Origin of the sequence: Mesorhizobium erdmanii USDA 3471, assembly GCF_000472705.1 — a bacterium.
Lineage (GTDB): Bacteria > Pseudomonadota > Alphaproteobacteria > Rhizobiales > Rhizobiaceae > Mesorhizobium > Mesorhizobium erdmanii.
In genome coordinates, this window is the sequence record NZ_AXAE01000022.1 from 1 (window position 1) to 111,480 (window position 111,480).

The following is a 111,480-nucleotide window of genomic DNA, read 5'->3' on the forward strand; positions in this document are numbered from 1 at the left end:
TGGCCTGCTGCCGGTTTTTCGGACACCGAGATAAGGTGTTTGACGGAACTGGAGAGTGGGAATGCAAAGAAGAAAGTTCAGCCGCGAGTTCAAGCTTGAGGCGGTGAGATTGATCAAGGATCGGGGCGTTGCGGTGGCCCAGGCTGCCCGCGACCTCGATGTCCACGAGAACGTGCTGCGCAAATGGGTGCGCGATCTGTCGACGGATCCGCAGCATGCGTTTCCCGGCCATGGGCAGATGAAGCCGGAGCAGCTCGAGATTGACCGGCTGCGCAAGGAAGTCGCGAAGCTGAAGGCGGAGCGCGACATCCTAAAAAAGGCCGCAGCCTACTTCGCGAGGGAAGTGACATGAGGTTCGCTTTCATCGCGAGGCACCGGAACATCTGGCCGGTGGCATGGTTGTGCGGCGCGCTGGATGTGTCCCGCTCAGGCTTCCATGCCTGGCTTAATCGCAGTCCCAGCGCTCGCTCCCGGCACGACGAGGTTCTGGTGACGGCGATTGATCGCAGCTTCAAGAGCAGCGACCGAACCTATGGCGCCAGGCGCGTCTGGCATGACGTGCTGGCTGAGGGTCTCTCCTGTGGCCTGCATCGCGTCGAGAGGCTCATGCGTCAGAACGCTCTGCTGGCCCGGCCTCGGCGCCGCGGACTGCCGAAGGACATGGGCGAGCGAGCGGCAGTGTCGGACAATCTCCTTGACCGCGCCTTCGAGGCATCGGCCCCGAACCAGAAGTGGATCGCCGACTTCACCTACATCTGGACCGCTGAAGGTTGGCTCTACGTTGCGGCCGTCGTCGACCTGTTCTCCAGGCGCGTCGTCGGCTGGGCGATGAAGGCGGAGATGACGGCGCAGCTCGTCACCGACGCGCTGCTCATGGCGATCTGGCGCAGAGGTCGGCCCGACAGCCTGCTGCACCACAGCGACCAAGGCAGCCAATATACGAGCGAGCAGTTCCAGCGGCTGATGGCCGATCACGGCATCACCTGCTCGATGAGCCGGTCGGGCAACGTCTGGGACAATGCTGCGATGGAGAGCTTCTTCTCGTCGCTGAAAACAGAGCGGACAGCCCGCAAGGTCTACAGGACGAGGGATGACGCAAGGGCCGACGTGTTCGATTACATCGAGCGCTTCTACAACCCTCGGCGACGGCACTCGACGTTGGGCTATATGAGCCCTGTCGAGTTCGAGGAGAAAGCTATGTTAGCTTAACCAGGTGTCCGAAAAACCGGCAGCAGGCCACAAGTTGGCTAAGCACGACTAGGTGCCGCTCTGGACCGCCGCTGCTCTTCTTCTCACCAAGAGCGTCATACTCAGCCTGGAAGCTCGCGCGCCGGCTTTCATAGAATGCCTGTGTCGTGCGGCCGAGGGTCAGCAACCGGCGCAGGATGACTTCGCGACTGACCCCGAAGCGGCCGGCCAAAGCGGCGAGTTCATCATCGTCCCACGTTTTCACCTGACCCTTGGCGCGCACCAACTCCTCACTTAGTAGCCAGTCGCTGGGGGCCAGGGCTGCGCCGGCGACGGCATTGCAGAATTGCTCCACGACGGCGTTGGCCGGTTCGGCTGCGACGAAGTCGAGACCGCTGATGCCACTTGCCCTAACAACCAGGTGGCAGAACTCATGCAACAACGTGAACGTCCGCCCGTTGGTGCGGTCCTTGGAATTGATGAGGATAACCGGCAGTTGGGATTCCGCGATCGCCACGCCGCGCATTTCGGCTAGCGCCAAGCGTGGCACCATGAAGACCAGCACATCTTTGGCCTCTATCGCCGTGCGCCAGTTGTCGAATGCCTTAGCCCGCCAGGTCTGCTGATGGGCTTGCGTCACTCCGAGATAAGTGCGGATCGCGGCGCCTACGGTCTCAACATGGTCTTTGACGCCAGCGTGCAATTCAAATGTCTGTACCGGCTCGCCCAAGTCCTTGCGAAGCTCAAGGGCCAGTTCGCGGCGTTCGCGGGCCTGTCGGATGGCCCACTCTAGGCCAGACTTGAATGCGTCCTCCGGCGTCTCGCGAAGGCGACGGAAATCCTGGATCGGCTGAAATCCAGCTGGAGGCTCGTTTAGATAGAAGATTGCGGGTGCGCGCTTGTAGAAGTTCGCTGCGGCCAAGAACTGCGGGAACGTCAGTTGCTTGTCGCCGGATTCGCAGGCCTCTAGCTTGTCGACAGATATGCCAATACCTTCCGCTGCCGTCCCAGGGCTGAGGCGGGCTTGGTCCCGAGCCCATTGCAAGATTGCTGGGTTGATATAGGCGAGGGTGCTCTTTGTCATGTTCGTTGGCACTCTATCACAGCTGTCAATATGACCGTCGCAACTGTTCGTCCGGTTAACGCTGTTTGACCGAGGGTGGCGTTGCCTCCCGGTCATGCTCGAAAAGGCGCTGGGAGGTCCCGCTTGCGACCCAATAGAAGGGTCAGATTCGCGCTAACAAGCCTATAGGGGAGGCATTCTGCCTTGCACAAATCCTTACACAAACGCCCCATTTGCTTGTCGGCGGCAGATAACCGCGATGCGCAGTATGTCAAATTATGTAGCAGAAATAATAACTTACGACTGTATGGCTGGTGCCCCCGGCAGGAATCGAACCCGCGACCTTCGGTTTACAAAACCTCAGTTCCTTCGAAGCCTTATCCCTTAGTTGGGGGATCACAGCGGTCAACGCAGCCCGACGCCCCACTCACTCCACTATGCAGCCTTCGCCGCGTGGATAGCATGAAGCGTCTCGGGCTTTAGATGCGTGTAGCGTCGCAGCATCTTCCAATCTTTGTGCCCTGTAACCAACGCTACCTGTTCGATTGTGAAGCCAGCTTCGAATAGGCGGCTCGTTCCTTCGTGCCGCAAGTCATGAAAATGAAGGTCGTGGATATCTAGGTCACCGCAACCTCGACGGAAGGCTGTGCCGACCGACCTATGATTGAACGGGAAAATTCGATCATCGTCATTGCTGCGCTTTGTCCGCCTCTCCTCAACAATGGCCCACGCGTCATAGCCAGTGGCTGCGAACAGCGGTATGCGCTGATTGTTGCCGCTCTTGTTTCGAGGGTCCTTCCTGTCGCGGACAAGAAGCATCCGCGTGCGAGATTCCAAATCGGACCAACGCGCCTTGCAGATCTCTTCTTGGCGCATCGCGGTTGCGACGGCGAACCGAATGATCTGGCTAATCGGTGCAATTTGGCGAGGGTTTGCGTCGAAATGATCAATCAGCTTGTCGAGTTCCTCCTGTGTCGGTCGTCTATCTCGCTGCTGGCCTTTGCCAACGAGACCGAGCCTCGTTAGGGCGACACGCGCGAAATCGACCGGTTCGACCTTGACGGGCAGGCCGTGGACCGCAGCGGCGTGAGTCAGAACAAGTTTTATAAACCCGATGTCGATACCGAGGGTCATCGGTCCCGCACCTTGGGCGGCGCGGTCACGACCAAAACGAATGAGCCGTTCGCGATCGAGCGCTGCGAGGTTGCACTTGCCCAGATGCCGTTGGAGCATATCGAGGGCCGCGGCCTTGGAGCGGCGAGGGGACTTGCCTACATCGCACATGTCGTCGATATGAAGGTCGATAAGTTCGCCGAAGGTCTTCAGGCGCGCTATACGGGACTTGGTCAGCGTCTCACCGCGATCGACTTGGCGCTCTGTTTCGGTCGCCCAACGCCGTGCGTCGTCTCGGCGCAGGAAAGTCTCGCTGACGTAGCGACCTTTGCGACGGACTTGGACACGCCAGGAGCCGGACGAGAGCTTTGTGTAGGTGGCCATATTTTCGTGTGCGCTCCGTGTGCACTGAGAGATCGAAACGTAGCGAAAAGGGTCGTATTCTGGCGTAATTTCGTGTGCACTCGGCAGGTGCTAAGAATTTGATGTTAAAGAAAAAATGATGAAAAATCAAGAGCATAGAGTGGCCGTGGCCCCGATGATGGATTGGACGGACCGACATTGCCGGTTCTTCCATCGCCAGCTGACCAGCCGGGCGCTGCTCTATACCGAGATGGTGGTGGCCGACGCCGTCATCCATGGCGCGCGCGAGAGGCTGCTTGGTTTCGATGATGCCGAACATCCCGTCGCCTTGCAACTCGGCGGGTCGGATCCTGCAAAGCTTGCCGAAGCGGCGCGTATCGGCGAGGCGTTCGGCTATGACGAGATCAACCTCAATGTCGGCTGCCCGTCGGACCGCGTCCAGTCGGGTACATTCGGCGCCTGCCTTATGAAAGTGCCCGACCTCGTCGCCGGCTGCGTCGCGGCGATGAAAGCGGCGGTGACAGTCCCCGTCACCGTCAAATGCCGCATCGGCGTCGACGAACAGGATCCGGAGCCGGCGCTCGACGCGCTGGCGAACGGGGTTTTCGAGGCTGGCGCCGACGCCTTGTGGGTGCATGCGCGCAAAGCTTGGCTGGAGGGGCTGAGCCCCAAGGAAAACCGCGACATCCCGCCGCTCGATTATGACCGTGTCTATCGCTTGAAAACCAGAAAACCACACGAATTCATTGGCATCAACGGTGGTATCCAGTCACTTGCGGAGGCGCTGGCGCATCTCGATCATGTCGATGGCGTCATGCTTGGCCGCGCCGCCTACCACACACCAGGCATCTTGGCCGGCGTTGACGCCGGCTTTTACGGCGCGAAGTCCGAGGCGTTCGATTTCGCTACGCTGATCGATGCGATGGCGGACTATGCGGCGCGTCACATCGCACAGGGCGGGCGGCTCGGCCACGTTACCCGCCATATGGTCGGACTGTTCCACGGACTGCCCGGTGCGCGTCGCTACCGCCAGATCCTGTCGACCGACGCAAATCGGCCCGGCGCCGGACCGGACGTGCTGAAGACGGCTTTCGCGGCCGTCGAATTCGGTGGAACAGCAGCCGAAGCGGCCTGACCTCAGTCCCTCAAGATCATGCGGTCGCCGCGCACGTCGAAGCCCGACAGAGAGCCGATGAAGTTCATGCCGAGCAGGCTTTGGCTCAACATGCCGGGTGCCGCGACCATCACCGGCATGTCCTTGCGCACGATGCCGCCGATGGCCAATTCGCCGGTCTTGACAGCCGCGGCGCGCGCCATGCCGTTGGCGGTCGAAACCGGTATCGTGTAGTTGAGTACCGCCGGATTGAAGCCGGCGGCCTGCGCGTCTTCCGACGTCAGTACCGTGCTGGTCGCGCCGGTGTCGACGATGGCCCTGACCGGATTGCCGTTGACCAGGATGCGCGCTTCGAAATGACCATTGTCGGCCTTGTCGAGGGTCACCGTGGCGTGGCCGTCTTCGACGCCGAGCGCCAGCGGACTGCCGGGAACGAGGCCGGCGGTCACCCGGCTGGCAACGTCCTGCAGTTCGTAGCGATACTGGTAGCCGGCGATGAACGCGAGCACGATTGCCGCCCAGGTGCCAAGATTGCGAGCCATGTCGCCCAACGGGCGGCCCGACCGCAGCAGGCCGGCACCGATGAGGGCGCCGAAAGCGCCAAGCCAGATCAGCCGGCCGAAATCATAGTTCTCGACGCCAAGCGTGCTGCCTCGGGAATCGTTGAGCATGAGCAAGACCGCTCCCACGCCGATCACCGCCATGACGATCCAGAACAACCGGCTGCTCATCCATGCCTCGCTCGAGCAATTCCGGGAAAGGTGTGAAGCGGTTTTCCCACGGGAATTGCGTTTAAAACAAAGAGCCTAGAGTAGGTCGCGTTCGCGCGCCATTCGGGTGCGGCGCGTTTCCCGGCGCGGCCGGCGTTCGACCGTTTCGAGCCGAGCCGGCAGTTCGGCCATCACATTACGGCGGCTTTCCGGCGTCATTCCCATCCAGGCGCCGATTTCCTCGCGCGTGCGACCGCAACCGAAGCAGAAGCCGGTTTTCATGTCGATCGAACAGACCAGGATGCAGGGGGATTCGATGGCCGTCATGACTTTCTCTCGAGGGATCCGCCTAGGCTCCGCTCTTCCACCTCCACATGGTGCAACGGCAAAGCCAATGCAAGCCCTCGCGATCGCGCCGTCCTAGGCCATCTTTGCGGCAAACATGGCGGATGCTTGGGAGAGGTTGTGCCGATCACGCAACGCGGCTATGCCGCTCTCCAACTTGAGGAATGATTTGCTTACGACATGACCAGCACGCTGCCTTTCGACGATTTTCGCAACCTGCTCGACAATTTGCCGGCAGCCGACCTCAAGGCCGAAGCGCGCGTGCGCGCACTGTTTGCCAAGGCCGACAAGCCGGCCCATTCGCTCGGCCGCATCGAGGACATTGCTGCGTGGCTTGCTGCCTGGAGCGGGCGGGCACCGCCCGCCGTGACACGGCCGCTCATGGCAGTCTTTGCTGGCAACCATGGTGTTGTCAGGCACGGTATCTCGCCACGCCCGGTTGCGGCGACGGCCGACGCGGTCGAGCTCTGCGCGGCCGGCGGTGCGGCGATAAACCAGATCTGCATCGCCAACGACCTCGGGCTGAAAGTGTTCGATCTCGCCCTGCACATCCCGACCGGTGACATCACCGAGGATGCCGCGCTCGACGAGCGCGGTTGCGCGGCAACCATGGCTTTCGGCATGGAAGCGATCGCCGGCGGCACCGACCTGCTTTGCCTCGGCGATCTCGGCGTCGGCAATTCCACTGTCGCCGCCGCACTTTTCGCAGCGCTGATGGGGGGCAGGGGGTCCGATTGGGTCGGCCCGGGATCCGGCGCCGATGCGGCGATGCAGGCACGCAAGGCGGAGGCGGTCGATGCGGTGCTAGCGTTTCACCATGGCCATCTCGACGACCCGCTGGAGGTATTGCGCCGTGTCGCTGGCCGTGAGTTCGCGGCGATAGCCGGCGCCATCCTCGCGGCACGAATGCAGCAGATTCCCGTCCTGCTCGACGGCTTCGCCGCAACGGCCGCAGCCGCGGTGCTTTACGCCGCCAATCCTGGAGCCCTGGATCATTGTCTCCTCGCCAGCCTGTCGCCGGAGCCCGCGCACGCCAAGGCCGCCGAGCGGCTCGGCCTGCTTCCCCTGCTTGACCTCCGCATAAGCCACAGCGAAGGGGCAGGGGCAGCACTTGGCGCGGGCCTGGTCAAGGCGGCGGCGCTGACCAGTTCTGGCATGGCGGCGGCCGTGCGCGGTTAGATCTTGGTCTTCGGCAACTCACCGCCTGAGATTGGGAATTCGATAGATCACCGAAATGTATTTCGCATTGGAGCGAGTCTCGACGATCGAGCCACCAAGGCCTTCGGCAATTCTTCGGCTAGCCAAGTTATCTTCGGCGACAGGGTACGCGAAGCAATCCGGATTGAGGTCGTTGGACGCCCACGTAACCAAAGCGGCAACCGCCTCCCGGCCAATGCTTTTTCCGTGTACGTCCTGCCTTATCCAAACTCCGATTTCGGGAGAGGCGGTCTGTGCCGCATGAAGGCCGACAAGCCCCAAACAGCGATCGTCCGCCAACGAACGCACGACGAAATGCAGATCCGATCCATCAAGGATCGGCGCCAGCCAGGATCGCCACACCTCGGCGAAGGCAGTTGGTGATCGAGGCGGTTCCCACTGCATAAAACGGGTGATTGCGGGCGTGATTGCGGCAAAGACATCTTCAGCATCGTCGGCCGTGAACAACTTCAGACGAAGCCGCCCCGATTTGATTTCGACGCTACTGGCATCCCAATCTGCTGTCATTGCGGTCCGCGTTCCACTTCCTGGCCGGAGCTGGCAGGCTGGCCGATCCGTTACCGCCGTCGCGCCGCAACCGCCGCGGTCGGCAGTGCCGGCAGTTCTTCCATCACCCGGCTCAGCGGGAAGATGGCGATTGCCTCGGTGCCTTCACGCAGCTTGGAATGAAGCTCGAATTCGCCACCATGCATGGCGAGCAGCCCTTGGACGATCGGCAGGCCGAGGCCGGTGCCCTGTTCGGCGCTCTTGATGGCGATCGAGCCCTGGCCGAAGGCCGAGAGCACCACCGGGATCTCGTCCTCAGGGATGCCGGGGCCGTTGTCCTTGATCGATATGTATTGGCCACCGCCCGCCGTCCAGCCGACACGGACGCGGATTTCGCCGCCGGTGGCGGTGAATTTTATGGCATTGGATAGAAGGTTGAGCGTGATCTGGCGCACGGCGCGCTCGTCGGCGAACAACCGCGGCAATGTCTGTTCGAAATCCTGGACAACGCGGATATCCTTGTTGCGCGCCCTCAACTCCATCATGTGGCAGCAGTCCTCGACGATGTTCAGCAACATCACCGGCTCTTCATTGAGCTGGTAGCGGCCGGCCTCGATGCGCGACAGGTCGAGGATCTCGTTGATCAGGTCGAGCAGATGCTGGCCGGAGTCGTGCACGTCATGGGCGTAGTCGCGATAGGTGGGATTGCTCATCGGCCCCAGCACTTCGTTCGCCATCACCTCGGAAAAGCCAAGAATGGCGTTGAGCGGCGTGCGCAGTTCATGGCTCATCGACGCGAGGAAACGCGATTTCGCCAGATTGGCATCCTCGGCCCGCCGCCGCGCCTCATCCGACATCGATTTCGCCGTATCGAGCTCGGCGATCAGCGCATCCTTTTCGGAGCGGAACGACAACAGCATCAGGGAGGAGCGGTTGAGTTGACGGGCGACATAGGCGAAGAAGGGCAGCGACACGACAAGCAGCCCGGCCATGACCGCCTCGACCGGCATCCACAATTTGGCGCCGACATAGGCATAGAGCGCCACCGGCACGACAAATGTCGCCAGCAGCGCGCCGCTGAGCGATGATGCTATGAGAGCGGTCCCGGCCATGGCAAACAGCAACACCACCGCCTTGATCACCTGGAACTGGTCGACCGCGCAGACGCCGCAGCCGAGCCAGACGAACCAGGCCCAGCCGAGGCCGCACAGGAAATGGCCGGCCAGGAATTCCCGTCGCGTTTGCAAAGGGTTGAGCTCGGAAGCTTCCCTACGCTCGATGCGCCGCGCCATGAAGACGACGATGGTATAGCAAGTGAGCGTGAACAGCGCCCAGAGGCCGATCTCGTTGCCGACGCCGACGAAGCGACCGGCCGCGGCGATCGCGAGGACGAGCAACGGTATGGCCACGGCACCGCTGGTCATGGCGCCGGCGTGGAGTTTTAGCAGTTCGCGGTCGAAATCGGGATTGCCGGCTTGCTGCGAGAGACGGTCGCGCGTCTTGCGAACCGCACGCGCCACATCGCTGTTGCGATGCGGTTTCCTGCGGTCCACAATGAACTTGTCCGCTGTGTTCGAGCGTTGCAAGGGCATCAAAAGCTTCAATTTATGCGTGCAGCGACGTCAATGTGTTAAGCTACGTTCGAATGATTAACCAACCGTTTGCCATATGAGCCGTTCCTGGTCGCCAAGATCGCGCCGGCGCTACGCGGCACCGGGTCCGAGAAGCCTATGGCGCAAACTGCTGGACTATGGATTGGCGGCCGTCATTCTGGGATTGCTGATCTTGCTGGCGGCACGCCTCGACCGGGTAGAGACGCGGCAGACGCAGGGGGCTGCCATCATCAATGACGGCGATTCGATCACACTCGGTGCGGAGCGCATCCGCATGCGCGGCATCGATGCCCCGGAATACACCCAGACCTGCCGCAGAAACGGTGCCGATTATGCCTGTGGTACGCTTGCGCGCCAATCGCTGGTGCGCCTGATTGCCGGCAGACCGGTCACCTGCAGCGGCTGGCAGCGGGATCGCTATGGCCGGCTGCTCGGCGACTGCAAGGCCGGCGGTGTGGACCTCAACCGTGCCCAGGTCGAAGCGGGCTGGGCCGTCGCCTTTGGCGGCTTCGAAAATGAGCAAGCGACCGCTCGCGCGGCAAAGGTCGGTATCTGGGCAGGTACGTTCGAGCAGCCGCAGGACTGGCGCGACAGCCATCACGGTGAGGTGGTGGAGCGAAAACACGGCACACTGGCGTCGATCGGCGATGCCCTGCGGGAGTTTTTTCGCTTCCGGTGAAGTGCGTTAGCCTGGAACGGGACAAGGAGGATCGAATGAAGCTCTATGATGGCGGCCGAGCGCCCAACCCGCGACGGGTACGCGTCTTCCTCGCCGAGAAAGGCGTCGCGGTTCCCCTGGTGTCCGTCGACATGGGAGCGCTGGAGCACAAGCGCCAAACGGTGAGTTCGCGCAATCCCTTGCAACGCCTACCGGTGCTGGAGCTTGACGACGGTACCGTCATCACCGAATCCGTCGCCATCTGCCGCTATTTCGAGGAATTGCATCCGGAGCCGGCGCTGTTCGGACGTGGCGCGCTTGGCAAGGCGCAGGTCGAGATGTGGCAGCGGCGGATGGAATTCAACCTGCTCAGCTGCGTCGCCCAGGCGTTTCGCCATATCCATCCGGCCATGAAGGAATGGGAAATTCCGCAAATCCCGGAATGGGGAGAGGCCAACAAACCAAAGGCAATCGAATTCCTGAAAATCCTCGACGGCGAGTTGGCGAAACGGGAGTTCGCCGCCGGCGACAGCTATTCGATTGCCGATATCACCGGCCTGATCGCGATCGACTTCATGAAGCCGGCGCGCATCAAGGTGCCGGAGGAATGCACCAATGTGCTGCGCTGGCACAAGGCGATCTCCAGCCGCCCGAGTGCCGCCGCTTGAGCGTGGAACTGGACAGTTTTGCCACGACGATCCGGGCCTGCCGCATCTGCGTCGAAAATCCCGTCGGCAAGCGCTTGCCGCACGAATCACGACCGGTTCTGCGCCCTTCGTCCAGCGCCCGCATCCTGATCGCCGGCCAGGCACCGGGAACCAAGGTGCACGCGTCGGGCATGCCGTTCACCGACGCCTCGGGCGACCGCCTGCGCAACTGGCTCGATGTGACCAGCGACGAATTCTACGACATTGGAAAGTTCGCCATCGTGCCGATGGGATTCTGCTTTCCAGGCCAGGACGCCAAGGGCGGTGACCTGCCGCCACGGCGCGAATGCGCGCCCGCCTGGCTCGCACCCTTGATGGCGCTGATGCCGTCGATCGACCTGGTGCTGACGATCGGCATCTACGCGCAGTCCTGGCATATGGGCGCCGGGCGCCGCGCCTCGCTGACGGAAACGGTGATGGACTGGCGCGCCATCTGGGCGAATTCGGCCGGCCGCAAGGTGCTGCCGCTGCCGCATCCATCGTGGCGCAACAGCGGCTGGCTGAAGCAGAATCCGTGGTTTGAAATGGATTTGCTGCCTTTCCTGCGCTCGGAAATCCGCCATCGCATCGGCTAGACATTGAGCAAGAAATCACTCGCTTTAGCAGCTATTGGCAGAATTTCTTTCTTGTGAAAGCCTCGAATAAGAGGGAATATAGCGAAACTATTCCCCAGGAGCCTCTAATGGATCGCCTTGACCGAAAAATTCTTCGCCTCCTGCAGGAGGACGCGACGCTCGCGGTGGCCGATGTCGCCAAGAAAGTCGGCCTGTCGACCACGCCGTGCTGGCGCCGTATCCAGAAGCTCGAGGAGGAGGGCGTCATCAAGCGGCGCGTCGCCATTCTCGATCATGAGAAGGTCAATGTGCGGGTCACCGTCTTCGTGTCGATCCGCACCAATTCGCACAGCCATGAGTGGCTGCGGCGGTTTTCCGAGGTCATCCAGGAGTTTCCCGAGGTGGTCGAGTTCTACCGCATGAGCGGCGACGTCGATTATCTGCTGCGCGTCGTGGTGCCCGACATCGCCGCCTACGATGCCTTCTACAAGCGGCTGATCGCCAAGATCGAGATCCGTGACGTGTCGTCGTCCTTTGCCATGGAGCAGATCAAGTACACGACCGAAATCCCGCTCGACTACATGGTGTTGGATAAGGAATCGGGGGCCAACGCCGCCTGAGGACTGGTCCTCGAGCGCCGGTTTTGGCTGGAATTGCCTCAATTTTTCTTTTTGTTGAGGAAGCTCCAGGGCGAGTTCAGCGGTAGGGTGACGGTATCCGGCACAGTATCGACGCCGACCACCTCGGCCTTGCGCACGCTGTAGCCGGACTGGACGACGCTGACGCCGTCCAGAATGAACAGCTGGCTTTTCTCCATGTCCGGCTTCAGGGCACCGGTGACGGCGACCGACTGGTAGGCTTGCGACATCTTGTAGGGATGGGCTGGGGTGACCAGAACGATCTGGTTGGGCGGCGGCGTGGGCATGTGGCTGCAGGCGCCGGTCCAGGGCACCAGCAGGAACTGATAGACGAGATCGCCGTCGCGATCGACCGGCAATGCATATCCGGCTAATTGTATCGTCTTGTCCTGCAAATTGAGCGACAATGTCTCGCCATGGTCGGGCAACTTTGCCGCGATCATTGGAAGGTTTGCGTCTTCGGCGACCGCCTGGGTGGGCGGGCGCAAATCCTTCCAGAAGATATGCATGGTCTCGGCCGAGGCGCCGGCAGCGGAGAGCGACAGCACGGCGGCGAGCGCCAAGCTTGATCTGAAATGGTTCATGGCCGCTTCCTTTGCCTAGGAGTAAAGACGCCGAGGCCAATGGCGTCAATGCTCGAGCCGGATCAACGGATGTTGGCAGCATCAAATTTTTCTGGTGGCGAAGCGTTCGAGCGTCTTGGCGTCCGACAGTTCCTTCACCGCATTCTTGCCGATCCAGCGCGCGGTCTTGTCCGGAGAGGCGGCAAGTCTTTGCGCCAGGGCAAGGGCAGGGGCGTGCAGGTTGATTGACCGTTTGCCGATCTGCCGAAGCGCCCAGTTGACCGCTTTCCTGACGAAATTGCGCTCATCACGGGCATGGGCTTCGATCAACGGCAGATAGGACAGGAACGTAATGTCGGGCTCCTTTTTCAAATGCACGGCCGCCCAGGCCAGCATGGCAAAGGCCGTGCGGCGAACGAACTCGCGCTCATCGATGGCGAACTCCTCGATCAGCGCGCGCCAGAACGGCGTGTCGACGAACAGGTCGGAGACCGTGTCCACCACTTCCCAGGAATCGAAATCGCCGGCCCAGCGGCGGCATTCCTCAATGGTGATCCTCGCCGGTTCGCCGGTGAACGCCGCCATCAGCCGTGCTTCGCGAATGCCGCTAGCCCACAGCGTTAGGGATCGCTCATGGTTGCGCTTCAGCTTGCGCGCCAAGGGCCGCAAATCCGCGTTGCCGACGCCGAGCGCGCTGGCCGTATTGATGCCGAACCGTGCCATGCCGACGCGGTTTTCTTCGGTGCCGATTGAGCGTAGATGCGCGATGATGTCGTGCGCCGTCCAGTCTGGAGCGGGCAGGGACATGGCCGCCTACTTCTCCAGCCGAGCCAACAACGAGGACGTGTCCCAACGCTTGCCGCCCATTGCCTGCACGTCCTTGTAGAACTGATCGACAAGCGCGGTCACCGGCAGTTTTGCGCCGTTGCGGTCGGCCTCCGCCAGGCAAATGCCGAGGTCCTTGCGCATCCAGTCGACGGCAAAGCCGAAATCATATTTGCCGATATTCATCGTCTTGTGCCGATTCTCCATCTGCCAGGAGCCGGCGGCACCCTTGGAAATCACCTCGATCACCTTCTCGATGTCGAGCCCGGCCTGCTTGCCGAAATGGATGCCTTCGGACAGTCCCTGCACCAGTCCGGCGATGCAGATCTGGTTGATCATCTTGGTGAGCTGGCCAGCACCGGCCGATCCCATCAGCCCGACCATGCGTGCATAGGCATCGATAACCGGCCTGGCTCTGTCGAAGGCAGCCTGGTCGCCGCCAACCATGACGGTCAGCACACCGTTTTCGGCACCGGCCTGGCCACCGGAAACCGGCGCGTCGAGAAACGAAAATCCGCCCGCTTGCGCGGCTTGCGCCAACTCGCGCGCGACCTCGGCGGAGGCCGTGGTGTTGTCGATGAAGACGGAACCTTTCTTCATCGATTTGAAGGCGCCTTCGGGACCTGTCGTCACCGAGCGCAGATCATCGTCGTTGCCGACGCAGGAAAAGACGAAGTCCTTGTCCCTGGCAGCCTCCGCAGGAGTCACCCCAAGGCTGCCGCCATGCTGGCCAACCCATTGCTCGGCCTTGGCCTTGGTGCGGTTGTAGACGGTGACGTCGTGGCCACCCTTGTTCTTCAAGTGACCGGCCATTGGATAGCCCATCACGCCAAGACCGAGAAATGCCACAGATGCCATTGAGCTTGCCCTTCAGACGGAAACGGAATTTGCTGCGAAAGCTCTAGAGCATGATGCCGAAAAGTGTGAAGCGGTTTTCGGACGACATCATGCTCTATCTCTTTAATTTAGAGACGGATTCAGATTTCAGGTCGATTTGACCTGAAATCATCCGGCTCTAGGCCCTGCGCTCAATTCGTCAAGACGCCTGTGGACTGATCCACCGGTGCAGCCAATATGGAAACCAGTCAGCGTTTCAGGTGGATGGTGATGCGGCGCTCGATCCATTCGATGGCATGGCGCAACAACTCGACCATGACAAGGTACACCAGCGCGACCCAGATATAGGCCTGGACATCGAACGAATTGGCGAAGGCGAGCTTTGCATTACCCATCAGATCGTAGACGGTGATGATGGCGACGATCGCCGAAGCCTTGACCATGAGGATCAGTTCATTGCCGTAGGGCCGCAAGGCGACCACCAGGGCTTGCGGCAGGATGATCTTGCGCAGCGTCTGGAGTTTGTGCAGGCCGAGCGAGGCAGCACCTTCCCATTGGCCCTTCGGCACGCTTTCGATGGCACCGCGCAGGATTTCGGCCTGGTAGGCGGCCGTGTTGAGCGCAAAGGCGAAGACGCCGCAGTTGAAGGCGTCCTTGAAGAAATCCCACAGCCCGATCGTCTGGAGTTCCGGTCTGAACGACCCCAAACCGTAATAGACCAGAAAAGTCTGAACCAGCAGCGGCGTGCCGCGGAAGAAATAGACGTAACAATAGGCCAGACCGGACAGGATCCGGTTCCTCGACATGCGCCCATACGCAACAGGCACGGACATAACGGCGCCAACCACCATCGAAATGGCGACCAACGACAGTGTGACGCCAAGTCCTTGCAGATAGGCCGGCGCATATTTGGCGAAGAAGGCGGCGTTCCAGGCAAAGACGAGGTAGCTGACGATGCCGAGGCCAAAGGCGATCCACAAGCAGACCAGCGCGTAGCCGACGATGCGCCTTCGCGGCCAGCCGCGGGCTCGTGGCGGCGGCCGTTCGACCAGGATGGCGGTCGCGCTCATCGTTGAGCCTCTCGTTTGCCGAGCGAGCGCAAAATGGCGCTGGTGGCAAAGGACGACACGACGGCCAGAGCAAGAAAGACCAAAGCCGCCACGCCATAAAACAGGAACGAATGCTTGGTGACACGGGCGGCCACGCCGGCGTTGCGCAACGTCTCCGCCAGACCGACGACCGACACGAGCGACGTGTCCTTCAATAGGCTGAGCCAGCAATTCTCGAGACCGGGAAACGCGATGCGCAGCAACTGCGGCAAGATCACCAGGCGCATTGTCTGCCCGTAGGAAAGACCGATGGCATAACCACCCTCATACTGGCCTTTCGGTATGGCACGGAAGGCCGAGAGGAAAACCTCGCTGGCATAGGACGAAAAGATCAGCGAGAGAACGATCATGCCGGCGATGAAGCTGTTGACGTCAATGGTCGCTTCGGGACGGAAATACCGGATGAGGTGCTGCAGCAGGATCGGCACGCCGAAGAAGAACAGGAAAAGCGTCACCAGTTCCGGCAGGCCGCGAAAGACCGTGGTGTAGATATTGGCGGCAAGACGCAGCGAGGGCTCTTCGGATTGCTTGCCGAGCGCAATGAAAAAGCCAATCGTCAAACCAATGGGGAGCGTCGCCAGCGCAAGCAGAACCGTTACTACGACGCCATACGCAATATCGTCACTCCAGCCATCAGGTCCCCAACTGAGCAGTGTCCATATGCTTTGGGCTGGCATTGACGGATCTTATCTCCACGGCATTTCCACGACGAATAGAAAGACGGCGGGGAATTTCCCCGCCGTCTCGATCCTGTTTATCAGGACTCGGCGCCGTAGACGTCGAACTTGAAGTACTTGTCGTTGATTTCTTTGTATTTTCCATTGGCGCGGATGGCGTCGATGGCCTCGTTGAGCTTGTTGACCAGATCGGTCTCGCCCTTGCGCACGGCAATGCCGGCGCCCGGCCCGAAGATTTCGACAGGCTGCGGCGACGGCTGGCCGAGAATCTTGCAGCAGGCGCCATCGGGCGTATCCAGCCATTGCTGCAGCACGACGATGTCGTCTTCGATGGCATCGAGGCGACCATTGGCAAGATCCGCCTGCTCCTCGGGGCTGCTCGGATAGCCCTTCACGGTGCTGTCGGTGTAGGTTTTCGAGGCATAGTTGAAATGGGTGGTCGTGGTGGCGACGCCGACGGTCTTGCCGGCGAGGTCTTCCTTGGTCACGCCCTTCAGCGTCGAGTCTTTCGGCACCGCGAGCGCCGAGGGCGTGTTGTAGTATTTGTGGGTGAAGTCGACCTTCTCCTTACGCTCCGGCGTGATCGACATCGAGGCGACGATGGCGTCGAACTTTCCAGCCTGGAGCGCCGGGATGATGCCGTCCCAATCCTGGGCGACGAAGGTGCACTTGACCTTCATCTGATCGCAAAGCGCCTGTGCGATGTCGATGTCGAAGCCGACGAGCTTGCCGTCGGAGGTCAGGTTGTTGAAGGGCGGATAGGCGCCTTCGGTGCCGATCCGCAGGGTCTTCTCCTGGGCCTGGGCTACGCTGAGCGTCAGCAGCGCAGCCGATGCGGCGAGCGCGATACGCAGTGCAATACGCATGATAGTCCTCTCTTTATGGTCCCGGCCGTCGTTCCGAAACGGCTCTGTGGGGCGGTGCTTTTGACCGCCCGCTGCAGCGATACTCCCACTCTTTCCAAGAAAAAAGCAACTGCAAAACCACCGAAATCGGTAATGGGGTTCTGCCGTTAGGTTAGTTCTCAAGCAACGAGGCCGGTGGTGCGCTCGATGAAGTCGACTATCGATTTTACGTCGTCGAGGTCGAATACCGGCAGGCTCTTGTCGGTGACGGTGAAATCGGCGGCGATGGCGACAATATTGGGATCGCCCGCCGAAAGCGGGGCCCGGTCCTTCGCCTCCAGGCGCCGCGTTTCGATCTTGCGGTGGGGTTCGCGCTTGTAGCCTTCGACCAGCACGATATCGCATGCGGCGAGCCGCGACAGGATGCTCTCCAGCGGCGGCTCATCCTCGCCGCGCAATTCGTGCATCAGCGCCCATCGATTGCCGGACACGATCGCAACCTCGGTGGCGCCGGCCTGCCGATGGCGGAAGCTGTCGGCGCCCGGCTTGTCGATGTCGAAATCATGATGGGCATGTTTGACCGTCGAAACTTTCCAGCCGCGCCGCACAAGCTCCGCGACCAGCTTTTCGGTCAGTGTGGTCTTGCCGGAGTTTTTCCAGCCGGTGACGCCGAAGATGTTCATGATGTCATGCTCTGCAACAGACGTCCGGCCTCGGCAAGGTCGTCCGGCACATTGATATTGAAGAAAGGATCGAGCCCCGCGGATTGCAGGATCGGGAACTCCACCTCAAGATGCTTGTGGCGCTCGATGAAGCTCGAAACCCGCCTGTTGTCCTCATCGACCAGGAAGTGCCGCAATGTGTCGCGGCATTCGGTCGGCCACAGCGCGAAGGTCGGGTGCCACCGGCCGGCCGAAGAGGCGACGGCGATCGAACCCGGATGTTCGCCGGCGGCCTCCGCCAGGCGGTCGACCAGATCGACGGGCAGGAAGGGCGTGTCGCCGGCGGCGGTGACGACCGCCTTGCAAGACGTTCCGGCAGCCGCCCATTCGAGACCGGTCAGGATGCCCGCAAGCGGCCCGGCAAAGCCTTCGACGGCGTCGGCAAGGACCGGCAGTCCGAAACGGGAAAAGCGTTGGGGATCGCCATTGGCGCTCAGCGCCAGGGTTTCGATCTGCGGGCCAAAGCGCGACAGGACCTGATCCAGAACGCTGCCGTCGCCAAGCGGCAGCAGGCTTTTGTCGCCGCCTCCCATCCGCCTCGACTGGCCACCGGCCAGGACGATCCCTGCAATATCTCGACTCATGCATCGCCTGTACGCCAGCCGCCGGAAATCGCAAGACCCGGCTAAAGTGCGTCGCGCTGAAACGGAGTCAGGCGACGCACTTTAGTCTTTTGTCTTGATGCATGTCGTTATCCCAGAACCGCTGCACACTTCTGGGCGACATGCATTAGATCCCATCCGGCGCCATGGCCGGCCCTGTCGTTTCGGCGACGATCCTTCGCCGGCCGACAACCCGCTCGCGATAGAGTGCGTAGAGACCCGAGCCTACGACGATTGTCGCGCCGACGATCATCGGCGTGTCCGGTATGTCGCCGAAGACGATCAGGCCAAGCAGGATGGACCAGAGGAGCGCAGTGTAGCGGAACGGCGCGATGAACGAGATTTCGCCCGAGCGCATCGCCATGATGATGAACTGATAACCGATGAGCACGAGCACCGCGGCCAGCGCCAGCAGCGCCGTGCTCTTGCCCGTCATCGGCGTCCAGCCGCCCATCGGTGACAACAGCACCGCGCCGACGAAGGTCATTGCCAGTGCGGTCGCGGTCGAGACCAGCATCGTCGGTATGGTTTGAGGGATGCGTTTGGTGGAGAGATCGCGCACGGTGCAGCAGGCGACGCTCAACAGCGCCCAAAGGGAATAGATGCTGAAGCCTTCGAAGCCCGGCCGGACGATGACCATCACGCCGGCAAAGCCGACGGCGATCGCCAGCCAGCGGCGCCAGCCGACCGCATCGCCGAAAAACAGCGCGGCCCCCATGGTCACAGCCAGCGGCAGCGCCTGAAGAACGGCCGAGACACTGCCGATCGGCAAATGGGCAAGCGCAACGAGGAATGACACGGTGGCGCCCGCTTCGCCCAGCACGCGGATCGCCACCAGCGGCTGCAGCATCAAGCGCGGCCGCGAAAGCGCGCCACGTTGCCAGGCCAGCAGGCCGACGAAGAGTGAGGCAAATGCTCCTCTGATCAGCATCACCTGCGCCATGTTCATCGATTGCGACGAGTATTTGGTGATGGCGTCGTTGAGCGTGAAGCCAACCATCGCCACCATCATGAACAACGCGCCGCGGAGGTTTGGGGACAGAGGCAAGACATCTACCGGTTGCTGGGCAAGCAAGCCTGTAACAGCCCACCACGAAACAGCAATGGCAAAGGGCTGGGCCAGGACCACGGCATCCGTCATTGTGGGTCCTGGATTCGGCGCGGATTCTGTCTGGCCTCGGCGACGCCTATTTCTTCGGCGTCAGTATCTCGGTGCCGTTGCCTTCCTTGCCGGCGATCGTCCACAGACCATGCAGCGAGCCATCCTCCTCGACCTTGTAGACGACGAGCCCGATATCCTTGCCCATCACGTAACCGGCGGAGAAGGCGTCGTCATTGCGCATGCAGATACCGTCGGACGACGAGCCGCCGGTTTCCCAGTGGATCGCGCAGGTCGTCCCGCTGGTCAGCGTGATGGTGGCCTCGCCGTCATAGGCCGAGCCATCGAAATTGGTGCCGGCGACGGTGTAGGTGCCGCCGATCGACTGGGCCGCCACGGGCAGAGCCGTGAAGCCGAGCAATGCAAGAGAAACAATGAGTTTGCGCATGATGTTCCCCCTATCGGCGATGAGCCGCCTTCAAGGGAAAGGCTAGGCCGGAACAGGCCGGCCGTAAATCCGGCGGCGCTTTTCGAACAAGACTTTTTCTGGGGTGTGATCCCAAATACTCACGGTCCCTTGAGACTGCCGGTAATCGCGCCGACCAGCCTGTCGTATTTCGACTTCAGCGCCGGGGGATAATCGATCCAGACCGTGCGGATGACGCCATCCCTGCCGAACAGGCGCCGCTCGTAAAAGACCTTTCCATCCTTCATGCCCGACAGCACCGCCCAGTTCTTGCCGGTCTTGCTGTAGGTGACCGTATAGCCAGGTTCCTTGCTGGCCCTTTCATCGGCGACAAAGCCTTGCGGCGTGTCATCGTCGACATTGAGGATGCCGGAGCAAGTCAGGCTGGCACCGTCCGCGCTCAGCCAAACCTGCCCGTCGCCATTTTCGGGCTCGGGCTGACGATCGGTGAAGATCTCGTCGGGAAAGGTGCAGACGGTGCCAAAGCGCTCGTTCACATAGGTGAAAGGAGCGGCGGCTGCACTGGTTGCCGCAATGATAGCCACAGTTGCCAGGAAAGAAGAAAGTCGCCGCATGTCTCGCCTTAAAGCCAATCGAGCCAAAGGCGATGTTGCACGAATCATCGAAAAAATCAGCCGCCGGTGACGCTCATATGCCGGGACACTGATGGCCGGCTGGTGCGGCGGTCGATGATGAAATCATGGCCTTTCGGCTTGCGGCCGATGGCCTCGTCGATCGCGTCGGCGAGAAGTTCGTTGCCCTCGGATGCGCGCAGCGGCGCGCGCAGGTCGGCCGCATCCTCCTGGCCGAGGCACATATAGAGCGTGCCGGTGCAGGTCAGCCGGACGCGATTGCAGCTTTCGCAGAAATTATGCGTCATCGGCGTGATGAAGCCGAGCTTGCCGCCGGTCTCGGCGACGCGGACATAGCGGGCAGGGCCGCCGGTCTTGAAGGGAATGTCGGTTAGCGTGAACTGGCGCTCCAGCGATGCGCGCAGCAGCGACAGCGGCAGATACTGATCAGTGCGGTCTGCGTCTATCTCGCCCATCGGCATGGTTTCGATGACGGTCAGGTCCATATCGCGGCCATGTGCCCAGCGCATCATCTCGGGCAGTTCTGCGTCGTTGAAATCCTTCAGCGCCACCGCGTTGAGCTTGACCTTCAGACCGGCCGCCTGAGCCGCGTCGATGCCATCCATGACCTTGCCGAGATGGCCCCAGCGGGTGATCTGGTGGAACTTGTCCGCATCGAGCGTATCGAGTGAGACGTTGATGCGTTTGACGCCGCACTCGGCGAGTTCGGCGGCGAAGCGCGACAGCTGCGAGCCATTGGTGGTCAGCGTTAGTTCTTCCAGCGCGCCGCTGTCGAGGTGGCGCGACAACTGGCGCACCAGATGCATGATGTTCTTGCGCACCAGCGGCTCACCGCCGGTCAGGCGCAGCCTCCTGACGCCCTTTTCGATGAAGACGGTGCAGAGCCGGTCCAGCTCTTCCAGCGACAACAGATCCTTCTTCGGCAGGAAGGTCATGTCCTCCGCCATGCAATAGGTGCAACGGAAATCGCAGCGGTCGGTGACCGACACTCTGAGATAGCTGATCGTGCGACCGAAGGGGTCGATCATGTTCATGTTCGAGCGTTTCCGTGGCCGTTACCGGCGTCGTTATATACAGCTATGTGATACGATCCAGTCCGCCATTCAAGATACCGCTTCTCGATCTTTGGTAACATCCCGCAGCCGACACCGTGTGTCGGTCGTCTATCGGGACTTTTCCCGTTTCGCGAAGCGGCGTAGGGAGAGGCAATCGATACGGGATCAAACAGCATGACCGCGCCAAAAGAACTCAGGGTCTCCAAGGACCGCAGACTGCTGTCGGTTACCTTTCCCAATCACCACCCGTTTGAGTTGCCCGCGGAGCTGTTGCGTGTGGCATCGCCATCGGCCGAGGTGCAGGGCCATTCGCCGGAGCAGCGGGTGACCGTTCCCGGCAAGCGCAATGTGGCCATCCTGAAGATCGAGCCGGTCGGCAACTATGCGGTGCGCATCACCTTCGATGATTTCCACGACACCGGTATCTTCACCTGGAACTACCTGCACACGCTCGGCCACGAGAAGGATGAGCGCTGGAACGCCTATCTGGCGGAACTGGCGGAAAAGGGCTTGAGCCGCGACCGCTAAACTGGCGTCGTAAAGGCGTCACACATCTGGGGTAGCGCCGGCAGAGGTTCGGAGACAAAAAGATGTCGCTCATCACCAAGGTCGAACAGCTCGAAGCGCTCTATGGCCTGCCCGGCGAAGCGTCGGTGGTCAAGGAACTCGACCACGTCATTCCCGAATACGCCGCCTTCATCGAGGCTTCGCCGTTTGTCGCGCTTGCCACCAGCGGGCCGGAGGGCCTGGACTGTTCGCCGCGCGGCGATCTCGCCGGCTTTGTGCGCATCGTCGATCGCAAGACATTGATGATGCCCGACCGGCGCGGCAACAACCGCGCCGATTCGCTGAAGAACATCATCAGGGATCCGCGTGTCGGCCTGCTCTTCCTGGTGCCGGGCTCCGGAACCACGCTGCGCATCAACGGCCGCGCCCATATTACGACCGATTCCGCGCTGTGTTCCTCGTTCACCATCGACGGCAAGCCGGCGCGCTCGGTAACGGTGGTCGATGTCGATTCGGTCTACTTCCAGTGTGCCCGCGCCATCGTGCGTTCGGATCTGTGGAACCCGGCAAAACATGTCGATCCGAAATCGCTGCCGACGCCGGGAAAAATCCTGGAAGTCACCAGCCGCAAGAACATCGACGGCGAGGCATACGACAAGGAATGGCCAGAGCGGGCGAAGAAAACGATGTGGTGAGTGACCGAACGGGCAGTCACGCCTCTTTCAGCACCTCATAGATCTTGCGCATCTGCTCTCCGATCATGTCGCATTGCTCCGGCGTCGATTGGCTCATCGCCTTCTCGATCAGCGTCATATGCACTTTCAGCGCCTGCATCAGCAGCGCCTCGCCGGCTTCGGTCAGGGCGAGCCGCAGGATGCGCTTGTCCTTCTCGTCGCCTTCGCGGCGCAGCAGGCCGCGCGCCTCCAACTGCGGCAGCAGCATGGTGATGTTGGAGCGGCCGACGAGCAGCTTGCGGGCAAGGTCGTGCTGCGACATGCCGGGGTGGCGATAGAGGTTCATCAGCACGTCGAGCTGCGCCGGCTTCAGGTCGAGCGGCGCAAGCTTCACCGCCAGCGTGCGCTCCAGCACATGGCAGGCGCGCGCCACCGCGACCCAGTTGCGAAAACGCGGGTTGTCCCAGGGTAGCTCTTGTTTATTGTTCATCTTTGAACTATTATGTTCATGCTTGAACGTATGGATGGATTCTCACTATGGCATCAATCGGGCTGAAGGTCATCCGGAGCGTATTTGGTGCGGCCGAACATATTGCGCCGCGCATCAGCGGGCGCGCGGCGTTCGAGCTGTTCTGCCGCACGCCAAGCGCAAGGACGCTGACCGACGGCGAGCGCCGCGCCATCGGCCGCGCCGCGGAGTTCATGACCGAGGCGCGCCATCATCAGCTGAAGACCAGGACCGGCTGCGTGATGGTGCACGAATTTCGGCCGGAGCCGGGCAGCGAGGCTCTTGGCACCGTGCTTGTCGTTCACGGCTGGCGTTCGCGCACGGAATACATGCGCGCCTTGATCGAGGGCTATCGCTCGGCCGGCTACAGGGTCGTTTCGCTTGATCTGCCGGGCCACGGCCATTCGCAGGGCCGGCACCTCAACATGGTCAATGCGGTCGAAGCCGTAGGGGTCGCCGGCGAATGGTTCGGCCCGTTTGTCGCGGCGGTGGGGCATTCCTTCGGTGGCGCCGTCGCCGCCAATGCCATTGCCGGTTCGGTCAAGAACATTCCACCGCTGGCAGCCGGACATCTCGTGCTGATCGCGGCACCAAGCTCCTTGCCGGCGATCTTCGCCGACTTCAGCCGCCTGCTCAATGTCGGGCCGCGTTCGCAGGTCGCCATGGCGGACCGCGTGCAACATCTGTCCGGCCGGCCGCTGCATGAATTCACCGGCGACCGACAACTCGCCCAGGCGCCGGTGCCGACGCTGGTGATCCATGCGCCGGATGACCGCGAAGTGCCGGCCGAGCACGCGAAACGCTACGCCGGGGCCGGCGGTCATGTGCGGTTGCACTGGGCCGACGGTCTCGGTCACCGCCGTATCCTCGCCGACAAGGGCGTTGTCGAACGCGCCGTTGCCTTCGTGGCGGAGCATCGCGAGCCGTCATTGCTGCATTGAGCCGGGGCTGGGCTACTTCTTCTTGTCGCCGGGTTCGACCGGCAGTCCCGCCGCCTTCCAGGCGGTATAGCCGCCCAGGATATGCTTGACGGGCGACAGTCCCATATCTTGCGCCGTCTTCGTCGCCAGCGCCGAACGCCAGCCGCCGGCGCAGAAGAAAACAAAGCTCTTGCCAGAGGCGAAGAACGGCTTGTGATAGGGGCTTTCGGGATCGATCCAGAATTCCAGCATGCCACGTGTGACATGTTTGGCGCCGGGGATCCTGCCATCGCGTTCGACCTCGCGCGGGTCGCGCAGGTCGACGAAGATCGTGCCCTCGTCCTCGAGCAACCCTGCCGCTTCTTCTGGCGAAACCACCTCGATCTCGGCGTTGGCCTCGTCCAGCAGTTCGCGATACCCCTTTTTCACGCTTTTCCTCCCCACCCGCGCATTAGCTTTTTCTTTGGAATTTCCAGCACAATGGCCGGCGTTTGTCACGCGCTGTCGGTGGCTGCCAGCGTTTGCCACGCGGCCATCGCACCAGTGACCGTGGCCATCAGCGCGCGGCACGAAGCGCCGTCGCGCGCCTGGATCGACATGCCGTGCTGCACCGTGGCGTAGAAGGTGGCCACGGCATGGCAATCGAAGCCGTCAGGCAACTCGCCTTCGGCAACACCCCGCTCGAGACGCCTCTGCAAGGCGGAATGGTTCTCGGCGCGGCGGCGGCGCAGGTCGGCGCAGACCAGGCCCTGGTTGGATCCTGATGCAGCGCGCGGCCCAGACCGGTTTGACCAAGGCTCTCGCACGTGACCTCGGCGAACCCGGCTGATGGACCGCATGCCGAACACCAGCGCCAGAAGATGGCGACGCCGCGATTCGGCAAGGCTGACGACATCGCCGGCATGGTTGCCTGGCTTGCCGGCCCGGAGGGACGTTTCGTGACCGGCGCCGCATTCACCATCGATGGCGGCGCCAACGCCTGATTTCTCTGGGGTTCTCCAGGCGGGAGCGAAAACACCCGCGCTCCCGCCGTCACGATGTTGTGAAACCGTTCTGCAACAGGCGTCCCGAAATTTATGAAAGCTTAACGAAATCGGTATGAATCGGTATAGTCGCGCCTTACATCCGCCATGCGGTGAGCGAGACGGTCTAGCGTGCGGAACGGGAACCGGTTGCGGCCGGAGCGGGTGATCCATGAAATTCCTCGGTAAAAAAGCAACCGCCATGCCGCTGATGGCGATCGCGGCAACGCTCGCCCTCGGCGCGCCCCAGGCCGGCGCGCAAGGGCTTTTCGACATGTTGTTCGGCGGCGGCATAAGGCATGAGCCGCAAGGCGAGTTTCCGCCTCCGCCGCCCAAGCATAGACCCAAAGCCCCGGCCGCTGGCGGTGGTGGCGGCGTAAAGATCAGCAGCCCGTCCTACTACACCTACAAGGCCGACAAGCTGGTGCGCGTCGACTTCTCGACGCTGTCCGCCGCGCCCCAGGCGGCAGCGCCGCAGGACGCGGCGTTCGTTCCGTCGGCCACGGGAGCCGCTTTTCACGACGCCATTGCCAGTCTCAGCGACTACGAACTCTATGCCGAGCCCGACATCGCCAAGGCACTGATCGCCTATTATTCGGCCAATCCGGACTTCATCTGGGTGACCGGAACCAGCCTCAACAATCGCGCCCAGGACGCGGTGCGGGTGCTTGGCGAGGCCGCAAGCTACGGGCTCACGCCCGCCGACTACACGGTCGATGTGCCGGCAGCGACGTCGTCGTCGGACGACGCGACAAAGCTCAGGGAACTGGTGCGCTTCGAGATGGCGCTGTCGGCGCGAGTCCTGCGCTACGCCCACGACGCCCAGAGCGGCCGTGTCGAACCCAACCGGATGACCGGCTACTATGATTTCCCGGCCAAGCCGATCGACATGGTCGGCGTGCTGAAGACGCTGGCGCATACGCAGGAAGTGCGTACCTACCTCGAATCGCGGCATCCGCAGAATGCGGAATATCAAGCGCTGCGCGTCGAGCTGGAGGCGCTGCAGGCGAGTGCGGAGAACGAGATCGTCGTCGATCCCAAGCTGCTGCTGAAGCCGGGCCAGACCAGCCCCGAATTGCCGAAGCTCTTGTCGCTGATCTCGCGCAATCTCGATGACGAGATGGGCGGCACCTATGGCGAGTTGCTGTCGCGGCTGGCGACCAGCGAGGTCTACGTGCCCGAGCTCGTTCCGCTCATCAAGGCGGTGCAGGTGAAGGAAGGCATGAAGGGTGACGGCGTCATCGGTCCGCGAACCGTCGCCTTGCTGGCCGGCACGTCGAAGGCCGATAGGCTGCTCAAGGTGCAAGTGGCGCTGGAGGAACTGCGCTGGCTGCCTTCCGATCTCGGCAGCCCGCGTGTCTTCATCAACCAGCCGGCGTTCACCGCCAGCTACATCGACAATGGCCAGGAGCAGTTGAAGACACGCGCCGTCGTCGGCCGGGTCACCAACCAGACCGCGTTCTTCTACGACCAGATCAAGCAGGTCGATTTCCATCCCTATTGGGGCGTGCCGCAGTCGATCATCGTCAACGAGATGCTGCCCAGGTTGCGCAGCGATCCCGGCTATCTCGACCGCGCCGGCTACGAGGTGACGGATGCGCGCGGCAAACGCATTCCGTCGTCGGCGGTCAACTGGGGCGCCTATGGCGCCAACATTCCCTATAGTGTGCGCCAGCAGCCGAGCGAGGCCAATGCGCTGGGCGAACTGAAGATCCTGTTCCCCAACAAGCATGCCATCTACATGCACGACACGCCGCAGAAATCGTTCTTCAAGCAGGATATGCGCGCGCTCAGCCATGGCTGCGTGCGCCTACAGGATCCGCGCGGCATGGCGGCGGCGGTGCTCGGCACCTCGGTCGACTATATAGCCGAGAAGCTGAAGCACGGACATTCGACCGAGAATGTGACGCGCACGATTCCGGTCTATGTCGCCTATTTCACCGCGTGGCCCGACATGTCCGGCAAGGTCGAGTATTTCAACGACGTCTATGATCGCGATTCGCGGCTGAAGCAGGCGCTTGACGCGACCGAGGCGGTGCGCTCGCCCTCCAGCTAATAGGTCAATGCTGCGACAACGGGGCGCCGGAAGCCGGCGTCCCGGCCGGCGATCAGCCAGTAGACGAGCCCGGCGACCAGGCCGGCGGCAGCGATGATGCCGATGTCGGCCCAACGCGCCGGATCCAGGTCTTCCGCCGAACTCGGCCAGATCAGAAAGAAGCCGCAGGCAGCGGCGGCAGCGCCGAAGACCATGTGCATGAGAAAATTGCGCAGCGAAAAGAACTCGGCGATCAGGGCGAAAATCAGCGTCTGCATCCCGGTGACGACGATCGTCAGGAAATAGATGAACATGCCGAGCGGGGGCACCACCAGCGCCGCGATCGGGGTGACGCCGAAGAAACTGAAATACTCCGGCGCATTAGGCAAGGAACTGAGCGCGGCATAGATTGCAACCACGGCAATCAGGCCAACCAGCACGGCCACGAGGTAGCCGGCAAACATCATCAACAGACGCTTTAGGACGTGTTTTGCCGTCGCCATGCCCATCCCCCGATCGGCGCAGTTACCCTTTCAATCAGCCATCAAAGCCGGTCCGGCGCAAGGGCACGTACAGAGCGAGCCGCTTCGGCGGGCTGTCGTGAACCACCAGGCAGGACCGATCAGGCGCCGCCGCACAGATGTTCGGAGTCTGGCAGGGCCCAGCTGCCCTTGGCGACGAGGTCGAGGGAATAATAGACACGGCCACGATCGTCGTCCTTGGGGCAGTCCCTGGGAATCGCGATCAGGCACATCTCGACGGGTTCGCCGACCTTCGAGGCGGCGAGACCTGGCTCGCGATCGTAGGACACGGCTGCGCCGCCATTGGTGAAGGTTGCTGCGCTACCCGCGTCGGGCGTGGCCGTCTCGAGCGGATCGTCGCCAAGCCGGGTGGTGAGTGTCTTGATGTGCGTGGACGCACATTGCCCGACGGCCGAGGGCAGGGGTTGATCCCTGTTGCCGGGGTTACGTGCCGCGGCATCCAGCGCCTTCTTGCCGATCAGCGCGATATTGTAGTCCTGCACCCAGGACGGCGCATTGCCGTAGGTCTGCAAGGCGTTGTTCAGCGCGCTGACGATGCAGGCGGTATCGCTCTTGCAGGCGTTGCGGTCGGCCATCAGTCCGCGGGCGATCTTGCGCTTGTCGCCGCCGAATGCCGGCTCGAAACCCTTGTAGGCCTGAGAAACCAAGAGATCGATGGCGGACAGCTGAGGATCGGCGCAGATCGCCTTTTCCGCCGGCAGGCTGGCCTTGCTGCAATCAAAGGACGGCCCTTCGGCCAAGGCCGGAGAAGCCTCAAGCACACCGCCGCCAACGATGATGGCGAGGACGAGCATGACATCGGTTCGAACGGAAAATCGCATGCATGCCCCCAAGCCAACCGCATTGCCCAAGGCGCTGCCCGGCGCCGGACCGAGATATCATACTCCAACAATGGATATTTTGCGGCGTCCGGCTGGCGTCGACCCGTCTCCGGATAAAAGGGGCATATCCGCCTGACGTAGACGTGTTCTGGCAGCCCTATTTGGGCTCGGCCGTCACCGGATCATAGGTGATTTCAACCTTCGCCTTGTCCGACGTGTAGTAGGTGACGACGTAGGCATCCTTGTCCCAGTCGACTTCCTTCACGTAGCGAAAGCCGTCGCGCTGCTCGACCTTGGCGAGGATTTCCGACAGCTTCTTGGCATTTTGCGGCGGTAGTGGAGCTTCATCCGCGGCAAGGGCCGGCCCGGCGGCGAGAAAAACGGCGACGCTTGTCGACAGCAGCAATCTGGACATGGCTTTCCCTCAAGTTTCGATCGACAGAAACTCGCTGGCGCTCGGATTTGTTCCTTGTCTGGAACGCGCGGCGATTCAGTCAATCGATCTGCGGCCGCTAGCTGCCCTGGCCCGCGATTTCCGGAAAGAAAGTGGTGGGCGATGCAGGGATTGAACCTGCGACCCCACCCGTGTGAAGGGTGTGCTCTCCCGCTGAGCTAATCGCCCGCTCGTTGCCCGAAGGCCAAGCGAGCCGCGATATAAGGGAGGCCGGCCGGTTAAGTCAAGGCGCTGTCTGGCGTTCTTACTGAGATCGGATTCTGCGGCATTTCGGGACCTTCCCGACGGGATTTCCCGTTGCTTTCCGTTCAATGCCCCGCGGCATGGATCAGCCGCTCCGCCAGATCCACGGTCAGCGCGTTGAAATGCGAAATCACCGCCGAGGGTTCGAATTCGCGCACATGCCGGTCGGTGTAGCCGAAATCGACGGCCACGACAGGAATGCCGGCCGCCTTGGCGGTGTCGATGTCGGTTTGCGAATCGCCGACCATCAGGGCGCGATGCGGATCGCCTCCGGCAAGATTGATGGTCTCTATCAGATGGCGCGGGTCGGGTTTGCGGAAGGCGAACGTGTCCTGTCCGGCGATCGCGGCGAAATGCGAGGTCAGGCCGAGCGCGTCGATCAGCGCCAGCGAGTTGGCTTCGTATTTGTTTGTGCAGACAGCCAGGAGATAGCCGGCCTTCTCGAAGCGTGCGATGGCCTCGATCACGCCGGGGTAGGGGCGCGATTTGCCGGGAATGTTGTCGGTGTAATGATCGAGGAACAGTTTTAGCAGCCGGTCGTGCTCGGCGACATCGAGCGAGCGCTGCTGGGCGGCATGCGCCCGCTCTATCATCACCCGGCCGCCATGGCCGACGAAGCGCTTGAAGCCGGCCTCGTCGACGGCCGCGAGCTTGCTGGCGGCCAGGCTGTGATTAAGGCTGTCGAGCAAGTCAGGCGCCGTGTCGATCAGCGTTCCGTCGAGGTCGAACACGATGATCGGGCGGGTCATGATCCATCCTGCGCAGGTTTGTGCATCGGCAGGCGATAGCGGCTGCGGCGCGTCAAGGCAAGCACGCCGGTGGACAGGCCCGCCCAAATGCTTTGACCCGGCCGGCAAAAATGCTAGGAGCCCGAACACCAAAGCGCGTCGCGTCGAAACCGACGCATGCGATGCGCTTTGGTCCTTTGTTTCATGCATGTCGTTTTCCCAAAACCGGGATCACTTTTGGGCGACATGCATCAGGTTCCGGGGCAGCAAGCGGCATGGATGCAAGACAGTTGAAGGTCGAGGCCGCGCGAGCCGCCCTTGCCCATGTCAGCGACGGCATGCGGCTCGGCATCGGCACCGGCACCACGGCGGAAGAGTTCGTGCGGCTGCTCGCCGACAAGGTCGCTACGGGCATGACCGTCATCGGTGTGCCGACTTCGGAACGCACCGCAGCCCTTTGCCGCGAGCTTGGCGTGCCGCTGTCGACGCTGGAGGAAACGCCCGAGCTAGATCTTACCGTGGACGGCGCCGACGAGGTCGACCCGGAGCTGACGCTGATCAAGGGCGGCGGCGGCGCGCTGCTGCGCGAGAAGATCGTGGCCGCGGCCTCGCAACGCATGATCGTCATCGCCGACCGGTCGAAGATGGTCGAGACACTCGGCCGATTTCCGCTGCCAATCGAAGTCAACCAGTTCGGCTTGCGCGCCACGGAGATCGCGGTGGCCGCGGCGGCGGCAGGTCTCGGCCTTTCCGGTCCCATTACATTGAGGATGACGGGAGGCCAGGCTTTTGTTACAGACGGCGGCCATTTTATCCTCGATGCATCTTTTGGCCGCATTCCGGATACAAGAGCGCTTTCGAATGCTCTCCATGCCATTCCGGGCGTGGTCGAGCATGGTCTTTTCATCGGGCTGGCGTCAGCGGCCATCATCGCCGGCGGCGACGGCATCCAAACCGTCCATGCCGCCCGAAAACCAGGGAGTTCTACCGATCATGATGTTGCATAACCGGGTTCGCGGCCTTTGCGTCGTTCTGGCGGCTTCGGCCGTTTTCGCCTTGTCGTCGCCGGCGTTCTCGCAGGACGTCACCGAATCGCACCTGAAGGCGGCCCGGGCGGCCGTCACGGCAATCCATGCGACCGACCCGTTCGACAACATCCTGCCGCAAGCGGCGGCCGCGCTCGAATCGCAGCTCATCCAGAAGAACCCGGACATGCAGGAGCTGATCGGCAAGACCATCAACGAGAAGGCGCTGGCGATGGCATCGCGTCGCGCGGATCTCGAAAAGGAAGCCGCTCTCGCCTATGCGAAGGTGTTTTCCGAGAAGGAACTCAACGAAATCGCGGCCTTCTACAGCTCCGACTCCGGCAAGAAGCTGCTCGACAGCGGCCCGACCGTGACACGTGATTTGGTCAAGGCAGCCGACATCTGGCAAAACGGCGTCGCCCGTGATCTCGCCCAGCAGGTCGGTGAAACGCTGGCGGCCGCCGCCAAGGCCGCGGCTCCGGCGGCGCCGGCTGCCCCTGCGCCCGCTGATGGCGCCGCGCCGGCCGACAATGCGGCTCCGGCCGATGGCGCCGCGCCCGCCGATGGTTCGGCTCCTGCCGACGACACGCAGAACTGATCCTGCCTTTTCAAAAGCGGCCTTGCGGCCATCTGCGAAGCCCGGCTTGTCCGGGCTTTTCTTTTGGCCGTTGGCGGCCTACCTGTCACTCACATTTTCCGACGTTCAAGGAGCCGTGTCATGGCCGGTTACGACTACGATCTCTTCGTCATCGGCGGCGGCTCCGGCGGGGTGAGGGCGGCGCGTGTCGCGGCTGCAATCGGCAAGCGTGTCGGCATCGCCGAGGAATACCGCTTTGGCGGCACCTGCGTCATCAGGGGCTGCGTGCCAAAGAAGCTCTATGTCTACGCGTCGCAATTTCCGGAGCATTTCGCCGATGCGGCCGGCTATGGCTGGACGGTGCCGGCAGCCAGTTTCAACTGGCAGACGCTGGTCGCCAACAAGGATCGCGAGATTGCCCGCCTGGAGGCGATCTACAAGAAGAATGTCGAGGGCTCGGGCGGCGAGACCTTTCATTCGCGGGCGATGATCGTCGACCCGCATGTGGTGCATCTTCTGGACGGGGACCGCACCGTCACCGCCGACCAGATCCTGATCGCCACCGGCGGCCGCCCGGCGGCGCATCCAGCACTTCCCGGTCACGAACACTGCATCTTCTCCAATGAAGCCTTCGATCTCAAGGAACTGCCAAAGGCGATCATGATCGAGGGCGGCGGCTATATCGCGGTCGAGTTCGCCAACATCTTCCACGGCCTTGGCGTCGACACCACGCTGGTCTACCGCGGCAAGGAGATTCTCAGTCGCTTCGACATGGACCTGCGCCGCACGTTGCACGAAACCATGGAGAAGAAGGGGATCAAGATACTCTGCCATGCGGTGAGCGAATGGGTGCGCAAGCGGCCGGACGGACGGCTCGACGCCCATCTCACCAGCGGCCAGACGCTGACGGTGGACCAGGTCATGCTCGCCATCGGGCGCGTCCCCAACACCGAGAATATGGGCCTGGAAGGCATCGGCATCGAAATGACCGCCGCAGGCGCGATCAAGGTCGACGACTATTCCCGCACCAACGTCGATAACATCTGGGCGATCGGCGACGTCACCAACCGGGTGCAGCTGACTCCGGTGGCGATCCACGAGGCGATGTGCTTCGTCGAGACGGCATTCAAGGACAACCCGATCGCGCCCGACCACGACATGATCGCCACCGCCGTCTTCTCACAGCCTGAAATCGGCACGGTCGGCCTGTCTGAAGACGAAGCCGTCAAACGGTTCGCCGATATCGAAATATACCGCGCCAGCTTCCGGCCGATGCGGCATACGCTGTCGGGCCGCGACGAGAAGATGTTAATGAAGCTGGTGGTCGATGGCGCTTCCCGCAAAGTGCTCGGCGCCCACATTCTGGGACCGGATGCCGGCGAAATGGCGCAGTTGCTCGGCATTCCACTGAAGGCCGGCCTGACCAAGGACGATTTCGACCGCACGATGGCCGTGCACCCGACAGCCTCGGAAGAACTCGTCACCATGTACAAACCGACCTACCGCGTGAAGGACGGCCAGCGCGTCTGACTTTTCCTCGACCGTCGATGGGGTGATCATGTCCGTCACGTTTTCGGCACCGCTCGATCATGGGGTTGGCGGACGCATCGCCATCGCAGGCATGATGGGCACGTTCTCCGACGCACCGCGCGATGCCGTCTATGGCAGACAGGCCTGAAGCAGCGGAAGCCGCCGCCGGCGATTGCCAGCGGCGGAGGATTGCTAGAGCAGCGTGCCGCGCAAGATGACCAGCGCCACCGAGAAATAGATCACCAGTCCGGTGACGTCGACCAGCGTGGCGACGAACGGCGCCGATGCGCTGGCGGGATCGAAACCGATCCGTTTCAAGGCAAACGGCAACATCGAGCCCGACAGGGAGCCGAAGGTGACGATGCCGACCAGTGCGGCACCCACCGTCGTGGCGATCAGCGGCCAATGCGGCCCATAGTCGTAGAAGCCCATATATTGCCAGAGCGCGATGCGGACGATACCGACCACGCCAAGCATGGCGCCCAGAACGAGACCGGTGGGAAGTTCGCGCAACGCCACCCGCCACCAGTCGCGAAGACCGATCTCGCGCAGCGCCAGCGCCCGGATAACAAGCGATGTCGCCTGCGAGCCGGAATTGCCGCCTGAACTCATGATCAACGGAATGAACAGCGTCAGCACGATCGCCTTCTCCAGTTCACCCTCGTAGCTCTGCATGGCATTGGCGGTCAGCATTTCGCTGATGAACAGCGCGCACAGCCAGCCGCCGCGTTTCTTGATCATGGAGAGGAAGCTCATCTTCATATAGGGCTCGTCGAGCGCCTCCATGCCGCCGAAACGGTGCACGTCCTCCGTCGTCTCCTCGATCATCGTATCGATGATGTCGTCGATGGTGACGATGCCGAGGATTTTGCCGTGGTCGACAACGGGGACCGCGAGCAGATCGTATTTGGAGATCGTCTGCGCCAGGGTTTCACGATCTGTCAGCGGGGTGACCGTGACGGGCACGCGGTCCGGCGCCACCGACAGGATCGGGTCGTCCGGCTCGCCGGTGATGAGCCGGCGCAGGCCCGTCGACCGCACCAGCAGATGCGTTTGCGGATCTACGATGTAGATCGCATAGACGGTCTCACGCGTCCGCTCGACCTTGCGGATGTAGTCGAGCGTGCGCCCGACGGTCCAGTCCGAGGGCACGCTGACGAATTCCGTCGTCATGATCGATGCGGCGCTGCCTTCGGGATAACCGAGAATGGAAAGCAGGGTCGCGCGTAGCGGCGGCGCCAGCGCGCCGAGCAGTTCGGAACGTTCCGGCTCATCGAGCTCGCGAAGGATGTCGGCCGCACGGTCGACAGACATGGCGGTGAGCAGCTTGCTTGCCTTGGGACGAGGCAGGGCCTCGACCAGTTCGGGCGCGCTTTCGAGTTCAGGCTGGTCGAGAATCTCGACCAGCCGCTCGAAGGGCACGGCGCAAAGCAGATCGGTCGCGGTTTCGCGCGATTCATGGTTGAGCGCCTCGACCACGTCGGCGACATGGTCGTTGGCAAGGATGCGGGCGATGGCGACGGCCTCGTCGTCCGCTACGGGGGAAAAATCGTTCATGGTTCACTCCTTGCCGTCCGGCAGGACATGAACCGTTCAGGTCACGTCTAGGCGGACGGCGGTTGCGTTCGACTGATACTGTCGCCAGGCATGGCGCGGTGACCTTTCCGCTTGCGGGTTCGCGATTGACTATCGGCAAGCCGGCGCAACATAGGAGCGCGCCTTGCCGAGTCAATCGCGGTGAGGGGGAAAACGGTGCCAGATGGCTCTGATCGCGAGACTGTGATCGCCCACTGCCGTGCTGCCCGGCAAGTCGCTGTGATATCTCGGTTATTTCTGCTTCAGCCGACGCGAGAAGCGCAGCCATTTGTCTTCGACCGGCCGTGGCTGGGTGAGAATCGTGGTGAGTTCTACAGGCAAGGTCGGCGTTAGCGGCTTCTTGGTGGCGACGCCGTCGGCGATCATGACGATGGAGTGGTAGAACTCGGTGCCGGCAGCCGATCTTGGCGCCACCGCTTCGTGCATGACGCTGATCACCGTCACATCCGCGCAGTTGTCCTTGATCGCCTGATGGAAGGCGATCTTGCCCTCCGGGTCGAGGGCACCGGTCGCCTCGTCGAGGAACAGCAGCCCCGGCTGCTGCAGGATGATGCGAGCCACCACCAGCTTCTGTTTCTGGCCGCCGGACAGGACCTGGTCCCAGCTCTTGCCCTCGCGGCTCTCATTGGCCATTTGTTCGATGAAGTCGCCAAGGCCGGCCTTGTGCAGCGCCGACGCAACATGGGCATCGCCATGATCGTGTTCGGAGCCTGGCAGGCACACCAGCTGCTTCAGCGACACTTGCGGGAGCTTGACCTCCTGGGCGGCATAGAAACTCTTCACCCCGTCAGGGAAGACGATGGTGCCGTGGCCATAGGGCCAAAGGCCATTGATCGCCTTGATCAGGGAGGTTTTGCCACAACCGGATTCGCCCTTCAGGAAGGTCCACTCGCCACGCCTGAAGCGCAAATTGGCAGCGCTGACGAACGGCGTTGCGTCCTCGCCCTGATGCGCCAGTTCGAGCTTTTGGATGGTCAGACCGAAAACCGGGTTCTGGCTGGCATAGTGGAAATCGGAACGGCCAGTCTGGCTGTAGAATGCCTGCGGGTGCTGAACATTCTCGATCGCGTTAGCCAGTTCGGTGACACGCTGGCTGTTGGCGCGCAAAGTGGCAATGGCCGGCATGACATGGATGAACCACGAGCACTGGCTGATCAGTTGGGCGACCATCTCAGACCCGGTGATATAGCCTTTGTAGTCCAAGCGATTGTGGATGAACGACACGAGGCCGGGACCATAGGCGACGATTCGGGCGCCAATGAAGTTGTAGATCAGCTCGAATGACGTGTAGCTGTTGTTGACGACATTGAGCCTGCCCCAGGTTTTGTCGATATCCACGTAGAGCTTGTCGTGCATCGACTTTTGTACGTCCTCGCCATGCGAGGCGGCGACATGGAAGCTGCGGCGCAGGAATGTCGTCAGTTCACTGCGGTAGCTGCCCTCGGCCTGCTGCATGCGGATATTGAGCCGCTCGAGCATGCGCCCAAGCTTGACGGCGATCCAAGTGTTCAGCGGGACGTAAATGGCGACGGCGAGGAAAGCCAGTACCGCGCTGCCATAACTTCCGAGGAACTCCAGTCCCTTAACCTCGACCGAGGATCCAATCAGATTTTCGCCGATGAAGTAGAGCGAGGTCGCGACACCCAGAACGCCCATGGCGAGACCAATCGCCCCGCCGGTCATGTCCTTGATCGATTCCTGGATACGCTGGTCGATGTTGTCGGGCGCGACGATGCCGCCTGCCGCCGAGCCATGCTGGGCATGGAAATGGGTATGATTGCCGTCGAGCAGAGCCTGATTGAACTGGCTATTCAGCCAGCCACGCCACTTTCGGTGCAAGGTCGCGGAGACAAGGCCGCGCACGCCGGTAAAGCCGGCATCCTTGAGTACGACCAGCAAGACGAGTACACCGGCATTGGTGAGGATTGTCTCCAGCGGGTTCGGGTTTGCCGCATCGTGGAAGAAGGCAATCGAATTGCCCAACTCGCCCAAAGCCACGGCAAACCAGACACCGGCCTTGCTGGAGAGCGCCGTCAGGAGCGCGATGACCACGGTGAGGGTCCAGGCTTCCTTCCAGCGCTCGGACAACCAGTAGGCCTTCATCAGCCCCCAGAAACTGCGCATCGAGGATACCGGCGTCAAATGCGACGGCCCTGGGGCGCCGCCGTGTAGTCTATCCGGTACTGACTCCTGCGATCGTCTGCCGATCCGAATCACGATCCCGCCCAAACCTTTTTTGTTTTGTTACGGATGGTAACACCAATTGATCATTTTCCATTAATTTTTGTAGGGGGGCGGAGAGATTGAAGTTCCAGCCGTGTCGGCAAGGCAACAGAATGGTGTTTTCGAAGGTTGCATGGGAACAGGCGATCAAGCACTTTATCGCAATGATGTCAGATGGTTACAGATTTGCCAACGAGTTCGTCGCAGCTTCCCTTGGGGAAGGTATTCACACGATTTTGTGACTCGTTCTAGCTTGTCTGGCAGGCCGGTTTTTCATTCCGGGCTGACCAAAAGCCACGAAAATGTGCCGCCCTCGATGTCTGATCGCTTGCCGTTGTCGCCCTAGCCGGGAGCCGATGCGAGCTTCGACGCGGTCGGTAGCGCAGACCCTCCGGCCGTTGTCGACACCCATGGTTGTCCAACAGGGAAGCTTTACGATGCACGCGCGCGCCCGCACTTGAAGCTTTCGTTCTCGCCGTCGGTCTGCCTCTTTTCGCTTGGGTATCTTTGGCGCATGCAGCCAAACAGAGGATTGCTGCCGGCACCGAGGGCCAGATCGAGTTCAACACGATGACACGAGGCTCGCCTACGGCTAGGGCTGAAGCGCCGGGCCCTTCTTCTGCCAGTCATCGACGAAGGGACTGACCTGCACCGCCACAAATGGCCATGGATTTTTCATCAGCAAGGCCAAGGTGACAGTGAAGTAACCGCCGCGTCTTCTCGCGCCGGGCAAGGCCGGCTGACCTCAGCCGACCTTGTCCAGTTCGCCGCGAGCCTTGGCGGCCGCCACCTGGCGGATCGCATCAGCCAGTGTGTCGACATCCTGCGCGCCCATCACGGCATATTTGCCTTCGAGCAGGAAGCACGGCACGCCTGATATGCCCATGCGCGATGCCGTGGCGATTTCGGTGCGCACCGCTTCGACATCGGCGTCGGTCGGCAAGAGGGTGGCCACCACGGAGGCGTCCATGCCGGCGTCGCGGGCCGCTTCCACCAACACGGCATGGTCGCCGATGTTGACACCTTCCTCGAAATTCAACTGGAACAGGCGACGGACCAGCCTGTTCTGCACGGCTTCACCGGCAGCACCCGCCCAGCGGATAAGGCGGTGCGCATCCAGCGTGTTCGGCGCCACCTTAATGGCGTCGAAGGCAAATGAAATGCCCTCTGCTTCGCCAAGCGGCTCGATGCGAGCATGGATCTCGCGAATGCGCTCGTCGCTGCCGAACTTGGCCAGCATGTACTCGCGGCGGTCCTTGCCTCCCGGCGGAATGGTCGGATCGAGCTGGAACGGCCGCCAGCGTATATGGACATCGACATCGCCAGCCGATGCAACCGCCTTGTCCAGCCGCTTCTGGCCGATGAAGCACCAGGGGCAGACGACATCCGACACCACATCGACGGTTATGGCGTTCGCTTCGCTCATCTCGATCTCCGGATTTTCAGTTCGGTTTGCGCCACCATGTCGGCAGCTGATAACCGAATATGGGCGTCTTCTTCGGATGTTCCAGGTAATTCCAGTACGCAAGCCACTGCTGCGTGTTGTACTGCGTCGGCACCATGTAGTTGCCCGAGATCAGCAGCCGGTCGAGAACGCGAACCGCGGCGACATAATCTTCCTTCGAGCGGGCGCGCAACATGGCGTCGATTACCGCATCGATCGCCGGGTCGGCAACGCCGGCGAGATTGAACGAGCCTTCGGTCCTGGCCGCGGCGGACGACCAACGCCCGATCTGCTCGATGCCAGGCGACAGCGAATTGTTGAAGCCGCTCGAGCCGATCAGAGCCTCGAAATCGAAACGCTGCTTGCGCGACTGGATCTGATCGCCGTCCAGGCTGCGGATGCTGACGTTGATGCCGATCTTCTCCAACGTGCGCTGGTAGATGCCAGCCAGGCGCTCCTCGTCCTGCGACGCGGTCAGGATCTCGAATCCGAAAGGTTTGCCGTCGGGATCGAGCATCGTGCCGTCCTGCACGTGGTAACCGATGCTTTTCAAGAGATCGAAAGCCGTCTTCAGCACCTTGCGGTCCTGGCCCGAACCGTCGGTCACCGGCGGTTTCCAGGTGCCGTCCATGATCTCGGCCGGTACGCGGCCGGGGTAGGGCGCCAGCAACGCCTTTTCCCGGTCGTCGGCCGGATGGCCGAGCGCGGAAAGCTCGGAGCCCTGCCAATAGCTCATCGTGCGCGTGTATTTGCCACCGAACAGGTTCTTGTTTGCCCATTCGAAATCGTAAAGCATGCCGAGCGCACGCCGAACCACCGGATTGGAGAATTTCGGTAGCCTGGTGTTGAACAGGAAACCGGTCACGACAGGCGGAATGCCGGTGTCGAAGGTTTCAGTGACGACCTCGCCCTTGTGGAAGGCGGGAAAGTCGAGATCGCGCTCGCGCTTCACAGGATCGCTGTCGTCGTCGATGGCGCAAAGGCCCTTCTTGAAGGCTTCGAGCTTGGCGTTGGCGTTGAGAAAATATTCGATGGTGATCTGGTCGTAATTGTCGAAGCCGCGTTTGGCGGGGGCGTCCTTGCCCCAATATTCCGGATTGCGTTTGAAGACGATGCGCTGGCCGGGCGTCACCTGTGCGATCGTGTAGGGGCCGCTGCCGATCAACGGCTTCAGCGTTGTCTTGTCGAACGTCTCCATGTCGAACGCATGCTTGGGGATGACCGGCGTCAGTGCGATGATCAGGGGAAACTCGCGATCGGCCTTGTCGTTGAAGGTGAAGCGCACGCTGTGGTCGCCGGTCTTTTCCAGCTTGGCGATCCTGGCCATGCGGTCGCTGTAGGGCGGGCGGCCCTTTTGCGTGTAGGCATCATAGGTGAACAGCACATCTTCCGGCGTCACCGGCTGCCCATCCGACCATTTGGCCTTCGGGTTGAGGTGGAATTCGATGCTCTTGCGCTCCGGGTCCATGTCGGCGGTATCGGCAAGCAGCCCATAAAGGGTAAAAGCCTCATCCGCATTGCGCTGCATCAGCGGCTCGAAGATCAGATTGCCGTAGATCGTGTCCATCATGCCTCGGGCCGTCGTGCGCAGGCTTTTCAGGATGAAGGGGTTGAGGTTGTCGAAGCTGCCGACGACGCAATAAGTGATGCTGCCGCCCTTCGGCGCGTCGGGATTGACGTAGTTGAAATGGGCGTAATCGGGCGGCAGGGCGGGTTCGCCCTGCATGGCGATCGCATATTTCGGCTCGGACAGCGCCGGCAGCGACAGGGTGAGAAATGATATCGCGGTGATCAGCCAAACAAGAACGCGGCCCATGACCGTCTCCTTAATAGGTCGGCTTGATGATTCGATGCGCACCCTAGCATGAGGCAGCTGTGTGCCGGCCAATGGTGTCATCAAGAATTACAAGTGGGCGGGCTGGATTCAGCACCGCTTGCAGTGTAACACGCCGTCCGAAGTCATTCTGTTGCCTCATTTCGGCAACAGGTAGCTTGACCACGCGGCGCACAGAAGCCGGTTCCGGGATCATTTGAGAGGAAGTGCACGACATGACGAGCCTGAACAGCAATGCGTACCGCCTTTCGGTCATGGCCGCGGGCGTGGTCGGCTTTCTGGGTGCAGGACTTCCCTCTGCTTCCGCACAGCAGCAGCCCCAGATTCCACAGGGTTGGTTCAAGGCTTGCACCAAGCAGGAAGACGTCGACATCTGCAACGTCCAGAACATCGTTACCGCCGGCAACGGCCAGCTCGTCACCGGTGTGAGCCTGATCGAGCTCAAGGGCAAAGTGAACCGCAAGGTGTTCCAGGTTACGGTCCCGACCGGTCGCCTCGTGCCTCCCGGCATTGGCCTGCAGATCGACACCGGCAAGGCGCAGAAGCTCGATTATGTCATCTGCTTCCCGGATCGTTGCGTGGCCGAGGTGCCGCTGACCGACCAGCTCGTCGCCTCGTTCAAGAAAGGTCAGGGCATCACGCTGACCTCGATCAATTTCCAGAACCAGGCCAACCCGATCAAGATCGCCCTGCAGGGCTTCAGCGGCGCCTATGATGGCCCGCCGCTGCAGCAGTCGGACATCGAGGACCGGCAGAAGAAGCTCCAGGACTTTGTCGCCAAGAACAACCAGGACTTCGCCAAGAAGCTCAAGGACGAGCAGGACAAGGCCAAGACCGCCAACTGATCACCGGTTCGGGTCTTTCTCGAATCAAAGAAAAAGCGGGGTCATGCCCCGCTTTTTTCGTTTCAGGCCATGGTTCGATTTCCTGACGGATGGCTCGAAAGTCAGTGCCTGGACTGCCGTTTCGGCTCGTAGCGTCCGTCCGGCTTCTTGTCGAACATCTCTTTGATCTGCGGGTGGCGGACTGGCTCGCCCGACTGATCCTCAAGCAGATTCTGCTCCGACACGTAGGCGATGTATTCGGTTTCCGAATTCTCGGCGAGGAGATGGTAGAAAGGCTGGTCCTTGCGCGGCCGCACATCAGCGGGGATGGCTTCGTACCATTCGTCGGTGTTGGCGAATTGCGGATCGACGTCGAAAATGATGCCTCGAAACGGAAACAGCCGGTGGCGAACCACCTGTCCAATCGCGAATTTGGCTGTTTTCATCGTACTCACCACTGAATTCCTTGAGTTTATTTGGCGCAGACTCCGAGCGAATTCAATCCCGAAGCGCTTGAACGCCTTCAAGCTACGCAGAATGCGGAGCAAAGGTTTTTGATCGATGCCGCGATGTCGCGATAAATCCGCAAAGTCGCTACTGCTGCCGCATTGGTTTTCGCGGGCGGCCCGCAAGTGCTGCAAAACCGCTGCCGGGACGAAGCCCTTCGCGCATGAAGAAGGCGCGTAGCGGCGCAAAGCCGCCGAGCGCGCTGAGGCCGGCGCCGCGTGCCATCTGCGCCGGCAGCATGTCGGAGAGCAGCGACATGTTGAGCAGGTTGACCGCGCCGCTGCGAGCCAGAATGTCGGGCCGGCGCCTGAAATCGTAGGCTGCGAGAGCCTTGGCGTTGCCAGGATCGCCTCGATTTTCGTTAGCAATTCCAACTAGATCGTCGATATCCCTGATGCCAAGGTTGAGGCCTTGCGCGCCAATCGGCGGAAACACATGCGCGGCTTCGCCGACAAGCGCTACCCTGTCTCGCGCAAAACGCAGGGGCGTCACCGTCGAAAGCGGATAGATCTGGCGGCCGGGCTCCACCGTCACGCGCCCCAGCATCGACTGCATCTGCTGCTCGACCCGCATTGAGAGCGTTGCGTCATCCAGTGCGGCGAGCTCCTTTGCGGTCTCGGGTTTCACCACCCAGACGAGGCTCGAGCGCTTGCCGGGCAACGGAACCTGCGTGAACGGGCCAGTCTCGGTGTGGAACTCGGTCGAGGTGAAGGCATGCTCGCTTCCATGGCCGAAATTGAGCACGAATGCGGCCTGCGGATAGGCCCGCGAGCCGGTCGAAATGCCCGCTGCCTCGCGCGCCGGCGACTGGCGCCCATCGGCGGCGACCACCAGCGATGCGCCAACCTCACTGCCGTCGGCGAGGGTCGCATGGGCCTCGTCGGCATCGAGACGCCAGGTCTTCACCATCGATCTGCGCCATTCGATCCCCGAATGCGCTGCCACCTTGCCAGCAAGCGCCGGGCCAAGGACGCTGTTGGGCAGGTTAAGGCCGAACTGGTCCTCGTCGATCTCGCTGGCCCGGAAGGTGACGACGGGACTGCGGATCAGCCGTCTGGTCGCATCGACGATGCGCATGACTTTCAAAGGGGCGGCCTTGGGCTTGATATCTGCGAGGACATCAAGCCGCTCCAGAACCTTCAGGGCTGGGTTCATCAGGGCCGTGGTGCGGCCATCGGGGGGCGACGCCTCAGGCCCGACAAGCGTCACCGGGAAGCCGGCATCGGCGAAAGCCAGTGCTGCGATCAGGCCTGCCGGCCCGGTGCCGGCAATCAGTATCGGCGCTGTTTGCTGATGCTCCAAGATCGGCTTCCGGCTTGCGATGCGGGGCGGGCCACCAGGCCTGCCAGTCGATGAGCATATAGGTCAGATCATGCGGCTTGATCAACGCGGCGATTCGGCCCATTCGGGTGTCATGACCGGCCACCAGGACGATTTCAGCCATCTCGACCGCGCCGGCCGCGCCATGGCCGATATCGCGCGCCACCCGCGCCTGACGGTCAATATCATTGTCGGCGCCGGTATTCTGCTCGCCTGGCTGTCGTTGGCCGCGATGGCCGTTCGCGGTGCCGAGGCTCGGGGCAGCGCGCCCGGCGACACGCTCCTGCGCGGCTTGCCGCAGCTGCCGCTGCCCGATTTCCTCGAACGGTTCTTCGCGCTCTGCCTGTCGCCGGCGCCGCTGGACGCCAGCATCGGTCTGCGTGCCGTGGCACTCAACCTGATGTGGTTCCTGATGGCAATCGCTGCGATGCTGCCGTCCGCGGCACCGATGATACGCACCTATTGCGAGATCGCCGACACAGCCCGGATCAAGGGCGAGCCGGTCGTGCACCCGCTGGTGCTGGTTGCTGGCTATCTCGGCGTCTGGCTCGCTGCCTCGATGCTGTTTTCGGCGCTGACACTGGGCCTGCATGCATTCGCCGCGTCCGGCGACATGTACGATCCGCTGCTTGGTATTGCCGGCGCGCTCGCCTTGCTGGTTGCCGGTCTCTACCAGTTCAGCGGCCTCAAGGAGGCCTGCCTGAAGAAATGTCGCAACCCGTTCTCGGTCCTGTTTTCGAATTGGAGCGCCAAAGCCATCCGCGTCTTTCGGCTCGGTGTCGCGCAAGGGCTCTGGTGCCTCGGCTGCTGCTGGGCGCTGATGCTCGTGATGTTCGCGGTCGGCGTCATGAACATCTTCTGGATGGCGCTGATCGGCCTGTTCACCCTGATTGAAAAACAGACGACCGGCCGTCTTCCAACCCGGCTGGCCGGTGCGATACTGCTTGTCTGGGCAGCCGCGCTGCTAGTAGTCTCGCTGTGAGTGGGGGAACTTCAATGACAGATCAGGGCTGGGCGATGAAAGGGGAGCTCGTACTCTCCTGCAATTGCACGGTTTTCTGCCCTTGCGTGCTGTCGCTCGGCAGCCACCCGCCGAGCGAGGGCTACTGCCAGACCTGGGCGGGTTTCCGTATCGATGCCGGTCACTTCGGCGAGGTCGACCTCTCCGGCCTCAACCTTGGGCTGATCATGGAAATCCCGGGCTATATGAGCCGTGGCAACTGGACCGCCGGCCTGTTCATCGACAAACGTGCCTCGGTCTACGCCGTCAAGGCACTGACGAAGATCTTCACCGGCAAGGCGGGCGGAACAACCTCGCTGCTGTCGATCCTGGTTGGAAAATTCCTGGGTGTCGAACAGGTGCCGATCACCTATGAGACGCGGGACAAGACCCGTATCTTCCAGATACCGAAGATCATCGATGGAGCGGTCACGCCGATCGCCGGCAAGGATCGCGAGAAGGATACGGTGATCACGAATTCAGAATATTGGATCGCGCCGGAGATCATCGTGGCGAGGTCCGACAAGAGCAAGATGCGGGCCTTTGGCCGCAACTGGAACTTTGCCGGCCGCTCGGCCGAAATCTGCAAGCTGGATTGGCGGGGCCCGTGAGCAAGAACACATCGGCCAGAAACATGTCGGCCAGGAACACGGCGGCACGCAAAGCCGCCAAGAAGATCACGGACCGGATTCCGCGGCCGAAGAAGAAAGTCACCTGGCCGCAGGCGAGGGCATTCTCCGTTCATCTGCTGACGGCGTCGGGCTCGTTCCTCGCTTTCCTGTCGCTGGTGGCGGCGAGCGAGGAACGCTGGACGGCGATGTTCTGGTGGCTTGGACTGGCCCTGTTCGTCGACGGCATCGACGGACCGATCGCCAGGAAGCTCGAGGTCAAGGAAATCCTGCCGACCTGGTCGGGCGAGCTTCTCGACAACATCATCGACTACGTCACCTATGTGCTGATCCCGGCCTTCGCGCTCTACCAGCGCGGCTTCATGGGTGAGGGGCTGTCGTTCCTATCGGCGGCGATCATCGTCGTCTCCAGCGCCATCTATTATGCCGATACCGGCATGAAGACGAAGGAGAATTTCTTCAAGGGATTCCCCGTGGTCTGGAACATGGTGGTGTTCACGCTGTTCGTCATCGAGCCGGGACAATGGGTATCGTTCGCGGTTGTGGTGGTGGCCGGCATTCTGACCTTCATCCCGATCAATTTCATCCATCCGGTGCGAGTCGTGCGGCTGCGGCCCATCAATCTCACAATGACGCTTTTGTGGTGCGCCTTCGGCGCGCTTGCGCTTGCGCAGGCCGCTCTTGCGGCTTTCTACGATGAGATCGGCGTGCTGGGCGAACAAGTCAGCACTTTCATCAAGATCGGCATCACCATCAGCGGGCTTTACCTCGCCTGCATTGGCGGCGTCATGCAGCTATTTCCAAATCTCGGCGCCAAAAAAGCCTGACCTTCCAGAGGAAGCCCAATCCATGTCCAAAGCGATCCGCATCCACGCTCATGGCGGTCCGGAAGTTCTGACCTATGAGGACAACGATCCCGGCCAGCCGGGCTCGGGCCAGATCCTGGTCAGGCATACGGCGATCGGCCTCAACTTCATTGATGTCTATCATCGCTCCGGCCTCTATCCGCCGCCCGGCGGATTTCCGCTCATTGCCGGCAGCGAGGCGGCCGGCGTGGTGTTGGAGGTCGGCCAGGATATTGACTGGCTGAAGCCGGGTGACCGGATCGCCTATGCCGTGACGACAGGCGCTTATGCCGAAGAGCGCGTCATCGATGCCAGCCGGGTGGTCAAGGTTCCAGACGGCATCAGCGACGAACAGGCGGCCGCGATGATGCTGAAAGGCATGACCGCCGAATATCTTCTGCGCCGGACCTTCAAGGTAAAAGCTGGCGACACGATCCTGTTCCATGCCGCGGCTGGCGGCGTCGGGCTTATTCTGGGCCAATGGGCCAAGCATCTCGGCGCCACCGTCCTCGGCACGGCAAGCTCCTCCGACAAGATCGAGCTCGCCAAGGCGCACGGCTTCGACCATGTCATCAACTACAAGGAGCAGGATTTCGTCGCCGGCGTTGCCGCCATCACCGGCGGCGGGAAATGCGACGTCGTTTACGACTCGGTCGGCAACGACACTTTCCCGGCCTCGCTCGATTGCCTGAAGCCGCTCGGCATGTTCGTCAGCTTCGGCCAATCCTCGGGGCCGATCCCGCCCTTCTCGATGTCGCTGCTGGCGCAGAAGGGCTCGTTGTTCGCCACAAGGCCGACGCTGTTCGTTTACAACGCGAAACGCGAGGACCTCGACGCCTCCTCGGCCGCGCTGTTCGAGGTGGTGCTCAGCGGTGCGGTCGAGATCAAGATCAACCAGCGCTATGCGCTGAAGGACGCCGGCAAGGCACATGCGGATCTTGAAGGTCGCAGGACGACAGGAACGACCATTCTCATCCCTTAGTCCCGCCAGGCTTGCTATCCCTCGAAATTCCGCTGAAATTCTTGAAGCTCTTTCAAGACGCGTGCCGCTTTCCGTCTAGAGCCGGCGGCGCCTACCATGCTTGCGGGAACACAGAACATATCTGGCTAACCAGATGGGAGGCACTGTGAGTGCAAATCATGATGGGGCGAACCTGCTCGAGGTTCGTGGCCTGACCAAGATATTCGGCACGCTGACGGCGTGCGATCATATCGACCTCAACATCGCCAAGGGTGAAATCCACGCGCTGCTCGGCGAGAACGGCGCCGGCAAGTCGACGCTGGTCAAGATGCTGTTCGGCTCGCTGGAGCCCAATTCCGGCGAGATTTTCTGGAACGGGCAGGCGGTGCGCATCACCAGCCCGGGTGCCGCCAAGAAGCTCGGCATCGGCATGGTGTTCCAGCATTTTTCGCTGTTCGAGGCGCTGACCGCGGCCGAGAACATCGCGCTCTCGCTCGATGACGGCTCGCCGATCAGCAGCATTGCCGCGAAGGCGAGGGCGCTTTCCTACAGCTACGGCCTGCCGCTCGATCCGGACTCGCTGGTCGGCGACCTGTCGGTCGGCGAGCGCCAGCGCATCGAGATCATCCGCTGCCTGCTGCAGACGCCGCAGCTCATCATCATGGACGAGCCGACCTCGGTGCTGACGCCGCAGGAAGCCGACAAGCTGTTCGAGACGCTGGAGCGGCTGCGGGCGGAAGGTAAATCGATCCTCTACATTTCGCACCGGCTGGAAGAGGTCAAACGCATCTGCGACCGTGCCACTGTGCTGCGACACGGCAAGGTGGTCGGTCATTGCAACCCGCGCGAGGAGACAGCGGCGTCGCTCGCCCGCATGATGGTCGGCAACGAGGTGCAGGCCGTCGTGCGAGCGCCGGTCGAGGGCATCGAAACCGCGCAGCCGCTGCTCGAAATCCGCGGACTCAGCCGCAAGCCGGCGACGCCGTTTTCCATTCCGCTCAGGAACATAACCCTCAATGTCCGTGCCGGCGAAGTGATCGGCATCGCCGGTGTCGCCGGCAATGGCCAGGGCGAGTTCTTTGAATCCGTCTCCGGCGAGGTGCTGCAGCAGGATGCAGCCTCGGTACGCATCCGTGGCAAGGATGCGGGTGGGCTGACCATCACCGGACGGCGCCTGCTGGGCGCCGCCTTCGTGCCGGAGGAGCGCCTCGGCCATGGCGCCGCGCCGCGCATGAAACTCTCGGAAAACCTGTTGCTGTCGCGCCATGCCACGGACGGCAAGGTTTTCGTCGGCACTGGCGGGATGGTGAAGAGCGGCGCCGTCTACGCCGCCTCGCAACGCATCATCGAGGCGATGGACGTGCGCAAGAGCGCGCCGGATCCGGAAGCGGCAGCGCTTTCAGGCGGCAACCTGCAGAAGTTCATTGTCGGCCGGGAGCTTGATCGCCGGCCAAGCGTCATGGTGGTCAACCAACCGACCTGGGGCGTCGACGCTGGTGCCGCCGCCAATATCCGGCAGGCGCTGATCGAGCTGTCGCGCAGCGGATCGGCGGTGCTGGTGATCAGCCAGGATCTCGACGAGCTGTTCGAAATGTCGGATGCGATCGCGGTCATGCACAATGGCGAGCTTTCCAAGCCGATGCCGATCGCCGAAGCAACCTTCGAGAAGGTCGGTTTGCTGATGGGTGGCGCCGAGCCCGGCCACGCCGAACATACGCTGGAGACGGCATGATGCGCCTCGAACTCGTCAAACGTCCGCAGCGCTCCGCGCTGTTTTCGGCCCTGTCGCCGTTCATCGCCTTCGCGCTGACGATCATTGCCGGGGCGATCATGTTCGCGCTGCTCGGCGTCAATCCGCTGACCGCGTTCCGGATCTACTTCATCGAGCCGATCAGCCAAGTCTGGCAGTTGCACGAGCTGGCGATCAAGGCGGCACCGCTGATCCTGATCGCGGTCGGCCTGTCGGTCTGTTACAAGGCCAACATCTGGAACATCGGCGCCGAGGGCCAGTTCGTTTTCGGCGCCATCTTCGGCTCCGCCATTCCGGTGCTGTTTCCGCAGTTCGAAGGGCCGCTGGTGCTGCCGCTGATGCTTCTGCTCGGCATGGTCGGCGGCGCGGCCTATGCGGCGATCCCGGCCTTGCTCAAGACCCGCTTCAACACCAACGAGATCCTGACCAGCCTGATGCTGGTCTACGTCGCGCAGCTCTTCCTCGACTGGCTGGTGCGCGGCCCATGGCGCGATCCGCAGGGCCATGGTTTCCCGCAGACGATCCAGTTCGGCGACTCCTCCGTGCTGCCGGAACTGATGCCGGACGCCGGACGCGCCAACTGGGGCTTTGTCTTCGCGCTGGTCGCCGCGGTGCTGATCTGGATCCTGATGAGCCGCATGCTGAAAGGCTTCGAGGTTCGCGTGCTTGGCTCCAGCCCGAGGGCAGGGCGCTTCGCCGGTTTCGGCCTCAACCGCATGGTGTTCTTCGCCTTTCTGCTGTCGGGCGCGCTGGCCGGCCTTGCCGGCATTTCGGAAGTCTCCGGTGCCATCGGGCAGTTGCAGCCGGTCATTTCGCCTGGTTACGGCTTCACCGCCATCATCGTGGCGTTCCTTGGCCGCCTTAATCCGCTCGGCATCATCGCCGCGGGCCTCGTGCTGGCGCTGACCTATCTCGGCGGCGAGGCGGTGCAGAGCGCGCTCGGCATTTCCGACAAGGTGGCGCGGGTTTTCCAGGGCATGCTTTTGTTCTTCGTGCTGGGCTGCGACACGCTCATCCACTACCGCATCCGCCTGATCGGCCTGGCGCTGACGAAACAAGAAGGCGCGGCGAAGCTCGAAGCCACGCCTAAGTTGAAGGAAGCCCGCTGATGGACATCACCGTCAACATCCTCCTGACCATCGCCACGGCCGCGACACCGTTGTTGATCGCGGCGATCGGCGAACTGGTGGTCGAACGCTCCGGCGTGCTCAATCTCGGCGTCGAAGGCATGATGATCATGGGCGCGGTCGGCGGCTTCGGGGCCGGCTACCTGACCGGATCGCCCTGGATCGGCCTTCTGGCGGCAATCGCCATGGGGGCGGTGTTTTCGCTGCTGTTCGCCGTCATGACGCTGTCGCTCGCCACCAACCAGGTGGCGACCGGCCTGTCGCTGACGCTGCTCGGCCTCGGCCTCTCCGGCATGATCGGGACGAGCTTCGTCGGCCAGCCCGGGGTCAGGCTGCCCAACCTCGACATTCCCGGCCTGAGCTCGATCCCGGTCGTAGGCAAGCTTCTGTTCGGCCAGGATCCTATCTTCTACATCTCGATCGCGCTGACCGCCGCCGTGATGTGGTTTCTGTTCAAGACGCGCACCGGCCTCACGCTGCGCTCGATCGGCGACAGCCACGCCTCGGCCCATGCGCTCGGCATCAAGGTCATCCGCTATCGCTACCTCTCGGTGATCTTCGGCGGCGCCTGCGCCGGTCTGGCCGGTGGCCACCTGTCGCTGGTCTACACGCCGCAATGGGTCGAAAACATGAGCGCGGGCCGCGGCTGGATCGCACTGGCGCTCGTCGTGTTCGCGTCGTGGCGGCCGTGGCGGGTGCTGGCCGGCGCCTACATCTTCGGCGCGGTGTGGATCGGCCAGCTTCATGCACAGGCTTTTGGCATTCCAGTGCCTTCGCAGATGCTTTCTTCTCTGCCCTATCTGGCAACTGTCGTGGTTCTCGTTCTAATCTCACGCAACAAGCGTCTGACGATGATGAACACGCCGGCTTCCTTGGGGCAGCCATTCGTTCCGGATCGTTGACAACAATAACAAACGGGAAGCTCCAAGGCTCAAACTCAGAGAGGTAACACAATGAAAAAACTGCTTATTGCCCTGATGACGACGACAGCGGCATTGTCGCTGGCCGCGTCAGCGGAGGCTGCCGACAAGTTGAAAGCGTGCTGGGTCTACACCGGCCCGATCGGCGATTTTGGCTACTCCTACCAGCACGACCAGGGCCGGCTCGAGGTCGAGAAGGCGCTCGGCGACAAGGTCGAGACCGCCTATCTCGAGAACGTCTCCGAAGGCCCCGATGCCGACCGTGCCTTCGAGCGCCTGGCGCGCGAAGGCTGCAAGATCATCTTCGGCACGTCGTTCGGTTTCATGGACGCCGAAGTAAAGGTCGCCAAGAAGTTTCCCAAGGTGATGTTCGAGCACGCCACCGGCTACAAGACCGGTGACAATCTTGGCATCTACAATGCCCGCTTCTATGAAGGCCGCTACGTGCTTGGCCAGATCGCCGCCAAGGAATCGAAGTCCGGCGTCGCCGGCTACATCGTCTCGTTCCCGATCCCGGAAGTGGTGATGGGCATCAACTCCTTCATGCTCGGCGCGCAGTCGATCAATCCGAACTTCAAGGCCAAGATCGTCTGGGTCAATTCGTGGTTCGATCCGGGCAAGGAAGCCGACGCCGCCAAGGCGCTGTTCGACCAGGGTGCCGACATCATCGTCCAGCACACCGATTCGACCGCCGCCCTGCAGGTGGCCGAGGAGCGCAAGCTGCACGGCTTCGGCCAGTCGTCCGACATGATCAAGTTCGCGCCGAACGCGCAGCTGACCTCGCTGACCGACGAATGGGGCCCTTACTACATCAGCCGTGTGCAGGCGGCCATCGACGGCACCTGGAAGCCGGACAATGTCTGGCTCGGCATCAAGGACGGCGCGGTCAAGCTCGCGCCCTACACCAACATGCCCGACGACGTGAAGGCGCTGGCCGAAGCGACCGAGAAGAAGATCGCCGGCGGCTGGAACCCCTTCACCGGACCGATCGCCAAGCAGGACGGCTCGGCGTGGTTGAAGGACGGCGAAGTCGCCGACGACGGCACGCTGCTGGGTATGAATTTCTACATCAAGGGCGTCGACGACAAGCTGCCGCAGTAAGCGTCGGCACATCGACTATGGAGAGGGCGCCGCGAGGCGCCCTTTTCATTTTGCCGGAAGCAATCCTGAAAAGGTTCAGACAGCCGAACCGTAGAGATCATAGGCGTCGGCGCGCTCGATCTTGACGGTGACGATGTCGCCGGCACGCATTGGGCGGCGCGACTGGATATGAACCGAACCGTCGATCTCGGGCGCGTCGTATTTGGTGCGACCCTTCGCAGCGTTGCCGTGCGCCTCGTCGATCAGCACCGGCAGGCGCTTCCCGACCTTTTTTGCCAGTTGCGTTGCCGAGATCTTTTGCTGGCGCTGCATGAAGCGGTGCCAGCGTGCTTCCTTGACCTCCTGCGGAACCTGCTCGAGGCCGAGGTCGTTGGAGCGGGCGCCCTTGACCGGCTCGTATTTGAAGCAGCCGGCACGGTCGATCTTGGCCTCGTCCAGCCAGTCGAGCAGCATCTCGAAATCCTCGTCCGTCTCGCCGGGGAAGCCGACGATGAAGGTCGAGCGGATAGCGAGATCCGGGCACACGTCGCGCCAGCCGCGAATGCGTTCGAGCGTCTTTTCGCCATGCGCCGGCCGGCGCATGTTCTTCAGCACCTGCGGCGAGGCATGCTGGAACGGAATGTCGAGATAGGGAAGGATCTTTCCTTCGGCCATCAGCGGGATGACGTCGGCGACATGCGGGTACGGGTAGACATAGTGCATGCGGACCCAGATGCCGAGCTTGCCCAGTTCCTCCGAAAGATCGAGGAATTTCGCGCGCACCTCGCGGTCACCGAACATGGATGTCTGGTACTTGATGTCGATGCCATAGGCGCTGGTGTCCTGCGAGATGACGAGGAGTTCCTTGACGCCGGCCTTGGCCAGCTTCTCGGCTTCGCGCAGCACATCGGCGGCGGGGCGCGAGACGAGGTCGCCGCGCAGGGCGGGAATGATGCAGAAGGTGCAGCGGTTGTTGCAGCCCTCCGAAATCTTGAGATAGGCATAGTGGCGTGGCGTCAGCTTGACGCCTTGCGGTGGCAGCAGATCGATATACGGATCGTGCGAGGGGGGTGCTGCCTCATGCACGGCGGCCATCACGCTCTCATAGGCCTGTGGGCCGGTGATCGCCAACACATTGGGGTGCTTCTCGCGGATCACGTCCGGCTCGGCGCCGAGGCAGCCGGTGACGATGACCCTGCCGTTTTCCGAAAGCGCGGAACCGATGGCGTTGAGCGATTCGTCGCGGGCGGAATCCAGGAAGCCGCAGGTGTTGACCACGACGAGATCGGCGCCGTCATGCTTGCGGGCGATCTCGTAGCCCTCGGCGCGCAGGCGCGTGATGATGCGCTCGGAATCCACGAGCGCCTTCGGGCATCCAAGGCTGACGAAACTGACGCGAGGGGCGGACATAGGCAAGTTTCCAATGGGGGCACGGGCCGAAACGCTGGTCCGGCCTCAAGTCGCTGTAAATGTCGGTCTGTGGCGCGTGGCAGGAGCCAATACGCGCGGCGCAATAGCATGGCTTCCGCAATCAAGCAAACCGGCCGACAACCTGCTCCGCGTCTTCGGGTGGTTCAGTGGCCCCCAGATCCGAACCAGGGCTCCAGGAAAGCGAAGTGCTCCGGGAATTGCTGTACGGCGCCATCAAGCAGCATCTTGACCGCGACATAGAGGATGATCGCCAGGCCGATATAGGCGATCCAGCGGTACTTGTGCAGCAGGCGCGCGACAAACGATGCGGCAAAGCCCATCAGGGCGATCGACAGGGCCAGCCCGATGATCAGCACGGTCGGATGGTTCATGGCCGCGCCGGCCACGGCCAGTACGTTGTCGAGCGACATCGACACGTCGGCGATGACGATCTGCCAAGCCGCCTGCGAGAAGGTCTTGCGCTGGCCCTTGCCGCCAATGACACCGTCCTTGTCGAAATCACCGTTCGACAGGGCTTCGGTGGCGTTGCGCTCGTCATCGTGGCTGACGCGCAATTCGCGCCACATCTTCCAGCACACCCACAGCAAAAGCAGGCCGCCGGCGAGCAGCAGCATGGGGCCTATGGTCAGCAACCATTGCGTGATCAGGGCGAAGAAAATGCGAAGCACGGTGGCCGCCGCTATGCCGACGAGAATGGCGCGCTTGCGCTGATCGGCCGGCAGGCCAGCCGCGGCGAGGCCGATGACGATGGCATTGTCACCCGCGAGCGCAAGGTCGATGGCGATGACCTGAAAAAGAGCCGATATGCCAGCGGCGGTAAATATTTCCATCGACCTGGAAGCCCTTCGCCGAGTGTTCGTTGTCGATTGTCCAGACGGGCCTAAAGGCATGGTCCGCTGGCGTCAAGACGCCGCGGCAGACAACACTGGAAAACCACTTTCGTGGCCGGGGCGTTACAGGAGATTTTCAGCCGTTGCCGGCTCGCCAGCCGATGCGGACACGGCCCCGCGAAAAAACTAATCGTAGAGATTGTATTTCGCCCAGTCGGCTTCCGGGATCTCATCGCCGATGCGATAGCGCAGCTGCAGGACTTCCATATGGTCGGGCCCGGTCTGGCATTTGAATTTCAGCCGGTACCACTGTCCCTTGCTGCGGAACGCCGCGCCGGGGCTTCTGATCGCATCGGCGCTCATCTCGGGTGTCGCGAAGGCGTAGGCGACGACACGATCGGCCTTGAACTTGCTATCGTCGTGGGTGATCCGGTCGAGGATTTCGGCATCGCACCGCTGCTCCAGGCGCGTTTGCGGATCAAGTTTCATCAGCCCGGCACGCAAGGCATTGTCCATCGCGCTGGCCGGGAAGGCCAGCGTCAAGGACGCAATGGCCACCATGCAGAGTGTCTTCATGGGCGGGACTAGCAGCATATTTTGTCTGATAAATCAACCAAGAGGGGCGTTTCATGGTCGGGAAGCACCCGTATTCAGGGGGAAGACGCAATCAAAATCTCGTGTCGAGGCGCATCGTGCGCGGCTTGCGGCCAACGGACCAGCGAGGCGCGCCCGGCATCGGTGAGATCGTAAAGGCCGCGGTCGACGCGCGCGAACCAGCCATAGACGTTGTGCTGCAGGATTTTCGGTGCGATCGGCGTCAGGGCCTTCAGGTCACGCGGCCTTTTGGGTCCGTCGACAAGCGCGGCGGCGCAGGTGAGGGCGCTCTGGCGGTAGGCGGTCATGATCGGATTGCGCGATCCTCCGCCGGCAACGGGATCGCCGCGGCGGCGCTGGTGCTCGTCGACCAGGCGGGATCGCCGCCGTGCATTCCTGCGCGGTTCCGGCGCGGCGGGACTGACAAGCACTTCGACCTTGTCATTGGCCGTCACGCCAAGCACGCCGAAGCCAAGCCGACGGCAGAGGTTGCGGAATCGGGCGTCGCTTTCGCGCCCCTTTCCCCGCGCCGACATGCGCGCCGCCAGCCACACTTCGTCGCAAGCGGCCGCGCGGTCGACGCCTTGCAGCACCAGTTCGAGGTTGAACTGCAGCTTCAGTTCGCAGATGACGACCACCGGTGGCTCGCCCTCGCGTAGCGCGACGATGTCGCAGCCTCCGATCTCCCCCTTCACGACGAAGTCGAGATTTTCGAGGAACCGCTTCACCGGCGCATAGAGTGAGGTCTCGTTCATGCCTCAAGGCTTAGCCGATTCGACGAGAAAAAGCCTTTCGGCTTCGGGATGCCGTCGATGTCAGGCTTCGGTGCTCGGCACTGGACGATCCGATCGTTTGTCCGGGGGCAGGAGCGGATAGCTGACCTGGCCGAAGTAGCTGGACGGGATCGGATCATCGACGCCGTATTTTTCCGGCACTTTATTGCCAGTGGCATTGTAGGTGCCGAACACCATGTCGAGCACAGGCAACTGCCCGGCGAAGTTCTTGTCATAGGCTTCGCGCTGGTTGGCATGGTGCCAATGATGGAACTGTGGGCTGGCAATCAGCCACTTCAGGGGACCGAACGGAATCCGCAGGTTCGAATGAACAAGCAGCGTGTGTCCAAAATAGATGGACGAAAACAGCGCAATCGAGGCTTCGGAGAAACCGAGGAAAAAGACCGGCGTCAGCGATATTGCCTTCGTGAGGATGGCATCGACCGGGTGGGAGTGGAAGGCGCCGAGCCAGTCCAGTTCATCAATGCCGTGGTGAACGGCGTGGAATTTCCAAAGCGCGGGGATTTCGTGGAAGGCCCGGTGTGTCCAGTAGACGCCGATATCGGTGATCAGGATGATTTCCGCGACCTGCAACCAGACCGGCTGGCCGCCGACGGCCTGCGTCATCGATTGCGGGACCAGGACTGCCGCGGCGTCGAGTGTGTTGGCCGCGATCAGAACGATGGCCACCTTTATGATGAGGCCGTTGAACAGCACATAGATCAGATCGACACCCAGGCCCTTGCGCAGGGTCTTCTGAGGCCGTTCGTGGAACAGGTGTTCGAACGGAATGAAGATCAATGCGGCGATCAACAGCGCCTTGATGCCAAATATGTCCATTCGTTCGCCTCTATTGCCTTGCCGTCGGCCAGCACCCGCTCGCGCTTCAGCTTGCGGACAGAACCACATTTCTCCTTTCCAAAGGCTTGATGCCGGTCTCCCGGCCATACTCTGGCAGCCGCTGCCTGAGGAATATCGCCTCGAGCGGGAGCGCCTACAGCAGGAGGCCTTGGCGCGACACCGCGCAGAGTCGGCAGAACGCTTCCTCCGGGCAACGGCGAGCCGCCAGGACGCGCAAGCGATCGTATCTCTCCTTACGAATCCGTAAGTCGCAGATCGAGCCAAGGCTGGCTTATGGTCAATGTCGGCAGCGGACTGCACTCCCTGCTCAGCGGGCCTCCACCCGCCGAACCAATGGCCCGCTGCCCCTGTGTCACCTGCGGCAGCGGGCTATGGGTCTGAACAGCGGTTCCTTGCCCGCCTGGGAGAGGCGCCAGGACGCGCGGGGCGCTTCGGCGGTGTAGGAGGCGGTCGGCGGGGATGGCGCGCTAGCGGGCCGCCCTTCTTGGCTTTAACGCATCTATTTGAGGATGAAGTACAGCGGAATAAGGATTGCGAACCCGGCAATTCCGGTGAGAAACAGGTCTGCGATCATGAGCCCCCGCTCGAATTTCCGATCACACTCACATTCGAATTAGCTAAAATGCAAGGGAATGGCACGCGGCCGCGTCACTATGCCTTGCGACGTCGCGGAAATGGGATGACGTTGGCATCGCTTTCGGGGTCCAGCGGCTCGCGCAACTTGATGCGCGTCGGCGATGTCTACGGCAAAAGGGGAATAATTCCGGATTTCCGGTGCATTGCCAGCCCGGCTTGCCCGAATCCACCGAGCGCACCAACAGTCCCGACCGAAATCAGTTCGACGACGGAATTCTTAACGGTAACTGGATTTGCCATGTTCGCAATCTTGTGCGCAGGATCAGTAAAGCGAAAGATTATATAGATATTTCAACGCTATATGGCGGAGGGAGTGGGATTCGAACCCACGGTGAACTTGCGCCCACGCCGGTTTTCAAGACCGGTGCCTTAAACCGCTCGGCCATCCCTCCAGTGACTGCGTCACATGCGACTGCTCTAGTGTGCCCGGCAAAGGCCTGTCAACCGGCATGCGTGAGCGCGTGCGCTCCCAGCCGCTCGAGGGAGAGGTGACGCCACAATCTTGCCCGGTTCCGGCCACAATCGGTTAATATCGTGATAAACAATTCCTGTGCACAAAGGATCGGGGTTCAAGGCTTCGTTGGTAATGTCGAGCGAGTGTTTTGGCTCCTCTGCTGTTCAAACGACGGCGTCTTGATTGAGACTGTAGGGGATTTCGGGAAAAATGCAGGCTACGACGCGTCTTCGTCGCGCTTCGACGCTCACGCTTCTTGCCGCGTCGGCTGCCTTGCTGGCGGCTTGCGCCTCCCAGCCCGAGCCGAAAGCGATGGTGAACACCAAGCCGCGCTCCAAGGAATATTTCGCCGAGACCGAATATGGCGTGAAGGCGAGCCCACGCGTCAATTTCATGCGGCGTGGCGGCGGCCGTGACCAGCTCGGCAAGCCCTACCAGGTGCGCGGCAAGTGGTATTACCCAAAGGAAGAAAAGCGTTACGCCAAGGTCGGCCTGGCCTCCTGGTATGGCGACGCCTTCCATGGCCGTCTCACCGCCAATGGCGAAGTCTACGACATGACGCATCTGACCGCGGCGCATCCGACCATGCCGCTGCCGAGCTACGCCCGCGTCACCAACCTTGAAACCGGCAGTTCGGTCATCGTGCGCGTCAACGACCGGGGGCCGTATCATGAGGGCCGCATCATCGACGTCTCGGAGCGCGCGGCGCAGATGCTCGACTACGCCAAGGTCGGCACCGCTAAGGTCAAGGTCGAATATGTCGGCCGCGCGCCGCTTGATGGCGACGATGACCAGTATCTGATGGCATCCTATCACCCGGGCAACCGGATTCCGGATCCGTCGGATGGCCTGCCGACCGGCGTCATGGTGGCCATGAACGGGCCGTCGCCCAGCGTGCCGGTGGGCGCGGCTGCCGTGCCGTTCCCCGGCCAGTTGACGAATTCCGGCGAGGCATTCGCTGCGCAGCCATCCCTGTCAGCGCAGGCGCCGGCTTTCGGCGACCTGATGCTGCCCGACTTCGGACCGATCGTGCCGGAACGTCCCGACATCGGCCTGCCGGCGCAGTCGCCGTTCGCCATGGCTTCGCTGTCCTACGCGGATGAACGCGTCCAGCGCGCCGATGTCTTTGCCGCGCTGGACGATAGCGGCATGGCGCCCGCCGACATCCTGCGGTCGTGGAAAAAGTCCAATCCGCAGGCGTCGCCGTCCAGCGCCGACTACGTTGCCGCTGGAACGTTCGACGACGCCGCGGAAGCCAAGCGCGTGGCCGCGGCGCTTCAACCTTTCGGCAGAACGGAGATTCAGCGCTCCGACCTCGACGGCAATGACTGGTATGCGGTCAATCTCTATCCGAATGGTCATGGCGGGCTGGACGAGTTGCTGCGGGCGGCATGGTTGCACGGTGCACCGGACGCCCTGGCTGTGCGCAACTGATCTATTTTGCCCGCGCGGTTGATCCGGCGGAAAAAACCCTGCTAGCTTGGCTGTGCCAAAACCGGCGAACGGGTCGAGATTTCATGCAGTTGCGCGCCTTTCCGCCATTTGCCGGCTTCCTCGGACTGGCCTTGCTGCTGCTTTGCCTCGCTCCGGCCCAGGCGCAGCTTTTCGAGACCAAGGCAACCCAGGCCTTCATGATCGATGCCGACACCGGCACGGTGCTGTTTTCGAAAGACGCCGACAAGCCGATTCCGCCCGCTTCGATGGCCAAGTTGATGACCATGGAAGTGGTTTTTAACGCCATCAAGTCCGGACGCCTCAAACTCGACGACACGTTCGTGGTGAGCGAAAACGCCTGGCGCAAGGGCGGCGCGCCATCGGGAACGTCGACGATGTTCGCCAAGCTCAAATCGGCGATCCGGCTCGAGGATTTGATCCAGGGCGTGACCGTGCAGGCCGCCAATGACGGCTGCATCGTCATCGCCGAAGGCATGGCCGGATCGGAGGATAATTTCGCGGCGCAGATGACCGAGCGCGCGCGCCAGCTTGGCCTGAAGACGTCGATCTTCGTCAATTCGACCGGGCTGCCGGCCGATGGCCAGCAGACGACCGTGCGCGAATTGGCGCAGCTGGCCCTGCATCTATGGCGCGATTACCCGGATTTCTACCGCTACTATGGCCTGAAGGATTTCACCTGGAACAAGATCTCGCAGAGGAACCGCAACCCGCTGCTGGCCATGGACATCGGCGCTGACGGCGTGGCGGTCGGCGCGAGCGAGGCGGCCGGCTTCGGCATCGTCGCTTCGGTCAGCCACGACGGCACACGGGTGATCGCGGCGATGAGCGGGCTGGCCAATGACAAGGAACGCGCCGAAGAGGCGCGCAAACTGCTCGACTGGGGCGTTCGCTCCTTCGAGAAGACCGAAATCTTCGCCAAGGACGAGGTGGTGGGAGAGGCACAGGTTTTTGGCGGTGCGAAATCCGGCGTCACGCTGAAGGCAAAAGGGCCGATCGCCATTTTCCTGCCGATCACCAACCGCGACAAGCTGACGGCCAGGATCGTCTACACCGGCCCGGTCGCCGCACCCGTCGAGGAGGGGCAGCCGGTAGGTGCTTTGCGCGTCTGGATCGGCGACACGCTGAGCCAGGAGACGCCGCTTTTCGCGGCTGAATCGATCGCCGTCGGCACGTTGCCGCAGCGCGCGCTCGATGCCGTCAAGGAACTGGCAATCGGCTGGCTGCGATAACACCCACGGCATGGACGTTTCCCCGAACGCGGACTATCTAATGCATGTCGCCCAAGGGTGCGTAGCGGTTTTGGGACAACGACATGCATGAAAACAAAAGCTTAAGGCGCGTTGATTCGTTTCGATGCGGCGCGCTTTAGAGCGCAACAATCTACTCCAACCTGGACAAAGGCCGTTTCGATTGACGCGCGGATTTTTCATCACCTTCGAAGGCGGCGAAGGCGCAGGCAAGTCGACGCAGATCGAGCGGCTGGCAAGGAAGATGCGCGCCAAGAAGTATGACGTCCTGCTCACGCGCGAACCGGGCGGTTCGCCTGGCGCCGAAGCGGTCAGGCATGTGCTGCTTTCAGGCGCCGCGGAGCCATTCGGACCGAAGATGGAAGCGCTGCTCTTCGCCGCCGCTCGCTCCGATCATGTCGAGCAAGTCATCCGGCCGGCGGTCGAGCGCGGCTCCGTCGTGCTTTGCGATCGTTTCCTGGATTCCTCGCGGGTCTACCAAGGCGTCACCGGCGGGATCGACCCGGCGTTCATGGCTGAGTTGGAGCAAGTCGCCATCAACGGCATGATGCCCGACATGACGCTGATCTTCGATATCGATCCGGCCGAGGGCCTCAGGCGCGCGACGGTGCGGCGCGGCAGCGATGCCGGTGCGGACCGCTTCGAGAAGGAGACGCTGGCCATACACCAGGCCCGCCGCGATGCCTTTCTGGCGATCGCCGCGGCAGAGCCGGAACGCTGTATCGTCATCGACGCATCCGCCGATCCCGATACGGTCGAGCACGTCGTCACCGCCGCCGTCTTCGCGGCTCTGGAGGCGAGGGCACCCGCACGCAACAGGCAGGTCGCACCGGTATGATCTTCGAACGCATCGCGCCCGAACAGCATGATACGCTGGACGGCGTGCCCGAACCGTCCGAAACGCCTCGTCTGGTCGGGCACGGGCAGGCGGCCGAGATGCTCGCCACCGCCTATCGCTCGGGAAAGCTGCCGCATGCGTTGATCTTCGCCGGACCGGTCGGCATCGGCAAGGCGACGCTGGCCTTCCATCTGGCCCATCATCTGCTGAGGCATCCAACCTTCGAACAAGCGCCGGAAAACCTTGCCGTACCCGATCCGGCCTCGCCACTGTTTCGTCAGATCGCGACCGGCGCGCATCCAGGCGTGCTGCATCTGACCCGGCCGCTGAACGACAAGACCAAGAGCTTCAAGACCGTCGTTACCGTCGACGAGATCCGCAGGGTCAGCCGCTTCCTGTCGATGACCTCGCATGACGGCAGCTACCGGGTCGTCATCGTCGACCCGGCCGATGACATGAATGCCAATGCCGCCAACGCCTTGCTGAAGAATCTCGAGGAACCGCCGGCACGAACGCTGTTCATTCTGATCGTCCATGCGCCGGGCAGCCTGCTGCCGACGATCCGTTCGCGCTGCCAGATGATACGCCTGACACCGCTCGACGCCGACGATTTGCTGGCGGTGCTGCGGACGGCCGAACCGCCCCCGCCGGACGATCCGGCCGCAAGGACAGCACTGGTCGAGCGGGCAGGGGGCAGCGCGCGCAACGCGATCCTTTTGACGCAATATGGCGGGCTGGAGATCGCCGAGACGCTCGATGCGCTGGTAGCGAAGGGAAGAGGCGACATCGGCGGAGCCTATCGGCTTGCCGAAGCCGTCGCTGGACGCGACCAGGCGATCCAGTTCGATATCTTCAATCGCCGGGCGCTCGACCTGTTGTCGGATGCGGCAAGCCGGGCTGCCCTGGCCGGCGACCTCGCAAGGGCGAAAACATTGTCGGACACTTGGCATGAGGCGCTGGACGCGATATCTGAGACCGATACCTACAATCTCGACAAGAAGCAGCACGCCTTGACCATGATCGACCGCCTGAATTCTGCGATGCGAATGTGACGGCCTTTTTGGTGCATGCCGTTGCCCCAAAACCGGGGCCACTTTTGGGCGGCATGCATCGGCACCGGGATGGCAATCGCCATTCCGATGCGATATCCACCGCCACGGCTTCCATTCAGATATTCATGATGGTTCATTCATGTCACGCGACACTTTCTACATCACGACAGCGATTTCCTATCCCAACGGCAAGCCACATATCGGCCATGCCTACGAACTGATCGCCACCGACGCGCTTGCACGCTTCCAGCGGCTCGACGGCAAGCAAGTGTTCTTCCTCACCGGCACCGATGAGCACGGTATCAAGATGCTGCAGACGGCGAAGCGCGAAGGCATTTCGGCGCGCGAACTGGCCGACCGCAATTCGGCCGACTTCAAGCGCATGGCGACGGCGCTCAATGCCTCCAACGACGATTTCATCCGCACCACCGAAGAGCGCCATTACGCGTCCTCGCAGGCGATCTGGAAGGCGATGGACGCCAACGGCGACATCTACAAGGGCGGCTATGCCGGCTGGTACTCGGTGCGCGATGAAGCCTATTACGGCGAGGAGGAGACCGAAGTCCGTCCCGACAATGTCCGCTATGGGCCGCAGGGAACGCCGGTCGAATGGGTCGAGGAGGAGAGTTATTTCTTCCGCCTTTCGGCCTACCAGGACAAACTCATCGCGCTTTACGAAAGCCAGCCCGACTTCATCGGACCGGCCGAGCGCCGCAACGAGGTTATGAGTTTCGTCAAGTCCGGACTGAAGGATCTGTCGATCTCGCGCACCACCTTCGACTGGGGCGTGCCAGTGCCGGGCGACGAGAAGCACGTGATGTATGTGTGGGTCGACGCGTTGACCAATTACATCACCGGTGTCGGCTATCCCAATGAAAATGATGAGAAATGGCGGTTCTGGCCAGCCGATGCGCACATCATCGGCAAGGACATTGTGCGCTTCCATACGGTTTACTGGCCGGCCTTCCTGATGTCGGCCGGAATCCCGCTGCCGAAGCGCGTTTTCGGCCACGGCTTTTTGTTCAACCGCGGCGAGAAGATGTCGAAATCGGTCGGCAACGTCATCGACCCGTTCACCATGGTAGAACACTACGGCCTCGACCAGGTGCGTTACTTCTTCCTGCGCGAAGTGCCGTTCGGCCAGGACGGCAGCTACAGCCATGAAGCGATCGTCAACCGCACCAACGCCGACCTTGCCAACGGCCTCGGCAATCTGGCGCAGCGCTCGCTCTCGATGATCGCCAAGAACTGTGGCGGCGTGGTGCCGAAGCGCGGCGAGATGACGGACGCCGACAGCGCGATCCTGGATCAGGCGGTGGCCGCCCTGGCCACCGCGCGCAAGGCGATGGCCGAGCAAGGCATTCATCTGGCGCTGGCGGCGATCTTCGGAGTGGTGGCGGAAGCCGATCGCTATTTCGCCGGACAGGAACCCTGGGCGCTGAAGAAGACCAACCCGGAGCGCATGGAGACGGTGCTGTGGACCACGGCCGAAGTTGTGCGGCGCGTGGCGGTGCTCTGCCAACCCTTCGTTCCGGGATCGGCGGCGAAGCTGCTCGACCTGCTGGCGGTGCCGGCCGACAATCGTCGCTTCGCGCATGTCCACGCCGACTATGCGCTTGTACCCGGCACCCCATTGCCGTCGCCGGAGGGTGTCTTTCCGCGCTACGACAAGCCCGAGGCGAGCGCCTGATGCTCGTCGACAGCCATTGCCATCTGGACTTTCCGGATTTCGCCGAGGAGCGGGCGGCCATTGTCGCCCGCGCCAAGGCGGCCGGAATCGGTCGCATGGTGACGATATCGACCCGTGTGAAGCGCTTTCAGCAAATACTTGAAATCGCTGATGCTTTCGAAGAGGTCTACTGCTCCGTCGGCACCCATCCCCACAATGCGGCGGAAGAACTCGACGTCACCGCCGCCGAACTCGTGCGTCTGTCGGCTCACCCGAAGGTGGTGGCGATCGGCGAGGCTGGGCTCGACTACTTCTACGACAAGGCGCCACGCGATACGCAGGCGCAGGGTTTTCGCAATCACATTGCCGCCGCTCGCGAGACCGGCCTGCCTCTCGTCATTCATTCGCGCGACGCCGATGCCGACATGGCAGCCATTCTCGAGGATGAAACAGGGCAGGGCGCCTTCCCCTTCATCCTGCATTGTTTTTCGTCGGGGCGCCGGCTCGCCGAAATCGGTGTCTCGCTCGGCGGCTATGTGTCGTTCTCGGGCATCCTGACCTTCAAGAATTCGGCCGAACTGCGCGCCGTCGCCGCCGACGTGCCGCATGACCGGCTGCTCGTCGAAACAGACGCACCCTACCTGGCGCCGATACCGTTTCGCGGCAAGCGCAATGAACCGGCCTATGTCGCGCACACCGCCAAGGTGCTGGCGGAGACGATCGGTGTCAGCGAGACTGAAATCGCTGATCTGACCACGAACAATTTCTTCCGGCTGTTCGGCAAGATGCCGCGGCCGGCCACGCAGAGCGCCTGAACGATGACGGACCGGCTGCGCCTCACCATTCTCGGCTGCGGCTCGTCACCAGGTATCCCGCGCATCACCGGCGACTGGGGCAATTGTGACCCGGCCAATCCGAGAAACCGGCGCATGCGCACCGCAGCGCTGGTCGAACGGATTGCAGCCGATGGCGGCCGTACCACCGTGGTCATCGACACCGGGCCGGATTTCCGCGAGCAGATGTTGCTCGCCTCGGTCAAACGCATCGATGCCGTCGTCTACACGCACCCGCATGCCGACCATATCCACGGCATCGACGATCTGCGCGGCTATGTGCTCGAGCAGCGCCACCTGATCGACATCCATGCCGACCAGCCGACGATGCTGCGCCTGCGGCAGGCATTCGGGTATTGCTTCGAGACGCCGCCGGGCAGTTCCTATCCGCCGATCGTGCGGGCCCATATCATCGACCACGCAAAGCCCGTGGTGATCAAAGGCGAGGGGGGTGCCCTCACCCTCGAGCCGCTGCCGCAGTTCCATGGCGACATCATCTCGCTCGGCTTTCGCATCGGCGGCATGGCCTATTGCCCCGATATCAGCGGCTTTCCCGATACCACCGCCGAGCGGCTGCGCGGCCTGGAAATGCTGGTCATCGACGCGCTGCAGTACAATACCCATCCCAGCCATCTGTCGCTGGGCCAGGCGCTCGGCTGGATCGAGAAACTGGCGCCCAAAAATGCCGTGCTCACGCATATGCATGTGCCGCTGGACTACGCCACGGTGATGGCCGAGACGCCGGACACCGTGGTGCCGGCCCATGACGGCATGGTGATCGAAATCCCTTATGAGTCAGCGTGATACGAACGGCATCTCATGCGGGCGTTCGGCCTGACGTCATGGACGACCCATTCTTCGCTTCGCGAGGATTCTTGCGCTCGGCATCACGCATCAACGGTCCAACGCGGCTGGCCTCGTAGTGAAAGATGCTGCTTCTGCCCGTGCTGTAGCCGTGCACGAACACCTCGATCGCCGATTCAATCTCACGCGTTGCTGTCGTTATCCACGCAGCGTAGCGTTGGCCATCAGCTCAAGGCAACACGCTTCGGTCGACCCCAAGCCTATGAAAATCCGCAGCAATTCCCAGGCGCTGGCCAACGCGTAAGTTCCATAATCTATCTTATGCGACTTTTTGATGTAGGTGCAGGACTGCGCAACGCTGGAGATCGTCGCCGCCGAGGGCCCCGCCTTACCGCCACTATCTCTGGGCGTCTTCGCTTGAACGCGGTGTTCGGCGGCATCCTGATCTTCGCCGGCGTCCACGCCTAGACCGCCGACACGGCAACGAAGCAAGAACCCGCGGCCTGGGCTGCCAATCTGCACAGGATTGCAGCGCGTAAGCCGGCTGTCGTGGTGCCGGGCCACATGACGCCGGAGGCGCCGGTCGGCATCTCGGCCGTCGAGCACACTAAGACTTATCTGCTGGCCTTCGAGGAAGAATTCGCCAAGGCAACCGGCGCCGTCGCGCTGAAGGCCGCGATGGAGGCCCGCTTCCCGAACCTCGGCAGGTGTCACCCTCGATATCGGCCCGAAGGTCGCCAAGGGCGAGATAAAGTGGGGCTGAGAGCGGTAAGTGAACGAATTTCCGCCGTTGCAGCGAAGATGGTTAGCATGTTAAGTTCTTTGTCGGTTGCACCGGCACTGCCGTCGCGACTGAGAATCCCGCATCAAGACGGGAGACGGAACGAGATGGAGGAGACTATGCTCGACCACCATGTGAGCGTCGCCGACGGCGAGGCTTTCCTGTCCGCCTCGCGGATGCTATTTGGCCCGATCACGCAGCGCTTCTCGCGTGGCGAGGCGCCCTCGCTGCCAAAGCTGGTATCGGTCAATCTGGGCTCCTGCCGGCTTTCCGAGATCAGGGCAAAATCGCATCTTGTCGTCAATGACCGCGCGTTCTGGCGCAGTTTCGACCCCGACGCGATCAAGATCCTTATGCAGCTCAGGGGCCGCAGCCGCTTCGAGCAGCAGCAGGTCGCGGTCGATCTCGGGCCGCGCGCGGCAATCATCTACGATCCGGTGCGCGCCTATTCGCTGCAGAACCTTTCCGATGTCGACCAGCTCATCCTGCAGGTGCCGCGCTCGACCTTCGGCGACGAGACGCTGGCGCGCCTCTCAGCCCCGGTGCCGCTCCCCGGCGAGGGCGACAGCCTGACCCATATCGTGTCCGGCCTGATGCAGATGGCGATCGGCGAGGCGCACCGGCTGGACGAGGCCGGCTGCCGCCGCGTCGGTGAAAGCCTGATCCAGCTCGTTAACGGCCTGATCAAGGCAAAGCCCATGGTGCCGGAATTCCGTCGCTCGCCGCTTGAGGCGCTGCGCGAGCGCATCATCGCCTATATCGATGCCAATCTCGCGAGGAGCAGCCTCTCGGCCGAGGACATCGCTCGCCACATGGGCTGCTCCCGGCGCTACCTGCACCGCGCCTTCGAAGGCGAAGGTGTGACGCTGGAACGCTTTGTTTGGGACAGGCGGCTGGAGCGCAGCAAGGAGGAACTCCGCTCCCCTGCCCGGGCCTCAGCCTCGATCTCGGAAATCGCCTTTGCCTGCGGGTTCAATTCGAGCGCGCATTTTTCGCGGGCGTTCAAGAGCAAGTATGACCTGGCACCGCGGGAGTTGCGAGAGCGAATGTTGGCTGTGGTGCAGTAGGTGCGCGGTTAACCGCAAGTGCTGACCGATAGACCGGGCCGTTTGAGGCAACACGAGGCACAACGTATCTCTTCAATTTTCGAAGTCTCTCATTCCGGACTTGCAGCCTTTTCGCTTCAGCTATCGGCACCGCCGGTTCGAAAGACTGCGGGCCTCAACCCGTGCGTGCCCTGCCCGCAAAACTCCGCATCAGCCCCTTCGGCAGGAACAGCATTGCCAGGATAATCGTCAGCCCCGAGATCACCGGGTGATAATCCGGCACCACGATGCGGGCGAGGTCGAAGACTGCGTACATCACAAGCGCGCCAAGGATGGGGCCGAGCAACGTGCCGGTGCCACCAACGACCGTCATCATCAGCGGCAGGAGCATCCAATCGAGGTCGAACACCGAGTCCGGCCCGACATGGAAGATGTAGTAGGTGTAGAGGCTACCCGCGACGCCGGCGATGAAAGCGCTGCCGGCGAAGGCGGCGACCTTGACCTTGAGCGTGTCGATGCCGTTGGCCGACGCCGCCATCTCGTCGTCACGCACGGCGATCAGCGCCAGGCCGTAGCGCGAGCGCATCAGGGCGCGGATGGCAAGCGCGGTGGCGACCATCAGACCGAGTGCCACCCAGTAATGCGGGCGCAGCGTGTCGAACATGCCGGCGGGCGCGACGATACCGAAGGCGCTGCCGGTGAAGTCGCCGCCATTGACGAACAGCACCTTGACGATCTCGCCGAAGCCGAGCGTGCCGAGCGCGAAGTAATCGCCATGCAGTTTCGACAGAAGCGGCAGGCCGACAATGACCGCTGCGAGCGACGCGACGATGCCGCCCAGCAGCATGGTCACCGGGTCGAAATAATAGATGCTGGGATGCTTGTCATAGAGCGAACCCCAGAGATAGTTGCCGGTCCACAGGATGGCGGTGGTGTAGGCGCCCAGCCCGAAGAAGGCGTGGCTACCGAGGCTGATCTGGCCGCCATAGCCGGCCACCAGGTTCCAGCTCTGCGCCATGATGGCGTAGAGGAATATGAAGAACAGGAACGAGAAATAGTAGGCGTCGACAGCACCTGGCACGAACGGCAGCAGCGCCAGCGCCGCCACGACGACAATTGCGATACATTGCAAGGTGCGGCTCATCGCTTCTCAAGCCTTCTTGTAGGGCCGGGTGAACAGGCCTTCCGGCTTGAACATAAGCACCAAAAGGAACACGCCATAGGCGATGGCATTCGTCCAGCCGCCCGAGATGAAGTACTGGACATAGGCTTCGATCAGCCCGAGCAGGATGCCGCCGGCGAGCGCGCCGGTGACGTTGCCGATGCCGCCGAGCGCCAGGGCCACCAGCGCCTTGAGGCTGAAGATGAAGCCGGCGAAGGGATTGAACGGAAAGGTGGTGGCGACCGCGACGCCGGCAGCGCCCGCCAGCGAAATGCCGATGGCGAAGGCAATTGCGTTGACGCGGTGCGGGCTGATGCCCATCAAAGTAGCGGCATCCATGTCTTCCGAGGCAGCGCGCACCGCCTTGCCGACCATGGTCTTGCGCAGGAAAAGCATCACCAGGCCGGTGCCGGCGAGTGCGATCAGGAAGCCCATCGAGCGGGTGAAGGAGGTGCGCACGCCGAGGAGCTCGATGCCGCTGGCCGTGTAGCTCGTCACCACGCCGGCGGTGTTACCGCCCCAGATCACCGTCATCAGGTTCTGCACCAGGAACATCAGGCCCACTGCAATCAGCAGCGAGACGTTGCGGTCTTCCTCGGCGGCTGCCTTGCGGAACAGACCCTGATACATCAGCCAGCCGACGCCGAGCCCGACCGGCACGACGATGAGCAGTGACAGGAATGGGTCGATGCCGAGGCCATAGAACAACGTTCGCACGAAATAGGCGGCCAGAATGATCATCGCGCCCTGGGCCAGGAAGATCAGCCGCATGGTGCCGAAGATCAGGCTGAGACCCACCGCGGCGACACCATACATGGCGCCGCCAAGCGCGCCGTTGAGAGAGAGCTGGAGCAGAATGTCAGGCGGGGGCAGGTTGAACATCAATTACTCCAACACGCCCATATAGGCCTTCTGGATTTCGGGATCTGCGATCAGATCGGCGCCGGTACCCCGCATGGCGAGCGAGCCGGTCTTGAGCACGAAGGCGTAGTCGGCGACCTTCAGCGCCTGATGGATGTTCTGCTCGACCAGCAGGATGGTGACGCCCTGCCCGTGCAAGGTCTGGATCAGCGAAAACATCTGCTGGACGACCAGCGGGCTCAGACCCAGCGACGGCTCGTCGAGAATGAGCAGCGACGGCTCCGACATGGTGGCCCGCGCGATCGCCAGCATCTGCTGCTCGCCGCCCGAGAGCGAACCGGCCTTCTGGTGGATGCGCTCCTTCAGGCGCGGAAACAGGGCATAGGCCTTGTCGAGCAATTCCTTGGTGCGCGGCCGCGCCTTGGGTTGGAAGGCGCCAAGCTCTAGATTTTCCAGCACCGTCATCTGGCGGAACAGGCCGCGTCCTTCCGGCACATGTGCGATGCCCATCGAGGCGATCTCCTGCGGCGCCTTGCCGACAAGCGATTGGCCGGCCAGCCTGATATCGCCGCTTTTTGGCTTGAGCAGGCCGGAGACGGTCCTGAGCAGCGTCGTCTTGCCGGCGCCGTTGGCGCCGACGATTGCGACAATTGTGCCGGGGTCGACATGGAGCGAGACACCCCACAGCGCGCCGACGTCGCCATAGGCGACCTGGAGATCGCTTACTTCAAGCAGCCGGTTCGCCAAGATAGGCCTCTATGACTTTGCGGTTCTGGGTGACTTCGCGCGGCGTGCCGTCGGCGATCTTCTCGCCATGGTCGAGCACGATGACGCGGCTGCAGACTTTCATGATGGCGTCGACCTTGTGCTCGACCCAGAGAATCGAAAGGCCGCGCTCGGTGCGCACGCGCCTGATAACGTCGACCATGCGCTGGATCTCGGTGGGGTTGAGGCCGGCCATCGGCTCGTCGAGGAGCAGGAGCGCCGGATCCGACGCGACGGCGCGGGCGATCTCCAGCATGCGACGATCGGAGAGCGTCATATGGGCGGTGCGCATGTCGCCCTGGGCGGTGAGGCCGACCAGTTCCAGTGCGGCATTCGCGGTTTCGGTCGCATATTTGACGCGGCCCCCTGCCCCATAGACGGCGCCGACCATGACGTTCTCGAAGGCGGTCATGGTCAGGAAGGTGCGCACCAGCTGGAAGGTGCGGGCGATGCCGAGCCGGGAGATGCGGTGCGGCGCGACGCCGGTGATGTCCTTGCCGCGAAACAGCACCCGCCCCTGCGTCGGCGCATAGATGGCGGTGATAACGTTGAACAGCGTCGACTTGCCTGCGCCGTTGGGACCGATCAGCCCGATCAGTTCGTTGGGGCCGACCGCGATGTCGACATTGTTGAGCACGACGAGCCCGCCGAACCGCTTCTGGACCGCCTCGAGGCGAAGCAGGGTTTCGTCAGGCTGCATCGTGGTGTCCGTCTCTCCGGAGGATGTGATTGAGTTTGGAAAGGCATCAGGTGGCATTGGCCCTGCGGGCCGGCTTTCTCCCCACCGCTATACGGGGAGAAATGCCCAGCTAGGCAGTGAGGGGCAGCGCCGACGTCGCCAAGGAGGGCTTCCCTTGGCGAACGCCCTGCCCCTCGCCTGTCAGCGCTTGTCCCAGGCCGGGGCAGGCTTGTAGGTCCAGGTGCCGTCCGGATAGATCAGCTGGTGCTTGCCCTGCCACCACTGCGTCGCGACACTTGGGATCAGCGCGAAGCCGGTCTCGTCGAACTTAAGATCGCCCACCACGGTGTCCTTGAACTCCTGGCCGAAGATCGCATCATGGATCGCCGCTGCGTCGGTGCTGCCGGCTTTCTCGATCGCCTGCGCCAACACTTGCGCATTGGCATAGAAGGCGCCGACGGTGACGGAGTCCTTCTTGTACTCGGCTTCGTAGCGCTCACCGAGTTCCTTGGCGCCCTTGTATGGGTAGCTCGCGGACCAGAAGCCGTCAGTCATGATGTAGTCGGAGTCCGGTCCCAGCGCCTCGTGAAACTCACCCGTCCAGGTGCCTTTCCAGCCGTGGAAATATGGCACGGAGAAGCCGAGTTCCTTCATTTGCCGGAGCAGCGTGATGGTGTCGGCGGGTGAACCGAAGACCAGCATGGCGTCAACGTCGGCGGCCTTGAGCTTGGTGATCAGCGCCGAATAGTCGGTGGCGCCGATCGCCCAGGGGTCGTCGACGGCGAAGGTGTAGCCGTACTTCTTCGCCGCCGCCTGGAAGGCGCCGCCAAAGCCCTTGCCGTCGGGCGAATCTTCGGTGATCAGAGCTGGGTGCTTCGGCTTCTCGTCGGCGGGCAACTTGTCCCAGACCTCGAACGGCACCTCGGCACCGGGACCAGGATGGAAGAAGAACAGTGCCGAGTATTTGAGCTTCAATGGCTGCCATTCGAACGGGAAGGCCGTCGTGATCATGTAGAACTTCTTGTACTTCTCGGCGACGATGGCGCCGGCGATGTTCATCGGCCCGGAATGGGTCGACAGCAACGCGTCGACCTTCTGTACCTTGATCAGGTTTTCGAGCGCCGACGCCACCTTGCCTTCGGAGCTTTCGTCGTCGGCGACGACGAGGCGTAGCGGCAGCTTCTTGCCGGCGGACTTGACCATGATGCCGCCGGCCTTGTTGATGTCGGCGACGGCTTGCTCATAGGCCCATTTCTGTTCCTTGCCATCGCCGGCCAGCGGACCGGTCAGCGAGATCGGCGCGCCGATGACGATTTCGGTGTCGCCGGCATAGGCCACCGTGCCGGCGGCACTGAGCACGGTGGACAGCAACAGGCCGGCCAGCATTCCGTTCAGACTGATTTCCATTCCATCCTCCCAGGTTCATCGGGCCAACGCATCAGGGCGACGCCCGCATTCACAGTGCAGGTGCTCAGCCCATCGCGGCGGCGACCAGCTTGGTGTCGGTGAACTGCTCGAAACTGACGGCCTTGCCGTCCAGCATTTCCCAGACATGGACGACGCGCGCCGACATCGCCTTGCCTGTCTTTTTGTAGACGCCAGAATAGGTGCCGATGCCGACGATGGTGCTGTCGCCGTCGACCAATGTGTCGACCTTCAGCGCATAGCCCTCCCACTCTTCGCCGATGCGCTTGAAGACGCCTGATATGATGGCGTCGGCGCCGACATAGGTTCCCGCATAGGGGAAGCCCGCCATTTCCGTCCACGCCGTCTTGTCGGTGACCGGCGCCATCATCGCCGCCAGGTCCTTGTTGTCGGAGCCGGCGTAATGCGCCTTGATGACTTCGTAATTCCTGCTCATGCCATTCACCTGTTCGCTCAGACGGGCGCTTTGCCCGGGTCGTAGACGGTTGTGGATTTCTTCTCGATGAATGCGCCGGCCGGCTTGTTCTCGACCTTGCCCTGGCTGGTGACGCCGAGGAATTTGCCGGTCGAGCGCATCATGTCCCAGTTGTAGAAAAACAGCGAAGCGACCGGGATGATGAACTCGCGGAAGCCGAAGACATAAAACTTGTCATCGAACTTCCAGGTGGTCGCGAGATCGACATCGCCATGGCCGCGCTGGATGCCGACGAGGTTCTGCCAGGCATAGCGTTCAGAGCTCAGATAGATGTGCTCGTAGACGTGGTTAGGGCTGTATGTATAGTGCGCGGTCAGACCGATCAGGTCGCGGGTCGGCGCGGGCTCGGTACCGGCAGGCGGAACCGAGGCATCGCCAAGCACGCCTGCCGAATAGACCTGCGCGACGCGTGGCTCGCCGGGCGCCTCACCGGGCTCGCGAACCCGCTCGCGCACCGAAAGCACACGCCGCGTTTTCGTGTCGACGATGAAGGCCTCGTCCTGCGTCGGCCGCGTGGCGAAAACCATGTTGATGAAGAAGACTTGTGGCGCGACTTCCAGCGCCTCGTACCAGTCGGCGCCGGCATGGCGGCCCTCGCTCCAGGCCACCGTATCGGCCGATGTGAAGGCGAGATCGATGACGCGGCCGCTGTTCAGCGTGATCTTGAAGGTCTGGCCGCGCAGCGCGTCCGTCGTCGGTAGACGGTTGGTGGCGATGCCGGCGGCGAAATCGTCGAAGTGCTTCCAGTCGGCAGGTCTGTTCGGGTCGTTCATGGTGCTCTCCACATCAATCGACGAAAGCAAGCGTCGGCAAGTCGACGACGGTGGCGCCGCCATCGATTGTCAGGATCGAACCGTTCATCATCGCCGCCTCGCCGGAGGCGACGAAGCAGATGACGTTGGACACCTCTTCCGGTGTCGCCGGCCGCCCGAGCGGCACGTCCTTCGTCACCAGCCGGTAGGCCTCGGCGACCGAGCCGAGCCCGTGTTTTTCGACGACGACCTTCATCTGCTCGTCGGCCATGTCGGTCGACACCCAGCCCGGGCAGATGATGTTGGTGCGCACGCCCTTGCGGCCATAGTCGCGGGCCAGCGATTTGCCGAAGCCGATGCAGGCATGTTTCATGGTGACGTAGCCGGCCGCGTCCGGGCCGGCGAACAGGCCGGCGATCGAGGCGACGACGACGATGTTGCCCTTCCGCGCGATCAGGTCCGGCAGGCACTCGCGGGCACAGACGAAAGTGGTGTCAAGGTTGAGGCGCGTCGCCAGCGCCCAGGTCTCGTCGCTCATAGACACGGTCGGGCCGACGCCGTGGCCGCCGGCATTGGCAACGAGAATGTCGACCGGTCCGAACTTGTCATGCACTTGCGCAAGGGCGGCGCGGACGGATTTGGCGTCGGCGGCATCGCCCTGCACCGCCAGCCCGCCAATATCCTTGACGACGGCCTCAAGCGGCTCGCGCCGCCGGCCCATCAGCACCACCCTGGCCCCGTCGGCGGCCATGCGCCGGGCGACGGCCGCGCCGATGCCGGTGCCGCCACCGGTGACGAATGCCGTCTTGCCTGAAAATCTCATGCTGCGGTCCTCAAGGGCGCGAAGCCCAAATGCTGCCGATCGTTGACGTGGAGTGTGCGACGAGAGCTTGCTTGCCGTCTTGTCCGAGTGGGAACTTTGTTTTGACTGAGCGCGCACTTCGCGGCTCCTCTGCGATATGCCGCGCGACCTTGCCGCGCGGCATATCGCAATTGCGGCGACCTATTTCTTCACAGCTTCCAGATCGATGGCGATCACAACCTCAGGCCCTAGGCCGAACCCGTTGGCGGCCTTGGCCATCGGAAAATCGGCGGTGCTAACCTTACCGGTGGCGCTGAAAGCCGCCTTGGTCAGCGTCGCGTCCCACGGCGCCTGCGCCTCGTTGAGCAGCTTGACGTCGAGTGTGACTTCCTTGGTGACGCCGCTGATGGTGAGATTGCCGGTGACCTTGCCCGTCTTGTCATCGACCTTCTCGACCTTGGTGCTCTCGAAGCTGATCGTCGGGAACTCGGCGGCGTTGAAGAAGTCCGGGCCTTTCAGGTCGCTGTCGCGCTGATCGAAAGCGGTGTGAACCGAGGCGACCTCGAGCTCGGCCTTGACGCTGCTCTTCGTGAAGTCGGCCTTGTCCAACGTGATCGCGCCCTTGACGCTATCGAACTGGCCGTGGGCGATGCCGTAGATGCCATGCTTGATGGTGAAGGTGACCCAAGCGTGCTGGCCGTCGATCTCGTAATTGTCGGCATAGGCGGCCGATTCCAGCATGGATGCGCCGGCGAAAGCGAGTGCGGCAATCAGATTTCTCGTCCTCACATGTTTCTCCCTATTGTTGGTTCTGGTTCTTGGACCCGGCTCAGGAAAAGCCGAGGGCGGCCCCATGCGGCGCCCAAACGATCGCCGTCACGATGGCCAACATCGCCGGAACGGCGATCAGGATGCCGGCGACCAGAGGCCGCAGCGGCCGCGCACCGGGAAGCTGGTTTTGCAGCGGGCCGCGCACGAGCACGGCAGCAATCGGCGGCAAGGATGAAAGGATGAGCGCAGCGGGATTGGCCTTGGGCGCCAACAGCGCGACCTGGATCAGCACCGTGGCCGCGGCGTAGAGCAGCAGGAACTCAAGACCTTTGCTCCACGAAGCGGCCACGCCGCCGCGCAGCACCGCGACATAGTGCACGAGGCACCAACCGCCAATCAGCGCCGCGACCGAGCCGAGCAACTGCCCGGTGACGATCGAAGCGCCAAGCACCGAGACGATGGCGCCCGAGAGCGACAAAGCGAGCACCGCTGCTGGGGTGAGGAACGGTTCTTCCATGGATGGCGACTGTGAGGCTTGCCGCGCCGTTAATATCGGGGCGCCGACGAGCGTCAGCAGACCAACGGCCAACGCCGCGATCATCTGCAGGTCGAGCGTACCGGCAGCAATGCGCCGCCAGCCCAGCCACAGGAACGCCGCCGCAAAAACGATGGCGCCAAGAGAACCCATCCGGCCGCCCAGCACTCGCTCAGGCAGCAGGCTTATGACGATGCCGGCGAAGGCGAGATAGATCAGCTTCTGGCTGGCGGCGACCGGCGGCACCACCGGCGGGCCGAGCGTGTCCCAGTAGAAGAACAGAAGCAGGACCGCCCAGAACACAGTGAGCGCCGGCGACGACGGCGGCAAAGCGAAGCGCGCCAGCAAGGCAAGCACAATGCCGAGCAGCAGCGGCAATGTCGTCGTGGTGAACATAGGATTGCCGAGTATCGCGCTCAATCGCCACCGCCCTTCCAAGACCGATCAAGAACGTGCCGGCGCGGCCGATCTCGTTGTTTGATCTTGATTGGCCAAAGGCCAGCCGTCTTGTCCGAACGGGAACTTTGTTTTGACTGAGCGCGCACTCGCGCCTTCAGCGGCTTGAAGCGGGTTCGCGCGCTCCATAACCCTCTCGAAAATGTTCATCGATTTTTCGAGGAGGATGGCGTGAACGAGAGAACCGTGCCACCGATCAGCGCGGCAGCCGCAGCCTTCCTGGCGCGGTCGCACAGGCCTTTCATCAATGGCCGTTTCGTCGACGGCCCAGCCGGTGATGGTCTCGCTGTTGACGACTCCGCCTCCGGCGAGATTGTCGCGCATGTGCCGGAAAGCGGTCCGGAACTCGTCGACCAGGCGGTGGGCGCCGCCCGAGCGGCGCTCGAAGGTCCATGGGCTTCAATGCGGCCGGTCGACCGCCAGAACCTGATGCTAAGGCTTGCCGACGCGGTTGAGGCCGACGCCGATCTTCTGGCCGAAATCGAGAGCATCGAGAACGGCAAGTCGCTGGGTGTCGCCCGCATGCTGAGCGCCGGCGGCACCGTCGACTGGCTGCGCTACTATGCCGGCTGGGCGACCAAGATTGAGGGCTCGACCTTCCAAGTTTCCATTCCGGTGCCGCCGGGCGCCAAACATCACGCGATGACCGTCATGGAACCGGTCGGTGTGGTCGGCGCCATCGTGCCGTGGAACTTTCCGCTGCTGATCGGCATGTGGAAGATCGCTCCGGCGCTCGCCTGCGGCTGCACGGTCGTCCTGAAGCCGCCGCAGGAAACACCGCTCGGCCTGCTAAGGCTCGCCGAACTGATCGAGGCGGTCGGCTTCCCTCCCGGCGTCGTCAATATCGTCACCGGCAGCGGCTCCGTCACCGGAGAAGCGCTGATCCGCCATCCCGGCATCGACAAGCTGACCTTCACCGGCTCGACGGAGGTGGGAAAACGCGTCGGCCATGCGGCGGTCGACCGTGTCGCGCGCTTTACGCTGGAGCTCGGCTCCAAGTCGCCGATGATCCTGCTTAGCGACATGGAGGACGGCATCGAGCAGCTGCTTGTCGGGCTCGGCATGTTCTTCAATCAGGGCCAGGTCTGCACTTCGGCGGCGAGATTGTTGATCGAGAAGTCGATCTACGACCGCACGCTGGCACGGTTGGCCGAGATCGCCGACGGCATGATGATGGGCGCCGGCCGCGACGCCGACGCGCAGATCAACCCGCTGGTCTCGGCCAAGCATCGCAACAGCGTGCAGGGCTTCATCGAGCGCAGCCTTGCGGCAGGCGTCGAACGCGTGAGCGGCGCGCGGGCGGTTCCGGCCAAGGGGCATTATGTGGCGCCGACAATTCTGCATCACGTCCGCCCTGACATGGAGATCGTGCGCGAGGAGGTGTTCGGACCGGTGGTCGCGGCAATGCCGGTCGCCGATCTCGATGAGGCGATCCGCATTGCCAACGACACGCGTTACGGCCTGTCGGCCTCGATCTGGACCCGCGACATGGGCAAGGCGATGACCGCGATCCACGGGCTCAAGGTGGGGACGGTGTGGGTCAATTCGCACAACACGCTCGATCCGGCAGCGCCCTTCGGCGGCTTCAAGCAGTCCGGCATCGGCCGCGAGCATGGCCGCGCGGCGATCGAGGGCTACCTCGAGACCAAGACCGCCATCATGCGCTACGCCTGACCGATGACGGAGATCTATGATTACATCGTCGCCGGCGCGGGCTCGGCCGGCTGCACCGTTGCGAGCCGGCTCGTCGCGGCCAGCAAGCGTGTGCTCGTCATCGAGGCAGGTCCGGCCGACAATACGCGTTTCATCGATATGCCCGCCACCTTCGCTAAGGTGATCGGCACGGCGCGCAGCTGGATCTACCAGTCGGAACCCGAACCCAGCGTCGGTGGACGCTCGTTGCCCATTCCGCAGGGCCGCACGCTGGGCGGCGGCTCGTCGATTAACGCGATGCTCTACATCAGGGGCCAACCGGAAGATTACGACGGCTGGCGCGAACTCGGCTGCCCGGGCTGGGGCTGGGACGACGTGCTGCCGATCTACAGGCGGCTGGAGCGCAACGAACGGCTGGCTGGCGGTTGGCACGGCAATGCGGGTCCGCTGCCGGTCTCCGATCCGCGCTATCGGCACCCGCTGTCGCTCGCCTATGTGCGGGCGGCGCAGCAGGCGGGCTATCGATACAATGACGACTTCAACGGCGAGCAGCAGGAAGGCGTTGGCTTTTATCAGACGACTACGGCAAACGGTGAAAGGCAGTCGGCGGCCAAGGTGTTTCTCAAGCCGCTGGCCGCAGATGTCAACCTCAAGATCGTCACCGATGCGCTGGTGACTGGAGTGACGCTGGAGAACGGCGCCGCGACCGGACTGTCCTACACGACGCCGGACGGCCAGATCCATTCCGTCTCGGCGAAAGAGGAAGTCATCCTCACCGCCGGCGCGCTGGCGACACCGAAGCTGATGATGCTGTCCGGCCTTGGCCCGGCGGCGCATCTGGCGGAGATGGGCATTCCCGTCATCCGCGACATGCCGGCCGTCGGGCAGAATTTGCAGGATCATGTCGCAGCACCCCTCTACGCGCTGACCCGCAAAGCGGTCTCGCTGCTTGGCGAGGATCGCGGCCTCAAGGCTCTACGGCACGGCATCGAATATCTACTGTTCCGGCGCGGCCTGCTCACTTCGAACGTGGTAGAGAGCGGCGGCTTCTTCGACACCGACGGCGACGGCCGACCCGACGTCCAGTTCCATGTCCTCCCGGTGATGATCGAAAGCGCCGAGCACGGCTCGATCAAGCGCCACGGCATGGAGCTCAACCCCTGTGTGCTGAGGCCGAAGTCACGCGGCTCGGTGCGTCTGCGCTCGCGAAAGCCAAGCGATCCGATCCGTTTCACCACCGGCTTCCTGTCGCACGCCGACGACCTCGTCCTGCTGCTTGCCGGCATGAAGGTAGCGCGAACCATCCTGCGGCAGCCGGCGCTACGCGAGGTCATCGCCGAGGAACTTGCACCGGGCAAGGCAGATGATCTCAGCGAAGAGGCGATCGCCGACCACATCATCAGCCATGCCAAAACCGTCTATCATCCCTGCGGCACCTGCCGGATGGGGACGGACCCCCAGGCTGTGGTCGATCCGCAGCTTCGCGTGCGCGGCGTGCCGCGCTTGCGCATCGCCGATGCGTCAATCATGCCGAGACTGATCAGCGGCAACACCAACGCGCCGGCGATCATGATCGGCGACCGCTGCGCCAATTTTATCCTAGGCTCCTCTCCGCCTTGAGAGACCCCGTCAGAGAGCATGTGAGCAAAGCGAGGCAGGTCAGGGATCAGGCCAGCGCTTTCCGCGCGTCTTCGGCCAGCACGCGCAACACGCGCCATTGCCGCTCGGTGATGTCGTGGCGGGCAAGCATCGGCCGGAAATGCGCCATGATCACTTCGCGGGCGCGAAGCAGAACCATCGGCAGCGAACGGCGTGTACTTGGCGGCAGCAAGGTCAGGTCTCGGAAAAATCCAATCCAGTACGACTCGCTGCAAATATTAACTGGGGTCGCAGCTATAGACGCGATTTTGCCGAGAGCGGCAATCCCGCCCTGGAAGCTAGGCCCGCGCAGAGAGAACGACGCTTGACATTCCGGTGTCAAGATGTAATTCACATGTTAACTACAAGATCGGTGATGCCGGCGGAGGAAACCTTGCCTCATGTGGCGATCGAATATTCGGCGAATCTCGACGCGAAGGTCGACATGGGCGAGCTTTGCGCGTTGGTCTCACGCACCATCCTCGAAACAGGCCTGTTCGAACCGGGCGCGGTCAGGGTACGGGCCTTCCGCGCCGAGGCCTATGCGATCGCCGACCAGCTTCAGGAGAACTGCTTCATCGACTTGAATTTCCGTATCGGCAAAGGCCGCAGCGCGGCGGAAAAGAAAAGCGCGGGCGAAGCTATCTTCGCCGCCATGACCGATCACCTGGCATCGCTGTTCGCCACGCCGCATTTCGCGCTCTCACTGGAGATCCGCGAGATCGACGCCGAGCTCAGCTGGAAGAAAAACGCCATCCACCCGCGACTCCGCAGCAAGTAAACGGGCGCGGCAAATAGAATAGGAAGAACCCATGGCGGCATTGGACGACAATCTGAGGAAGGCCGAAGCCTATCTCGAACGCTTCCGCAAGGGCGGTGTGCTCAACCAGATCGGAGGCGAAGCCGTGCCCGCAACGGATGGCTCGACATATGAGACCATCTCGCCCATCGACCTCAAGCCGCTCGCCAAAGTGGCGCGCGGCAAGGCCGCCGACATCGACCGCGCCGCCAGGGCGGCGAAGGCGGCTTTCAAGGACTGGGCTGCGATCTCGGGCGATGCGCGCAAGAAGCTCATGCACAAAATCGCCGACGCGATCGTGGCGCGCGCCGAAGAGATCGCCTTCGTCGAATGCATGGACACCGGACAGTCGCTGAAGTTCATGGCCAAGGCAGCACTACGCGGCGCCGAGAACTTCCGCTTCTATGGCGACCGCGCGCCAGAAGCGCGCGACGGCCGTTCGCTCAGGGCGACGAACCAACTCAATCTGACGACGCGCGTTCCGATCGGCCCGGTCGGCGTGATCACGCCGTGGAACACTCCCTTCATGCTGTCCACGTGGAAGATCGCGCCGGCTCTAGCCGCCGGCTGCACTATCGTCCACAAGCCGGCGGAGCTGTCGCCGCTGACGGCGCGGCTGCTGGTCGAGATCGCCGAGGAAGCGGGTCTGCCCAAGGGCGTCTGGAACCTCGTCAACGGTTTTGGCGAGGACGCTGGCCGGGCGCTGACCGAACACCCCGACATCAAGGCGATCGGCTTCGTCGGCGAAAGCCGCACCGGCTCGATGATCATGAAACAGGGCGCGGAAACGCTGAAGCGCGTGCATTTCGAGCTCGGCGGCAAGAACCCGGTCATCGTCTTCGCCGACGCCGATCTGGAGCGCGCGGCCGACGCCGCCGTCTTCATGATCTATTCGCTGAACGGCGAGCGCTGCACCTCGTCCTCGCGCCTGCTGGTCGAGGCCTCCGTCCATGACAAACTCACCGATCTGGTGGCGGAGAAGGCCAGGCGCATCAAAATCGGCCATCCGCTCGACCCGGACACCGTGGTCGGCCCGTTGATCCATCCGGTGCACGAGGAAAAGGTGCTGTCCTATATCGAGATCGGCAAATCGGAGGGCGCGGTGGTCGCCGCCGGCGGCGGCAAGTTCGCCGGTCCGGGTGGCGGCTGCTATGTCAGCCCGACGCTGTTCGTCGGCGCCACCAATAAGATGCGCATCGCGCAGGAGGAAATCTTCGGCCCGGTGCTGACCGCCGTCCCGTTCAAGGACGAGGCCGAGGCGCTGGCGCTGGCCAACGACACGCAATACGGGCTCACCGGCTATCTATGGACATCCGACGTCACCCGCGCCTTGCGCTTCACCGATGCGCTCGACGCCGGCATGATCTGGGTGAATTCCGAAAACGTCCGGCATCTGCCGACGCCGTTCGGCGGCGTCAAGAGCTCGGGTATCGGCCGCGACGGCGGCGACTGGTCTTTCGACTTCTACATGGAAACCAAGAACATCGCATTCGCCACGGCGCCGCATTCGATCCAGAAGCTCGGCGGCTGACCGGAGACACCCATGGCCCTGCCCCAACCCAATCTCTACCCAGCCTTCAATATCGTGCGGCTCAGCCATGTCGAGCTCGCCGTCACCGACTTGGCAAAATCCCGCGCCTTCTATGTCGACACGCTCGGCCTGCAGGTGACCGACGAGACCAGCGGCGCCATCTATCTGCGCGCGATGGAAGAGCGCGGCCACCATTGCATCGTGCTGCGCAAGGCGGCGACGCCGGAAGCGCGCGAGCTCGGCTTCAAGGTTTTTTCCGACGAGGACTTGGACAAGGCGGAGCACTTCTTTGCGGCCAAGGACCTGCCGGTGGAGTGGGTCGAGCGGCCCTATCAGTCGCGCACCTTCCGCACCCGAGACCCGCACGGCATCCCGCTCGAATTCTATTCGAAGATGGAGCGGCTGCCGCCGATCCACCAGAAATACGCGCTTTACAAAGGTGTGAAGCCGCTGCGCATTGACCACTTCAACTGCTTCTCGCCGGATGTCGATGAGGCGGTCGCCTTCTACAACGAACTCGGCTTTCGAGTGACGGAATACACCGAGGATGCGGAGACCGGGAAGCTGTGGGCGGCCTGGACGCACCGGAAGGGCGGCGTGCACGACATCGCCTTCACCAACGGCCTCGGCCCGCGCCTGCACCATGTCGCCTTCTGGGTGCCGACGCCGCTCAACATCATCGACCTGCTCGATCTGATGGCGACCACCGGCTATGTCGGCAATATCGAGCGCGGCCCCGGACGGCACGGCATCTCCAACGCCTTCTTCCTCTACGTCCGCGATCCCGACAACCATCGCATCGAGATCTATTGCTCGGACTACCAGACCGTCGATCCCGACCTTGAGCCGATCAAGTGGGACCTGAAGGACCCGCAGCGCCAGACGCTGTGGGGTGCGCCGGCGCCCAAAAGCTGGTTCGAGGAAGGCAGCGTGTTCGCGGGTGTCGAGCCACGTAAGTCCGATCTGGCCGCTTCGCCGATCGTGGCGCCTTGATGGGCTATTGGGAGATGTTCGCGTTCCGTCGCCCCCCCCTCTGGCCTGCCGGACATCTCCCCCACAACGGGAGAGATTGGCTGTCATCTCTGCCTTCGCTAACTTTCAACATTGCAGGAAAGGCGCCGACGGCGCGGCCGGCTGATCTCCCCCCAAGTGGGGGAGATGTCCGGCAGGACAGAAGGGGGCGCCGTAGAACTCGACGCTTCCGGTTGACCAGCGGCGCCGACTGCGGAGCATCAGCATGAGCGCGGGACGCCTCGCCACCTTCACCGCCGGCAGCAGGACGCGCTACGGCGCAATCACCGACAAGGGCGTCGTCGACCTTTCGGCGCGCCATCCCGAATGGCCGACGCTGCGCGAGGTAATCGAAGTAGGCGCGCTCGTGAAACTTGCCGAGGAAGCGGAAGGCCTCGCCGCCGATTTCCGGGTCGAGGACATTGCTTACGAAATCCCGATCCCGTCGCCGGAAAAGATCATCTGCGTCGGCGTCAATTATTCGGACCGCAACGAAGAGTACAAGGACGGACAAGCGGCGCCTTCAAATCCGTCACTCTTCCTCCGCGTCCCGCGCTCTTTCGTCGGGCATGGCGCGCCGCTGGTGCGGCCGCCGGAATCACCGCAGCTCGACTATGAAGGCGAGGTCGTCATCGTTATCGGCAAGGTCGGACGGCGCATCGCCGAGGCCGATGCTTTCGACCACATCGCGGCGCTTTCACTGTGCAACGAAGGCACGATCCGCGACTGGGTGCGCCACGCCAAGTTCAACGTCACGCAAGGCAAAAATTTCGACCGCACAGGCTCCATCGGTCCCTGGCTGGTGCCGTTCGCCGACGAGGTGCAGATCGCCGATATTGCGCTCACTACGCGCGTCAATGGTGAGACCCGCCAGCAGGACCGCACGGGCCGCATGATCTTTTCCTTCCGCAAGATCATCAACTACATCTCAACCTTCACCACTCTGATGCCGGGTGACATCATCGTCACCGGCACACCGACCGGCGCCGGCGCTCGCTTCGACCCGCCGATCTGGCTGAAGCCGGGCGATGTGATCGAGGTCGAGGCTGACGGCATCGGCCTGCTTCGCAACGGCGTCGTCGACGAAGGAACCGGCCGATGATGACGGAGATGGAAGTCGAGGACGCCGCATGGCGGCTGTTCGAAGCCGAGCGCGGCCGCCGCCAGATCAAGCTGCTCAGCCTCGATTTTCCGCAAGCGACGATGGATGACGCCTATCGCGTGCAGGCAGCTTTGGTGAAGCGGAAGGCCGCATCGGGACTGACGATCAAGGGCTGGAAGATCGGGCTGACCTCGAAGGCGATGCAGTCGGCGCTGAGCATCGACATTCCGGATTCCGGCATCCTGTTTGACGATATGTTCTTTGAAAATGGCGGCACCGTGCCGGCCGATCGTTTCATTCAGCCGCGCATCGAGGCCGAGATCGCCTTCATAATGAAGGCGCCGCTCGCCGGCTCCGACATATCGATCGACGAGGTGCTCGACGCTACCGATCACATCACGCCTGCGCTTGAAATCCTCGACACCCGTATCGAGCGGCTAAACAAGGAGACCGGTAAAATTCGAACCTTCTTCGACACGATCTCAGACAACGCCGCCAATGCCGGCATCGTCGTCGGCGGCCGTGCGGCAATCCCGCACGGGGCGGATCTGCGTTGGGTGGGCGCCATCGTATCGCGCAACGGCGACGTCGAAGAAACCGGCTTGGGAGCAGGCGTGCTCGATCATCCAGCCAAGGGCATCGTCTGGCTCGCCAAACGGCTCAACCAATACGGCATGCGGATCGAGGCCGGCCAGATCGTGCTGTCAGGTTCCTTCATCCGGCCGGTTGAATGCCGGCATGGCGATACCATCCACGCGGACTTCGGTCCTTACGGCTCCGTAGGACTATTCTTCGACTAGAAGGTAAATGCCCGGCACCGAGCAATCTATTCAAGAAGGCGCTGTCCGAAGGCCGACCCCAAATCGGTCTTGGGCAGGCGCTCGCCAATCCGCACACGCCCGTAATCTGCGCCGGCGTGGGCCGGGAATCCGCTTGGCGCTAAAACCCGAGGGAGCTTTCTTCGTCGGCATCGACGTATCGAGCACCCGGCTGGCCGCCGCACTCGTCGACTTCAGCGGGACTCCGCTCACCAAGATCACCATTCTCGCCAGTCCATCCCGGCGCTGGGTGCGACACAACTCCAAGCGCCCCGGCAAACGAGCACACCTCATACGCCGATTTATCTCAGAAACGCGACTGGCCGAACAAGTGACGTTGGCGGCATCGCCACCGAACGCTGGCGACCAAGTAGCAGCTTCAGTACATCGACCGCTTGTTGACGGCGTCGGTCGGAACCGCCTGGATGACATCCCAATGCTCGGCAATTTTGCCATTCTCGACACGGAACATGTCGACGATGGCGGTTTCCGGCGTGGCATCCGTTTTCGGCTGCACGACTTCCGTCATGACAAGGTCGCCCTCGGCGATGACACGCTTGAATTCGACCTTCTGCTTCGGCCAATGGGTAATGCCCATCTTCTCGAGCAACTGGCGCACCGAGTCGCGTCCGTCGGTCATAGTCGGATTGCGCTGGATGTAATTCGCCGCCCAGTAGCGGTCGAGCGCCGTCAGATCATGGTCACCGAACAACTCCTGATAGGCCTTGAGGACCAGCGCCTTGTTGGCTTGCGTGAGTTCGTGTTGCTGCAGGATCGCCTTCTTGTCTGGCTTTGAACCGTCAGCGGCTGCACTCGACGCCGCGAGCACGGACGCGAGCAAGGCCACGGCGATCTTCTTCATCTTCATCATAATCTCCTTATCGGTTTTCTCTCTGTAGTCAGGAAAGCGCCTTCGCCACCATGACGGTGTCGACATACTGGGTCATCTGCCGGATCTTGCCATCCCGGACCTCGTAGAGATGAGCGAAGGCAGCCCGCATCGACTTGCCGGTTGCCTTGTAGGTGCCGGAGTAGACGCCGAAGGCGGCAACGCGTTCACCATCGGCGAGGTAGGTGTGAACGTCGGCGCGGCAGTCGATCCACTCGCTGCCAAGCCGGGCGAATACGCCTGCCAACAGCGCATCGACGCCGACATAAGTGCCGGCATAGGGAAAACCTTCCGCCTCGGTCCACTCTACATCCGGATGAAGAACGGCCATGAGATTTCGGCCGTTCTGCTCAGATGAGCCTTCATAGGTCGCACGGATCAGGTCGAGATTGCTTGCCATGTCAGCCCCACTTCATCTCGCCCATCGCGACTTTGGAGCCGATATCGAGCGCGACGCCCATACCGAGGCCGGGGAAGCGCGCTTCCATCGCGGCCTTTAGCGCAGCAGCGTCCGCAGCCTTGTCCAGTTCCACTTCGAAAGCAAGGACATAGGCCTTGGTGTAAGCGATGGCGCTCAGGTCGGTTGCCGCCTGCGGATCGAGGTGGCCAGGTACGACGACCGATGGCTTCAGGGCGGCGATCTTGTCGAGGTTGGCAATCCAGGTGGCGCGGGACTCCTTGGTCTGCGTGTCGGCCGTCCAGACATGGACGCCGGAGAAGATCAGTACGCCACCGAATACCGCGTCGAGCGTGGCAACGCGTAGATAGCGGCGGTTAGCGAGCCCTTCCGCGGCGACGACCTCGACCAACTCGCCGTCAACAGTCAACGCCGCGCCATCGAAGGCTTCGGGCAGCACGACATCGGCGAGCGTCTGCGGACCGTTCTCCTTCAACTGCGGTCCCCAGACGGCGAGCTTTTTCTCGACATTGCCGTTGATGGCGGCAATCGTATCAGATGCGGCGATAACCTTTGCGTCCGGGAAGGCTTCACGCACCGGCTTCAGGCTGAAATAGTAGTCAGGGTCGGACTGGCTGACGTAGACGGTTGTCAACGTCTTGCCCGTCGCCTTGATCGCTTCGGCAAGAGCGCGGCCATCCGGATAGGTAAAGCCGCCATCGATCAGCAGCGCTTCGGTCGGACCGGCTAGCAGCACAGGGGCACGGAAGAAGCCGGTCTGGCCGGCGGGAAAATGTTTCCAGGAAAGCTTGGATGTGTTGGTGACCATATCAGACTCCTCAATGTCTAACGTTTCGTCGTTCAGTCGAATTCGGTGTGTCGCGATGGCCGCGATCGTCAGGCCGCGTGCAACTGGTTGGCCAGCACGTCGAAGGCGCCGAACAGGGCGCTGGCGCGCATTAGCCGTTGGTCACCATCGCGGTCGACGATCAGGGCGGGAACCCCCTCGGCGTTGAAGCGTGCCATATCAGCGCGCGCTGCCGAAACCCGGCTACGATAGGCGTCGAGAAGCGCCTCATCCGGGGTCTGGAGGCGCCGAGCGGCTCCGGTGAAGCCAGCTTCTACGAGGATTTCGGCAACCACATTGAGGTCGGAATTGTTGCGTCCATCTTGGTAACGGGCGCGCTGCAGCGCCTTCAATGCTTCGAGTTCGCGCGCGGGCTCCATGAGACAGACCGCGACCAGGCCGAGCGTGGCCGGCGCGGAGTCGAACAGGCCACCGGTCGCACCAAGCACCTGCTCGCGATAGGCATCGGAAAAGGGCTGGCCGGTAAGCCGCGCGATGCGTTGGTCGTTCTGCCAGGCATAGGCGGCGAAATGGCTGTCCATCGGACGCGAAGCTTCGCCGGCGAACAGGCCGGTCGGCGCCAGATCGAGCGTCACTCCGTTGAGTTGCGACAGTTTTTCCAGCACGGGACTGGCGCCGTAGCACCAGCCGCAAAGAGGGTCGAAAAGGTAAGTTATGCGCATATCCGTCTTCCCGTATATCCGATGGTAAGATACGCGATCGAGATTGCACAGAATATACCGACTAACTATATGCACTGTGCGCTATTCGCATACAATGTGGAGTCACGGCATGGAGACGATCAATCTCAATCGGCTCGCCTATTTCGTTGCTGTGGTGGACGCAGGCTCGTTCACGCGTGCCGCCGCGCGGCTCGGCATCACCAAGACCGTCGTAAGCCAGCAGGTGGCCCGGTTGGAGGCGGACCTGCAGACGAGCCTTCTCCTTCGGACGACCCGTCGTGTCGAGCCCACTGAAGCTGGGCGGTTGCTGCACGCGCGGTCGGTCATTATCCTACGCGAAGCCGAGGATGCCTTCGGCGAAGTTGCGGAGGTAACGACGAACCCGATTGGGACGTTGCGGATCGCGGCGCCGAACGACTTCGGTACGTCGACCGTTGCACCGCTGCTGGCAAAATTCTGTCGGACCTATCCTGCCTGCTCGGTCGACCTCGTCTTGTCGGACGCCAAGATTGACCTGATCGCTCACCACATCGATGTGTCGATCCGGGTCGGTTGGCTTGACGATTCCAGCCAGCAGGCGCGCCGGATCGGCGCATTCCGGCAGTTGCTCGTCGCGGCGCCCGACTTAGCTCGCACGATTTCCGCCGATGTCCCCGACAACATTGACCAGCAGCCATTCATCGCCAACGGCGCGTTGCGTGAGCCGCTGGTTTGGCATTTCTCGCGCGCCGACTTCGACCGCCGCACGGTCCGTATGCGGCCGGCGATGACAATCAACGCGACCCCAGCCGTACTTGCCGCGACACTGGCCGGAGGCGGCCTGTCGGTACTGCCGGATTTTCTGGTTGCTGACCCGTTGCAGACAGGCGCGCTCGTCCAGATTCTGCCCGACTGGTCGCTGCCGTCGGGCGGCATCCACACGGTCTATCCCGCCGCCCGGTTTCGTCCGCCAAAAGTGACTGCCTTTGTCGCCATGTTGGAAGCCGAAGTGAAGCGACCGCCGATCGCGCCACACGGATCGACGACGTCCTGACCGACTAACTCTTGTCTCCACCGCCGGAGCTGTGCTCGACGACACGATCGCCCGCCGCTCACAGGATTGGAAAAATGATTGCCATGGGCGGCATTACCGAGGTCGGGCGAGCCGCGAGCACCCGATAGTGGACGGGCAGCTTCTAGCGTCCGACAAGCCTTCGCGGACATTCCGCTGGCTGAGATTAACATTTCCGACTAACCAGCCCTCGGCCGCTTTGCGCCAGTTCTGGCGTCAGGCAAGCTTTGCTTTGTCAGCTGGCGGTGAATGGCATCGCTAGGCTTGCAGCTTTCGGCCGCTCACCGACAGCAAACACGGCGCTTGCCTCGCTGACGATCGAGACGTGATTCTTGGCTGCGGTTCCGGCTGCGGTCCCATCGCCGCGCAGGATCGCAGTGACGATGGCGTCATGCTCCTGCCAGGATTTGGCCAGCCGACCGGCCAGCCTAAACTGGGCGCGGCGGAAGGGGGCCAGCCGGCTGCGCGTCATCGCAGTCAGTTCCTGGATGTGCGTGCTGTGGGCGCCGCGATAGAGCCTGCTGTGGAACTCGGTGTTGAAGTATTCATAGTCTTCCTCGGCGCCTAGCCGCACCAGCCGCGCCGAGGCCTGGTGCTCGGTCTCGAGTGCGCGGCGTTCGCTGCCGCTCATGCGCTCGGCGCAGAAGCGCGCGCATATACCTTCCAGCTCGGCCATGCTTTCGAACATCGAAGTGAGATGCTCCTGGGTGACGACGGCGACGATGGCGCCCCTGTTGGGCCGCCGCTCGACGAGGCCCATGGCGCTGAGCTGGCCGAGCGCCTCGCGCACCGGCGTGCGTGACACCTCGAAGCGGGCGGCAAGCGAAACCTCATCGAGCTTTTCGCCGGGAACCAGCACCCCGGTGACGATACGGTCGCCGATCGCCCTCACCATCTGATCGACGGTCGTGCCCGACCGGATCAAGCTGCGCTTTCCCGACAAATGTGCTTCGCCTCCCCATGCTTCGCCGTATCAAGCCGTGGAACCCCGCGGCCAAACGGCACGATCCGACTCAGGCCTGATCCTCTATGCCTATGTTTTAATCTGCCTGTCAAATTGGCTGTTTTCAAGGCAGAAAGTGTATGCAATTGCCTTTCACTTGTGCATTGCCTGCTGACGCAATCTTTGATTTTATTAGATAAATTTTACGATTTGAACTGGCATGGCGATTGCATGCACTTTCCTTGAAAGATGTTAACCGACCCGGAAGGGGTCCTACAGGGGAGCATAAGATGACCGACCGATTCATGCTTAGCCGCCGCCAGTTGCTCAAGACCACCGCAGCCGGAGCCGCACTCGGACTTACCTCCGCCTTCCCCGTCAGCAAGGCGTTCGCCGCAGCCGCCACCGTCGGCTTCATCTATGTCGGGCCGAAGGACGACTATGGCTACAACCAGGCCCATGCCGAGGGTGCCGCGACGTTGAAGGGCATCGAGGGCATCACCGTCGTCGAGGAGGAGAATGTGCCGGAGACGGTCGATGTCCAGAAGACGATGGAATCGATGATCAATCTCGACGGCGCCTCGCTGATCTTCCCGACGTCGTTCGGCTATTTCGATCCGCACATGCTGGCCATGTGCGCGAAATTCACCAACGTGCAGTTCCGCCATTGCGGCGGCATGTGGGACAAGGCCAAGCATCCGATGAATGCCGGCTCCTATTTCGGCTATATCGGCATGGGCCAGTATCTCAACGGCGTCGTGGCCGGCCACACTTCGAAGACCAAGAAGCTCGGCTTCGTCGCCGCCAAGCCGATCCCGCAGGTGTTGCTCAACATCAACTCCTTCCTGCTCGGCGCGCGCTCGGTCGATCCGACCATCACTTGCCAGGTCATCTTCACCGGCGAGTGGTCGCTGGCGGTCAAGGAAGCGGAAGCCACCAACGCGCTGGTCGACCAGGGCATCGATGTCGTCACCTGCCATGTCGACAGCCCGAAGGTGGTGGTCGAGACGGCAGCCGGGCGCGGCGCCTTCGTCTGCGGCTACCACGCCAACCAGAGCCCGCTGGCGCCTGAGAAATATCTCACTGGCGCCGAGTGGAACTGGGCCAAGGTCTACAAGATGTTCGTCGACGATCTCGTCGCCGGCACGCCGCTGCCGAACTTCACGCGCGGCGGCCTGGCAGACGGCTTCGTCAAGATGAGCCCGCTCGGCCCCGCCGTCGGCGAGCCGGCGCGCAAGCAGTTCGACGCCACCCTAGCCGAAATGATGAAGGGCGGATTCGCCGTCATCAAGGGTCCGCTGAAGAGCAACAAGGGCGCTGTCGTCGCCACCGAGGGCCAGGCCTTCGTCGAGACCGCCATCGAACTCGAAAGCATGGACTATCTGGTCGACGGGGTCGTCGGCTCGACCGCCTGATCTTGAGGGGAGCGCGGCGATGGTGGACACGGTGACAAGCGCCGGCATGCCGGCAGTATTCGGCGCCAGCGGCTATCCGGCGGCGCTGGAATGGATTGCGCGGCGGGCGGAGGCTTTCGTCATTCCGCTCGTGGCGCTCGTCGTCGGCATGGCGCTGTTCAGCCTGTTCATTGCGCTCGTCGGCAAGTCGCCGATCCTGCTCTACGAGACCATGTGGCGAGGCGGCTTCGGCTCCTGGTTCTCCGTCCAGAACTCGCTGTCGCGGGCCGCACCGCTGCTTTTGGCCGCGCTCTGCGTCGCGCTGCCGGCGCGGCTTGGCCTCGTCGTCATCGGCGGTGAAGGCGCCATCGTGCTGGGCGGTGTCGCTGCCGCTGCCATCGGCGTGGCGCTGAACGGCGCGCCTTGCCCAATCGTCATCCTTGCCATGGGCGTGGCGGGCATGGCCGCCGGCGGCATCTGGATTGGTGCCGTCGGCGCGCTGCGCCACTACCGGGCCGTCAACGAAACCATCTCCAGCCTGCTGATGGCCTATATCGCTATCGCGCTGATGAACCAGCTGGTGGAAGGGCCGCTGCGCGATCCGGCCTCGCTCAACAAACCCTCGACGCAACCGCTGGCGCAGATCTACCGCATCGGCAACATTCCAGGCATGGACGTGCATTGGGGGCTGGTCGTCGGCGTGGTTGCCTGCATCCTCTCCTTTGTGCTCATCGAAAAGACCCGCTGGGGCTTTGCCGCGCGCATCGCCGGCGGCAATGTGCGGGCCGCGCAGGTGCAGGGGTTGGCCGTCGGGCCGCTGATCGTCGGCTTCACGGCGCTTGCCGGCGGTTTTGCCGGGCTGGCCGGCATGCTGGAAGTCGCCGCCGTGCAGGGCAGTGCGAATGCCTCGTTGGCCGCCGGCTATGGTTACACCGGCATCCTCGTCGCCTTCCTGGCCCGCCACAATCCGCTGGCCATTATTCCGGTGGCCTTCCTGCTTGGCGGCATCGACGCCTCGGGCGGGCTGATCCAGCGCCGTCTGGACCTGCCAGACGCCACCGTGCTGGTGCTGCAAGGTCTGATCTTCATCGTCATCCTGTTCAGCGAAACCTTCTACGGCCGCTTCAAGGCCTTCAATCCAGACCTCTGGAAGAGGCCCGATCTCCTAGGGGGGACTGCCTGATGGACGCGACCGAGATCGGCCTCTGGGGCGTGCCGCTGGCCATCCTGGGCGGCGCCATCCGGGTGTCGACACCCTTCATCTTCGTCTCTCTGGGCGAGGCGATCACCGAGCGTTCGGGCCGCATCAATCTGGGGCTCGAAGGCACGCTCGTCTTCGGTGCCATGACCGCCTATGCGGTGGCGGTGATGACCAACTCGCCCTGGATCGGCCTGGTCGCCGCTGCCTTCGCCGGCCTGTGCTTCGGCCTGTTCCATGGCTGGATCTGCAAATTCCCGAAAGTCAACGACATCGCCATCGGCATCGCGCTGATGCTGTTCGGCTCTGGCCTGGCCTTCTTCTTCGGCAAGCCGTTCATCAAGCCGAAGGCGCCCAATTTGCCGGCCATCCCCTTTGGCCGCTGGTCCGACATTCCGCAGGTGCAGGCGGCGCTCGACGTCAACGTGCTGTTCCTGATCGGCGCCGTATTGTCGGTCATTCTGTGGTGGGCGTTCCGCAACACCCGAGCCGGGCTCATAGTGCGCGTCGTCGGCGACAGTTCGGACGCGGCACGCGCCATGGGCCTCAACCCCGACACGGTGCGGCTGCTGGCCACCGGCGTCGGCGGCGCACTGGCCGGCATCGGCGGCGCCTATCTGTCGCTCTACTATCCCGGCAGCTGGACCGAGCGCATCTCGTCGGGCCAGGGCCTGATGGCGGTGGCGCTGGTCATCTTCGCGCGCTGGAACCCGCTCGGCTGCTTTGCCGCGGCCCTGCTGTTCGGCGGCGCGGGCGCGCTTGGCCCGGCGCTGCAATCGGTCGGCGTCACGCAAGGCTACTATCTGTTCTACGCCGCTCCCTACATCCTCACCCTCATCATCATGATCGCCACCTCGTCGCCGACCCGCTCGCTTGCCGGTGCGCCGGGCGAATTGTCGATCACCAAATGAGAGTTGGCACCAAATGAGACTTGGCACCAAATGACTGGAGTTTTGCCTATGAACGCCAGAGCCGAAATCACCCAGCACACCATCGATGCCGAGCCCTATCCCTGGCCCTACAATGGTGACCTGCGGCCCGACAACACGGCGCTGATCATCATCGACATGCAGACCGATTTCTGCGGGCCGGGCGGCTATGTCGATCATATGGGCTACGATCTGTCGCTGGTGCGCGCGCCGATCGAGCCGATCAAGGCGGTGCTCTCGGCTATGCGGGCCAAGGACTACACCATCATCCACACGCGCGAGGGGCACCGGCCCGATCTCGCCGACCTGCCGGCCAACAAGCGCTGGCGCTCGCGCCGCATCAACGCCGGCATTGGCGATGCCGGCCCGTGCGGGCGCATCCTGGTGCGAGGCGAGCCGGGCTGGGACATCATCCCCGACCTTTATCCGATCGAGGGCGAACCGATCATCGACAAGCCCGGCAAGGGCTCGTTCTGCGCCACCGACCTGGAGCTGATCCTCAATCAGCGCGGCATCGAAAATATCGTGCTGACCGGCATCACCACGGACGTCTGCGTGCACACCACCATGCGCGAGGCCAATGACCGCGGCTATGAATGCATGATGCTGGAGGATTGCTGCGGGGCAACCGACCACGGCAACCATCTGGCGGCGATCAAGATGATCAAGATGCAGGGCGGCGTCTTCGGCACGGTGTCGAATTCGAAGGCGCTCGTTGCGCAACTGCCGTGAGGGACCGCGATGAGTGACAGCGTGAGAAGAGCGGTCGGCGTCGAAACCATCGGCATGACCATGCGTTTCGGCGGCTTCACGGCGCTGGACGCCGTGTCGGTGAAGGTGCCGGCGGGCTCGTTCCACGCACTGCTCGGCGAGAACGGCGCCGGCAAGTCGACGCTGGTCAAGTGCATGATGGGTTTTTATCACCCGACATCAGGCGACATGCTCGTCGATGGCCGTGAGGTCAAGATCGCCAGCCCGAAGGACGCCTCGGCGCTTGGCCTCGGCATGGTCTACCAGCATTTCACTCTGGTGCCGTCGCTGACGGGCGCGGAAAACCTCGTCATTGCGCGCGAGAAGGTTCCCGGCATCATCGACTGGCGCAAGGAGCGTGGCGATCTCGCCGTGTTCATGGAGCGCATGCCGTTCAAGCTGCCGCTCGACGTCAAGGTGGCGGAGCTTGCCGCCGGCGAGAAGCAGAAGCTCGAAATCATCAAGCAGCTCTATCTCGGCCGCTCCTTCCTGGTGCTGGACGAGCCGACATCGGTGCTCACCCCCGGCGAGGCGCAGGAGGTGCTGGGGCTGGTGCGCGACATGACAAAAGCAGGCGACCTCACCGTGCTGATGATCTCGCATAAATTCCATGAGGTCACCGCCTTCGCCGACGATGTCAGCGTGCTGCGCAAGGGCAAGCTGACGGGAACCGGCCGGGTCGCCGACCTTGAGCACAAGGCAATGGCGACGATGATGATCGGCGACCAGCCGATCGCCGTGCTCGACAGCCGTGCGGCGCCGAAAGCCGATGCCGAGATCGTGCTCAAGGTCAGGTCGCTGAGGGCGCCTGACCGCACCGGGCTGAAATCGATCAAAATCGCGGATCTCGGCGTGCGCTCGGGCGAGATCGTCGGCATCGCCGGCATTTCCGGCAACGGCCAGAAGGAATTCCTCGAAGTGCTGGCCGGCCAGCGTCCGCGCGACGCGGGCGAGGTGCTGGTGCGCGGCTCCGCCTATGCGGCGACGCGGGCCGAGGCGCGCGCGCTCAATGTGCGGCTCATTCCAGAGGAGCCGCTGAAGAATGCCTGCGCGCCGAAAATGACGGTGGCCGAGAACATCTCCTTCCGCACCTTCGACATGGACGGCAATGGCCGGCCGGTGAGCTGGATCAACGCCCGCGCCATCCGCTCCTTCAGTGCCAGGCTGGTCGAGCAGTTCAAGGTCAAGACCGCCTCGCTGTCCTCGCCGATCGCCTCGCTCTCGGGCGGCAATGTGCAACGCGCGGTGCTGGCGCGCGAACTGACCGGCGCGGTCGATCTGCTGATCGTCTCCAACCCGTGCTTCGGCCTCGACTTCTCGGCGATCGCCGAAATCCGCGCCCGCATCATGAAGGCGCGCAATGCGGGTGCGGCCGTGCTCTTGATGTCGGAGGACCTCGACGAGTTGCTGGAACTGTCCGACCGGATCTTCGTCATGTCGGACGGTGCGCTGGTTTACGAGACGCCGATCGCCGGGGCGAGCGTTCAGACTATTGGCGAGCATATGGCAGGACATCACTGATGGCGGAAATCGATGCGCAGCCTTTCGCCTTTGCGTTCAGGCCCGACACGATGGCGCTGGTCGTCATCGACATGCAGCGCGACTTCGCCGAGCCCGGCGGCTTCGGCGCCAGCCTGGGCAACGATGTCAGCCGCGTCACGGCGATCGTGCCGACGGTGAAGCGGCTGATCGAGGGCTGTCGCGCTGCCGGCCTGCCGGTGATCCACACCATGGAGTGCCACCGTGCCGACCTTTCCGACTTGCCGCCGGCCAAGCGCAATCGCGGCAATCCGTCGATCCGCATCGGCGATGCCGGGCCGATGGGCCGCGTGCTGATCGTCGGTGAGCCCGGCACGGCGATCCTCGACGAACTCAAGCCGCTGCCCGGCGAGATCGTCATCGAAAAGCCGGGCAAGGGAGCATTCTATGCGACCAACTTCGGTGACGAACTGAAGCGGCTCGGCGCGCAGCAACTGGTTTTCGCCGGCGTCACCACCGAGGTCTGCGTGCAGACGACGATGCGCGAGGCCAATGATCGCGGCTATGAGTGCCTGCTCGCCGAAGACGCGACGGAAAGCTATTTTCCCGAGTTCAAGGCGGCGGCTATCGCCATGATCCGGGCGCAAGGCGCCATCGTTGGCTGGACGGCAACGACCGACCAGGTACTGCAGGGACTTGCCAATGGCTAATCTGAGTTTTGCCGGCCTCGTCGGTGGCGGCTGGCGCGACCTGGCGTTCGAGCCTTTTCGCGAGGGTATCACCGTGCACTGGCTGCTGAAGGGCGGACCCGTCGAGCCGTCGGTGGCGATCCTCGACTACCGGCCCGGCGCCGGCGTGCCGCGCCATCGCCATGTCGGGCTTGAAACCATCGTCGTGCTCGAGGGCACGCAGAGCGACGAGAACGACGACTATTCAGCCGGCAGCGTCATCCTGAACCCGGTCGGGACCGAGCATTCGGTGTGGACCAAGGACGGCTGCGTCGTGCTGATCCAGTGGGACTTGCCGGTGATCATTCTGGGGGAGGCCAAATGAGCGAGATTCGTTTCGATATTGGCAGTCTGCACGCGGCCTATGCCAGCGGTGTCACTGTCGCGGACATGATCGATGCCGTGCATGCCCGCATCACAGCGGCTGACGATCCCGGCATCTTCATCCACCTCGCCACAAAGGCGGACATGCTGGCTCAGGCGCGGGAGCTCGGACCGTTCGATCCGGTGGGCAAGCCGCTGTGGGGCGTGCCGTTCGCGGTCAAGGACAATATCGACGTCGCCGGCATGCCGACGACCGCCGCCTGCGCCGAATATGCCTATGTGCCCGACAAGGACGCAACCGTGGTGGCACGGCTGAAAGCCGCCGGCGCGCTGGTGGTCGGCAAGACCAATCTCGACCAGTTCGCGACCGGCCTGGTCGGCGTGCGCACGCCGTATCCGATCCCGAGGAACGCCGTCGATGCCAGCCTGGTGCCCGGCGGTTCGTCTTCGGGATCCGCCGTTGCGACGGCGCGCGGCATCGTCTCCTTCGCGCTCGGCACCGATACGGCCGGGTCCGGCCGCATCCCCGCCGGCCTCAACAACATTGTCGGGCTGAAGCCGACGGTTGGCGCACTCTCGGCCGCCGGCGTGGTGCCGGCCTGCCGCACGCTCGACTGCATCTCGGTGTTCGCGCTGAACGTCGACGACGCCTACTCCGTCTTCACGGCCGCGGCGGCCAGGGATCCGGCCGATGCCTATTCACGTGCGATCAAGGTCCCTGCCCTTGCCCCGCGCCCGCCGGTGCTGAGCGTCGGCGTGCCGGCGAAGGCGGATCTCGAATTCTTCGGCGACGCCTCGATGCAGGCCGGCTTCGAGGCGGCTCTTGGCCTTCTGGAAAAGCTTGGCTGCCAGCTGGTCGAAGTCCCCTTCTCCGATTTCTACGCCACTGCCAATCTTCTCTATGAAGGCGCCTGGGTTGCCGAACGCTACGCGGCGATCCGCGCCTTCATGGACGCCAACGAAGCGGCCATGCATCCGGTGACGCGCAAAATCATCGGCGGTGCGCGCGGGTTGTCGGCGGCCGATGCCTTCAGGGGCCTCTATGCGCTTCAGGCCTACAAGGCGAAGCTCGCGCCTGTCATTGCTTCGGTCGACCTGATCTGCGTGCCGACCGCGCCGACGCATTATGGGCTCGATGCGGTGCTTGCGGATCCGGTCGCCACCAACAGCCGGCTCGGCACCTATACCAACTTCGTCAATCTGCTCGACATGTGCGGCATCGCCGTGCCGACCGGCAAACGCGGCGACGGGCTGCCGATGAGCGTGACGTTGCTGGCCATGGCGGGCAAGGACTGGCTGACGGCCGCACTGGCCCGCGACATCCATGCCGCGAGTGGACTTCCGCTTGGCGCAACCGGCTGGCCGCAGCCGGGAAGTGCATTGCCTGGCAACATTGCGCGGGACCAGACGATCGATCTGGTGGTGGTCGGCGCGCATCTTTCGGGGATGCCGCTTAACGGTCAGCTAAGGGATCTAGGCGCCCAATTCTCGAGAGTTACGAAAACCACACCTGCCTACCGGCTCTACGCTCTTGCCGGCCAGTCCGTGCCCAAGCCGGGCCTCGTCCGGGTCTCCAGGGATGGCATGCGAATAGATGTCGAGGTCTGGCGGCTTGACCCGGAAGCCTTCGGACGGTTCGTCGCCGCCATCCCCCCACCGCTGGGCGTGGGAACGATCGAACTCGAGGACGGCAGCGCGGCCAAGGGGTTCCTGGTAGAAACCGCCGGCCTAGCTGACGCTTCCGATATCTCCGCCTATGGTGGCTGGCGCAGTTTTGTCAGACGCGACCAAGAAAAGGCCAATCTTCTGGCGACCTAGCAACCTCGGCGGAGTCTTCGACCGTGTCTACTTTCACGAACGGCGAAGGTGAACTCAATGGCCGACATTGGGCGCATTCCAGTCCGGCGACTTTGGGGTCGTGAGCGGTCGATCTGCTTATGGAGTGATATTGTCGAGAAACGGTCGTTGCTTTGATGAACTTGCAGAAGCCGGGAGGAGCGTCGCTCCTCCCGGGACGCCCGTGCTATCTGGTCGGCTGTTAAGGCCTCGTGCGAAAACAAGTTAGGCCGAGATTTGATCTGGCTCACGCCTGAAAGGCCAAGGCCAATGCGCGGTTTACAGCGACCAAGTTTATCCAGCTTTCGCCGAGCATCGCTCTGCCATCCTTGGTTGACCCACACCGAGGCATAGCCCGCCTTCGTCCAAGCGGATAATGTCGGAGAAGTGCTTCACCGTCCTGTGGACGCCGGCTGAGCAGTTCGGAGACTTTCCCGCGCCGATATCCGCGGAGGCAAAAGACTGACGATCTCGACGGTAGAATAAAGCCCTCTCGGTCACTGTTTGCCATTACTTTCGTGTGCGATATTACTCAAGAGATTGCCGCTATTTGCTCCTGGCCAAGCTTTCCGCAAGCCAGCCAGATGGCGAGCGCCGCCACGCCACCGACAATGCCATCCAAGGCATAGTGCCATCCACGATGCCTGCGGATCGGAGCATTGGGCGCGAAGAACATCATCAGAATTCGCCCGGCTACTTGCGCGGGTCCGATGACCGCCAGGACGGTGACGACGCCAGCAGTAACCAGTCCTCGTTCTGGCAGCAGCGGATAGAGGCGGAAGGTTAACGCGGCGAAGGCTGCCTCGTAACCGACGAGCGCCACCACCAGCGCGCAGAACACCGGGCGGCGCATCGCCCACACCACGGCCTTGCGGCCCGCTAGCGGCGGGGCCTCGTGCCGCTGGCGCGCCGGAACCGGATAGTCCTTGGCTGGGTCGATAGCGAGGAAGTAGAGACCGCCGCAGATCACGATGTTTATCGCGCCGAGAACCACAAGCGCGTCACGCCATCCGAACATGCTGATGAGGAGTTGGATGAGCGGGATGAAGACGGTGCTCGCGAAGCCGCCCCACAACGTCAGGGCCGTGATGCCACGGCGGGCGTTACCAGATCCGACACGCCGCGCGATTACGGCAAACGCTGATTCGTAGAAGTTAGCGGCCTGCAGGCATCCGATCGTTGCGACGATGGCATAGAAGACGAAGACGTTCGACACCTGCGACCAGACGAAGAGCATGAGCCCCGCGCCCACCGCCGCACCGCTCATCACGATGCGGCCATGGCCACGGTCGACCAGGTTCAAGTGAATCTCGTATCTGTTTGAACCTGGTCAGCCGGCTGATGAACAAAGGAGCTATTGAACCCTCAAAGCCAAAGCCGAGGGCGCCTTCCGGATCGGCCCCGACCGGCTCCGCAAACTGGACCAACTGACGACCGCAACCTACCGTCATCAGAACGCTGTTCATCGCCCTCGCCCATCTGTTGCTCAAGACACGAATTGTCGCAAAACTCCGAGCTGAACTAACCACCCTGCCCCAAGCGGTTGTCGCACCGGGCGCAACGATCAAGGCATCCATAAATGACCGCCTCGCCTCCCTTTCTCGGCCTCCCCGATCGCCTCGCCGACGGCCGCACGCCCCGTGCCGTGATCTTCGGAGCCGGCCACGGCAGCACCTATCCCGGCAAGGACAGCAGCGGCCATGCCTTGGCGGCCGACGCCATCCGGGCAGCCAGCCAGGGTGATGCCCCGCTTCTCGAGCACTGGGATTTCGATCTCTGCGGCCCGTTGTTCGACGGCACGCCGGTCTGTTGCGTCGACGCCGGCGACATCTCGACTCCCCTGCACGACAATGCCGGCAACCGGGCCCGGATCGAGGCGAAGACGCGCGGGGTGCTGTCCTTGCCGGCGGTGCCGATCCTGCTTGGCGGTGACGATTCCGTCGTCATCCCTTTCCTTGCCGGCTTCGCCGATCACGGGCCGGTCTGGATCCTGCAGGTCGATGCCCATATCGACTGGCGCGACGAGGTGCATGGCGAACGCTACGGTTATTCGAGCCCGATGCGTCGGGCGAGCGAGATGCCGCATGTCGCCGGCATGGTGCAGGTCGGGCTGCGCAGCGTCGGCAGCGCGCGCCGCGCTGAAATCGAAGCGGCGCGGCACTATGGCAGCCGTTTCGTGACAGCGCGTGAGGTCCATGCTCAGGGCGTGGGAGCCGCCCTTCAGCATATTCCGGAAGGCGCGCGGGTCGTCGTCACCTTCGACTGCGACAGTCTCGACCCAGGAATCATGCCGGGCGTGGCGGCGCGTACGCCCGGCGGCCTCTCCTACACGCAGGCGATCGATCTGATCGCGGGGCTCGGCAAGCACGCCAAAATCGCCGGGTTCGACCTTGTGGAGCTCTATCCGCCCGCCGACATCGACGGCCTGTCGGCGCTGACCGCCGCGCGCCTTCTCGTCAATGTGATCGGCACAATCGTCCGGCAGAGCGGCTGAATGCTGGTTCGAGCGTCCTTGTCCGAGCCGGCGCGATCGCGCCGGCTAGCGGCCCACATTAATCCAGTAGCTCAGCGAACGCGTCGCGCCTGGCTCGATCAGCATCACGCCGGGCTTGTCGCTGAATTCGCCGTCGAAGTCGACGGGGCTTGCGATGCCATGCCAGGGCTCGATGCAGAGGAACGGCGCGCCGCCAGGCTTGGACCAGATGCCGAGTTCTTCTGCCCCCTGCCATGACATCTCGATCGCCGGACCATGGTCCGCGGCGTAGCGCACGCTGGTGCTCGCGGGCCGATCCAGGATGACGGCGTCGTCGTCGAACAGGCTTTCGGCCAGTGCCAGCGTCCTGCCTTCGATTGGCGTCGGCCGGGATGCTGGCAACAGCAGCCCATCCTTGAGGCGGCGAATTGGCTGCGGCTCAGCCACGGCAAAATCAAGCCGATAGGCTTCCTTGGAAAGCTCGGGCAATAGCGGCCAGTTGAAGGCCGGATGCGCGCCAACCGAAGCCGGCAATGGCTCGTCGCCGGTGTTGGTGACCTCCAAGGCCACAGCAAGCTGCTGGCGGCCCAGCGTATAGGTCGCGGCAAGGCGAAACGCGAAGGGATAGTGCGCGCGCGTATCGGCGTCGTCGGTGAGCACCAGCGTGCAGGACCGAGGCCCCCTCTGCGCCCACACAAACGGCTTGTCGCGGGCGAAGCCGTGCTGCGTCATCGGGTAGGTCCGGCCGCGATGGCGCAGTTGGTCGCCCTTCAGCCGGCCGACAATCGGGAACAGCACCGGCGAATGGCGCCGCCACTCCGGCCCGGCCTGCCACAGGAACTCAAATCCTTGCGCATCCTGCAGCGAAACCAGTTCGGCGCCCTGCCCGACTATGACAGCCGAGATGCCGTCGCCGTGAAGCGTATGGCTGTCCTGTTCCATGTGTCCTCGTGGTTTTGAAGGCTGTCGCGAGGCAGACTAGCAAAGGCTCTTGAGGACTCAAGCCGCACTTGGTCCTGCCGGAACGGATTGTGGCCGGAGGATCTCTCCTCCGGCCACCTCTCCGCATCAAGGGCGAGAACCCCGCCCTTGCCCACGGCGGACAGTCGTTACTCGCGCTCGCCGGTGAAATTCAGCAGCAGCTGGAAGATGTTGATGAAGTTCAGATAGAGCGAAAAGGCGCCGAAAACGGCCAGCTTCTGACGCGATTCAGCGTCGAAATTCTCGGCATACTGTTCCTTGATCGTCTGCGTATCCCAGGCGGTCAGGCCGATGAAGACGGCGATGCCGATCACCGAAATGGCGAACTGCAGCGCGGTCGAGCCAAGGAAGATGTTGACGATGCTGGCGATCACAACGCCGATCAAGCCCATGATCAGGAACGACGAGAACTGCGTCAGGTCGCGCCTGGTCGTGTAGCCATAGAGGCTGGTAGCGCCGAACATGGTGGCGGCGATGAAGAAGGTACGCGCGATGCTGGTTCCAGTGAAAACCAGGAACACGGAAGCGAGCGACAGGCCCATCACAGCGCAGAAGGCCCAGAACATCATCTGCGCGCTGGCCGCCGACATGGTCTGCATCTTGAACGAAAACAGCAGGACGAAGGCGAGCGGCGCCAGCATCACCACATACTTCAGCGGGCTGGAGAAGATCGGGACATAGAGCGCCGGCGTCGACGACACCATGAAGGCGACCAGGCCGGTGACCACGAGGCCAAGGCCCATATAGTTGTAGACGCGCAGCATGTGCTGGCGCAGGCCCTCGTCGAAGACGGCTCCGGCCTGAGCGCCGGTGCCGACGCGATATCCCAGATTGGGCGTGTTCATTCTCAGTCTCCTTTGTGGATCGGTCAGTAGAGCGTTCTGGCGAGCGTCTCGGCGGCGCGGTCGAGGTCATGAACCCCGCTTTTCGCGACCACCGCGTAGGCGACTTCGCCGATCTGGAAATAGGCCGAGGAAATATCGCCCGAGGGCGCGACGGTCGGCTTGACCACGTCGAAGGTTCCCGGCCGGATCGCAAACAGCGACACCAGGCCCATGTCCCCGGTGTCGACCGCCATCTCGACGCTCGGGCCGAAGCGCGACGGATAGATCTGGACGTCGCGTACCTTCCAGTCCTTCGGCAGCGACGGCATGACGATGGCGGTGGCGGCCCGGATCTCGCCGGCATTGTAATTGGGCGCCACCGGCTGCGAAGGCATGGTTTCGCGCACCAGCGTGGTTCTGTGCGCGCGCACCGCCTCATCGACATAGGCAGGCGGCTGCGGCGAAGCGACGACCTTGGTCACCGACATCGGACCGATGATGCCGTTCGCCAGCCAGCCGGCGGCAACGAAAGCGGCAACCGCGGCAGCGCGCTGCAAGGCGCCGAAGATGCGACCACGGACAAGCCCCCTCTCCAGCCGGCGTGCCGCGTCAGCGGTCGCCGGTCGCGCCATGCCTTTCGAGCCGGCAAGCGCCACGCGCAGTTCGTCACGGGTCCGCAGATCCGACATCACGCGTGCGGCGGCCCCCGGACGTGTCGACAGGAATGCCTCGACCTCGATGCGGCGGGTGACATCGAGCTGCTCGTCGACATAAGCGTCGAGATCGGCGTCGGTGACCGGGTCGACAAGAGCGTTCATTGCTCACCTCCGACAATCCTGAGATGGTTCTTGCCGCGCCCCGGAGCGGCGTCCTCCATCTGGCGCAAGGCGGCACGCGCCCTGCCGATGCGCGACATCAACGTGCCCAGCGGCACTCCGGTCGCATTGGCCGCCTGCTGGTAGGAAAGCCCTTCTATGGCGACCAGATGCAGCGCCGAACGCTGCTCTTCGGGAAGGTTGAAGAAGGCATCCCGCACCTGCGCCAGGCGCACCGAATGCTCCTGCGGTGCCGGCGTGGCGGTGTCGATGAGGTATCCGGCCTGCTCGATCCGTGCCGCTTCCGAGCGGCGCGAACGCATGCGGTCGACGAACGCGTTATGGACGATCGACAGCAACCAGCCCCGCAGGTTTCCGCCGGAGCGGAAGGTGCCGCGACGCTCATAGGCGCGTACCAGAGCGTCATGCACGAGATCCTCGGCATCCGCGCTGTCGCGCGTCAACGACTGCGCGTAGCGCCGCAACGATCCGAGCTGTCCAATGATGTCAAAGCGTGGCATCGACCGTTTCATGCCCTGTTTACGGAGCATGTGGGGATTTTAATCCCGAGCCGTCCGGTTTTTCTTGTGTCGGATCAGCCGCCTCGTTCGCCGCGCCTCGCCCAGCCTGGCTTTCAGGGGCGAAGTGGTTTTGCCGATTTGGGAAAAGTTACGCCGCAGGCGCGCAAGACCCATCTGCGGCCGTCGCTGCGAAAATCCGTGACGCTCAGTGGCTCGATATCGATCTTCCGGCTTGCGGCAAGCGGCGCACCCAAAACATGCAGGATCGCGGTTCGAATCACGCTGGCATGGGTCAGCGCGATTGTGTGGCCCCGCTCGGCCACCAAGCGGTCCATGAAGTCGGACGAACGATGAGCGACGTCGGCCAGCGACTCGCCGCCATGCGGTGCTGCGTGGGGGTCCGTGAGCCATGCAGCGATGCCCTCAGGCTGTTGCGCCTGGACGTCGTCAAATCCCTTCCCGGCCCAGCTTCCATGGTCCTGGTCCGCCAGAAGCGGGTCCACCGATCCATCCAACGCCAGTGCGTCCGCGGTCTGGCGGGCGCGAAGCGCCGGCCCTGTCCAGACACGGTCGGCACGGCGCAGCATGCCGCGCATCGCCTTCGCCAGCGTCAGCGACCGCGGTTCCAACGGCTCGTCGAGCGGAAACGACCCCCGCCGGGTCGCGGCCGTGGCGCCGTTGCAGATCATCGTCAGCCTTACGAGCATCAGGCAGCAATCCCTTGAACCGCTTTCGAAGCGACGCATACGCTGCGTAGCGGCTATCGTTTCGATCGAAAGGCCGTGCCCTGGGCGCCGCCTTATGTTTTGCGCAACTAAAAGCGCTGGTGCATCACCTTCGATTTGCGTATCACTCCGCCGCGCAAACGGAACCAGAATGATGTTCGAAGACCTGCAGCCAGCCCCCGCCGACAAGATCCTGGCCCTGATCGGCCTCTACCGCGCCGATCCGCGCACCAACAAAGTCGATCTCGGCGTCGGCGTCTACAAGGATCGCGACGGCAAGACGCCGGTTATGCGTGCGGTGCGCGAGGCTGAAAAGCGGCTGCTGAACAGCCAGGACACCAAAACCTATCTCGGCCTTGCCGGTGATTCCGGCTTCAACGCGGTGATGGCCAAGCTCGCCTTCGGTCCGGGCGCGGACATGACGCGTATCCGGGCGGCGCAGGCGCCTGGCGGCTCCGGGGCGCTGCGCCTGGTGGCGGAATTGCTGAAGCGGACGCGTGCGGACGCCACTGTCTGGCTGTCGGACCCGACCTGGCCTAACCATATGCCGGTGATGCGTGCCGCCGGCCTGCAGATCCGCGAATACCCTTATTTCGATGCGGCTTCGGGATTTGTGCGTTTCGACGACATGCTGGCGGCGTTGCTGACGGCAGAGCGCGGCGACGTGGTGCTGCTGCATGGCTGTTGCCACAATCCGACCGGCGCCAATCTGGATGCGGCCCAGTGGCAGGCCGTGACCGATCTGGTCGTCGAACGCGGACTGCTGCCCTTCGTCGACATCGCCTATCAGGGCTTTGGCGATGGCCTCGAGGCCGACGCGCTCGGCCTGCGCCTGCTGGCTGCGAAAGTGCCCGAAATGGTTGTCGCGTCGAGCTGCTCGAAGAATTTTGCCGTCTACCGCGACCGTGTCGGCGCGGCGATGGTTCTGGCCAGGGACAGCGCGCAGGCCGATGTGGCTATGAGCCAGATTCTGTCGGCCGCACGCGCCATGTATTCGATGCCGCCGGACCATGGTGCAGCCGCGGTGCGCATCGTGCTCGAAGACGCCAGCCTCCGCGCCGACTGGGAAGCCGAGTTGGAAGAGATGCGCCTGCGCATGCTTCGGCTGCGCGTCCAGTTCGCCGAGGCGCTGCGCCGGCAGTCCAACTCCGACCGCTTCGACTTCGTCGCCAGCCATCGCGGCATGTTCTCGCGGCTTGGCCTGACGGAAGCGCAGGTCGAGCGGCTGCGTGCCGAACATGGCGTCTACATGGTCGGCGACAGCCGCATCAACGTCGCCGGACTGCCCGAGGATGGGATGGACGAACTCGCCAAGGCGATCGTCTCCGTGCTCGACTGAAGCGGCTCGCCTGTGGACAAGCCCTCCTGGCCGGCTGACAGCGTTGGCCGCGCGCCGGGCGGCGCGATAGCATACGCTCTATGACGCCATCCAAGGACATTTCGCGCCTGATCGAGATCATGGCGGCGCTGCGCGCGCCGAAGACCGGTTGCCCGTGGGACATCGAGCAGGATTTCTCGACCATCGCGCCCTATACGATCGAGGAAGCCTATGAGGTGGCGGATGCCATCGCGCGCGGCGACCTCGACGATCTGCGTGACGAGCTCGGCGATCTCCTGCTGCAAGTCGTCTATCATGCGCAGATGGCTGAGGAAGCCGGTGAGTTTGCCTTCCCGGATGTGGTCCAGGCGATCACGACGAAGATGATCCGTCGCCACCCGCATGTCTTCGGCGACGAGAAAGCCCGCAGCGCCGGCATGGCCAAGGGCATGTGGGAAAAGATCAAGGCGCAGGAAAAGGCGGAGAAGCGGCGAGCCCGGCTCGCGCGCGGCCTCGACCCGGAAGACAATGGCAAAGGGTATCTGGACAGCGTTCCCGTCGCCCTGCCCGCACTCACGCGAGCACTCAAATTGCAGGAGAAGGCCGCCCGTGTCGGCTTCGACTGGAGCGAGGCAGCCCCCATCCTCGACAAGATCGAGGAAGAGATCGGCGAGTTGCGCGAGGCATTGGCCAAGGGCGACACGGCCTCGATCAAGGACGAGTTCGGCGACATGCTGTTCGCCGTCGTCAATCTCGGGCGACATCTCAAGCTCGATTCGGAAGCGGCGCTGAGCGGCACCAACGAGAAATTCAGGTCGCGCTTCCACTATGTCGAACAGGCTTTGGAAAAGTCCGGCAACACGCTGGAGAAAGCCACCTTGGCCGAGATGGAAGCGCTCTGGCAGGAAGCAAAAACTGCAAATTAAGCTCGGCAAGGTCCGATGGGAAACCGCGATACAGCTTTGCTGGAATTGCCTTGGGTTAGCCGTTGTTTTTACGCCGCAATCGGCTTTCGATCTCTTCGCGGGCGCTTTGCGTGGCCTTGAGCGAGATGGTGGCGCTGCCGTCTTCATTGTCGGTGCGCGAAACGATATCGCCATTGCGATAGAGCCAGTCGACAAGACCGAACTGCGCTGGCTCGATCGTTACCGTCAGGTCTTCGAGCTCGCCAGCCATGCGTGTCTCGACGAGCGCTTTCAGCGCGTCGATGCCCTCGCCTGATATCGCCGATACGGCGATCGGCGGACCCCTGCTGCCATCGGCGGCATCGGCAAGCAGCCTGTTCCTGTTGCCTTCGTCCAGCAGATCGATCTTGTTCCACACTTCGATGACGCGCTTGGTATCACCGGCGTCGACACCAAGGTCGGCCAGGATGCGTTCGACATCCTCGGCCTGTGCCGCCGTGTCGGGATCGGAAATGTCGCGCAGATGGATGACGAGATCGGCCTCGACCACCTCTTCCAGCGTCGCGCGAAACGCCGCGATCAGATGCGTCGGCAGGTCCGAGATGAAACCGACCGTATCCGAAAGGATGATCGGCGTACCATGCGGCAGGCGCACGCGGCGCAACGTCGGGTCGAGCGTGGCAAACAGCATGTCCTGCGCCAGCACATCCGCTCCAGTCAGCCGGTTGAACAGCGTCGACTTGCCGGCATTGGTGTAGCCGACGATCGCCACCACCGGGAACGGCACTTTCTTGCGCTTGGCGCGGTGCAGGTCGCGGGTGCGACGCACCGTTTCCAGCTCGTGCTTCAGCTTGATGATCTTTTCCTGCAATTGCCGCCGGTCGGATTCGATCTGGGTTTCGCCGGGACCGCCGAGGAAGCCGGCGCCGCCGCGCTGGCGCTCGAGGTGGGTCCAGCTGCGCACTAGGCGCCCTTTCTGGTAGTTGAGATGGGCGAGTTCGACCTGCAGCGTGCCTTCCTTGGTTCGGGCGCGCTCGCCAAAAATCTCGAGGATCAACCCGGTGCGGTCGAGCACCTTGGCGTTCAGTTCCTTTTCGAGATTGCGTTGCTGCACGGGCGTGAGCGGATGGTCGACGATGACCAGTTCGGCTTGCCCCTCTTTGACGATCTCGGCGAACTCCTCGACCTTGCCGCTGCCGAGCAAGGTCGCCGGGCGTGGATCGTTGACAGTCACGACTGCCGTATGGATGGGGTCGAGGTTGATAGCCCGGGCAAGGCCGACCGCTTCGTCATGGCGAGCGTCGGCCGATCGCGTCAGTCGCGGACGGTTCGTGTCGTCGTCGCCGCGCGGCTGGCGGGCAAGCACAGGTACGATGACGACAGCCCGGGTCGGCCCCTTGGCTTCCGTCCCGGGATGATGCGCTGGTTTTCCGCGAACCGTGCCGTCCGCGTCCTTCTCACGTGCCAATCAGGCGCCCTGGCTTTCCTCGCCATCGAACATCTGAACCGGTTGGCTCGGCATGATCGTGGAAATGGCGTGCTTGTAGACGAGTTGCGAGTGACCGTCGCGGCGCAGCAGCACACAGAAATTGTCGAACGAAGTGACCACGCCGGTCAGCTTCACGCCGTTAATGAGGAAGATGGTGAGCGGGTTCTTGCTCTTGCGAACTGAATTCAGGAACAGGTCCTGAAGGTTTTGCGATCGTTCCGCCATTGTTCTTGTCTTTCGCCGATCCCCTTCGGTTTACAAGCCAATGCGCCAAATTGTCGGGCACATGTCAAGCTCGCAAACACCGTCTTGTCGTCAGTAACGACAAGCAGAACGAGATATATTGATGTTCATTCCACCTGTGCGGTTATCAGGCTGGACTTTTTTCCGCAATGTCAAAAAAGGCTTGCCGCAACGAAAGTGTCACAGAGCCTGGGTGACCGTTGGCCACCGGATCGCCGTCAATGGCCACGACAGGCATGGCAATTGTCGTTGCGGAGCTGATAAACGCCTCGCGCGCCGCCTTGGCCTCGGCGACGGAAAAGCCTCGCTCTTCGATCTTCAGGCCGAGCTTCGCCGCAACCTCGAACATGGTGGTGCGAGTTATACCACGCAGGATGCCGTGTTCGGCCGGCCTGGTGACCAGGACGCCGTCCCGGGTGACGATCCAGGCGTTAGACGAGCCGCCTTCCTTGACGTTGCCGGCGGTATCGACGAACCACGCCTCCTGCGCACCGGCCTCCTTGGCCTTCTGCTTGGCCAATACATTGGGCAGCAGACCGACACTCTTGATGTCGACCCGGTCCCATCGGTTCTCGGGCACGGTGATGACCGCGATGCCGGTCTCGGCTCGCTTCGCACCAGCGGCGGGGTCCGCCTTCCTGGCGGTGACCACGAGGGAGGGCTTGGTGTCCGCCGACGGGAAGACAAAATCGCGGCTGGCAACACCGCGCGTCACCTGCACATAGACCAGACCGTTGACGACATGGTTGCGATTGACCACCTCGCGCAGGATCAGCGGCAGCACGTTGCGCGCGACCGGCCAGGCGATCGACAGTTCGGTCAACGAGCGGTTGAGCCGGGAAAGATGGCGCGGCATGTCGACGATGAAGCCCCGCGCCACCTCGCAGACCTCATAGACGCCGTCGGCGAACTGATAACCGCGATCCTCGATATGCACGGAAGCGTCCGCGTGAGCGACGTAGCGCCCGTTGACATAGGCAATGCGTGGCATTGGCGACCCCTGGAAATTCTTGGGCTTGTCTTATGCGATTCCGCCGCCACCGTAACCGGCAAACGGTTGGCCCACGAGCGGCGAATTGGGCGGCGCGCGAGTCAAACCCCCAGCGACTTCAGCTTGCGGTGCAGCGCCGAGCGCTCCATGCCGATGAACTCGGCGGTCTTCGAGATGTTGCCGCCGAAGCGGTTGATCTGGGCGATCAGATAATCCTTCTCGAACTGTTCGCGCGCCTCGCGCAACGGCAGCGCCATGATGTGCTGGTCGGACTGGTTAGGCGTGCGCGGCATAACATCGCCGATCTCGGACGGCAGGAGGTCCGCGGTGATGGGCGCATCGACGTCGTCGCCGCGCGCCAGGATCATCAGGCGCTCGACATTGTTGCGCAACTGGCGGACGTTGCCCGGCCAGTTGTGCGCCTGCAGCACGGCAAGCGCGTCGTCGCCGATGCGGCGCGGCTTGATACCGGCCTGGCGGGCGATCTGCTTCATGAAGTTGTCGACGAGGTAGGGGATGTCCTCGCGCCGCTCGGCCAGTCCGGGCACCATGACCGGAACCACCGCCAGGCGATGGTACAGATCCTCGCGGAAACGCCCGTCGGCGATCATGGCTTCCAGGTTCTGCGAGGTCGAAGAGATGATGCGGACGTCGACCTTGACCCGTTTGGTGCCCCCTACCCGCTCGAACTGCTGCTCGACCAGCACGCGCAGGATCTTGTTCTGCGTCTCGCGCGGCATGTCGGCCACTTCGTCGATGTAGAGGATGCCTCGATGCGCTTCTTCCAGCGCACCGACCTTGCGCTCGACACCGTTCGATTCGGTGCCGAACAGCTCGATCTCCATGCGCTCTGGAGTGATGTTGGCAGCGCTCAGTGTCACGAACGGCGCGCCCTTGCGTGCGGACAGCGTGTGGATGGCGCGCGCCGCCAGTTCCTTGCCGGATCCGGAAGGACCTATGATCATGACACGGCTGTTGGTCGGCGCGACGCGCTCGATGGTCTGGCGCAGCTGGCTCATCGCCGACGACATGCCGATCAGGTCGAAGGTCTCGCCGCTGCGCTGCTTGAGGTCGGAAACCTCGCGCCGCAATTTCGAGGTTTCCAGCGCGCGCTCGGCAATGAGAATCAGCCTGTCGGCCTTGAACGGCTTCTCGATGAAATCATAGGCACCGCGCCGGATGGCCGAGACCGCCGTTTCGATGTTCCCATGGCCGGAGATCATCACCACCGGCAGGGTCGGATGCATGGTCTTGATCTCGTCGAGCAGCGCCAGGCCGTCCAGACGCGAGCCCTGCAGCCAGATGTCGAGAAAAATCAACCTCGGCGCACGATCGGCGATGGCGGCCAGCGCGCTGTCGGCATCGAAGGCCGTGCGGGTTTCGTGACCTTCGTCGCTCAGGATTCCTGCGACGAGCTCGCGGATGTCTTCCTCGTCATCGACGATGAGAATATCAGACGCCATTACCGACCTTTTCAGTTTCTCTTTCGTGTTCCGTCTTGCCTTCGCCGCGTGACGGCGCGACAGCCGAGAGCGGCAGGATGATGCTGATCATCGCGCCGCGTCCGCCATGGAAATCCGCGGGCGCATCATGAAGTTCCAGCCTGCCACCATGGTCCTCCACGATCTTCTTGACGATAGCGAGGCCAAGTCCGGTGCCCTTCTCGCGTGTGGTCATATAGGGCTCGAGCAGCCGTTGGCGATTCTCGCGCGGCAGGCCTTTGCCATTGTCGATGACGTCAATTCTGATGGCGCCATTCTGACGGGCGGCTTGAATCCGGATTATGCCGTGCGAACCGTCCTTCTGTTCCAATCCGTCGATCGCCTCGGCGGCGTTCTTGATCACATTGCCGAAAGCCTGCGCCAGCAGCCGGCTGTCGAACGTGCCCTTGAGCGGTTCGTTGCCGAATATCCGCTCGAAGGTGATGTCGGCGCGGCTCACTTCGACCAGGAACGACGCCTCACGCAATGATTCGCGCAGATCGATGGCCTTCATCTCGGGCTTGGGCATACGCGCGAAGGCGGAGAATTCGTCGACCATGCGGCCGATATCCTCGACCTGCCGGATGATGGTGTCGGTACACTGGTCGAAAACCTCGCGGTCCTCAGTGATGACCTTGCCGTAGCGGCGCTTGATGCGCTCGGCCGAAAGCTGGATCGGCGTCAGCGGGTTCTTGATCTCGTGGGCGATGCGGCGCGCCACGTCGGCCCAGGCGGAAGAACGCTGGGCCTGAACCAGATCAGTGATGTCGTCGACCGTCACGACGTAGGATTTTTCCTCAGAACCGTCGTCGCCCGCTTCGATGGTGATCTGCACATTGAAGGTGCGCTCGGTGCCGGCGCGGAAGAATGTCACCTGCTCGCGGTAGACGGGCTTGCCCGACTGGCGGCCGATCTCGAAGACGCGGCCGACATGCGGCAGAACGGCGGAGAGGTTCTGCCCGAGCGCGGCACTGGCGGAGATGGCCAGCATCGATTCGGCCGAACGGTTGACGATGGTGACGATGCCGTAGGGATCGACGCCGATGACGCCGGCGGTGACGCCGGCGAGCACGGCCTCGGAAAAGCGCCGCCGCTCGTCGATCAAGTCCTTCGCCGACAGGATCTCGTTGCGTTGCGATTTGAGTTCCAGCAGCATCTTGTTGAACGTGTCGCCGAGCGAGGCGACGTCGCCATCGGAAGGCCTGACCGGGACCGCGACGTCGAGATTGCCGGTCGCCACCTCATCGGCGGCACCGATGAGCTGGCGAATCGGCCGCACGAGACGGTCGGCAACGGCAATGCCGGTCCATATCGCCGACAGGATGATGATCAGGGTCAGCGACAGGTAGGGCAGCGCGAAGGCGACCTGCGACGTGCGCCTGTTGTCCTCGAGATTGCGGTATTCGTCGGTGTTGGACCTGACGATCTGCCGGGCCTTGATCACCTCGGGATCGACCAGGCGGATGGTGTAGAGGTAGAGACCCTCGATCTCGCGTAGCTTGACGATGGCCCCCATGATGTTGCGGGTGCGCGGCTCTATCAGCACCGGTTTGCCCTCGCTAGCGCTGCTGACTGAGCCTTCCGGCGGCTCCGGCATGGCGAAATCGGCATCGGTCTGGGCGCTCATGACGAACGAGCCATCGGGCTTGATCAGCGCCGCATGCGCCAGCGACCGACCCACCGCCTCCTTGTTCAGGAGGTCGAGAAAGCCTGTGCGATCAAGGCCGTAGAGCGTGCGCGACGCATCGAGATCATAGGCCATCGACAGCGTCGTGCCCTGCAGATTGCGGGCGTTTTCCTGGACATAGGCATCGGCGATCGACAGCGAGGAATTGACGATCGTCTTGGTGCGGATCTCGAACCAGCGGTCGAGGCCGATATCGAGCGTGATCGAGGCGATGATCGCCACCATGATGGC

The 111,480-nt window shown here is 62.8% G+C and carries 112 protein-coding genes, 2 tRNA genes and 3 pseudogenes (1 of these 117 only partly in view); 52 read left to right on the plus strand and 65 right to left on the minus strand.

Annotated elements, in window-relative coordinates; all coding sequences use genetic code 11:
* The first annotated feature begins 61 nt into the window (after positions 1-61).
* A protein-coding gene (locus tag A3AU_RS0118305; RefSeq protein ID WP_154674576.1) for an IS3 family transposase occupies positions 62-1,209 on the plus strand; the annotation gives its coding sequence in 2 pieces (ribosomal slippage) (positions 62-311 and positions 311-1,209; 1,149 coding nt in all).
* Here the strand turns inward: A3AU_RS0118305 and A3AU_RS01000000135635 are convergent.
* Positions 1,196-2,272: an ImmA/IrrE family metallo-endopeptidase gene (locus A3AU_RS01000000135635; protein ID WP_081709581.1), complete on the minus strand. Its 1,077-nt coding sequence runs from the start codon at positions 2,270-2,272 to the stop codon at positions 1,196-1,198. The genes A3AU_RS0118305 and A3AU_RS01000000135635 overlap by 14 nt on opposite strands.
* Positions 2,273-2,686: 414 nt before the next feature.
* Positions 2,687-3,748 carry a tyrosine-type recombinase/integrase gene (locus A3AU_RS0118315; protein ID WP_027054157.1) on the minus strand — a complete coding sequence of 354 codons (1,062 nt, stop codon included), beginning with the start codon at positions 3,746-3,748 and terminating at the stop codon, positions 2,687-2,689.
* 115 nt (positions 3,749-3,863) lie between these two features.
* Here A3AU_RS0118315 and dusA point away from each other — a divergent pair, with 115 nt between their 5' ends.
* A complete protein-coding gene (gene dusA / locus A3AU_RS0118320; protein ID WP_027054158.1) occupies positions 3,864-4,862 on the plus strand; it encodes a tRNA dihydrouridine(20/20a) synthase DusA in 999 nt (332 codons plus the stop codon).
* Between the two features lie 2 nt (positions 4,863-4,864).
* Here the strand turns inward: dusA and A3AU_RS0118325 are convergent, their stop codons facing one another.
* Both A3AU_RS0118325 and A3AU_RS0118330 read right to left on the minus strand, forming a co-directional pair.
* Positions 4,865-5,572, minus strand: coding sequence for a TIGR02281 family clan AA aspartic protease (locus A3AU_RS0118325; protein ID WP_027054159.1), 708 nt, complete (start codon positions 5,570-5,572; stop codon positions 4,865-4,867).
* Positions 5,573-5,647: 75 nt separating this feature from the next.
* A complete protein-coding gene (locus A3AU_RS0118330) occupies positions 5,648-5,878 on the minus strand; it encodes a DUF1289 domain-containing protein (RefSeq protein ID WP_027054160.1) in 231 nt (76 codons plus the stop codon).
* A gap of 198 nt (positions 5,879-6,076) precedes the next feature.
* On the opposite strand from A3AU_RS0118330, the gene A3AU_RS0118335 reads away from it, so the two are divergent.
* On the plus strand, positions 6,077-7,075 hold the full coding sequence (locus tag A3AU_RS0118335; protein WP_027054161.1) for a nicotinate-nucleotide--dimethylbenzimidazole phosphoribosyltransferase: 999 nt from the start codon (positions 6,077-6,079) through the stop codon (positions 7,073-7,075).
* An 18-nt stretch (positions 7,076-7,093) separates the two neighbouring features.
* Here the strand turns inward: A3AU_RS0118335 and A3AU_RS0118340 are convergent, their stop codons facing one another.
* Positions 7,094-7,621, minus strand: a complete 528-nt coding sequence (locus tag A3AU_RS0118340; RefSeq protein WP_027054162.1) for a GNAT family N-acetyltransferase — start codon at positions 7,619-7,621, stop codon at positions 7,094-7,096.
* A gap of 50 nt (positions 7,622-7,671) precedes the next feature.
* Positions 7,672-9,192, minus strand: coding sequence for a sensor histidine kinase (locus A3AU_RS0118345; RefSeq protein WP_027054163.1), 1,521 nt, complete (start codon positions 9,190-9,192; stop codon positions 7,672-7,674).
* 76 nt (positions 9,193-9,268) lie between these two features.
* Here A3AU_RS0118345 and A3AU_RS0118350 point away from each other — a divergent pair, with 76 nt between their 5' ends.
* The 4 genes from A3AU_RS0118350 (at position 9,269) to A3AU_RS0118365 (ending at position 11,752) form a co-directional block, all read left to right on the plus strand.
* Positions 9,269-9,892, plus strand: a complete 624-nt coding sequence (locus A3AU_RS0118350) for a thermonuclease family protein (RefSeq protein WP_027054164.1) — start codon at positions 9,269-9,271, stop codon at positions 9,890-9,892.
* Positions 9,893-9,927: 35 nt separating this feature from the next.
* The gene (locus A3AU_RS0118355) at positions 9,928-10,539 is read left to right on the plus strand and encodes a glutathione S-transferase (RefSeq protein WP_027054165.1); all 612 of its coding nucleotides are present in this window, start codon (positions 9,928-9,930) and stop codon (positions 10,537-10,539) included.
* Positions 10,479-11,153: a uracil-DNA glycosylase family protein gene (locus tag A3AU_RS0118360; RefSeq protein ID WP_032917635.1), complete on the plus strand. Its 675-nt coding sequence runs from the start codon at positions 10,479-10,481 to the stop codon at positions 11,151-11,153. The genes A3AU_RS0118355 and A3AU_RS0118360 overlap by 61 nt, the downstream gene beginning before the upstream one ends.
* A gap of 107 nt (positions 11,154-11,260) precedes the next feature.
* A complete protein-coding gene (locus A3AU_RS0118365) occupies positions 11,261-11,752 on the plus strand; it encodes an Lrp/AsnC family transcriptional regulator (RefSeq protein WP_006205209.1) in 492 nt (163 codons plus the stop codon).
* Positions 11,753-11,790: 38 nt separating this feature from the next.
* Here the strand turns inward: A3AU_RS0118365 and A3AU_RS0118370 are convergent, their stop codons facing one another.
* The 12 genes from A3AU_RS0118370 to moaA all read right to left on the minus strand — a co-directional run bounded on the left by A3AU_RS0118370 (position 11,791) and on the right by moaA (position 21,142).
* On the minus strand, positions 11,791-12,354 hold the full coding sequence (locus tag A3AU_RS0118370; RefSeq protein ID WP_027054167.1) for a DUF3299 domain-containing protein: 564 nt from the start codon (positions 12,352-12,354) through the stop codon (positions 11,791-11,793).
* An 81-nt stretch (positions 12,355-12,435) separates the two neighbouring features.
* On the minus strand, positions 12,436-13,140 hold the full coding sequence (locus tag A3AU_RS0118375) for a DNA alkylation repair protein (protein WP_027054168.1): 705 nt from the start codon (positions 13,138-13,140) through the stop codon (positions 12,436-12,438).
* Positions 13,141-13,146: 6 nt separating this feature from the next.
* Entirely contained in the window at positions 13,147-14,016 is an 870-nt protein-coding gene (locus A3AU_RS0118380; RefSeq protein ID WP_027054169.1) for an NAD(P)-dependent oxidoreductase, read from the minus strand.
* Between the two features lie 227 nt (positions 14,017-14,243).
* Positions 14,244-15,065 (minus strand): ABC transporter permease, encoded by an 822-nt coding sequence (locus A3AU_RS0118390; RefSeq protein ID WP_027054170.1) that lies wholly within the window; start codon positions 15,063-15,065, stop codon positions 14,244-14,246.
* Positions 15,062-15,781 (minus strand): ABC transporter permease, encoded by a 720-nt coding sequence (locus A3AU_RS0118395; protein WP_027054171.1) that lies wholly within the window; start codon positions 15,779-15,781, stop codon positions 15,062-15,064. Before A3AU_RS0118395 ends, A3AU_RS0118390 begins: the two co-directional genes overlap by 4 nt.
* Positions 15,782-15,861: 80 nt before the next feature.
* The gene (locus tag A3AU_RS0118400) at positions 15,862-16,647 is read right to left on the minus strand and encodes an ABC transporter substrate-binding protein (protein ID WP_027054172.1); all 786 of its coding nucleotides are present in this window, start codon (positions 16,645-16,647) and stop codon (positions 15,862-15,864) included.
* A gap of 158 nt (positions 16,648-16,805) precedes the next feature.
* On the minus strand, positions 16,806-17,309 hold the full coding sequence (gene mobB, locus A3AU_RS0118405; protein ID WP_027054173.1) for a molybdopterin-guanine dinucleotide biosynthesis protein B: 504 nt from the start codon (positions 17,307-17,309) through the stop codon (positions 16,806-16,808).
* Entirely contained in the window at positions 17,306-17,932 is a 627-nt protein-coding gene (mobA, locus tag A3AU_RS0118410; protein WP_027054174.1) for a molybdenum cofactor guanylyltransferase MobA, read from the minus strand. Before mobA ends, mobB begins: the two co-directional genes overlap by 4 nt.
* A gap of 145 nt (positions 17,933-18,077) precedes the next feature.
* On the minus strand, positions 18,078-18,998 hold the full coding sequence (locus tag A3AU_RS0118415; protein ID WP_027054175.1) for a DMT family transporter: 921 nt from the start codon (positions 18,996-18,998) through the stop codon (positions 18,078-18,080).
* A 139-nt stretch (positions 18,999-19,137) separates the two neighbouring features.
* On the minus strand, positions 19,138-19,497 hold the full coding sequence (locus A3AU_RS0118420) for a hypothetical protein (protein ID WP_027054176.1): 360 nt from the start codon (positions 19,495-19,497) through the stop codon (positions 19,138-19,140).
* Between the two features lie 119 nt (positions 19,498-19,616).
* Positions 19,617-20,060, minus strand: coding sequence for a hypothetical protein (locus A3AU_RS0118425; RefSeq protein ID WP_245235518.1), 444 nt, complete (start codon positions 20,058-20,060; stop codon positions 19,617-19,619).
* A gap of 86 nt (positions 20,061-20,146) precedes the next feature.
* On the minus strand, positions 20,147-21,142 hold the full coding sequence (gene moaA, locus A3AU_RS0118430) for a GTP 3',8-cyclase MoaA (protein ID WP_027054178.1): 996 nt from the start codon (positions 21,140-21,142) through the stop codon (positions 20,147-20,149).
* Between the two features lie 195 nt (positions 21,143-21,337).
* Between moaA and A3AU_RS0118435 the strand changes: the two genes are divergently transcribed.
* Both A3AU_RS0118435 and A3AU_RS0118440 read left to right on the plus strand, forming a co-directional pair.
* Entirely contained in the window at positions 21,338-21,691 is a 354-nt protein-coding gene (locus A3AU_RS0118435) for a gamma-butyrobetaine hydroxylase family protein (protein ID WP_027054179.1), read from the plus strand.
* Between the two features lie 62 nt (positions 21,692-21,753).
* Positions 21,754-22,365: a pyridoxamine 5'-phosphate oxidase family protein gene (locus A3AU_RS0118440; protein WP_027054180.1), complete on the plus strand. Its 612-nt coding sequence runs from the start codon at positions 21,754-21,756 to the stop codon at positions 22,363-22,365.
* 16 nt (positions 22,366-22,381) lie between these two features.
* Here the strand turns inward: A3AU_RS0118440 and A3AU_RS0118445 are convergent, their stop codons facing one another.
* Entirely contained in the window at positions 22,382-22,834 is a 453-nt protein-coding gene (locus A3AU_RS0118445; RefSeq protein WP_027054181.1) for a MarR family winged helix-turn-helix transcriptional regulator, read from the minus strand.
* Between the two features lie 47 nt (positions 22,835-22,881).
* Between A3AU_RS0118445 and A3AU_RS0118450 the strand changes: the two genes are divergently transcribed.
* Entirely contained in the window at positions 22,882-23,793 is a 912-nt protein-coding gene (locus tag A3AU_RS0118450) for an alpha/beta hydrolase (RefSeq protein ID WP_027054182.1), read from the plus strand.
* Positions 23,794-23,805: 12 nt separating this feature from the next.
* On the opposite strand, the gene A3AU_RS0118455 is transcribed toward A3AU_RS0118450, so the two are convergent.
* Both A3AU_RS0118455 and A3AU_RS1000000140140 read right to left on the minus strand, forming a co-directional pair.
* On the minus strand, positions 23,806-24,201 hold the full coding sequence (locus A3AU_RS0118455; RefSeq protein WP_027054183.1) for a rhodanese-like domain-containing protein: 396 nt from the start codon (positions 24,199-24,201) through the stop codon (positions 23,806-23,808).
* A 65-nt stretch (positions 24,202-24,266) separates the two neighbouring features.
* The gene (locus tag A3AU_RS1000000140140) at positions 24,267-24,404 is read right to left on the minus strand and encodes a hypothetical protein (protein WP_209444658.1); all 138 of its coding nucleotides are present in this window, start codon (positions 24,402-24,404) and stop codon (positions 24,267-24,269) included.
* Positions 24,405-24,407: 3 nt separating this feature from the next.
* On the opposite strand from A3AU_RS1000000140140, the gene A3AU_RS1000000140765 reads away from it, so the two are divergent.
* From A3AU_RS1000000140765 to A3AU_RS0118470, 3 genes and pseudogenes are all read left to right on the plus strand, one after another.
* Positions 24,408-24,536 (plus strand): hypothetical protein, encoded by a 129-nt coding sequence (locus A3AU_RS1000000140765; RefSeq protein ID WP_272481092.1) that lies wholly within the window; start codon positions 24,408-24,410, stop codon positions 24,534-24,536.
* 5 nt (positions 24,537-24,541) lie between these two features.
* A pseudogene (locus A3AU_RS1000000138035) lies at positions 24,542-24,755 on the plus strand (SDR family oxidoreductase); the annotation flags it as partial.
* 211 nt (positions 24,756-24,966) lie between these two features.
* Complete coding sequence (locus A3AU_RS0118470; RefSeq protein WP_027054185.1) at positions 24,967-26,850, plus strand: L,D-transpeptidase family protein; 1,884 nt, start codon at positions 24,967-24,969, stop codon at positions 26,848-26,850.
* On the opposite strand, the gene A3AU_RS0118475 is transcribed toward A3AU_RS0118470, so the two are convergent.
* The 5 genes from A3AU_RS0118475 to A3AU_RS0118495 all read right to left on the minus strand — a co-directional run bounded on the left by A3AU_RS0118475 (position 26,847) and on the right by A3AU_RS0118495 (position 29,638).
* The gene (locus A3AU_RS0118475) at positions 26,847-27,338 is read right to left on the minus strand and encodes a hypothetical protein (protein WP_032917640.1); all 492 of its coding nucleotides are present in this window, start codon (positions 27,336-27,338) and stop codon (positions 26,847-26,849) included. The genes A3AU_RS0118470 and A3AU_RS0118475 overlap by 4 nt on opposite strands.
* A gap of 113 nt (positions 27,339-27,451) precedes the next feature.
* On the minus strand, positions 27,452-28,192 hold the full coding sequence (locus tag A3AU_RS0118480) for a lysozyme inhibitor LprI family protein (protein WP_051355397.1): 741 nt from the start codon (positions 28,190-28,192) through the stop codon (positions 27,452-27,454).
* A 157-nt stretch (positions 28,193-28,349) separates the two neighbouring features.
* The gene (locus A3AU_RS0118485; protein WP_027054188.1) at positions 28,350-28,607 is read right to left on the minus strand and encodes a PepSY domain-containing protein; all 258 of its coding nucleotides are present in this window, start codon (positions 28,605-28,607) and stop codon (positions 28,350-28,352) included.
* A gap of 132 nt (positions 28,608-28,739) precedes the next feature.
* A tRNA-Val gene (locus A3AU_RS0118490) sits at positions 28,740-28,814 on the minus strand.
* Positions 28,815-28,954: 140 nt separating this feature from the next.
* The gene (locus A3AU_RS0118495) at positions 28,955-29,638 is read right to left on the minus strand and encodes a phosphoglycolate phosphatase (protein WP_027054189.1); all 684 of its coding nucleotides are present in this window, start codon (positions 29,636-29,638) and stop codon (positions 28,955-28,957) included.
* Positions 29,639-29,892: 254 nt separating this feature from the next.
* Between A3AU_RS0118495 and rpiA the strand changes: the two genes are divergently transcribed.
* The 3 genes from rpiA (at position 29,893) to gor (ending at position 32,749) form a co-directional block, all read left to right on the plus strand.
* Positions 29,893-30,624 (plus strand): ribose-5-phosphate isomerase RpiA, encoded by a 732-nt coding sequence (rpiA, locus tag A3AU_RS0118500; RefSeq protein ID WP_027054292.1) that lies wholly within the window; start codon positions 29,893-29,895, stop codon positions 30,622-30,624.
* Positions 30,611-31,240 carry a DUF2059 domain-containing protein gene (locus tag A3AU_RS0118505; protein WP_032917641.1) on the plus strand — a complete coding sequence of 210 codons (630 nt, stop codon included), beginning with the start codon at positions 30,611-30,613 and terminating at the stop codon, positions 31,238-31,240. The genes rpiA and A3AU_RS0118505 overlap by 14 nt, the downstream gene beginning before the upstream one ends.
* Positions 31,241-31,360: 120 nt before the next feature.
* A complete protein-coding gene (gene gor, locus A3AU_RS0118510; RefSeq protein ID WP_027054191.1) occupies positions 31,361-32,749 on the plus strand; it encodes a glutathione-disulfide reductase in 1,389 nt (462 codons plus the stop codon).
* A 192-nt stretch (positions 32,750-32,941) separates the two neighbouring features.
* Here the strand turns inward: gor and mgtE are convergent, their stop codons facing one another.
* From mgtE to A3AU_RS0118545, 4 genes are all read right to left on the minus strand, one after another.
* Positions 32,942-34,306: a magnesium transporter gene (mgtE, locus tag A3AU_RS0118520; RefSeq protein ID WP_027054192.1), complete on the minus strand. Its 1,365-nt coding sequence runs from the start codon at positions 34,304-34,306 to the stop codon at positions 32,942-32,944.
* Positions 34,307-34,576: 270 nt separating this feature from the next.
* A complete protein-coding gene (locus tag A3AU_RS0118525) occupies positions 34,577-36,469 on the minus strand; it encodes an ABC transporter ATP-binding protein/permease (protein ID WP_027054193.1) in 1,893 nt (630 codons plus the stop codon).
* An 844-nt stretch (positions 36,470-37,313) separates the two neighbouring features.
* On the minus strand, positions 37,314-37,994 hold the full coding sequence (locus A3AU_RS0118540) for a DsbA family oxidoreductase (protein WP_027054194.1): 681 nt from the start codon (positions 37,992-37,994) through the stop codon (positions 37,314-37,316).
* Between the two features lie 16 nt (positions 37,995-38,010).
* On the minus strand, positions 38,011-39,828 hold the full coding sequence (locus tag A3AU_RS0118545; protein WP_027054195.1) for an extracellular solute-binding protein: 1,818 nt from the start codon (positions 39,826-39,828) through the stop codon (positions 38,011-38,013).
* 233 nt (positions 39,829-40,061) lie between these two features.
* On the opposite strand from A3AU_RS0118545, the gene A3AU_RS0118550 reads away from it, so the two are divergent.
* Complete coding sequence (locus tag A3AU_RS0118550) at positions 40,062-40,691, plus strand: invasion associated locus B family protein (RefSeq protein ID WP_015317881.1); 630 nt, start codon at positions 40,062-40,064, stop codon at positions 40,689-40,691.
* A gap of 101 nt (positions 40,692-40,792) precedes the next feature.
* On the opposite strand, the gene hspQ is transcribed toward A3AU_RS0118550, so the two are convergent.
* Both hspQ and A3AU_RS0118565 read right to left on the minus strand, forming a co-directional pair.
* A complete protein-coding gene (gene hspQ, locus A3AU_RS0118555) occupies positions 40,793-41,116 on the minus strand; it encodes a heat shock protein HspQ (RefSeq protein ID WP_027027770.1) in 324 nt (107 codons plus the stop codon).
* Between the two features lie 148 nt (positions 41,117-41,264).
* Positions 41,265-42,479, minus strand: a complete 1,215-nt coding sequence (locus tag A3AU_RS0118565; RefSeq protein WP_027054196.1) for a UbiH/UbiF family hydroxylase — start codon at positions 42,477-42,479, stop codon at positions 41,265-41,267.
* A gap of 70 nt (positions 42,480-42,549) precedes the next feature.
* Here A3AU_RS0118565 and A3AU_RS0118570 point away from each other — a divergent pair, with 70 nt between their 5' ends.
* From A3AU_RS0118570 to A3AU_RS0118605, 8 genes are all read left to right on the plus strand, one after another.
* Positions 42,550-43,479, plus strand: a complete 930-nt coding sequence (locus A3AU_RS0118570) for a DUF2182 domain-containing protein (RefSeq protein WP_027054197.1) — start codon at positions 42,550-42,552, stop codon at positions 43,477-43,479.
* Positions 43,480-43,493: 14 nt separating this feature from the next.
* Complete coding sequence (locus A3AU_RS0118575) at positions 43,494-44,108, plus strand: DUF1326 domain-containing protein (RefSeq protein WP_027054198.1); 615 nt, start codon at positions 43,494-43,496, stop codon at positions 44,106-44,108.
* Positions 44,109-44,131: 23 nt separating this feature from the next.
* Positions 44,132-44,953 (plus strand): phosphatidylcholine synthase, encoded by an 822-nt coding sequence (gene pcsA / locus A3AU_RS0118580; protein ID WP_027054199.1) that lies wholly within the window; start codon positions 44,132-44,134, stop codon positions 44,951-44,953.
* 22 nt (positions 44,954-44,975) lie between these two features.
* Positions 44,976-45,953 (plus strand): quinone oxidoreductase family protein, encoded by a 978-nt coding sequence (locus A3AU_RS0118585; protein ID WP_027054200.1) that lies wholly within the window; start codon positions 44,976-44,978, stop codon positions 45,951-45,953.
* Between the two features lie 133 nt (positions 45,954-46,086).
* Entirely contained in the window at positions 46,087-47,664 is a 1,578-nt protein-coding gene (locus A3AU_RS0118590; protein ID WP_032917646.1) for an ABC transporter ATP-binding protein, read from the plus strand.
* Complete coding sequence (locus A3AU_RS0118595; RefSeq protein ID WP_027054202.1) at positions 47,661-48,791, plus strand: ABC transporter permease; 1,131 nt, start codon at positions 47,661-47,663, stop codon at positions 48,789-48,791. The genes A3AU_RS0118590 and A3AU_RS0118595 overlap by 4 nt, the downstream gene beginning before the upstream one ends.
* Positions 48,791-49,711 (plus strand): ABC transporter permease, encoded by a 921-nt coding sequence (locus A3AU_RS0118600; RefSeq protein WP_027054203.1) that lies wholly within the window; start codon positions 48,791-48,793, stop codon positions 49,709-49,711. The genes A3AU_RS0118595 and A3AU_RS0118600 overlap by 1 nt, the downstream gene beginning before the upstream one ends.
* Before the next feature lie 51 nt (positions 49,712-49,762).
* On the plus strand, positions 49,763-50,830 hold the full coding sequence (locus A3AU_RS0118605) for a BMP family ABC transporter substrate-binding protein (RefSeq protein ID WP_027054204.1): 1,068 nt from the start codon (positions 49,763-49,765) through the stop codon (positions 50,828-50,830).
* Between the two features lie 75 nt (positions 50,831-50,905).
* On the opposite strand, the gene rimO is transcribed toward A3AU_RS0118605, so the two are convergent.
* The 6 genes from rimO to A3AU_RS0118635 all read right to left on the minus strand — a co-directional run bounded on the left by rimO (position 50,906) and on the right by A3AU_RS0118635 (position 56,326).
* A complete protein-coding gene (gene rimO, locus A3AU_RS0118610; RefSeq protein ID WP_027054205.1) occupies positions 50,906-52,219 on the minus strand; it encodes a 30S ribosomal protein S12 methylthiotransferase RimO in 1,314 nt (437 codons plus the stop codon).
* A 164-nt stretch (positions 52,220-52,383) separates the two neighbouring features.
* The gene (locus A3AU_RS0118615) at positions 52,384-53,070 is read right to left on the minus strand and encodes a TerC family protein (protein ID WP_027054206.1); all 687 of its coding nucleotides are present in this window, start codon (positions 53,068-53,070) and stop codon (positions 52,384-52,386) included.
* A 186-nt stretch (positions 53,071-53,256) separates the two neighbouring features.
* Positions 53,257-53,664: a DUF930 domain-containing protein gene (locus A3AU_RS0118620; protein WP_032917649.1), complete on the minus strand. Its 408-nt coding sequence runs from the start codon at positions 53,662-53,664 to the stop codon at positions 53,257-53,259.
* A gap of 56 nt (positions 53,665-53,720) precedes the next feature.
* Entirely contained in the window at positions 53,721-54,419 is a 699-nt protein-coding gene (locus A3AU_RS0118625) for a DUF2161 domain-containing phosphodiesterase (RefSeq protein WP_027054208.1), read from the minus strand.
* A gap of 60 nt (positions 54,420-54,479) precedes the next feature.
* Positions 54,480-55,277 carry a sterol desaturase family protein gene (locus A3AU_RS0118630; RefSeq protein ID WP_027054209.1) on the minus strand — a complete coding sequence of 266 codons (798 nt, stop codon included), beginning with the start codon at positions 55,275-55,277 and terminating at the stop codon, positions 54,480-54,482.
* Between the two features lie 959 nt (positions 55,278-56,236).
* A tRNA-Ser gene (locus A3AU_RS0118635) sits at positions 56,237-56,326 on the minus strand.
* Between the two features lie 272 nt (positions 56,327-56,598).
* On the opposite strand from A3AU_RS0118635, the gene A3AU_RS0118640 reads away from it, so the two are divergent.
* The 8 genes from A3AU_RS0118640 to A3AU_RS1000000137300 all read left to right on the plus strand — a co-directional run bounded on the left by A3AU_RS0118640 (position 56,599) and on the right by A3AU_RS1000000137300 (position 66,134).
* Positions 56,599-57,822: a septal ring lytic transglycosylase RlpA family protein gene (locus A3AU_RS0118640; protein ID WP_027054210.1), complete on the plus strand. Its 1,224-nt coding sequence runs from the start codon at positions 56,599-56,601 to the stop codon at positions 57,820-57,822.
* An 83-nt stretch (positions 57,823-57,905) separates the two neighbouring features.
* Entirely contained in the window at positions 57,906-59,072 is a 1,167-nt protein-coding gene (locus tag A3AU_RS0118645; protein WP_027054211.1) for a D-alanyl-D-alanine carboxypeptidase family protein, read from the plus strand.
* 181 nt (positions 59,073-59,253) lie between these two features.
* Positions 59,254-59,928: a dTMP kinase gene (gene tmk / locus A3AU_RS0118650; protein WP_027054212.1), complete on the plus strand. Its 675-nt coding sequence runs from the start codon at positions 59,254-59,256 to the stop codon at positions 59,926-59,928.
* On the plus strand, positions 59,925-60,980 hold the full coding sequence (locus A3AU_RS0118655) for a DNA polymerase III subunit delta' (protein WP_027054213.1): 1,056 nt from the start codon (positions 59,925-59,927) through the stop codon (positions 60,978-60,980). The genes tmk and A3AU_RS0118655 overlap by 4 nt, the downstream gene beginning before the upstream one ends.
* A 139-nt stretch (positions 60,981-61,119) precedes the next feature.
* The gene (metG, locus tag A3AU_RS0118660; RefSeq protein WP_027054214.1) at positions 61,120-62,670 is read left to right on the plus strand and encodes a methionine--tRNA ligase; all 1,551 of its coding nucleotides are present in this window, start codon (positions 61,120-61,122) and stop codon (positions 62,668-62,670) included.
* The gene (locus A3AU_RS0118665) at positions 62,670-63,464 is read left to right on the plus strand and encodes a TatD family hydrolase (RefSeq protein ID WP_027054215.1); all 795 of its coding nucleotides are present in this window, start codon (positions 62,670-62,672) and stop codon (positions 63,462-63,464) included. The genes metG and A3AU_RS0118665 overlap by 1 nt, the downstream gene beginning before the upstream one ends.
* Positions 63,465-63,467: 3 nt before the next feature.
* Positions 63,468-64,286 carry an MBL fold metallo-hydrolase gene (locus A3AU_RS0118670; RefSeq protein ID WP_027054216.1) on the plus strand — a complete coding sequence of 273 codons (819 nt, stop codon included), beginning with the start codon at positions 63,468-63,470 and terminating at the stop codon, positions 64,284-64,286.
* A gap of 888 nt (positions 64,287-65,174) precedes the next feature.
* Positions 65,175-66,134 (plus strand): helix-turn-helix domain-containing protein, encoded by a 960-nt coding sequence (locus A3AU_RS1000000137300; RefSeq protein ID WP_051355398.1) that lies wholly within the window; start codon positions 65,175-65,177, stop codon positions 66,132-66,134.
* A gap of 154 nt (positions 66,135-66,288) precedes the next feature.
* On the opposite strand, the gene A3AU_RS0118685 is transcribed toward A3AU_RS1000000137300, so the two are convergent.
* From A3AU_RS0118685 to A3AU_RS0118730, 10 genes are all read right to left on the minus strand, one after another.
* On the minus strand, positions 66,289-67,257 hold the full coding sequence (locus A3AU_RS0118685) for a branched-chain amino acid ABC transporter permease (protein ID WP_027054218.1): 969 nt from the start codon (positions 67,255-67,257) through the stop codon (positions 66,289-66,291).
* 6 nt (positions 67,258-67,263) lie between these two features.
* Positions 67,264-68,157 carry a branched-chain amino acid ABC transporter permease gene (locus A3AU_RS0118690; RefSeq protein WP_027054219.1) on the minus strand — a complete coding sequence of 298 codons (894 nt, stop codon included), beginning with the start codon at positions 68,155-68,157 and terminating at the stop codon, positions 67,264-67,266.
* Positions 68,158-68,160: 3 nt separating this feature from the next.
* Positions 68,161-68,871, minus strand: a complete 711-nt coding sequence (locus A3AU_RS0118695; RefSeq protein ID WP_027054220.1) for an ABC transporter ATP-binding protein — start codon at positions 68,869-68,871, stop codon at positions 68,161-68,163.
* The gene (locus tag A3AU_RS0118700) at positions 68,864-69,601 is read right to left on the minus strand and encodes an ABC transporter ATP-binding protein (protein WP_027054221.1); all 738 of its coding nucleotides are present in this window, start codon (positions 69,599-69,601) and stop codon (positions 68,864-68,866) included. The genes A3AU_RS0118695 and A3AU_RS0118700 overlap by 8 nt, the downstream gene beginning before the upstream one ends.
* Before the next feature lie 180 nt (positions 69,602-69,781).
* Positions 69,782-70,987, minus strand: a complete 1,206-nt coding sequence (locus tag A3AU_RS0118705; RefSeq protein WP_081709586.1) for an amino acid ABC transporter substrate-binding protein — start codon at positions 70,985-70,987, stop codon at positions 69,782-69,784.
* Between the two features lie 64 nt (positions 70,988-71,051).
* Positions 71,052-71,441: a nuclear transport factor 2 family protein gene (locus tag A3AU_RS0118710; protein ID WP_027054223.1), complete on the minus strand. Its 390-nt coding sequence runs from the start codon at positions 71,439-71,441 to the stop codon at positions 71,052-71,054.
* Positions 71,442-71,458: 17 nt separating this feature from the next.
* Positions 71,459-72,253: a MoaF C-terminal domain-containing protein gene (locus A3AU_RS0118715; RefSeq protein WP_027054224.1), complete on the minus strand. Its 795-nt coding sequence runs from the start codon at positions 72,251-72,253 to the stop codon at positions 71,459-71,461.
* A gap of 13 nt (positions 72,254-72,266) precedes the next feature.
* On the minus strand, positions 72,267-73,055 hold the full coding sequence (locus tag A3AU_RS0118720) for an SDR family NAD(P)-dependent oxidoreductase (protein ID WP_027054225.1): 789 nt from the start codon (positions 73,053-73,055) through the stop codon (positions 72,267-72,269).
* A gap of 180 nt (positions 73,056-73,235) precedes the next feature.
* Complete coding sequence (locus tag A3AU_RS0118725; protein WP_027054226.1) at positions 73,236-73,823, minus strand: YceI family protein; 588 nt, start codon at positions 73,821-73,823, stop codon at positions 73,236-73,238.
* Between the two features lie 40 nt (positions 73,824-73,863).
* Entirely contained in the window at positions 73,864-74,760 is an 897-nt protein-coding gene (locus tag A3AU_RS0118730; RefSeq protein WP_154674614.1) for a hypothetical protein, read from the minus strand.
* Between the two features lie 207 nt (positions 74,761-74,967).
* On the opposite strand from A3AU_RS0118730, the gene A3AU_RS0118735 reads away from it, so the two are divergent.
* Both A3AU_RS0118735 and A3AU_RS0118740 read left to right on the plus strand, forming a co-directional pair.
* Positions 74,968-76,470 carry an aldehyde dehydrogenase family protein gene (locus A3AU_RS0118735; protein ID WP_081709592.1) on the plus strand — a complete coding sequence of 501 codons (1,503 nt, stop codon included), beginning with the start codon at positions 74,968-74,970 and terminating at the stop codon, positions 76,468-76,470.
* 3 nt (positions 76,471-76,473) lie between these two features.
* On the plus strand, positions 76,474-78,069 hold the full coding sequence (locus A3AU_RS0118740) for a GMC family oxidoreductase (RefSeq protein WP_027054229.1): 1,596 nt from the start codon (positions 76,474-76,476) through the stop codon (positions 78,067-78,069).
* Between the two features lie 70 nt (positions 78,070-78,139).
* Here the strand turns inward: A3AU_RS0118740 and A3AU_RS01000000135645 are convergent.
* Positions 78,140-78,247: pseudogene (locus tag A3AU_RS01000000135645) on the minus strand (homoprotocatechuate degradation operon regulator HpaR); the annotation flags it as partial.
* A gap of 234 nt (positions 78,248-78,481) precedes the next feature.
* Between A3AU_RS01000000135645 and A3AU_RS0118750 the strand changes: the two are divergent.
* The 5 genes from A3AU_RS0118750 to hpaH all read left to right on the plus strand — a co-directional run bounded on the left by A3AU_RS0118750 (position 78,482) and on the right by hpaH (position 83,330).
* The gene (locus tag A3AU_RS0118750) at positions 78,482-78,868 is read left to right on the plus strand and encodes a 5-carboxymethyl-2-hydroxymuconate Delta-isomerase (protein ID WP_027054230.1); all 387 of its coding nucleotides are present in this window, start codon (positions 78,482-78,484) and stop codon (positions 78,866-78,868) included.
* Positions 78,869-78,899: 31 nt separating this feature from the next.
* Positions 78,900-80,417 carry a 5-carboxymethyl-2-hydroxymuconate semialdehyde dehydrogenase gene (gene hpaE, locus A3AU_RS0118755; protein WP_027054231.1) on the plus strand — a complete coding sequence of 506 codons (1,518 nt, stop codon included), beginning with the start codon at positions 78,900-78,902 and terminating at the stop codon, positions 80,415-80,417.
* Positions 80,418-80,429: 12 nt separating this feature from the next.
* Positions 80,430-81,410 (plus strand): 3,4-dihydroxyphenylacetate 2,3-dioxygenase, encoded by a 981-nt coding sequence (gene hpaD, locus A3AU_RS0118760; protein WP_027054232.1) that lies wholly within the window; start codon positions 80,430-80,432, stop codon positions 81,408-81,410.
* 244 nt (positions 81,411-81,654) lie between these two features.
* Entirely contained in the window at positions 81,655-82,530 is an 876-nt protein-coding gene (locus A3AU_RS0118765) for a fumarylacetoacetate hydrolase family protein (protein WP_027054233.1), read from the plus strand.
* Positions 82,527-83,330: a 2-oxo-hept-4-ene-1,7-dioate hydratase gene (gene hpaH / locus A3AU_RS0118770; RefSeq protein WP_027054234.1), complete on the plus strand. Its 804-nt coding sequence runs from the start codon at positions 82,527-82,529 to the stop codon at positions 83,328-83,330. Before A3AU_RS0118765 ends, hpaH begins: the two co-directional genes overlap by 4 nt.
* A 397-nt stretch (positions 83,331-83,727) precedes the next feature.
* Here hpaH and A3AU_RS0118775 read toward each other — a convergent pair whose 3' ends face one another.
* The 4 genes and pseudogenes from A3AU_RS0118775 to A3AU_RS0118790 all read right to left on the minus strand — a co-directional run bounded on the left by A3AU_RS0118775 (position 83,728) and on the right by A3AU_RS0118790 (position 86,164).
* Positions 83,728-84,216 carry a nuclear transport factor 2 family protein gene (locus A3AU_RS0118775; RefSeq protein ID WP_245235519.1) on the minus strand — a complete coding sequence of 163 codons (489 nt, stop codon included), beginning with the start codon at positions 84,214-84,216 and terminating at the stop codon, positions 83,728-83,730.
* Positions 84,217-84,247: 31 nt separating this feature from the next.
* The gene (locus tag A3AU_RS0118780; RefSeq protein ID WP_027054236.1) at positions 84,248-84,637 is read right to left on the minus strand and encodes a nuclear transport factor 2 family protein; all 390 of its coding nucleotides are present in this window, start codon (positions 84,635-84,637) and stop codon (positions 84,248-84,250) included.
* Position 84,638: 1 nt separating this feature from the next.
* Positions 84,639-85,448 (minus strand): annotated as a pseudogene (locus A3AU_RS01000000135650) (MBL fold metallo-hydrolase); the annotation flags it as partial.
* 83 nt (positions 85,449-85,531) lie between these two features.
* On the minus strand, positions 85,532-86,164 hold the full coding sequence (locus tag A3AU_RS0118790; RefSeq protein ID WP_027054237.1) for a DsbA family protein: 633 nt from the start codon (positions 86,162-86,164) through the stop codon (positions 85,532-85,534).
* Between the two features lie 109 nt (positions 86,165-86,273).
* Here A3AU_RS0118790 and A3AU_RS0118795 point away from each other — a divergent pair, with 109 nt between their 5' ends.
* A complete protein-coding gene (locus tag A3AU_RS0118795) occupies positions 86,274-87,197 on the plus strand; it encodes a LysR family transcriptional regulator (RefSeq protein WP_027054238.1) in 924 nt (307 codons plus the stop codon).
* Positions 87,198-87,450: 253 nt separating this feature from the next.
* On the opposite strand, the gene A3AU_RS0118800 is transcribed toward A3AU_RS0118795, so the two are convergent.
* Positions 87,451-88,140 (minus strand): GntR family transcriptional regulator, encoded by a 690-nt coding sequence (locus tag A3AU_RS0118800; RefSeq protein ID WP_027054239.1) that lies wholly within the window; start codon positions 88,138-88,140, stop codon positions 87,451-87,453.
* 308 nt (positions 88,141-88,448) lie between these two features.
* On the opposite strand from A3AU_RS0118800, the gene A3AU_RS0118805 reads away from it, so the two are divergent.
* From A3AU_RS0118805 to atzF, 8 genes are read left to right on the plus strand one after another with little or no spacing between them, the layout of a single operon-like run.
* Entirely contained in the window at positions 88,449-89,573 is a 1,125-nt protein-coding gene (locus A3AU_RS0118805) for a BMP family ABC transporter substrate-binding protein (protein ID WP_027054240.1), read from the plus strand.
* Positions 89,574-89,619: 46 nt separating this feature from the next.
* The gene (locus tag A3AU_RS0118810; RefSeq protein ID WP_051355402.1) at positions 89,620-90,735 is read left to right on the plus strand and encodes an ABC transporter permease; all 1,116 of its coding nucleotides are present in this window, start codon (positions 89,620-89,622) and stop codon (positions 90,733-90,735) included.
* Complete coding sequence (locus A3AU_RS0118815) at positions 90,735-91,661, plus strand: ABC transporter permease (protein WP_027054242.1); 927 nt, start codon at positions 90,735-90,737, stop codon at positions 91,659-91,661. The genes A3AU_RS0118810 and A3AU_RS0118815 overlap by 1 nt, the downstream gene beginning before the upstream one ends.
* A gap of 48 nt (positions 91,662-91,709) precedes the next feature.
* The gene (gene biuH / locus A3AU_RS0118820; RefSeq protein WP_027054243.1) at positions 91,710-92,411 is read left to right on the plus strand and encodes a biuret amidohydrolase; all 702 of its coding nucleotides are present in this window, start codon (positions 91,710-91,712) and stop codon (positions 92,409-92,411) included.
* A 9-nt stretch (positions 92,412-92,420) separates the two neighbouring features.
* On the plus strand, positions 92,421-93,950 hold the full coding sequence (locus A3AU_RS0118825) for an ABC transporter ATP-binding protein (RefSeq protein ID WP_027054244.1): 1,530 nt from the start codon (positions 92,421-92,423) through the stop codon (positions 93,948-93,950).
* A complete protein-coding gene (locus A3AU_RS0118830; protein WP_027054245.1) occupies positions 93,950-94,618 on the plus strand; it encodes a cysteine hydrolase family protein in 669 nt (222 codons plus the stop codon). The genes A3AU_RS0118825 and A3AU_RS0118830 overlap by 1 nt, the downstream gene beginning before the upstream one ends.
* Positions 94,611-94,961, plus strand: a complete 351-nt coding sequence (locus A3AU_RS0118835; RefSeq protein WP_027054246.1) for a cupin domain-containing protein — start codon at positions 94,611-94,613, stop codon at positions 94,959-94,961. Before A3AU_RS0118830 ends, A3AU_RS0118835 begins: the two co-directional genes overlap by 8 nt.
* Positions 94,958-96,778 (plus strand): allophanate hydrolase, encoded by a 1,821-nt coding sequence (gene atzF, locus A3AU_RS01000000135655; RefSeq protein WP_032917655.1) that lies wholly within the window; start codon positions 94,958-94,960, stop codon positions 96,776-96,778. The genes A3AU_RS0118835 and atzF overlap by 4 nt, the downstream gene beginning before the upstream one ends.
* Positions 96,779-97,328: 550 nt before the next feature.
* Here the strand turns inward: atzF and A3AU_RS01000000135660 are convergent.
* Positions 97,329-98,099 (minus strand): MFS transporter, encoded by a 771-nt coding sequence (locus tag A3AU_RS01000000135660; protein WP_051355401.1) that lies wholly within the window; start codon positions 98,097-98,099, stop codon positions 97,329-97,331.
* A 276-nt stretch (positions 98,100-98,375) separates the two neighbouring features.
* Here A3AU_RS01000000135660 and A3AU_RS0118850 point away from each other — a divergent pair, with 276 nt between their 5' ends.
* Positions 98,376-99,290 carry an agmatinase gene (locus tag A3AU_RS0118850; protein ID WP_027054247.1) on the plus strand — a complete coding sequence of 305 codons (915 nt, stop codon included), beginning with the start codon at positions 98,376-98,378 and terminating at the stop codon, positions 99,288-99,290.
* 45 nt (positions 99,291-99,335) lie between these two features.
* Here the strand turns inward: A3AU_RS0118850 and A3AU_RS0118855 are convergent, their stop codons facing one another.
* The 5 genes from A3AU_RS0118855 to A3AU_RS01000000135665 form a co-directional block, all read right to left on the minus strand.
* A complete protein-coding gene (locus A3AU_RS0118855; RefSeq protein WP_027054248.1) occupies positions 99,336-100,211 on the minus strand; it encodes an aldose 1-epimerase family protein in 876 nt (291 codons plus the stop codon).
* A 167-nt stretch (positions 100,212-100,378) separates the two neighbouring features.
* Positions 100,379-101,095 (minus strand): Bax inhibitor-1/YccA family protein, encoded by a 717-nt coding sequence (locus A3AU_RS0118860; RefSeq protein ID WP_027054249.1) that lies wholly within the window; start codon positions 101,093-101,095, stop codon positions 100,379-100,381.
* 23 nt (positions 101,096-101,118) lie between these two features.
* Positions 101,119-101,892, minus strand: coding sequence for an anti-sigma factor family protein (locus A3AU_RS0118865; protein ID WP_027054250.1), 774 nt, complete (start codon positions 101,890-101,892; stop codon positions 101,119-101,121).
* Positions 101,889-102,440 (minus strand): sigma-70 family RNA polymerase sigma factor, encoded by a 552-nt coding sequence (locus A3AU_RS0118870; RefSeq protein WP_027054251.1) that lies wholly within the window; start codon positions 102,438-102,440, stop codon positions 101,889-101,891. The genes A3AU_RS0118865 and A3AU_RS0118870 overlap by 4 nt, the downstream gene beginning before the upstream one ends.
* 83 nt (positions 102,441-102,523) lie before the next feature.
* Positions 102,524-103,117: a histidine phosphatase family protein gene (locus A3AU_RS01000000135665; RefSeq protein WP_032917676.1), complete on the minus strand. Its 594-nt coding sequence runs from the start codon at positions 103,115-103,117 to the stop codon at positions 102,524-102,526.
* Between the two features lie 172 nt (positions 103,118-103,289).
* Between A3AU_RS01000000135665 and A3AU_RS0118880 the strand changes: the two genes are divergently transcribed.
* Together A3AU_RS0118880 and mazG are read left to right on the plus strand one after the other, a co-directional pair.
* Positions 103,290-104,474 carry an amino acid aminotransferase gene (locus A3AU_RS0118880; RefSeq protein WP_027054252.1) on the plus strand — a complete coding sequence of 395 codons (1,185 nt, stop codon included), beginning with the start codon at positions 103,290-103,292 and terminating at the stop codon, positions 104,472-104,474.
* An 80-nt stretch (positions 104,475-104,554) separates the two neighbouring features.
* Positions 104,555-105,379 carry a nucleoside triphosphate pyrophosphohydrolase gene (mazG, locus tag A3AU_RS0118885; protein ID WP_027054253.1) on the plus strand — a complete coding sequence of 275 codons (825 nt, stop codon included), beginning with the start codon at positions 104,555-104,557 and terminating at the stop codon, positions 105,377-105,379.
* A gap of 55 nt (positions 105,380-105,434) precedes the next feature.
* Here mazG and hflX read toward each other — a convergent pair whose 3' ends face one another.
* From hflX to A3AU_RS0118910, 5 genes are all read right to left on the minus strand, one after another.
* The gene (hflX, locus tag A3AU_RS0118890; RefSeq protein ID WP_027054254.1) at positions 105,435-106,826 is read right to left on the minus strand and encodes a GTPase HflX; all 1,392 of its coding nucleotides are present in this window, start codon (positions 106,824-106,826) and stop codon (positions 105,435-105,437) included.
* Positions 106,827-107,072, minus strand: coding sequence for an RNA chaperone Hfq (gene hfq, locus A3AU_RS0118895; protein ID WP_006202172.1), 246 nt, complete (start codon positions 107,070-107,072; stop codon positions 106,827-106,829).
* A gap of 145 nt (positions 107,073-107,217) precedes the next feature.
* Complete coding sequence (locus tag A3AU_RS0118900) at positions 107,218-108,081, minus strand: D-amino-acid transaminase (RefSeq protein WP_027054255.1); 864 nt, start codon at positions 108,079-108,081, stop codon at positions 107,218-107,220.
* A gap of 101 nt (positions 108,082-108,182) precedes the next feature.
* Positions 108,183-109,544, minus strand: a complete 1,362-nt coding sequence (gene ntrX, locus A3AU_RS0118905; protein ID WP_010909346.1) for a nitrogen assimilation response regulator NtrX — start codon at positions 109,542-109,544, stop codon at positions 108,183-108,185.
* A protein-coding gene (locus tag A3AU_RS0118910) for a sensor histidine kinase NtrY-like (protein WP_027054256.1) crosses the window boundary here: on the minus strand, positions 109,534-111,480 show its 3' portion. Its footprint extends 339 nt past the window's final position; the window shows 1,947 of its 2,286 coding nt (coding positions 340-2,286); the start codon falls outside the window, past its right edge; its stop codon occupies positions 109,534-109,536. The genes ntrX and A3AU_RS0118910 overlap by 11 nt, the downstream gene beginning before the upstream one ends.

Excerpts from the sequence above, each read along its gene's own strand:
- A3AU_RS0118350 (WP_027054164.1), top strand. The coding sequence starts at position 9,269 with ATGAGCCGTTCCTGGTCGCCAAGATCGCGCCGGCGCTACGCGGCACCG.
- A3AU_RS0118775 (WP_245235519.1), bottom strand. The coding sequence starts at position 84,216 with ATGAAGATGAAGAAGATCGCCGTGGCCTTGCTCGCGTCCGTGCTCGCG.
- A3AU_RS0118505 (WP_032917641.1), top strand. The coding sequence starts at position 30,611 with ATGATGTTGCATAACCGGGTTCGCGGCCTTTGCGTCGTTCTGGCGGCT.
- atzF (WP_032917655.1), top strand. The coding sequence starts at position 94,958 with ATGAGCGAGATTCGTTTCGATATTGGCAGTCTGCACGCGGCCTATGCC.
- A3AU_RS0118340 (WP_027054162.1), bottom strand. The coding sequence starts at position 7,621 with ATGACAGCAGATTGGGATGCCAGTAGCGTCGAAATCAAATCGGGGCGG.
- gor (WP_027054191.1), top strand. The coding sequence starts at position 31,361 with ATGGCCGGTTACGACTACGATCTCTTCGTCATCGGCGGCGGCTCCGGC.
- A3AU_RS0118375 (WP_027054168.1), bottom strand. The coding sequence starts at position 13,140 with ATGTCCCTGCCCGCTCCAGACTGGACGGCGCACGACATCATCGCGCAT.
- A3AU_RS0118395 (WP_027054171.1), bottom strand. The coding sequence starts at position 15,781 with ATGCCAGCCCAAAGCATATGGACACTGCTCAGTTGGGGACCTGATGGC.
- A3AU_RS0118790 (WP_027054237.1), bottom strand. The coding sequence starts at position 86,164 with ATGCGCATAACTTACCTTTTCGACCCTCTTTGCGGCTGGTGCTACGGC.
- A3AU_RS0118830 (WP_027054245.1), top strand. The coding sequence starts at position 93,950 with ATGGCGGAAATCGATGCGCAGCCTTTCGCCTTTGCGTTCAGGCCCGAC.
- A3AU_RS0118475 (WP_032917640.1), bottom strand. The coding sequence starts at position 27,338 with ATGGGCATGGCGACGGCAAAACACGTCCTAAAGCGTCTGTTGATGATG.
- mgtE (WP_027054192.1), bottom strand. The coding sequence starts at position 34,306 with ATGAACGATTTTTCCCCCGTAGCGGACGACGAGGCCGTCGCCATCGCC.
- A3AU_RS0118860 (WP_027054249.1), bottom strand. The coding sequence starts at position 101,095 with ATGAACACGCCCAATCTGGGATATCGCGTCGGCACCGGCGCTCAGGCC.
- metG (WP_027054214.1), top strand. The coding sequence starts at position 61,120 with ATGTCACGCGACACTTTCTACATCACGACAGCGATTTCCTATCCCAAC.
- A3AU_RS01000000135665 (WP_032917676.1), bottom strand. The coding sequence starts at position 103,117 with ATGCTCGTAAGGCTGACGATGATCTGCAACGGCGCCACGGCCGCGACC.
- hpaH (WP_027054234.1), top strand. The coding sequence starts at position 82,527 with ATGATGACGGAGATGGAAGTCGAGGACGCCGCATGGCGGCTGTTCGAA.
- A3AU_RS0118720 (WP_027054225.1), bottom strand. The coding sequence starts at position 73,055 with ATGAGATTTTCAGGCAAGACGGCATTCGTCACCGGTGGCGGCACCGGC.
- pcsA (WP_027054199.1), top strand. The coding sequence starts at position 44,132 with ATGTCGGCCAGGAACACGGCGGCACGCAAAGCCGCCAAGAAGATCACG.
- A3AU_RS0118575 (WP_027054198.1), top strand. The coding sequence starts at position 43,494 with ATGACAGATCAGGGCTGGGCGATGAAAGGGGAGCTCGTACTCTCCTGC.
- A3AU_RS0118570 (WP_027054197.1), top strand. The coding sequence starts at position 42,550 with ATGCGGCTTGATCAACGCGGCGATTCGGCCCATTCGGGTGTCATGACC.
- A3AU_RS0118865 (WP_027054250.1), bottom strand. The coding sequence starts at position 101,892 with ATGAACGCTCTTGTCGACCCGGTCACCGACGCCGATCTCGACGCTTAT.
- hfq (WP_006202172.1), bottom strand. The coding sequence starts at position 107,072 with ATGGCGGAACGATCGCAAAACCTTCAGGACCTGTTCCTGAATTCAGTT.
- A3AU_RS0118470 (WP_027054185.1), top strand. The coding sequence starts at position 24,967 with ATGAAATTCCTCGGTAAAAAAGCAACCGCCATGCCGCTGATGGCGATC.
- ntrX (WP_010909346.1), bottom strand. The coding sequence starts at position 109,544 with ATGGCGTCTGATATTCTCATCGTCGATGACGAGGAAGACATCCGCGAG.
- A3AU_RS0118380 (WP_027054169.1), bottom strand. The coding sequence starts at position 14,016 with ATGGCATCTGTGGCATTTCTCGGTCTTGGCGTGATGGGCTATCCAATG.
- A3AU_RS0118345 (WP_027054163.1), bottom strand. The coding sequence starts at position 9,192 with ATGCCCTTGCAACGCTCGAACACAGCGGACAAGTTCATTGTGGACCGC.
- A3AU_RS0118665 (WP_027054215.1), top strand. The coding sequence starts at position 62,670 with ATGCTCGTCGACAGCCATTGCCATCTGGACTTTCCGGATTTCGCCGAG.
- A3AU_RS0118740 (WP_027054229.1), top strand. The coding sequence starts at position 76,474 with ATGACGGAGATCTATGATTACATCGTCGCCGGCGCGGGCTCGGCCGGC.
- A3AU_RS0118640 (WP_027054210.1), top strand. The coding sequence starts at position 56,599 with ATGCAGGCTACGACGCGTCTTCGTCGCGCTTCGACGCTCACGCTTCTT.
- A3AU_RS0118435 (WP_027054179.1), top strand. The coding sequence starts at position 21,338 with ATGACCGCGCCAAAAGAACTCAGGGTCTCCAAGGACCGCAGACTGCTG.
- hpaD (WP_027054232.1), top strand. The coding sequence starts at position 80,430 with ATGGCCCTGCCCCAACCCAATCTCTACCCAGCCTTCAATATCGTGCGG.
- A3AU_RS0118850 (WP_027054247.1), top strand. The coding sequence starts at position 98,376 with ATGACCGCCTCGCCTCCCTTTCTCGGCCTCCCCGATCGCCTCGCCGAC.
- A3AU_RS0118525 (WP_027054193.1), bottom strand. The coding sequence starts at position 36,469 with ATGCGCAGTTTCTGGGGGCTGATGAAGGCCTACTGGTTGTCCGAGCGC.
- A3AU_RS0118390 (WP_027054170.1), bottom strand. The coding sequence starts at position 15,065 with ATGAGCGCGACCGCCATCCTGGTCGAACGGCCGCCGCCACGAGCCCGC.
- A3AU_RS0118315 (WP_027054157.1), bottom strand. The coding sequence starts at position 3,748 with ATGGCCACCTACACAAAGCTCTCGTCCGGCTCCTGGCGTGTCCAAGTC.
- A3AU_RS0118540 (WP_027054194.1), bottom strand. The coding sequence starts at position 37,994 with ATGAGCGAAGCGAACGCCATAACCGTCGATGTGGTGTCGGATGTCGTC.
- A3AU_RS0118480 (WP_051355397.1), bottom strand. The coding sequence starts at position 28,192 with ATGCGATTTTCCGTTCGAACCGATGTCATGCTCGTCCTCGCCATCATC.
- A3AU_RS0118705 (WP_081709586.1), bottom strand. The coding sequence starts at position 70,987 with ATGGAAATCAGTCTGAACGGAATGCTGGCCGGCCTGTTGCTGTCCACC.
- A3AU_RS0118450 (WP_027054182.1), top strand. The coding sequence starts at position 22,882 with ATGGCATCAATCGGGCTGAAGGTCATCCGGAGCGTATTTGGTGCGGCC.
- biuH (WP_027054243.1), top strand. The coding sequence starts at position 91,710 with ATGAACGCCAGAGCCGAAATCACCCAGCACACCATCGATGCCGAGCCC.
- hspQ (WP_027027770.1), bottom strand. The coding sequence starts at position 41,116 with ATGAAAACAGCCAAATTCGCGATTGGACAGGTGGTTCGCCACCGGCTG.
- mobA (WP_027054174.1), bottom strand. The coding sequence starts at position 17,932 with ATGAGTCGAGATATTGCAGGGATCGTCCTGGCCGGTGGCCAGTCGAGG.
- A3AU_RS0118765 (WP_027054233.1), top strand. The coding sequence starts at position 81,655 with ATGAGCGCGGGACGCCTCGCCACCTTCACCGCCGGCAGCAGGACGCGC.
- A3AU_RS0118810 (WP_051355402.1), top strand. The coding sequence starts at position 89,620 with ATGCCGGCAGTATTCGGCGCCAGCGGCTATCCGGCGGCGCTGGAATGG.
- A3AU_RS0118355 (WP_027054165.1), top strand. The coding sequence starts at position 9,928 with ATGAAGCTCTATGATGGCGGCCGAGCGCCCAACCCGCGACGGGTACGC.
- A3AU_RS0118655 (WP_027054213.1), top strand. The coding sequence starts at position 59,925 with ATGATCTTCGAACGCATCGCGCCCGAACAGCATGATACGCTGGACGGC.
- A3AU_RS0118825 (WP_027054244.1), top strand. The coding sequence starts at position 92,421 with ATGAGTGACAGCGTGAGAAGAGCGGTCGGCGTCGAAACCATCGGCATG.
- A3AU_RS0118370 (WP_027054167.1), bottom strand. The coding sequence starts at position 12,354 with ATGAACCATTTCAGATCAAGCTTGGCGCTCGCCGCCGTGCTGTCGCTC.
- A3AU_RS0118630 (WP_027054209.1), bottom strand. The coding sequence starts at position 55,277 with ATGGACATATTTGGCATCAAGGCGCTGTTGATCGCCGCATTGATCTTC.
- A3AU_RS1000000140765 (WP_272481092.1), top strand. The coding sequence starts at position 24,408 with ATGGCAATCGAAGCCGTCAGGCAACTCGCCTTCGGCAACACCCCGCTC.
- A3AU_RS0118335 (WP_027054161.1), top strand. The coding sequence starts at position 6,077 with ATGACCAGCACGCTGCCTTTCGACGATTTTCGCAACCTGCTCGACAAT.
- A3AU_RS01000000135635 (WP_081709581.1), bottom strand. The coding sequence starts at position 2,272 with ATGACAAAGAGCACCCTCGCCTATATCAACCCAGCAATCTTGCAATGG.
- mobB (WP_027054173.1), bottom strand. The coding sequence starts at position 17,309 with ATGAACATCTTCGGCGTCACCGGCTGGAAAAACTCCGGCAAGACCACA.
- A3AU_RS0118325 (WP_027054159.1), bottom strand. The coding sequence starts at position 5,572 with ATGAGCAGCCGGTTGTTCTGGATCGTCATGGCGGTGATCGGCGTGGGA.
- A3AU_RS0118330 (WP_027054160.1), bottom strand. The coding sequence starts at position 5,878 with ATGACGGCCATCGAATCCCCCTGCATCCTGGTCTGTTCGATCGACATG.
- A3AU_RS0118400 (WP_027054172.1), bottom strand. The coding sequence starts at position 16,647 with ATGCGTATTGCACTGCGTATCGCGCTCGCCGCATCGGCTGCGCTGCTG.
- A3AU_RS0118645 (WP_027054211.1), top strand. The coding sequence starts at position 57,906 with ATGCAGTTGCGCGCCTTTCCGCCATTTGCCGGCTTCCTCGGACTGGCC.
- dusA (WP_027054158.1), top strand. The coding sequence starts at position 3,864 with ATGATGAAAAATCAAGAGCATAGAGTGGCCGTGGCCCCGATGATGGAT.
- A3AU_RS0118600 (WP_027054203.1), top strand. The coding sequence starts at position 48,791 with ATGGACATCACCGTCAACATCCTCCTGACCATCGCCACGGCCGCGACA.
- hpaE (WP_027054231.1), top strand. The coding sequence starts at position 78,900 with ATGGCGGCATTGGACGACAATCTGAGGAAGGCCGAAGCCTATCTCGAA.
- mazG (WP_027054253.1), top strand. The coding sequence starts at position 104,555 with ATGACGCCATCCAAGGACATTTCGCGCCTGATCGAGATCATGGCGGCG.
- rpiA (WP_027054292.1), top strand. The coding sequence starts at position 29,893 with ATGGATGCAAGACAGTTGAAGGTCGAGGCCGCGCGAGCCGCCCTTGCC.
- rimO (WP_027054205.1), bottom strand. The coding sequence starts at position 52,219 with ATGTCCGCCCCTCGCGTCAGTTTCGTCAGCCTTGGATGCCCGAAGGCG.
- A3AU_RS0118815 (WP_027054242.1), top strand. The coding sequence starts at position 90,735 with ATGGACGCGACCGAGATCGGCCTCTGGGGCGTGCCGCTGGCCATCCTG.
- A3AU_RS0118715 (WP_027054224.1), bottom strand. The coding sequence starts at position 72,253 with ATGAACGACCCGAACAGACCTGCCGACTGGAAGCACTTCGACGATTTC.
- A3AU_RS0118795 (WP_027054238.1), top strand. The coding sequence starts at position 86,274 with ATGGAGACGATCAATCTCAATCGGCTCGCCTATTTCGTTGCTGTGGTG.
- A3AU_RS0118700 (WP_027054221.1), bottom strand. The coding sequence starts at position 69,601 with ATGCAGCCTGACGAAACCCTGCTTCGCCTCGAGGCGGTCCAGAAGCGG.
- A3AU_RS0118855 (WP_027054248.1), bottom strand. The coding sequence starts at position 100,211 with ATGGAACAGGACAGCCATACGCTTCACGGCGACGGCATCTCGGCTGTC.
- A3AU_RS0118365 (WP_006205209.1), top strand. The coding sequence starts at position 11,261 with ATGGATCGCCTTGACCGAAAAATTCTTCGCCTCCTGCAGGAGGACGCG.
- A3AU_RS0118625 (WP_027054208.1), bottom strand. The coding sequence starts at position 54,419 with ATGAACGAGACCTCACTCTATGCGCCGGTGAAGCGGTTCCTCGAAAAT.
- A3AU_RS0118420 (WP_027054176.1), bottom strand. The coding sequence starts at position 19,497 with ATGCGCAAACTCATTGTTTCTCTTGCATTGCTCGGCTTCACGGCTCTG.
- A3AU_RS0118710 (WP_027054223.1), bottom strand. The coding sequence starts at position 71,441 with ATGAGCAGGAATTACGAAGTCATCAAGGCGCATTACGCCGGCTCCGAC.
- A3AU_RS0118670 (WP_027054216.1), top strand. The coding sequence starts at position 63,468 with ATGACGGACCGGCTGCGCCTCACCATTCTCGGCTGCGGCTCGTCACCA.
- A3AU_RS0118685 (WP_027054218.1), bottom strand. The coding sequence starts at position 67,257 with ATGAGCCGCACCTTGCAATGTATCGCAATTGTCGTCGTGGCGGCGCTG.
- A3AU_RS0118550 (WP_015317881.1), top strand. The coding sequence starts at position 40,062 with ATGACGAGCCTGAACAGCAATGCGTACCGCCTTTCGGTCATGGCCGCG.
- A3AU_RS0118495 (WP_027054189.1), bottom strand. The coding sequence starts at position 29,638 with ATGACCCGCCCGATCATCGTGTTCGACCTCGACGGAACGCTGATCGAC.
- A3AU_RS0118485 (WP_027054188.1), bottom strand. The coding sequence starts at position 28,607 with ATGTCCAGATTGCTGCTGTCGACAAGCGTCGCCGTTTTTCTCGCCGCC.
- A3AU_RS0118590 (WP_032917646.1), top strand. The coding sequence starts at position 46,087 with ATGGGAGGCACTGTGAGTGCAAATCATGATGGGGCGAACCTGCTCGAG.
- A3AU_RS1000000137300 (WP_051355398.1), top strand. The coding sequence starts at position 65,175 with ATGGAGGAGACTATGCTCGACCACCATGTGAGCGTCGCCGACGGCGAG.
- A3AU_RS0118835 (WP_027054246.1), top strand. The coding sequence starts at position 94,611 with ATGGCTAATCTGAGTTTTGCCGGCCTCGTCGGTGGCGGCTGGCGCGAC.
- A3AU_RS0118445 (WP_027054181.1), bottom strand. The coding sequence starts at position 22,834 with ATGAACAATAAACAAGAGCTACCCTGGGACAACCCGCGTTTTCGCAAC.
- A3AU_RS0118870 (WP_027054251.1), bottom strand. The coding sequence starts at position 102,440 with ATGCTCCGTAAACAGGGCATGAAACGGTCGATGCCACGCTTTGACATC.
- A3AU_RS0118360 (WP_032917635.1), top strand. The coding sequence starts at position 10,479 with ATGCACCAATGTGCTGCGCTGGCACAAGGCGATCTCCAGCCGCCCGAG.
- A3AU_RS0118805 (WP_027054240.1), top strand. The coding sequence starts at position 88,449 with ATGACCGACCGATTCATGCTTAGCCGCCGCCAGTTGCTCAAGACCACC.
- A3AU_RS0118605 (WP_027054204.1), top strand. The coding sequence starts at position 49,763 with ATGAAAAAACTGCTTATTGCCCTGATGACGACGACAGCGGCATTGTCG.
- A3AU_RS0118620 (WP_032917649.1), bottom strand. The coding sequence starts at position 53,664 with ATGCTGCTAGTCCCGCCCATGAAGACACTCTGCATGGTGGCCATTGCG.
- A3AU_RS0118900 (WP_027054255.1), bottom strand. The coding sequence starts at position 108,081 with ATGCCACGCATTGCCTATGTCAACGGGCGCTACGTCGCTCACGCGGAC.
- A3AU_RS0118880 (WP_027054252.1), top strand. The coding sequence starts at position 103,290 with ATGTTCGAAGACCTGCAGCCAGCCCCCGCCGACAAGATCCTGGCCCTG.
- A3AU_RS0118595 (WP_027054202.1), top strand. The coding sequence starts at position 47,661 with ATGATGCGCCTCGAACTCGTCAAACGTCCGCAGCGCTCCGCGCTGTTT.
- A3AU_RS0118585 (WP_027054200.1), top strand. The coding sequence starts at position 44,976 with ATGTCCAAAGCGATCCGCATCCACGCTCATGGCGGTCCGGAAGTTCTG.
- A3AU_RS0118780 (WP_027054236.1), bottom strand. The coding sequence starts at position 84,637 with ATGGCAAGCAATCTCGACCTGATCCGTGCGACCTATGAAGGCTCATCT.
- moaA (WP_027054178.1), bottom strand. The coding sequence starts at position 21,142 with ATGAACATGATCGACCCCTTCGGTCGCACGATCAGCTATCTCAGAGTG.
- A3AU_RS0118545 (WP_027054195.1), bottom strand. The coding sequence starts at position 39,828 with ATGGGCCGCGTTCTTGTTTGGCTGATCACCGCGATATCATTTCTCACC.
- A3AU_RS0118440 (WP_027054180.1), top strand. The coding sequence starts at position 21,754 with ATGTCGCTCATCACCAAGGTCGAACAGCTCGAAGCGCTCTATGGCCTG.
- A3AU_RS0118690 (WP_027054219.1), bottom strand. The coding sequence starts at position 68,157 with ATGTTCAACCTGCCCCCGCCTGACATTCTGCTCCAGCTCTCTCTCAAC.
- A3AU_RS0118615 (WP_027054206.1), bottom strand. The coding sequence starts at position 53,070 with ATGGAAATATTTACCGCCGCTGGCATATCGGCTCTTTTTCAGGTCATC.